The sequence below is a fragment of the Brevundimonas balnearis genome, assembly GCF_042434805.1.
Taxonomy (GTDB): Bacteria; Pseudomonadota; Alphaproteobacteria; order Caulobacterales; family Caulobacteraceae; genus Brevundimonas; species Brevundimonas balnearis.
In genome coordinates this window covers 118,825-229,350 of record NZ_JBHLSW010000004.1, presented here as the reverse complement: position 1 = coordinate 229,350, position 110,526 = coordinate 118,825, and the positions used below count along the sequence as shown (strand labels likewise).

The window sequence follows — 110,526 nt, the reverse complement described above, 5'->3', positions numbered from 1 at the left end:
CTTGCAGCGATCCGGCCCGGGCCGGATCGGGAGGCGCGGTCTATAGCCCGGACGCGCGCCGGGGTGCAAGGGGGGTCGGACAGGCCCGTCCCTTCAAAAATACGATCAGTAAACAGAGTGACAGGAAAGTTACATATCATTGAATATTGAGCGACGCAATGTCAGTCCAAGGAGCGTGACTTAAGTTTCGAAAGTCTGTCACGCTTGTATCGCAATACAGGCTTAGTGACCTGCCCCGGGGTTGCTGGGGTGCGTCGGTCCGTCGCGCGGTGACCCGATCATTCAAGCGATGGGGAAACATCGATGCTTCGACTGACCAAGGTTCTGATGGCCGGCTGCGCGGTCCTGGCGCTCGCGGCCTGCGGCGGCGGCGCGGAGGTGGCTTCGCCGGGCGAAGGCGACTTCGGCAACGGCGGCGGCGGCGGCGGCGGCGGCAACAACCCGCCGACCAATCCGGCTCCGGGCACGCCCGCGGCCTCGTGCCCGACCGGCACGACCAACGTCGGCACCGTCGCCAACGGCACGCTCCGCGCCTGCCAGCTTCCGAACCAGATCGTCGGCGCCCTGGCGCTGCCGAACACCGCCGGGCTGGTCTATGCGATCAACGGCGTGGTGCAGGTCGGCGTCGACCGCGGCGTCGACGGCACGGGCGGCCAGCAGGGCACCCTGACGATCGACCCGGGCGTGCGCATCTTCGCCTCGCAGGGCTCGGACGCCCTGATCGTCAACCGCGGCTCGCAGATCTTCGCCGAGGGCACTTCGACCAACCCGATCATCTTCACCAGCCGTCAGAACATCGAGGGCCAGACGACGGAAACGTCGCAGGGCCAGTGGGGCGGCATCATCCTCGCCGGCCGCGCGCCTCAGGCGAACTGCCAGCTGACCGCGCCGGTCACCTGCACCGGCTTCGTCGAAGGCGGGACCCAGGTCTCCTACGGCGGCAACACGCCGGCCGACAGCTCGGGCCGTCTGCGCTACGTGCAGATCAAATACTCGGGCTTCGAAGTCTCGCCGGGCAACGAGCTGCAGGGTCTGACGACCGCCGGCGTCGGCACCGGCACCGTGATCGAGTACATCCAGGTCTACAACAGCTCGGATGACGGCATCGAGATCTTCGGCGGCACGCACAACATGCGTTACGTCGTGATCAACGGCGCCGACGACGACGGTCTGGACACCGACACCGGCTGGCGCGGCGGCGCCCAGTTCGGCATCGTGACCCAGCGTCCGACGACCGGCACCAGCCGCTCGGCCGGCTTCGAGTTCTCGGCGGCCCCGACGTCGGTGCCGCTGGCCCAGCGCCTGAACTCGCAGCCGAAGATCTCGAATTTCACCCTGGTCGGCCGTCAGGCCGCGGTGAACGCGCATACGGTCGCCCACTTCGACACGGGCTCCGACGCCACGGTGATCAACTCGGTCTTCACCAACCCGACCGGCTCGCTGTCGGGCTGCCTGGACCTGGCCGACGCCGACACCGTGTCGGTCGCGCCGAGCTTCCAGTCGGTGTTCATGTCTTGCGCGATCCCCTATCGCACCCAGTCGAGCCAACTCGCCGGCACGACCAGCGTGTTCACGTCGGGGACGAACAACACCGCGAACGGCACCTCGACCCTTCAGGCGCCGACCTCCGGCACGACCATCTCGAACCAGAACCTCGCCTTCATCAACGGGGTGAACGAGAACGCTGTGGCGGTCACGGGCGCCCCGGCCGTCTACAGCTACTTCCAGTCGGTGACCTACATCGGCGCGGTGCAGAGCCAGAGCGACACCTGGTGGCGCGGCTGGACCTGCGGCCTGACCGCCGGTCTGACCTGCTGAGGATGAAACCTCGGGCGGCGGGGCGACCCGCCGCCCTTCATCCTTTCGTCGTTTCTCTCGCAAGGCGCAGATCATGAAGAAAATTTCGCTTTCGTTGAGCGGACTGCTGCTGGCCACGACCGCGATGATCGCGCCCGGCCTCGCGTTCGCCCAAGACGTTCCCGCCGAAGACCCCCAGGACCAGGCCACCACCGTCGAAGAGATCGTGGTGCTGGGTCGCTTCATCCCCGAGCCGCTTCGGGAAACCTCCGAAGTCGCCGCCTTCCTGACCGATGAGGACATCCAGCGCACCGGCGACTCCAACGCCGCCGAGGCCCTGACCCGCGTCACGGGCCTGACCATCGTCGAAGACCGCTTCGTCTATGTGCGCGGCCTCGGCGAGCGCTATTCCTCGGCCCTGCTCAACGGCTCGCCGCTGCCGAGCCCGGAGCCGCTGCAGCGCGTCGTGCCGCTGGACCTGTTCCCGTCGAACATCCTCGGCGGCGTCACCGTCCAGAAGACCTATTCGCCCAACTATCCGGGCGAGTTCGGCGGCGGCGTGATCGACCTGCGCACCATCGAGGCGCCGGCCGAGCCCTTTTTCAACCTGCAGGTCAGCGCGGGCTACAACAGCGAGACGACGCTGCGCGACAACCTGATCTATTACGGGTCGGAAACCGACTGGACCGGCTTTGACGACGGCACGCGCGACGTCCCCGGCCCGCTGTCGATCGCCTTCGGTCGAGGCGTGCAGATCAGCCAGGCGAACTTCTCGGACGAGGAGCTTCAGGACATCGGCCAGTCGCTGGTCAATGCGCCGTTGCGTCTGCTGCAGTTCGACGAGAGCCCGTTCAACTGGGGGGTCGAGGCCGAAGGGGGCTTCTCTCACGAGACCGGCCTGGGCACGCTGGGCGTCGTCGTGGCGGCCGGCTATGACAACAGCTGGCGCGCGCGTCAGGGCTTCCAGGAAACCGGTCAGCTGGACGGCGGCCGACTGATCGCCGGCACGGCCTACGAGTTCGAATCGGGACAGAACGACGTCCAGCTGAACGCGCTCGGCTCTATCGCGCTCTCTTCGCTCGACCATGAGGTCAAGTGGACCAACTTCTTCGTCCGCTCGACCACCAAGGAGGCCCGCACCCGCGAAGGCTTCAACTTCAGCTTCGGCGGCGTGGTGCGCCAGGACTTCACCGAGTACTTCGTGCGCCAGCTGTTCTCCTCGCAGCTGTCGGGCGAGCACACCTTCATGGACGGGGCGCTGGACGTCAGCTGGCGCGGCTCCTACGCCGTGTCGGAGCGCGACGCCCCGTACGAGACCCAGTTCGGCTACGGCCAGGCGGCGGACGGCGCCTTCATCCACGACATCGACACGAATCTGATCTCGTTCAGCGAGCTGAACGACGAGCTGTATTCGGCCGGCGCCGACGTGGCCTACACCCTGCCGCTCTCGGACGCCCGTGACGCGGTGTTCTCGGCGGGCGTGGCCTGGCTGGACAACACGCGGGACTCGGTGCGCCGCGACCTGAGCTTCGTCGCGCCGTTCGGCCTGACCGACAGCCAGACGCGCTCGCGCGTGGACTTCCTGTTCTCGGACTTCAACATCAACCCGAACACCCTGGTGATCCGGGAGTCGACCAACGCCGCCAGCGCGCCCGCCTATGAGGGCGAACTGACGGTCAACGCCGCCTATGTTCAGGCCGATGTCGAGGTGATCCCGCTCGTCCGCATCTCGGGCGGCGTCCGCTACGAGGACGGTGAGCAGACGGTCACCCCGATCGACCTGCTGAACAGCGGTCTGCTGTTCACGCCGACCTCGATCGAGGAGCAGTACTGGCTGCCCGCGGCGACCCTGACCTGGAACTTCGCCGAGGATCTCCAACTGCGTCTTGGCGCGTCCAAGACCATCGGCCGTCCGCAGTTCCGCGAACTGGCGCCTCAGGGCTACACCGACCCGGAGACGGACCGCCTGTTCGTCGGCAACCCGTATCTGGTCGACACGGAGCTGACGAACTACGACGCGCGGGTCGAATGGTACTTCGACCAAGGCCAGTACCTGACCGCCGGCGTCTTCTACAAGGAGCTGGAGAACCCGGTCGAGGCGACCATCTTCGAGATCGCCGCGCTCGAGTACCAGCAGACCTTCCTGAACGCGCCGCAGGCGACGCTGATGGGCTTCGAGATCGACGGGAAGAAGTACTTCGACTTCCCCGACGCGGGTCTGCAGTTCATCGCCGACAAGCGCTGGCTGATCCAGGCGAACTACACCTACACGGACTCCGAGATCCAGGTGGACGACGGCGACAACGTGCTGACCCTCGCGGGGCGCGGCATCGGTGAGCCGGCCCGCTTCTACCTGACCGACGGCGCCCGTCTGCAGGGTCAGTCCGAGCATGTCGCCAACCTGCAGTTCGGCTGGGAGGACGACAACGCGCGTTCCCAGGCGACGCTGATCGTCAACTACGTCTCGGACCGCATCACCGCGCGCGGGCCGGGCGTGGGGGCCAACCGCCTGCCGGACTACATCCAGGAGCCCGGCGTGTTCCTCGACTTCGTCTATCGCAAGGACTTCACGGTCCTCGACCAGGACCTGGGCCTGGCCATTGAGGCGCGGAACCTGCTCGACACCGAGTTCGACGAGTACCAGGAACTGAACGGCGACAAGATCCGGATCAACCAGTACGATCTGGGCTCCAGCCTGTCGGTGAGCCTGACCGCCCGCTTCTGATCGGGGCATCAGGTCTGACGCCTCGCCGCCCCGTCCGGGTCTCCGGGCGGGGCGGTCGCATTGTGGCGCCCTCCCACCGTCGCTAGATAACCGGGCAGGAGAGGACACCCCATGACGACGCGATCCAACGCGCCCGCCTATCTGACCGGCTTCGGCGCCCATGTTCAGACCGAGGCGGTCGAGGGCGCCCTGCCGGTCGGCCGCAACTCGCCCCAGCGGCATCCGCTGGGCCTTTACGCCGAGCAGCTGTCCGGCACGGCCTTCACGGCCCCCAGGAGCGAGAACCGGCGCAGCTGGCTGTATCGCCTGCGCCCGAGCGCCCAGCATCCTCCGTATACGCCGTTCGATCAGGGCCGGGTTCGGTCCGGCCCGTTCGAGGAGGCGCCGCCGACCCCCAATCGCCTGCGCTGGGACCCCCTGCCGACGCCCGGCGCGCCGACCGACTGGGTCGAGGGGCTGGTCACCTACGGCGGATGCGGGGACGCCGCGACGCAAGCCGGAGTGGGCATCCACCTGTACGCCGCCAACCGCTCGATGACGGACCGTCTGTTCTACTGCGCCGACGGCGAGCTGCTGATCGTGCCGCAGGAGGGCGTACTGACGCTGAGGACCGAGCTGGGCGTCCTGGAGGCGCCGCCCGGTCATGTGGCGGTGATCCCGCGCGGGGTGCGCTTCCGCGTCGAGGTGGACGGGCCCGTCCGGGGCTACGTCTGCGAGAACTACGGCGCGCCGTTCCGGCTGCCCGACCTGGGGCCCATCGGCGCTAACGGCCTGGCCAATCCCCGGGATTTCGAGACGCCCGTGGCCTGGTTCGAGGACGTCGACCGCCCCACCCAGGTGATCCAGAAGTTCCAGGGGCGGCTCTACGCCACCACCTTCGACCACAGCCCGCTCGACGTGGTCGCCTGGCACGGCAACCATGCGCCGTACCGCTACGACCTGGCGCGGTTCAACACCATCAACACGGTCAGCTACGACCACCCCGATCCGTCGATCTTCACGGTGCTGACCAGCCCGTCGGATACGCCGGGAACGGCCAATTGCGACTTCGTCATCTTCCCGCCGCGCTGGATGGTGGCCGAGGACACCTTCCGCCCGCCGTGGTTCCACCGCAACGTCATGAGCGAGTTCATGGGCCTGGTCCACGGCGCCTATGACGCCAAGGAGGGCGGGTTCGCCCCCGGCGGCGCCTCCCTGCACAACTGCATGAGCGGGCATGGTCCCGACCAGGCCTCCTATGACAAGGCGGTCCAGGCGGAGCTCAAGCCGCACAAGATCGAGAACACCCTGGCCTTCATGTTCGAGACCCGCTGGGTGATCCGCCCGACGGCCTGGGCGCTCCAGACCCCGCAGATGCAGCTGGACTATGACGATGTCTGGACGGGTTTCGAGAAGGGCCGCGCCACGCCCTAGACCGAAATCGGTTCAGTTGGACGCACGTCCAACCGGGCTCAGATTTCGGTCCAGGTTCAAGCGGCAGCCTGATTCACACCTCAAGCGGAGTCGCGAAGCGATTTCGCTTGACCCGATCAAGCTGTAGGGAACCCGGGACCCTCAGGCCCGGTTGTGAACGGAAGGGCGGGTCCGAGCCGCGTTCAGGCAGGCTTTGTCGATTTTCGGCGGACGCCGGTTCGCGGCTTCCCCTAGACGCGACCGATGCTGAAGATTCCCGAGCGTAACCGCCTGATCCTCGCCCTCCCGCCGGAGGACCGGGCAATCCTCCTGACAGCGGCGTCTCCGGTCGAGTTCAGCCTGTCCCAGGTCTTCGCCGAACCGGGCGATCGGCTGGATCACGTGCATTTCGTCGAGGCGGGGATCGTGTCGGCGGTGGCCATCATGCAGGATGGACGCACGGTCGAGACCTATATGGTCGGCTCGGAGGGCATGACCGGCATCTGCGCCTTCGCGGTCGATATTCCGGCCTACTCACGGCTGGTGGCGCAGTCGGACGGCGCCGCTCGCCGGATCGAGACCGGAAGGCTGCGTGCGCTGACCGAGGAGCGGCCGGAACTTCGCCGCGTGCTGACCGAATACGCCGCGCGGCTCAAGCAGGAGCTGGAGCAGTCATCGGCGTGCAACGCCCTGCACCGCTCCGATCAGCGGTTCGCCAAGTGGCTGTTGCGGTGCCACGATCGGCTGGACGGCGACGACCTCAACCTCACGCAGGAGTACCTCGCCTCCATGCTGGGGTCGCAGCGCACCACCGTGAACGAAGCGGCGCAGCAGCTGCAAAGGGTCGGGGCCATATCCTATTCCCGCGGGCGGGTGCGCATCATGGATCGCGGAGCCCTCGAGCGCGCCGCCTGCGAGTGCTACCGCAGCTGGCCGGCCGGCCTCCAGCCGACCTTCGCCTGACCCACGCCAGCCGCTCGGCGCGGCGATCGGGGGAGGGCGCCGCGCCTGAAGGTTCAGGCGCCCGACGTCATGGCCTCGTCACCGAATCCCGGTTAGAGAAGGGCTAGAGACACGGAAGGAGCCTCGCCTTCAGTCCTGTCGCCTTGAACCTGTTCCTCGGCGCGCGCGGAGGGGCCTGATGCAGGTCCTGAGCAATCCTCCGTCCGGCTGGCCCGCTTTGGTCCTGAACGCCGACTTTCGTCCGTTGTCGTACTATCCCCTGTCGATCTGGCCTTGGCAGGAGGTCGTCAAGGCCGTGTGGCAGGATCGCGTGGACGTGGTCTCCACCTACGACAAGGTGGTCCGCAGCCCCTCCATGGAGTTTCGGCTGCCGAGCGTCGTGTCGCTCAAGAGCTATGTGGACCAGGATCGATCGCCGGCCTTCACGCGCTTCAACGTTTTTCTGCGCGACGGTTTCCGCTGCCAGTACTGCGGGGCCCACAGCGAGCTGACCTTCGACCATGTGGTGCCCCGCTCGCGCGGCGGCCGCACGACCTGGGAGAACATCGTCGCGGCCTGTTCGCCCTGCAATCTAAGGAAAGGCGGCCGTACGCCCGAGCAGGCCGGCATGCCGATCCGCCGGCGGCCCGTGCGGCCCAACGCCTATCAGCTGCAGGATCTGGGCCGGCGCTTCCCGCCGAACTACCTGCACCAGAGCTGGCTCGACTATCTCTACTGGGACATCGAGCTGGAGCCGTAGAGCCTGATCGGCTCATGTGGAATGGTGCGTCGAACTGAACCGACGACGGTCCAGCGGGTCAGATCACCCCGGCGAGCATCAGGGCCGCGGCGGCGCCCCCCACGGCGGTGCTGATCGCCAGGGCCACGACGCCGACGAGCAACCGGCGGGCGCGCTGACGGCGCCGGCCGGAGGGGCGGACGCCGCGGATCAGGACATAGGGGGCTCGCTGGAAGGCCTCGGAGCCGACGATGTTGTGCTGGGACATGGGACGCTCGCGAACGTGACGCGCCGCCTCCGGCGGGGGCGGCGACGCCGTCGAGGATCACAGGTCCGATGGCCAAACGATGGCGATCCGCGTTCGGCCGCGCGCTTTCACCCGCAGTAGATCAGGCGACCGCTGTAACCCCGGTAATAGCCGCTGGCCGGATCGTAGGAGCGATAGTTGGCGCGGCACCAGTCGATGCGACGCGGGTCGCGGCCGGACGCATAGCCGTGATGGCCCCCGCCGCCCGGATAGACGAGGTCGGGCCGGCCGTAGGCGCCCTGATAGACCGTCGGGCCGTCGCGCCAGTCCTGACGGTAGGTGTAGCCGTGACCATGGCGGTAGGCGCGACCATGGCCGTAGCCGTAGCCGTAGCCGTAGCCGTAGCCGTAGCCGGGATTGTACCCTCCGCCATGGGCCTGGCCATGGCTCGTGTGGCGGCGCTGGTCGCGCCAGCCAGCGTGACAGTCGCGATCGGCGGCGTCCCAGTAGGCGTCGCAGCGGTAATCGCCGGGACGGTCGTACTGGCTGATCCATCCGCCGGACGTATAGGTCCGGTGCTGAGCCGAGGCGGGCAGGGCGACGGCGAGCGCGGCCGCGGCCGCGAGAACGAACACACTCCTGGACATCGATACCTCCTTGAGCACGTCCGTCGCCGCGGCGCGGACCGTTAGAGCGTGACCTGGGCGGTTCGGCCGCCCACCGTCTGGACCCGTCGCATCAGCACCACGCGGTCTTCGGAACCGGCCGCGGACACCGGCACGATGACGAACCAGCTGCCGTTCGGCAGGCCTTCGATCCGGAACTGGCCCCCGTCGCAGGTCGCCGAGCGCACGTAGCGGCGATAGTCCGCGTTCGGGTCGGGCACCGTTCGGGCCCGCACGACCGACTCGGGCAGGGCGGCGCGCTCGGTCGAACCGTACAGCGTCTGGAAGCGCGCGCGGGTGTAAGGGGTGTCGGGGGTCAGGCCGACCGAGCCGGTGCAGTCGTAGACCCGTCCGTTCTGTCGGAACGCCACGCGGCCCTCGATCGCGGCGGAACCCTGGCCCGCGGACCAGGCGAAATCCTCGACGTTGAAGGCGGCGCGGGCGGCGGGGGCGGGGCCGGGCAGGGCGCCGGTCGTGGGCGCGCAGGCGCCCAGGGCGGCCAGACCGGTGGCGAAAAGGACGGCGTGGAGGCGACGCATGGTGATCCCCGACTGCGGGACGGCCCCGTCGGACCGTCGTCATGACATGACGCCTAACGCCTCGGCTGCGGTCAAGGTTGCGCCTTGTCCGGGACGGCCTAGAAGGGCTTCGACGATCGGCGCCAAGACCGATAGGGGAGTTTCATGACGGTCACCTTCGCGGACATCCAGGCGGCGCGGGCCCGCATCGCCGGACAGGTGGACCGGACCCCCACCCGCCACTCGCGGCGGCTGTCGCAGCTGACCGGCGCCGAGGTCTGGGTGAAGTTCGACAACCTGCATTTCACCGGCTCGTTCAAGGAGCGCGGCGCGCTGAACCGGTTGCTGCTGCTGAACGAGGATGAGCGGCGTCGCGGCGTGGTGGCGGCCTCGGCGGGCAACCACGCCCAGGCGCTGGCCTATCACGGGGGACGGCTGGGCGTGCCGGTGACCATCGTCATGCCGCACGGCACCCCCTTCGTGAAGATCGACGGCACCCGCGCCCATGGGGCGACCGTGGTGATCGAGGGCGACGACTTTTCCGGCTCCACGGCCCACGCGAAGCGGCTGGAGGAGGAGAAGGGCCATGTCTTCGTCTCGGCCTTCGATGACGAGGGGATCGTGGCCGGACAGGGCGTGTGCGGACTGGAGGTGCTGGAGGACGCGCCGGAGATCCAGGACCTGATCGTGCCGATCGGCGGCGGCGGGCTGATCGCCGGCTCTGCGATCGCCGCCAAGGCGATCAAGCCGGAGCTTCGCGTGTTCGGGGTGGAGGCGGCGATGTATCCGTCGTTCACCGCCCGGCGGGAGGGGCGAGCCCCCGTGTGCGGCGGCCAGACCATCGCCGAGGGCATCGCCATCAAGGCCGTGGGCGAAATCCCCTTCGCCCTCGCCGACCCGCTGATCGAGGAGGTGCTGGTCTGCCGGGAGGAGGACTTCGAGAAGGGCGTCGCCTTCTTCGCCACCCTGGAGAAGACGGTGGCCGAGGGCGCGGGCGCCGGCGGACTGGCGGCGCTCTTGGCCTATCCGGACCGCTTCAGGGGCCGAAAGGTCGGCATCGTTCTGTGCGGCGGCAACATCGACGCGCGCATGCTGGCGGTCGTCCTGAACCGGGAGATGGTGCGCGAGCGGCGCCTGATCGTGTTCCGCATCCTGGGCGACGATCGTCCCGGCATGCTGTCGGCCATGGCGGCGGTGATCGGGGGGCTGGGCGGCAACATCATCGACGTGGTGCACAACCGTCTGGCGCTGGACGTGCCGGCCAAGGGCGCGGAGTTCGACATCATGGTCGAAACGCGCGATAGCGCCCACGCCGACGAGATCGGGCAGGCGTTGAAGGACAAGGGCTATGCGCTTCGGATGGGGTAGGGCGGCCGTTCTGGCGGCGATGTTGGCGCTGGCCGCCTGCGGCCGGGGCGGCGAGGAGGGCCCGTCGCTGGAGGCGCGCGCCGAGGCCGCCGCCTTCTTCATGGAGTCCAACGCCCGGGCGGACGGCGTCGAGACCCTGCCGTCCGGGGTGCAGTACAAGGTGGTGCAGTCCGGGCCGGAGGGCGGCGCGCAGCCGGACGGCAACGATCTGGTCCGCGTCGATTACGAAGGCACGCTGATCGACGGGCGGGTGTTCGACAGCTCGTTCGAGCGCGGCGCGCCCGCGGTGTTCCATCTGGATCAGGTGGTGCCCGGCTGGACCGAGGGCCTTCGCCGGATGAGCGTCGGCGACGAGTGGATTCTCTACATCCCGCCCGAGCTGGGTTACGGCGAGCGCGGGGCGGGCGGCATGATCCCGCCGAACAGCGTGCTGGTCTTCCGGGTCAAGCTGCTGGACGTCGCGCCGATCCCCGGCGACGCCGCCCCGCGCGGCGCCAGCGCCAACGTCTGATCAGGCCGAGAGACGGCCCAGCGCCCAGCGCGCCGCGTCGGCCACGACCGGATCCGGGTCGTCGGTGAGCCGGGCGACGGGCGCGATCAGGCTGTCGTCGTTCGAGTTGCCGGCGGCGTAGAGCACGTTGCGCACGAAGCGGTCGCGACCGATCCGCTTGACCGGGCTCCGGGCGAACAGGGCGCGGAAGGCGGCGTCGTCGAGCGCCAGCAGGTCGGCCAGGCGCGGCGACGCCAGCGCCTCGCGCGCCGCCAGGCGACCTTCTCGGGTTTCGGCCGCGAACTTGTTCCAGGGACAGACGGCCAGACAGTCGTCGCAGCCGTAAATCCGCGATCCTGTCGCGGTGCGGAACGCCTCGGGCCAGGCGCCGGCGAACTCGATGGTCAGGTAGGACAGGCACCGGCGGGCGTCGAGCTGGAACGGCGCGGGAAAGGCGTTCGTGGGACAGGCGTCGAGACAGGCGGTGCAGCTGCCGCAATGCTCCGTCTCCGGCGGGTCCGGCGAGATCTCGGCCGCCGTCAGGATGACGCCCAGGAACAGCCAGTTGCCGTGGCTGCGGCTGAGCAGATTGGTGTGCTTGCCCTGCCATCCCACGCCCGCGCGCTGGGCCAGCGGCTTCTCCATCAGGGGCGCGGTGTCGACGAACACCTTCACCTCGGCCTTCAGTTCGGCGGCCATTTGACCCGCCAGGGTCTTCAGCCGCCCCTTGATGACGTCGTGATAGTCGTCGCCGCGCGCATAGACCGAGACATAACCCGCCGACCGGTCCTGAAGCTGCGGCAGGGGGTCATCTCCGGGGCCGTAGTTCAGGCCCAGCACGACGGCCGTGCGCGCCTCGGGCCACATCGCGGTGGGGTGCTTGCGGCGCTCGAGCGTCGTCTCCATCCAGGCCATGTCGCCGTGGCGCCCCGCCTCGACGAAGGCTTCGAGCCGCCCGCCTTCGGGCCAGGGCTCCACGGCCGACGCGAAGCGGCAGACGTCGAACCCGAGGACCTCGGCCTTGCCGCGCAGGCGGGCTTTCAGCCGGTCCTGAGCGGCGGCGCCCTTGATGGATCGGTCCGCCGCCGCCATCACCGCTTCGGGTTGAACAGGAGCTCCCATGTCCGTCGTCATCTACGGCATTCCGAACTGCGACACGATGAAGAAGGCGCGCGCCTGGCTGGAGGAGAACGGCGTGGCGTATACGTTTCACGACTACAAGAAGCAGGGGATCGACCGAGCGCGGCTGGAAAGCTGGGTTGAGGAGCTCGGCTGGGAGACCGTCCTGAATCGTGCGGGCCTCAGCTTCAAGAAGCTGCCGGAGGAGGCGAGGGCGAGCGTGGATCGCGAGAAGGCGGTCGCCCTGATGCTCGCCCACCCGTCGATGATCAAGCGGCCGATGCTGGATCTCGGCGACCGCCGGCTTGCGGGGTTCAAACACGAAACCTATGCGGCGGCGTTTAGGATTTCCGGCTGAATCCGGGCGAACGCGGGGCTTATCCGGCGCCTGAATCGGCCGAATCCGGCGGGCGCAAGGTCATTTCGGGGCGGCTGAAACGAAGCGAAACATCGCGTGTTCCCCTCGCAACGGGCGCTTGTGCTCGTGATGACAGGGAGCCTCCCCATGACTCGCTTGACCACCCGCAACACCCTCTTCGCCGGCGCCGCCCTGGCGCTCGTCTTCTCCGCCCCGGCCCTGGCCCAGGACGCCATGAGCCCGGCCCAGGAGCCCGCCCAGGAGCCGGTGGCGGAAGCCGCCGCCCAGACCCAGCAAACCCTGACGCTGAACCCCGGCTCGAACGTGCTGGGCTCGGATGGTTCGACGCTCGGCACGCTGGAAGGCGTGCGCACCAACGCCGAGGGCCAGCAGGAGCTGACCGTGCGGGGCGCCGACGGCCAGATTCGCGGCGTGCCCGTCAACGGCATCGCCCAGCAGGGCGCTGATGTGAGGGTCGCCTGGAGCGCGGCCGAGTTCGGGGCCGCCGAGGTGATCGCCGAGGGCGACGCCGGCGTGACCGCCACGCCGCCCGCGACCTCAGCGCCGATGCCGGCCGACGAGGCCCCGGCGGGCGACACGACGGTCCCGCCCACCCTGCCGACCGAGCCGGTGGGCCAGCCGGACGTCGACGACGCTATGGACGACCCGACGGCTCCGCCTCAGGAGGAGACTCCGGCCGAGCCGGACGTGATGGAGTCGCCCGAGGGCTGATCTCAGGCTTCGGCTGACTGACGAGGGCCGCCCCGGCGACGGGGCGGCCCTTCTCGTGCTTGCGGGCCGTGGCGACGGCGCCCATCTGGTCCCTGTCGGGAGCCCGGCCGATCCGGCGGGTTCTGACCGACGCCTTGAGCCGCTTCCCGAAGGGCCCATGCCGTGACGAACCGTAGCCTGATCCTCGACAGCCCGTTCCTGCTGGGCTTCGACCACACCCGCGCCCTGATCGACCGCGCCGCCAAGGCGGCGGCCGAGGGGTACCCGCCCTACAACGTCGAGCAGCTCGGCGAGCGGCAGGTCCGCATCAGCCTGGCGGTGGCGGGCTTCACGCCCTCGGATCTGACCGTGACCCTGGAGGGCCGGCAGCTGACGATCTCGGGCAAGCGCGAGGACACGAACGGCGCGGGCCAGGCCTATCTGCATCGCGGCATCGCGGCGCGCGGCTTCACCCGGGCCTTCGTGCTGGCCGACGGGCTGGAGGTGGAGGGGGCCCGGCTGGAGCATGGCCTGCTGCATGTGGATCTGACCCGACCCGAAGCGGCCCAGGCCGTGAAGACCATTCCCATCCAGGCGGGCTGATCTCGGTCGGACGCCTGTTTCCCTCGACGCCCGCTCACGGGGTCGAACCGCTCGCCCGGTCGAGCGTTCAGTCAGCGTAAGGAGGCGGTCATATGACGCCGATCATCACCAAGGAAGACCTCGCCGATCTCGGCGCCCCCGATCTGGTCTATGTGCGCGAGGTGCTGGCGCGCGACATCCTCGGCTCGGCCGCCGTCGCGGTGGCCAAGGGGCTGGAGATCGATCCCGACCAGACCCTCTACGCCGTCCACTCCGCCGACGGCGAGCGCCTGGCCGTCCTGACGGACCGCGAGTCCGCCTTCGCCGCCGCCGTGGCGCACGAGCTCGCGCCCGTCTCCGTTCACTAAAAAGGGCCGCCCGCGCGGCGCTTTCGCGTTGACTCGCGGCGGCCCGTCCGTATATGTCGCCGCTCTTCGCCCGCGGGGGTCCCCCGGCGGGCGTCTCTCTTTTGCGTTGAGCCGAGGCTTTAAGATGTACGCGGTGATCAAGACCGGCGGCAAGCAGTACCGGGTCCAACCGGGCGACACGATCGTGGTCGAGAAGATCGACGGCGAAGCGGGCGCGAACGTCTCGTTCGGCGAAGTGCTGATGCTGGGCGGCGACAAGGGCGTCACCGTCGGCGCCCCGCTGATCGACGGCGCCGCGGTCGCCGCGACCCTGATCGAGACCCGCAAGGGCGACAAGGTGAAGATCTTCAAGAAGATCCGCCGCCAGGGCTATCGCCGCACGCGCGGCCACCGCCAGCTGGAGTCGGTGCTGCGCATCACCGGCATCGAAGGCGCCGGCGAGAAGGCCAAGTGGGACGGCGAGGTCAGCCTGCTGACCAAGGCCGAGATGGACGCCCGCGCCCGCGGCCTGGCCCCCAAGGTCGAAGCCGAGGCGGCTCCGGCCCCCAAGGCCGCCGCCAAGAAGGCCGCGCCGAAGAAGGCCGCCGCTAAGAAGACCGAAACCGTCGCCGCCGGCGACGAAGCCTGATCAACGACGCGTCAGCGTAAGGGACTGAAGGAGCACACCCATGGCTCACAAGAAATCCGGCGGTTCGTCGCGTAACGGCCGCGACTCCGAATCCAAGCGCCTGGGCGTGAAGAAGTTCGGCGGCGAGCGCGTGCTGGCCGGCAACATCCTCGTGCGTCAGCGCGGCACCCAGTTCCATCCGGGCGACAACGTCGGCCTGGGCCGCGACCACACCCTCTTTGCGCTCATTCAGGGCGCGGTGAAATTCACCACCAAGCGTGGCGGCCGCTGTTACGTGTCCGTCCAAGCGACCCCGGAAGCCGCCGCCGCCGAGTAAGCGCCAAGGCCCTTCCACTCTCCGGGTCGCAGGCGCTGAGGCCTCGATCCGGACCAAGGGAAATTTTCCGCGGGGAGTCCGGATCACCGGGCTCCCCGTTCGCGTTTCCCCGCCTCGAAAGCCGACCCGAGCCCTTGAATTCAAAGGACGGTCGGCGCCGGCGGCCTGGCGGCCCGGAATGTGACGAACCGTCGATCATTCCGTCGTCGCGCCGCCACCAAATCAGGCCACACGCCGTCCGCGGACGGCGCGCCGGCCGAAAGGGGCGTTGAAGTGATGTGCGTCATTGAAACCTCTCCGGTCATCGAGACCCGGCGGCTGACGCTGCGCGCGCCGCAGCCGCAGGACGTGCCGCGCCTCGCCGTCATGGCCGACGACTACGACATCGCCCGCATGACCTGCCGGATGCCGCACCCGTTCACCCGGCGCGACGCCGAGCGCTTCGTGGTGGACGTCTCGGCCCAGGACCCGAAGAAGGGCCGGACCTTCCTGATCGAGCACGAGCGGCTGGGGCCGGTCGGGGTGGTCGGCGTCTTCGAGAGCGAGGATCCGTGGCCGGAGGTCGGCTATTGGATCGCCCGGGACTTCTGGGGGCGGGGCATCGCCACCGAGGCGCTCCAGGGCGCGCTGGGCTGGGCCAAGACGCGCTGGCGGCGCCGGGCGCTGATGTCGGGCCACTTCACCGACAACCCCGCCTCGGGCCGGGTGCTGGAGAAGGCGGGCTTCCTCTACACCGGCGAGCGCCGTCCGAGGTTCAGCCTGGCGCGTGGCGAGCCGGTGGAGACCCGCATGATGGCCTGGCTGGCCTAGGGAGAAGGCTTTCCTCCCCCTCAAGAGGGGGAGGAAACTCTAACGACCGCTGCGCTGATAGGCGACGAGCTCGTCCACCACGTCCGACTGGCGCAGGACCTTGTTCTCGGGATCGATGAGCACGTGCGCGCCCTCGGGCACGGACAGCGAGCCCCGGCCGCCGGTCATCGGCACGGTGATCACGCGGCCGTCCACCTCGACCTCGACCGGCAGGGGGAAGGGCCGGCCGTCGCCGGTCTCCCACGCAAGCTCGAGCGTCCTTCCCTCGCGGCGCTGACGCAGGATCGGCAGGGCGGCGTTGTAGAGATAGCCCTGGAACAGCCAGCCGTAGTCCCGCCCCGTGACCTCGTTGACGATGCGGACGTAGTCCTCGGTCGTGCGGGTCAGCGGCTCGATCTCGCCCGCCCGGGGCTCGGCCGTGCCGTAGATCAGCCGTGTCAGGCTGTCCTTGAACGCCTCATCGCCGATCAGCATCCGCAGCGTGTGGGCGAACAGCGAGCCCTTGTAGTAGATGTCGTTGCCCGGCCCGTCCCCGTCGAAATAGTTGACGTCCGCGCGGCCGGAGACCACCGGGAAGCGGTTGGCGAGGAGCTCGCGATGCTCCTTCAGCTCCGCCTCCATATAGCGGTCGCCGTGGAGCCAGCGGGCGTAGAGCGGCTGCATGTAGGTCCCCAGCCCCTCGTGCAGCCACATGTCGTCGCCGGACACATTGGTCATCTGGTTGCCGAACCACTCGTGAGCCAGCTCGTGATGCAGCAGCCAGTCGTAGCCGCGCCCGTCGATGCGGTAGCGGTTGCCGTAGGCGTTGATGGTCTGGTGCTCCATGCCCAGGTGCGGGGTCTCCACGACGCCCATCTTCTCGTCGCCGAAGGGGTAGGGGCCGACGGTCGCCTCGAAGAAGTCCAGCATCGGGGCGAACTGGGCGAACAGGGCCGCGACCTTGGCCGGGTCGTCTGACCTCAGATGCCAGAACTCCATCGGAAAGCTGTTTCCGAACCGGCTCACATAGGTGTCGGCGACACGCTCGTAGGGGCCGATGTTCAGGGCGATCGCATAGGTGTTCGGCCGGCGCGCCCGCCAGCGCCAGGTGGTCCAGCCGTCGCCATGGTCCTCGGTGGCCAGGAGGACGCCGTTGGCGGGCGCGGCCAGCCCCGTCGGCACGGTGATGTGCAGCTCGACCAGCTCAGGCTCGCCTGACGGATGATCGATGCAGGGCCAGAACAGGTCGCAGCCCTCGCCCTGCACCGCCGTCGCGATCCACGGCTCGCCGCTCGGCGCGGTCGCCCAGACGAAGCCGCTGTCCCAGGGGGCGTTGGGCGCCGTGCGCGGCGCCCCGGCGTAGAGGATGCGCAGGGTCGCCGTTCCCCCCGCCGGAAGGGGGCTGGGCAGGTCGACGGTCAGCCGGCCTTCCGGGTTGCGCCAGGCCGAGGGCGCGATCGCCTGACCGTCGATCTCGACCCGCGAAATGTCGAAGACGGTGTCCAGCTCCACCGACAGTCGGTCGACCGGGGCGGCGGCGGTGAAGACCAGGGTCGCGTCGCCGGCGAGGGTCCGGCTCTCGGGCATGACGCGGAACGCCAGCCGGGCGTAGTCGAAGGCCACGGCCTGCTGCTCGGGCGCGAGCGGCTGTTCGCTCCGGAGCGTGAAGGGGGTCGAGACCCTGGGCGCCGGGGCCGGGGACGCCTCTTGGGCGGCTGCGGGCATCGCGAGAAGGAGGGCGGCGGCGAGGGGGATCAGGCGCATGGCCGAACCCTAGCGGGAGCCCGGTGCGGCGCAAAGAAAAGGCGTATATGCACTTCGCAAACCCACTCCCGAATCCGGGAGCCGCTGATATGACGGCGGTATGGGGCGAAGAGAAATCATCATCAGCGCATTGCTCGCGGGCCTTGGCCTCGGGGGAACGTCTGCGGTGGCGGGCATGACCTCGACAGCCAGCATCTACACGCCGTACCTCCTCGGACTGGGCTGGGCGGCAGTCCTAGGGTCTTTCGTGGGGCTGGCGGTGATGTTCCGCAATGCTCCCAAGGCGATGATTGCTACTACTCAAGCCCTCATTGAGCAGGCTCCCGAGCGACAATTTCTCGACCCGGATATCACGCCAGAGGTTCTGCGAAAGAAGACCGAGAACCGAACGAGCGTTCAAATCGACGCGCTGACCAAGACCTACGCGGGAAAGTGGCTTCGGGTTTCTGGTCGCGTCTTCGACGTAACAAGCATTAACTTCCACAAGCGGGACAGCTTTGCGCTTCACGTTGAGGAGGAAACGCGTCCGCACCTGCCATCCGTCATGGTAGTGTTTGGGGAGCCGTGGCTAGATCAATTGTCCGCCATGAACAAGGGCGATTGGATAACATGCGTCGGGATGATTGACCGACTTCAAGGAGGGGTCACTCTCGTGTCCGGCGAGATTGAGCACATTGGAGAGCCGCCGCCAAAGAAGGCACGCACCCCTAGGACCCGGAAGCCAACGGGCGCTTCGGGCCGCCCTCCGGCCTAACCACTTTCCGCACCTTCTCCTCGAAGGCGGCGGCGTGTTCGTCGCACTCCAGGTCGCGGGCTAGGTCGCGGAACTTGTCGGCCTGGGGCTTGGGGGCGTCGGTCATGCGGCTTTGGCAAACTGAACCACTGTCTCGTCAGGTGTAGCCTCTTCGATGACAGTCGCCGCCTGTGAAAGGACGCCCAGCATTGATCCAAGCTCCCTGCGATTTTGCACTGCTGCGATCCTGACCGGTGCCTGCGGCAGACGAGCAATGTCGTGATACTTGGCGACAGTCGCGTAGATCGATTGCTTGGACACACCAACCGCCTCGAACAGCGCCGTCTGACCGCCGATGTTGACAACCGCATCAACGTCCCATTCGGTTCCTGAGACGCCCACCACAGGCCGATGAACCTCGACTTTCCCGAACAGCCGCGACAGGCGGGCAAAAAGCTTCTCTTCAGCCTCACGCGCGTCCAGCGCAGCCTGCTTGAAGACAGAAAGCGTTGCCGCTGTATGAGCGCAGTTGGCGAGCGCAACGATCGCTCCCGCTAGCTGCTCCTTCCGAACACCGCGAAGGAAAAAGGTGCGGTCGATAAAGCCGACCCCCGCGCCCTCCGCTACATGTGACGCGTGCCGCCCGAAGGACTTGGAGGCGCGAACCGAGCGCGCCTCTTCATAGGCAGAGGCCATGTCAGTGATAGAATAGGTGCTGCCGTCATGCGTCAGGCGCACACCGACGAGCGAACCACTCGGATAAGCGAGCGGGGTCCAGATGATCGTGCGCTTAGCCCCATGTTCCACGCCAACAATCTGCCGGGCAACAGCCTCGGCAGTCTCATTGAGCGACGAATGATCTTGGGCTTCGATCACCCGAAGAGATCCTCAGACCATGGCGGCGGCTGGAGGAATTCCAGCCCTTCTATTCTATAGATTTTAGCAACAAACGCAACAAGGCTTTCGAACGTTGGGAGCGATTCCTCAATGTCCACAGCCACTGGCAAGTTGCCAGTCCTAAGCTCACCGTCTGCTTTAAGGTTTTCGTAATACGGGTGCCGATGACTCCCCGGGTAGATATCCCATCGTATCTCAGGACGCCCAACACCTTTGTTCGCGTGTGGCGTGAGCGGTTTCCAATCTATTCGATCAATCCGCACCGAAGACTGCCCGGCAGGGCCGTGCTCCAGCACGAAGGAAACATCGCGGCCCGGCTCCGTTGCCAGCGTTCGTGCGTGTAAAACCAGCCCCTCAACAGTCGCGTCGCCGATGCTGATCTCCGCCCGCCAGCGAAACCTTCCGCCACTATCGACAGGACGCCATGCCGGAAGCGGACGTATCCGCTTTTCCGCCTCCAGCATTTCGGCGAGCCCCATCATGCCAGCACCTTAGCGATGGCCGCTGGCTAGACTAGCCCTACGCCTTTGTTCTCCAACGCGAGCGCCGCCGCCCACCCGCCTTGGGCTGTCGCCCGCCAGCCGTCAGGCCAAGCGGTAAGTAAGCCGCTTGCCAACGCCCCCCATCACCGCGCGCATGGCGCGCTCCTGATCCTCGCAGCCGAGGGCGGAGCGGTTGCTGTAGCGGAAGTCGAACTCCGCCAGATAGCGGTGCAGGTGCTTCTTCGAGCAGTGCTGGTAGATGCCCTTCATGCCGCGCTTGAAGATCGAGAAGTAGCCCTCGATGGTGTTGGTGTGGATGCCGCCCGGCAGGACGTATTCGTCCCGGCCGTGGTGGACCACCTCATGGGAGGCGAACTCGCGGCCGACCCGCATGTAGTGGCCAGCCTCGTCGGTCATGAGGCGGGCTTCCCGGTGCAGGTTCTCCAGCACGATGGGGGCGATGGTCGCCGGGCGAATGTCATCCACCACCACGGAACGGACGCGGCCGGTGTCGCGGTCAACGAGCGAGAGCACCTTCATCTTGTGATGGAAGGCTCGCTTGACCGGCTTGCCGGGCTCGCGGCCGATGTAGGTTTCGTCCACCTCGACAGCGCCGCCGCCCATGCCGAACGGGCCCAGGTCGCCTGAACGCATGGCCTCGCGAATGCGGTGCGCGAGGAACCACGCGGTCTTGTATTGGACCTCCAGAGTGCGTTCGAGCTGCTTGGCGCTCACGCCCTTCTTGGACGAGCACATGAGGTAGATCGCCTGAAGCCACTTATGCAGCGGCAGGTGGCTCTCCTCGAAAATGGTGCCGATGCGGACGGTGAACTGCTTGCGGCAGTCGCCGCACTTCTTCAGGCCCATGCGGACCTTCTTCTCCGGGTTCGGCTTGATGGCGTAGATGCGGCCCGAGCAACCACAGTGCGGGCAGGTCGGCTCGCCGTTCCAGATGATGCTTTCCACGAAGCGGAAGGCCTCGGCTTCATCGTGAAAGTAGGGCTTCGACAGAACGGACACGGCGCAATCTCCTTATGCGCTCATCCTACTGCCACGGTTGGGTTTGTCAAATGCATATACGCCAAAGAAAAAGGCCGGCGTCGCCGCCGGCCTCGTTCGATCTCGATGTCGTCGGGTCAGGCCGCCGACTGTTCCGCCAGCTTGGCCTTCACCTGGCGCTTGATGCGCTGGGCGGCGGGGGACAGCTGCTCGTCGCGGGCCTTGACGATGAAGGCGTCCAGACCGCCCTTGAAGTCCAGGGTGCGCAGGGCCGCGTTGGAGATGCGCAGGCTGAACGTCTGGCCCAGCGCGTCCGACGTGACCTTCACGGACTTCAGCGACGGCAGGAAGCGGCGCTTGGTCTTGATGTTCGAGTGGCTCACGTGGTGGCCGACCATCGGGCCGATCCCGGTGAGTTCGCAGCGACGCGACATCGTCAGATCCTTCGGCGACGCGGCCATGATCTTGTCGTCACGACCGCATAAAACAGGGACGCGCGGGACGTGATCCCGCGCGAGAGGGGGCCGTATAGGGGGAAAGCCGCCCGCGCGTCAAGCGCCGAAGCGTCGGCCGGAATGGTTCGGCCGCCTCTGTTCAGCCTCCGTTCAAGCCCGCATCTATAGACCAAACACCGAGCGACGCCTCCCCCGAGGGAAGACCGATGATCAAGACCGAACGACTGCCGCGCTTGCTGACATCCCTGGCCGCCGTGACCGGCGGCGCCTTGATGCTGGCCGCGCCGTCAGCCTCAGCCCCCGCCCAGGAGGCGCCGCAGCCCCAGCCCGGCTACTGGGAGTACAGCACCCGCGTGCTGGGCGTCGGCGAGACCGAGACGCGCTGCGTCCGCCAGAGCGAAATCCAGCGATTCTTCGGCGGGCTGTCGACGCGGCGCTGGTCGTGCACCTATCCGGTGCGGGTGGTCGGGTCGGGCAACGCGCGGTTCGAGGGCGTCTGTCGGGACCGGCGGGGCCGCACGGTCCAGGTCCGGTTGAACGGGCCCTACGCGGCCGAGAGCTTCCGCTTCACCGGCGGAGCGCAGCTGGCGCGCGGGACGCCCTTCATCCCGGCGTCGATCACGGCGCGGCGGGTCAGCGCGGAGTGCCCGGCCGGCGCGGAGTACTTCTGATCCAAAGCAAAAGGCCCGGGGTCGCCCCCGGGCCTTTTCGTTGTCGTCGGACGTCGGGATCAGGCCGCTTCGGCCTGGGGCGCCGGCTTCTTGGCGCTGAGCGACTTGGCGAGCAGCGCGACGGCGGCGTCCTTGTCGATCTTGTTGGCCGCGGCGACCTCACGGGCCATGCGGTCCAGCGCCGATTCATACAGCTGACGCTCGGAGTAGGACTGCTCCGGCTGGCTTTCGGCGCGGTGCAGGTCGCGGACCACCTCGGCGATGGAGACCAGGTCGCCGGAGTTGATCTTGGCTTCGTACTCCTGGGCGCGACGCGACCACATGGTGCGCTTGATGCGGGCGCGGCCCTTCAGCACCGTCAGCGCCTTGGACACCACGTCGTCGGCGGCCAGCGAGCGCAGACCGGCGGTCTTGGCCTTCTTGGTCGGGACGCGCAGCGTCATCTTCTCGTGGTCGAAGGTGACCACATAGACCTCGAGCGACATGCCCGCGACTTCCTGCGTCTCGATCGCGGCCACCTTGCCGACGCCGTGCGCCGGATAGACGACCGCGTCGCCAACCTTGAATTCAAGACCGGTCTTGCTCGTCATGTTGTCTCGTCCTTTCCCGGCCGGGGCGGCGGGCGCATCCACATGTAACGAAACAAAAAGGCCATCGTCCGGCGGTTCACGCCGGTCGCTCGCCCTGTGACGTCACTTAGAGGATACGGATCACCAAACCTCAGGCCGACCCCGTCTTGCGGGCGGGGTTCTGTCGCAAAACGAGCGGCGATCCGTTCAACGATCACCGCCCGACCCAATGGGGATAAGCTAACACAAAATGACGGATTTTCAAAACGGTTGATGCGCGGACGTCATAAAGCCCGCGAAAGCCGTTCGCCGCCTCAGCTGCCCTTGCCGGGCTTGGGGGAGAAGTACTTCTCGTACTTTCCGGTCTCCCGCTCGAACTGTTCCTTGTCGGCCGGCGGCGTGCCCTTGACCGTGATGTTCGGCCAGACCTTGGCGTATTCGGCGTTGATGCGCAGCCACTTGCCGTCCGGCTCGTCCTCGGTGTCGGGCTTGATGGCGTCGACGGGGCACTCCGGCTCGCAGACGCCGCAGTCGATGCACTCGTCCGGCGCGATGACCAGGAAGTTCTCGCCCTCATAGAAGCAGTCGACCGGGCACACCTCGACGCAGTCCATGAACTTGCAGCGGACGCAGGCGTCGGTGACGATGTAGGTCATGGCGTGGGCGGGTCTCGGGATGGAGGCCAGCGGACATGGCTTCGTCGCGGCGACCTGTCAACCGAGGGGGTTGCGGCCGGGCGTCTCGGCGCCGATCTGCAACCGGTCCGATTGCGGTCAACCTCGAGGGAGCCTCACCATGCGTCATCTGATCCGCCCCGCCGCCGTGGCCGTCGCCGCCGGCGCCCTGCTGTTCGCCGGCGGGGTCGTCGCCCGCGCCCAGCTGACCACGACGCCGAGCGAGGTCCGCGCCGGGACCTACACGCTGGATTCCGAGCACGGGAAGATCACCTGGTCGGTCGATCACCTGGGCCTGTCGACCTACTACGGCCAGTTCGTGAACGTCGCGGCGGAGCTGACGCTGGATCCCGCCAACCCGTCGAACAGCCGGCTGACCGCGACCATCCCGCTGACGGACGTGGACTCCAACTCCGACGGGCTGGACCGGCACCTGCAGACGGCCGACTTCTTCGACACCGCCAACCACCCGACCGCCACCTTCACCGCCACCTCGATCCGCGTGGACGACGAGAACCCGACCGAGGCGGAGATCACCGGCGACCTGACCCTGCGCGGCGTCACCCGGCCGGTGACCTTCGAGGCGGAATTCAACGGCGCCGGCGAGATGCGCGGCCAGTACAAGGTCGGCTTCGACGGCGAGGCCACCATCCGCCGCTCCGAGTTCGGCATCGACTACGCCCTGCCGGCGATCGGCGACGAGGTCGAGCTGCACATCGAGGGCGAGTTCGTGCTTCAGCCGGCCGCCTGATCCGGCTGGATCGGAGGGGCTCGCGTCGACCGACCGGGCCCCGCCGGTGCGTTATCAGGAGGTCTCGCCGAAGCGGTCGCCGGGCGACCTCGGCGACGTGCGGATCAAGCGCGAGTCAGCCACCGCCGCTTGCCGATGGACGACGGCCGCCCGGTACTCAGGGTCCCGCAGCATGTCGACGAAGGCCTGGCCGGTCGGATACTCGGCGATGAAGGCCAGGTCCCAGCGCTCTTCGGCCGGCCCGATCACGGTCAGCTCCGGCACGCCCAGCCAGACCTGACGTCCGCCCGCGCGCTTGAAGGGACCCGCGGCGGCCTTGCCGTAGGCGGCGTAGGCCGCAGCGCCCGTGCGATCCGACGCGGCGTCGACGTGGCCGTCGGGATAGGCGGCGCGTTCGCGAAAGCGCAGCAGGTTGATCATGGCGACCGGCCGGTCCAGCGGCAGATCGCGAAACTGGGCCATGATCTCCCTTGTCGGGTCGAGATAGGTCGTCACCAAGGCAGCTCCCGGCCGTTCCAGCCGATGAAGCGGTGGCCGGGCTTGCCCGCGTGCGCCGCGATCTGGTCGGCGATGCCCTTGACGCTGGTCGGCACGTCGATGGACGCGCCGGGGCCGCCCATGTCGGTCTTCACCCAGCCGGGGTTCACAGACAGAATCGCTAGACCGCGCGCCTGGCCCGGCCCGATCCAGAGGCTTCGGGCCAGCATGTTCTGGGCCGCCTTTGAGGCGCGATAGATGTCGTAGCCGCCCGAGGTGTTGTCCGCGATCGAGCCCATGCCGGTGGACATGAAGGCGACGACGCCCGAGCCCTCGACCACCTTGTCGACGAGCGCCCAGGCGAGCCGGGCGGGACCGAAGGCGTTGACGTGCATCACGCGGGCGATCTCGTCGGGCGCCGCCGAGACCATGTCCGACGGCCCCATGACGCCGGCGTTGATGAACAGCAGGTCAAGCGGCTTGGAGATGTGCTGCGCCAGCCTGGCGATGTCGGCGTCGTCGGCCACGTCGGCGCGCTCGACGGTCAGCCGGTCCGCGCCCGGCAGCTCCTGCAGCGCCGCTTCGCCGGCGTCGTCGCGGACGGTGGCGACGACGCGCCAGCCGCGCGACAGATATTCCTCGACGAGGCCCAGGCCGAGGCCGCGAGAGGCCCCGACGACGAGGGCGGTGTGTTCGGTCATTCGCGCGTTCCTTCGTTACGGCTTCGCTGGAGACCGGAGCCTCGATGTTCTATGCTGACCACATAGGCGCCACCGGGAGAAATCAAATGACCCTCAGGTTCGGACCCGCCGCGCGGCTTTCGGCGCCGCGGCCCTGATCGCCACCGCCGCCGCCGCCCACCACGGCTGGAGCTCCTACGACGCGGAGCGGACCCTGCGGCCGACCGCCCAGGTCCTGGAGTCCAGCTGGGGCAGCCCGCATGGCTCGATCGTGATCGCCGTGGACGACCAGCGCTGGGACGTCGTGCTGGCGCCGGTCTCGCGCATGCAGGCCCGGGGCCTGACCCAGGCCGACATCGCGGTGGGTCGGACCGTGACCATCGAGGGCTATCCCCGCCGTGACGGAACGCGCGAGATCCGCGCCGAGCGCATCACGGCGGGCGGCAAGACGGTCGAACTGCGCTGAGCGGCCTGATCGCCCGGATCGCGGAGTCCGACCTGGCGCGCTGGGTCGGAGCCGAGGCTCTGGTCTATCCGATCGCCAACACGGCGCATGTCGTGGGGGCCATCCTCGTCGTCGGCGGCGTCGGCCTGCTTGACCTGCGTCTGCTCGGATACGGCCGCCGCCTGGACCCGGCGGCCTTGTCCCGGGCGGTGACGCCCCTGGCGCTTGCGGGTTTTGCGATCATGGCGGTGAGCGGGGCCCTGATGTTCGTCGCGGACTCGGAGGCGCTCGCCGGCTCGACCCTGTTCCAGGTCAAGCTGGTGCTGATCGGCCTGGCGGGCGCCAACGCCCTGGCCTTCCGTCGGATGTTCCGCGTGCTCTCCAACGACATACCGCCCGCCGCGAGACTTCTGGGCGCGGGGTCGCTCGGCCTCTGGCTGGGCGTCGTCGTGCTGGGCCGACTGATCGCCTACTTCTAGGCCAGGCAGTTCTCGAAACCGGCTCTCAGCGCCGCCTCGTCGAGGTCGCGGCCGATGAAGACGGCGCGGGACCAGCGGCGCTCGGTCTCGCCCCAGGGCCTCTGGAGGTCGCCCTCCAGGATCATGTGGACGGCCTGGAACACGAGGCGGCGATCCTCGCCGGCGACGTCGATGATGCCCTTGGCGCGCAGGATGTCCTGGCCCTTGGCGGCCAGCAGCTCGTCGATCCAGCGGGTGAACTTCTGCCCGTCGAGCGGCCGGTCCAGCGACAGGGCCACCCCGCGCACGTCGTCGCCGTGACTGTGGCCGCGAGGGCCGTGGTGATGGTCGTGCCCGTGATCGTGGTCATGATCGTGGTCATGATGATCGTGGCCGCAGTGCGCGTCGTGGACGTGGCCCTCGGCCCCGTGCGGCGGATTGACGAAGTCGGGGCGGACCTCGACGACGCGCTCCAGATCGAAGGCGCCGATGTCCAGCACCTGATCCAGCGGCACGCGGGCCCGCTCGGTGCGGACGATGGGCGCCAGCGGGTTCATGGCGCGCAGGCGGGCCTCCACCGCGTCGAGCGTCGCGGCGTCCACGAGATCGGTCTTGTTGAGGAGGATGCGGTCGGCGAAGGCCACCTGCTCGCGCGCCTCCTTGGAGTCGTCAAGGCGGGCCATGACGTGCTTGGCGTCGACCAGGGCGGTGACGCTGTCCAGCCGGGTCTTGGCCTTGACGTCCTCGTCGACGAAGAAGGTCTGGGCGACCGGGCCCGGGTCGGCGAGGCCGGTGGTTTCGACGATGATGGCGTCGAAGGCGGGCTTTCCGGGCCGCTGGCGCTTCATCAGACCGGAGACGACCCGGATCAGGTCGCCGCGCACCGTGCAGCAGACGCAGCCGTTGTTCATCTCGAACACGTCCTCGTCGGCGCCGACCACCAGATCGTTGTCGATGCCGATCTCGCCGAACTCGTTGACGATGACGGCGTAGCGCTTGCCGTGGTCCTCGGTGAGGATGCGGTTCAGCAGCGTGGTCTTGCCGGCGCCGAGATAACCGGTGAGCACGGTGACGGGGATCTTGTCGGTCATGGGCGTCATCTAGGGCGCGCCGGCCCTCGCCGCCAGCGCCGGCTTAGTGAGGAGTGCTGGTGACGAGTGCTGGTGAGCAAGGGGTGAGCGAGCAGGTTGATGATGTGCATCCCGGGCGCGCCGCATCCCTAATTGCTTGGTATGGAACCGACCCGCCGCAACGCTCACCTCTCGCTCACTAGCACTCCTCACCCCGGCGTCAGCAGCCCGGACAGTCGGGCAGCTCGCGCGTTTCCAGCTGGAGCGTGGTGTGATCCACCCCGGCGGCGCGGGCCAGCGCCTGGGCCTCGCACAGGAGGTTGTCGGGGTCCGCGCGGTCATGGACCAGGTGGGCGGTGAGCGCCGTCTTCGTGGTCGAGAGCGGCCAGACGTGCAGGTCGTGCACGCGCTCGACACCTTCCAGCGCCTCGAGACCGGCCTTCAGCCCAGCGACGTTCACCGAGGCCGGGGCGGCGTCCAGCGCCATGTCGACGGAATCGCGCAGCAGGCCCCAGGTGCCCCACAGGATCACCGCCACGATGGCGAGGCTGGCGATCGGGTCGACCAGGGTCCAGCCGGTCAGAAGGACGACGCCGCCGACGATGACCACGCCGATCGACACCGCCGCGTCCGCCAGCATGTGCAGATAGGCCCCGCGGGCGTTCAGGTCCGCGTGCCGGTCGCGCAGGAACAGCAGCGCCGTGCCCAGGTTGATGACGAAGCCGAGCGCCGCCACCGCCATGACGACGCCTGACTGGACGGGCTGGGGATCGGCGAGACGCTCCACCGCCTCGAGGCCGATGGCGGCGCAGGCGACGATCAGCAGGACGGCGTTGGCGAGCGCCGCCAGCACCGTGGCCTTGCCGTAGCCGTAGGTGCGCCGCTCGCTGGCGACCCGGCGGGCCAGCCACGCCGCGCCGCCGGCCATGGCCAGGCCGAGCACGTCCGACAGGTTGTGGCCGGCGTCGGCCAGGAGCGCGGTCGACCCGCTGATCAGCCCGGCCGCGGCCTCGCAGCCGACGAACACGAGATTGACCGTGAGCCCGAGCAGATAGCGCCAGTCGCCGGTGTCGGCGGGCGCGTGGTGGTGGTGATGATGGTGGCCGTGGCCATGCCCCGGATGACCGTGGTGATGGGCGTGGGCGTCGTGGGCCATGCGGGGAGCCTAGTGGCCGCGCAGGGCGACGAAAAGGGCCAGCCCCAGAAGCGCGAAGCCGAGGATGGCGCGCTCGTACCGGGCCCAGCGCTCAAGCCGGAAAGCCTCCGCGCCGGCGCGGGCGATCAGCACGAGGCCCAGCATGCCCGCCAGGGTGCCGAGCGCGAGGGCCCCGGTCAGGGCGGCGATCACCCCCATGCCCTGATCGGCGGCGGTCAGATAGAGCGGCAGCAGCACCTCGCCGGGCGAGATGGCGAGCAGGGCGATCAGGCCGAGCGCGGCCGCCCTGTCGCGCGACGGCTCGGGAGCGTCGTTGAGGGCCGCCGCCGCGCCCGCGAAAGCGGGCTGTCGCACCGCGCGCAGGAGATAGAAGAGGCCGAAGCCTGCGAGGAAGACCGCCGCGACGCGGGGCGCCAACCCCTCCACCCAGGTCTCGAGCGCCAGACCGGCGCCGACGATCAGCAAGCCGACCAGCGCGGTCGAGGCGATGTGGGCCAGCGCCGCCATGGCCGTCACGATCGACAGGCGCGTCGCGCTCCAGCCCTGGGCGCGGGCGACGAGGACGAACGGCAGCCAGTGCGTCGGCAGCACGGCGTGCAGGAGCGCCGTGACCAGCCCGCCCCCGATGAGGGAGACCGCGATCGGATCGGTGAGGGCGCCCAACGACATGGGCGACCCTCTACAATGTTACTTTCTAACAGTCGAGCCCCGGCCGACGACAACGGTCAGGCGGCGCGGGCCTCGGCGCCGTCGACCAGCAGGGCGAGGATCTGGTCGGCCGACTGGGCGGCGCGCAAGGCCTCCCGGCGTTCCGGGGAACGCAGGAAACGCGACACCGCCGCCAGCGCCCGCAGATGCTCGGCGCCGTCTCGCGGAGGCGCGAACAGGGCGAACAGGATGTCGACGGGCCGCTCGTCCACCGAGGCCCAGGCGACGGGTTGATCGAGGCGCATGAAGACGCCGCAGACCCGCTGAAGGCCTTCCACCCGCGCATGGGGCACCGCCACGCCGGCGCCGAGTCCGGTCGAGCCCAGGGCTTCCCTTTCCATGAGAGCGTCGAAAACCCGGTCGTCCGCGGCTCCGAACAGGGCGGCCGCGGTCGCCGACAGATCGTGCAGCGCCTGGCGCTTGGAAGATACACCGGCGCGCAGCAGGACCGCGTCGGCCGTGAGCAACTCGACTATGTCCATGGCAGGCGACGCTCGACTCGATACGGACCCCGGGAGACGGGCGGCGCCCGTTTAGACGCTTCGCCCGCCAAATGCAAAAGAGCGGCTCAGCCGTGGCCGTTCGCCTTGACCGTCCGTTCGGGGTCGATCCAGCCGATGTTGCCGTCGGGCCGCCGGTAGACCACCGACACGCCGCCGTGACCCGCGTTCCTGAACATCAGGATCGGATAGCCCGTGACGTCGAGCTCCAGCACCGCCTGGCCGACGGTGAGGGTGCGGATGTGGGACTGGGTCTCGGCGATGACCATGGCCGCGGGCGGGCCTTCGTCCTCGCCGCCGGCGTCGCCGAAGTCCTCATCCTCGACGGACTCCGGATCGCGGAGCACGAGACTGCGGGCCACCGCGCGCGCGGCGTCCTCTTCCTTCTCGGGCGACAGTCCGCGCGGACCGGCGTGATGGTTCTTGAGCCGGCGCTTGTAGCGGCGCACGCGCTTCTCGAGCTTGTCGAGGCTCTCGGCGAAGGCGCCGTGGGCGTCGCCGCCGAGGCCGGTGGTGTAGAGGGTCTGGCCGGACGCCAGTCGGACCCAACAATCCACCTTGAACAGGTGGCCGTCCTTGGTGACCACGACCTCGGCGTCCTGACCGCCGCGCTCGAAGTACTTGCCGACCCCGTCGTTGAGTTCCTGGGTGATGCGCGAGCCTAACGCTTCGCCGACATCAACGTGCTTGCCGCTGATCTGGACTTGCATGCGGATAGAACGCGACCGTCCGGCTTCGGTGTCAAGCCGATCACCGTTTTGTGCGGCGATCCACGAAACGGCGCGAATTCGCGAAGGGCGGGAGCGCGGCTTTTCCTCGCAATCTGCGGCGGAGACCTTATATCTGGACGGTGTCTCGGCGACCGAGATTCGCGAGCCCCGACGGGCTTTTCGGCCGCCCCTGTCCGCCCGCTCGCCGGGCCTATCCGAACCACGAACCGAATGACCGACGAAACCTCCTCCGACGCCGCAGGACAATCCGAATACGGCGCGGAGTCCATCAAGGTGCTGAAGGGCCTGGACGCGGTGCGCAAGCGCCCGGGCATGTACATCGGCGACACCGACGACGGCTCGGGCCTGCACCACATGGTCTATGAGGTGGTGGACAACGCCATCGACGAGGCCCTGGCCGGCCATGCCACGCGGGTCGAGGTGATCCTGAACGCCGACGGCTCGGTCACCGTGACCGACGACGGGCGCGGCATCCCCACCGACATCCACGCCGGCGAGGGCGTTTCGGCGGCTGAGGTCATCATGACCCAGCTGCACGCGGGCGGTAAGTTCGACCAGAATTCCTACAAGGTCTCCGGCGGCCTGCACGGGGTGGGCGTGTCGGTGGTCAACGCCCTGTCGGACTGGCTGAAGCTGAAGATCTACCGCGGCGGGCAGGTGCACGAGATGCGCTTCGAGCGCGGCGACACGGCCGAGAGCCTGAAGGTCACGGGCCAGGCCCCGATCCGCGCCGACGGCCCCCGCGCGGGGCAGCCGATGACGGGTACGGAGGTGACCTTCTATCCGTCGGTGACGACCTTCTCCTCGATCGACTTCGACCTGAAGACGCTGGAGCACCGCCTGCGGGAGCTGGCGTTCCTGAACTCCGGCGTGAAGATCCGGCTGGCGGACCATCGCGGCGCCGAGCCGTTCGAGGAGATCCTGCACTACGAGGGCGGGGTCGAGGCCTTCGTGCGCCATCTGGACAAGTCGAAGTCGCCGATCCTGAAGGACGTCATCGTCATTCGCGGCAAGAAGGACGGGATCGAGCTGGATCTCGCCCTGTGGTGGAACGACGGCTACCACGAGACCATGCTGTGCTTCACCAACAACATCCCGCAGCGGGATGGGGGCACGCACCTGTCGGCCTTCCGCGCGGCCCTGACGCGGGTCATGGGGGGCTACATCGATCAGGCGGGCGCCGCGAAGAAGGAGAAGGTCTCCGTCACCGGCGAGGACGCGCGCGAGGGCCTGACCTGCGTGCTGTCGGTCAAGGTGCCGGACCCGAAGTTCAGCTCCCAGACCAAGGACAAGCTGGTGTCGTCCGAGGTGCGCCCGGCGGTCGAGGGCCTGTGTCAGGAAGGCCTGGCGCAGTGGTTCGAGGAGCATCCGGTCGAGGCGAAGATGATCGTCTCCAAGATCGTCGAGGCGGCCGCCGCCCGCGAGGCGGCGCGAAAGGCCCGCGAGCTGACCCGGCGCAAGTCGGCGCTGGAGATCAGCTCGCTGCCTGGCAAGCTGGCGGACTGCCAGGAGCGCGATCCGGCCAAGTCGGAGCTGTTCATCGTCGAGGGCGACTCTGCCGGCGGCTCGGCCAAACAGGCGCGGAACCGTGAGAACCAGGCGGTGCTGCCGCTGCGGGGCAAGATCCTGAACGTCGAGCGGGCGCGCTTCGACCGAATGCTGTCATCGGACCTGATCGGCACCCTGATCCTGGCGCTCGGCACCGGCATCGGGCGCGACGACTTCAACGTCGAGAAGCTGCGCTACCACAAGATCATCCTGATGGCGGACGCCGACGTGGACGGCGCGCACATCCGGACCCTGCTGCTGACCTTCTTCTATCGCCAGATGCCCGAGCTGATCGAGCGCGGCCACGTCTACATCGCCCAGCCGCCGCTCTATAAGGTGATGAAGGGCAAGCAGCATCGCTACCTCAAGGATCAGGCGGAGATGGACGCCTATCTGATCGAGGAAGGGTCCGCCGAGGCCGAGCTGGACCTGGCGACCGGCGAGCGGCGCACGGGCCTGGACCTGCAGTCGCTGGTGCGCGAGGCCAAGGCCTTCAAGGGGCTGGTCGACCGGCTGGCGACGCGGGCCCCGGCCTTCGCCATCGAGCAGGCGGCGCTGGCGGGCCTGTTCGACGAGGCGGGCGATCCCGTGGCGGTCGCGTCCGAGGCGGCCAGGCGCATGGACCTGTTCGCGGAGGTCGGGGACGGCCCCTGGTCGGGCGAGGCGGGGCACCAGGGGGCGATCGCCTTCAACCGCACGCGCCGCGCGGTCTCGGAGTCCATCGTGCTGGAGGAGACCCTGATCCGCTCGCTGGACGCGCGTCGTCTGGCGGAACGGGCCAAGGCCTTCCAGGGCGTCTTCGACGGCCGCGCCGTCTATCGCCGCAAGGACAAGTCGACCGACATCCGGGGGCCGATCGACCTGCTGAACGCGGTGCTGGACGCGGGCAAGAAGGGCCTGTCGATCCAGCGCTACAAGGGCTTGGGCGAGATGAACCCGGAGCAGCTGTGGGAGACCACGCTGGACGCCAACGCCCGCACCCTGCTGCAGGTCAAGATCGACCACGCCGACGACGCCGACGACCTGTTCGCCAAGCTGATGGGCGACGTGGTGGAGCCCCGCCGCGAGTTCATCCAGGAGAACGCGCTCGACGCCGAGGTGGACGTCTAGCCGCTCCAGCGGGCGGCGGCGCGCACCTCGGTCAGATCGTCTTGGAGGGTCAGGGCCTGTTCGGCGCGCGCCAAGGCCTGGCGCGACTGGCGGCGAGCGGCGTCGGCGAAGCCCTCGGCGGGGACGCGGGCGAGCTCCTCCAGGCCGTGTTGGAGGGCGATTTGCACCTCCACGAAGGCGCGGCCGTCGCGGGCGATGGGCCGGAACACGTCCTCGAAGGCGTCGTCGATAGGGAGTTGAGGCACGCGAACCCGGCCGCAGCGCACCTCGCCGCGCGAGCGTCGGCAGTCCTCGCCCAAGTGGCTCAGCGCCCGCACCGCCGCCCCGACCGCGTCGATCGCGGTGCCAGGGTCGTTGATGCCCGGCGACAGGGCGCGAGAGGCGATCTCGCCCAGGACGACCAGGCCGAAGCGCGGATCCTGGCGAAAGTCCCGGCGCTGTTCGATGACGAAGCTCTTGCGGAGCTTGGCGACGACGTCTTCGTCGGCCTCACCCTCCACCACATGCATCAGGGGTTGGGACAGGCGGGTGAAGGCGCCCGGCAGGAGGGCCAGCTGCAGCACCAGACCGTGACGCTCCGCCAGGCTCTGCAACGCATCGACATCGATCATTTGCACATAGCCGATGGATGTCGGGGGAACGGGCTGGGCCCCGAGGGGGACGGGCCCTGCGGGCGCACCGCCGAGCAGCGGCTCGCGGTCCTTCAACGCCAGCTCGAATTCGCTCTCCACCCGCCTGACCGCATCGCGAACCCGAACCATGCGCGTGATCGCGTCGACCCAGGTGACCAGGCGGACGATGACCCAGGCGACGACGAAGAGAGTCAGCAGAAACAGAACCAGTCGCGCGCCCGCGCCGAACTGGCCCGTCGCGAGCCCGATCAGCGCGAGCAGGCTGTAGACGAAGGCGCCGAGGAAGACGCTGACCGCCCGCAGCGCGCTTTTGTCCTGCATCAACAGCGCAGCGGCGCGCGGACTGGCGTTGCCCAGCACCGCCGTGTGCGCCGCGACGATGGTGGCCATGGAGAAGGTCGCCACGGGCAGCATGGCCGAGGCGAGCAGCGTCAGGACGGAATCCACAGCGTTCTCGCCCAGCCGTCCCGTCCAATCCGAGGGCACGTATCGACCCAGCAAGGGCGTGGCCGCCACGGCGAGCATCGACAGGGCGGTTTGCAGTCCGACCCTCGGACCGAGCCGGCGGGTGGTCTGGGCCAGCTTGAACAGCCACGCTTGCATGGGATGACAACGCACGGCGGCGGCGAAACGATGCCTCGTCTTCGCCAAAGACCTTGGTTAGGCGCGGCGGCATGTTTCGACTGATCCTGATCGCCCTGTGTCTGATCGCGTCGCCCGTTGCGGCGGCGGCGCAGGCGTTCGTGTCCGACCGCATCTCGGTCGAGACGCGCGGCCGCGGGCCCGACGTGATCCTGGTCCCGGGCCTGGCCTCGACGCCGGCGGTGTGGCGACGCACCGCCGAGGCGCTGGACGACCGCCACCGGGTGCATCTGGTTTCGATCAAGGGGTTCGGGACCCTGCCGGCCGGGGCCAACGCCGACGGGCCCGTCGTCGGACCGTTGGCGGACGAACTGCGCCGCTTCATCGCCCAGGAACGGCTGGGTCGTCCCGCGGTGATCGGCCATTCGATGGGGGGCCTGGTGGCGCTGAGGGCCGCCGCCGACGCCGGCCGTCTGGGCGGCGCCGGGCCCGGCCGGATCATGGTGGTGGACGCCTCGCCCTTCTTCCCGGCGCTGATCCATCATGGCGCGACGGTCGGCGACGTCGAGCCCGTGGCGCGGCTGGCGTATTCGGCCGTGCTGTTCCTCGGCGCCGAGGCCGTGGCGGACCAGGGCTCGATCCTGGGCGGGCGGCTGGCGCCCCAGGCCGAGGCGGTGTTCTCGACCCTGGGCTGGCAGGGCGGCGATCGCGGCGTCATCGCCCAGGCGCTCTACGAGGTCATGACGCTGGACCTGCGTCACCGGCTGTCCGAGGTGCAGGCGCCGGTGACCGTCGTCTACGGCTGGAGCCGCAATCCTGACGCGGCGCGCGGTCGGCTGGATCCCCTGTTTCGGGCCGCCTACGCCAGCCTGCCGAGCGGCGCCCGCTTCGAGCGGATCGAGGGCGCCGAGCACATGGTCATGATCGACCAGCCCAACCGTTTCCTCGCCGCCGTGCGCAGGTTCCTGGCCTGACGGGCGCGGCGGGCCGCGCCGTCATTGTCACGCCCACAGCCAGGCCGCCGTCGCCGCATAGGCCGAAATGCCGATCAGGAGGTTGAACGGAAAGGTCACCGCCAGCGACGCGGAGACGTACACGCCGGCGTCCGCCTGGGGGGCCGCCAGCCGCATGGCGGCGGGCACGGCGATGTAGGAGGCGGATCCGGCGAGCACCGCCAGCAGCGTCGCATCGCCCTGGGCCAGTCCCGTCTGCCGCGCCAGGATCAGCGCCAGAAACGCCGAGGCGACGGGGAACGCCAGGGCGAAGCCGACGACGGCGGGCGTCATCTTCCGCCCATCGGCCATGAGGCGTCGGGCCGCGATCAGGCCGACGTCCAGCAGGAAGAAGCACAGCGCGCCCTGGAACAGCGGGCCGACGAAGACCTCGAGACGCTCAAGGCCTCGCTCGCCCGAGATCATCCCGACGACGAAGCTGCCGATGAGCATCACGGCGGCGGCGTTGACGAACACCTCGCGCAGGACCTTGGCGCGCTCGCCGGGCTGACCACGACCCGCCCGGTTCAGCAGGATCAGCGCGGTCAGGATCGCCGGCGTCTCCATCAGCGCCAGCACGGCGGCCATGTAGCCGGCGAAATCGACGCCCTGGGACGTCAGGTGCTGCTGGGCGGCGGCGAAGGTCACGACCGAGACCGAACCGTAGGTCGCCGCCATCGCGCAGATCGTGGCGCGGTCCAGTCGCGTGAGCCGCCGCAGCGCCGCATAGGCGATCAAGGGGGCGAGGGCGCTGAAGGCCAGGCCCAGGGCCGCCGTCATGGCGAAGTCCGGGCCCCCCCCCGCCAGGCGCGCCTCGACCCCGCCTTTGAAGCCGATGCAGAGCATCAGATAGAGCGACAGCGTCTTGGCGGCCTGATCCGGCAGGTGCAGGTCGGAGCGGGCGAAGGCCGCCGCCATGCCGACGACGAAGAACAGGATCGCGGGCGAGGTTAGAAGGTCGAAAGCCGAGGTCATGGGCGCCTGTCGGTTGAAGGGCGCGCCGCAATGGCTCGACAGGGCTCCATCTCACAACACGATTGATGGAATGCGAGACATAAGTAATCATGATGACATGACGCCCACCCTGGACCTAGACCTGTTGCGCGCCTTCGTCGCCGTCGCCCAGGCGGAGAGCCTGACCCGCGCGGCCGCGCAGCTCGGCCGGAGCCAGCCGGCGCTCAGCCTTCAGATCCAGAAGCTGGAAGCGGCCCTGGAGCGCCGGCTGTTCGATCGCTCGAAGTCCGGCGTCACCCTGACGGCGCAGGGGCTGGACTTCCTGCCCCACGCGACCCGCCTTTTGGCGCACAATGACGAGGTGGTCGCCCAGCTGCGCGAGACCTTCGTGGCCGGCGACGTCCGCTTCGGCGCGCCGGAGGACATCGCCACAACCCATCTGTCCTCCATCATCGCCCGCTTCGCCGAGGGCCATCCTCGCGTGCGCCTGTCGGTCACCTGCGACTTCACCAGCAATCTTCTGGCGCTGCTGTCGCAGGGCAGGCTCGATCTGGCGGTCGTCAAGCGGGAGCCGCTGCCTGGGGCGGATCCGGACCGGCTTTACACCGAGCCGCTGCTGTGGGCGGGCCGGGATCTGGAGCTGTTCGCCCAGGAGACCGTGCCGCTGGTGCTCGCGCCGGAGCCCGACATCTATCGGCGACGCGCGCTGACGGCGCTCCGGGCGCATGGACGGTCGTTCCGCGAAGTGTTCGTCTCCCCCAGTTTCGCCGGTCAGGTCGCGGCGCTGCAGGCGGGGCTCGGCGTCGCCGTCATGCCGCTGACGTTCGCGCCGCCGGCGCTGCGGCTGGCCGCGCCCCACCTGCCGCCGCTCGGCGCCATCGAGATCGCCCTGGTGCACGCCAAGGGCCGCAGAACCGGCCCGGCGGAGCTGCTGTCTCGCGACATTCGTCAGGTGATGCAGCAGGACAAGCGCGGCGCGGCCTCGGCGGCCTGGGCGCTGGAGCGCGAGCCGTCCTGACTCGCCCGTGCGCGGCGGGACCGGGCGGCGATCGACCGTCGTCCGGGCCGCCCCCGGGGTGTCGCCGCCAGAGCCCGCCGCGCCGTCCGGACCGCCACGCCGCAAGCCGATCTGGGCCCAGCTCTATGTGCAGGTGATCGCCGCGATCGTGCTGGGCGCCGTCATCGGCCATGTCTGGCCGGCGTTCGGCGAAAGTCTGAAGCCGCTGGGCGACGCCTTCATCCGGCTGGTGAAGATGATCATCGCGCCCGTGATCTTCCTGACGGTCGCGGTCGGCATCGCCCTCGGGGGCTTAGGGCTGTCAGCGGGGTCAGGAGTAGTCCGGCGACGCCCAGGGCGACCGCCGAGGCCAGAAAGACGATGGGCAGATCTGCGCCGAGGACGAATAGGCCCGCCGCCGCCGCCGGCGCCAGGCTCTGGGGCATGGCGATGGCCACGTTCATCACGCCGAGGTCGCGACCCGCGTGCGCGGGCTCGGGAAGGATCTCCGCCGTGAGCGCGGCGACCGTCGCGGCGTGGACGCCGTGGCACAGCCCGAACAGGCCCTGGGCGAGAAGCGGAGCCGGCCACCGGGGCAGGACGACCAGCGCCGCGAGGGCGGCCCCCATGCCGACTGCGCCCCCGATGACGAACGGCGCGCGGCGGCCGACCCGATCCGACAGAGCGCCGGCGCCGAGCGCCCCGGCGGTCGCTGAGACGGTGGACGTCACCATCAGCAGGCTGAAGATCTCGACCGCGGTCCAGCCCGCGGGCGCGGCGGCCCGCGGCAGGGCCTGGATCAGGAAAAGGAGGTAGAGGGTGTGCACCGCGACCCCCGTCTCCGCGAACAGGCGTGAGACGAAGGCCAGCGCGTAAGGCGGGCTGCGAAACGCGCCGAGGGAGAACCGGAGGCGGGCCGGCCGGCCCGTCGTCTCCGGCTCGGACAGGCGAAGCGCCAGCGGAAGGATCAGCGCCGCGGCCGTGATCGCCACCGCCGCGAAGGCCAGGCCTTCGCTCCCCGCCCATCTGGCGACGACGACCGCGGTGAACAGGTTCGCCAAGGGCAGCGCGACGCTGGCGAAGGCCGAGGCGAGGCCCTTCTGGTCATCCGGCACCAGATCCGGGACAAGCGCGCACAGCGGGCCGTAGAGCGCGTTCACAGCCACCTGGAAGGCCGAGAGACTGAGAATCAGGGCCAGGGGCGAACTCGCGCCCGCGATCGCGGCGAGCGCCGCCGCCGTCATCGCCAGGCCGCCGAGGATCCATGGACGCCTGCGCCCCATCCGACCCGTCGTGCGATCGCTGAGCACACCGGCGGCGATGTTGGCGACCGCCGCCACGAGCCCCCCGATCATCGCCGCCTGGCTGAGCAGCAGCGTCTTGTCGGACCCGGCGATGGCCTCCGCCTTCAGGGGCAGGAGCAGGGTCAGCAGCGGAATGAAGGTGACGTAGGCGCCCGTCTGGGCCGCCAGATACCCGAGCATGAAGGCCGGGCTTCGGCGGGAGGGAGTCGGCGCGGCGGAGATCATGCGGGACATCATCGCCACGACGAGTCCCGGCGTCGACCCGTTGCTAACCTCCGTCCGTCGCGCCTACGCTCTCGGCCCATTCGCCGAGGCCGTCGTGTCATCCAAGAAGCCCACCATCGATGATGTCGCCCGCCATTGCGGCGTCGCGCGCACGACCGTCTCGCGGGTCCTGAACGGCGGGCCGAACGTGCGCGACGAAGTTCGGCAGCGGGTCTGGGCGTCGGTCAAGGCGCTGGACTATCGGGTCAATCCGCAGGCCCGCTCGCTGGCGGGCGGGCAGAGCCGCATGCTGGCCCTGATCGTGGCCTCGGACCTCGACGCCCAGCCGAACTCCTTCTACGCTTCCGCGCTCGAGCTGGGGGCGCTGCGCGAGTGCCTAGGCCTCGGCTACCAGCTGCTGACCCGTCACGTCGCCCAGGATCGGCCCAACCGCCGCGAGCAGGTTCTGGAGCTGATCCGCAGCCAGCGCTGCCAGGGGGTCATGCTCACGCCGCCCTTCGCCGACGACGTGGAGCTGATCGAGTCGATCCAGGCCCTCGACTGCCACGCCGCCTGCATCTCGCCGGGCGGCGCCGGGCGCGACGCCGCCGATGGCGTGGGGATCGACGACGCCGCGGCCGGCGCCGACATCGCGCGGCGGATGATTGACCTCGGCCATCGACGCTTCGCCTTCATGGCCGGCATCCCCGGCCATCTGGCGGCGGAGCGGCGGCATGAGGGCCTGCGCGGCGCCCTGGCCGCGGCCGGCCTGGATCCGGACGAGGTGGCGGTGGTCCGGGGCGACTTCACCTTCCGGTCCGGGGCCGCCCTGACGCCGCAGCTGCTCGAGGCGCCCACGCCGCCGACGGCGCTGATCTGCGCCAACGACGACATGGCGGCCGGCGCGCTGTCGGTCGCGCACGGGCGGGGCATCGACGTTCCGGGCCGGCTGTCCATCACCGGCTTCGACGACACCCCAGTTTCGGAGGTCATCTGGCCGCCCCTGACGACCGTGCATCAACCGCTGCGGGAGATGGCGGGAGAAGCGGTGCGCGCCCTGTCGGGCCGCATTGGCGGCGACCGGTCCCCGCCGCGCTTCGTCACCCTGTCGCACGCTGTGGTCGAGAGGGCGTCCGCCGGAGCGCCTCCCGGCGCCCGGCTGCGCGCGAGGGCTTGACCCGCGCCCGCCGAACCGTCCTACTGGAAGCGCTTCCAAAGAAGACTTCATCAAGGGCGAGGCGAGGAATGTTCGGGAAGAACCCTGTCGGGCTGCGCAGGTCGCTGATGGCGACGCTGGCCCTCGTGGCGGTCGGCGGCGCGGAAGCCGCCGAGGCCCAGGTCCGGGCGTGGATCACCTCCGGCGACCAGTCCCGTCTGATGCAGCCGCAACCGGTCGCCGGCTGGAGCGCCGGGGGCCCGGGCGAGGTCGTGACGCTTGACCCCGGCGAACGGCGCCAGACCATGGTCGGGTTCGGGGCGTCGATCACCGATGCGTCGGCGTACCTGATCCAGACGCGGCTCACCCCACAGGCGCGCGACGCCTTGCTCCAGGAGTTGTTCGGCCGGGGCGAGAGCGGACTCGGCTTCAGCTTCACCCGCGTGACCGTAGGGGCTTCGGACTTCTCGCTCAGCCACTACACCCTGGCGGACACGCCGGATCCGACGCTGGCGGGCTTCTCCACCGCGCCGATGGAGGTTCATGTCTTCCCCACCGTGCGGGCGGCGGTCGCCATCAACCCCGAGCTGAAGGTCATGCACTCTCCCTGGAGCGCGCCCGGCTGGATGAAGACCACCGACAGCCTGATCCAGGGACAGCTCAAGCCGGAGTTCTATCCGACCTACGCCGACTATTGGGTCCGCTACCTTCGGGCCGCCGGGGCGAACGGCGTTCCGACCGACTACCTCAGCATTCAGAACGAGCCGGACTTCGAACCCGACAGCTATCCGGGCATGCGCTGGCCGCCCGCCGACCGCGCGGTGTTCATCGGCCGCCACCTGGGTCCGGCGCTCGACCAGGCGGGGATCGAGACCCGCATCCTGGACTGGGACCACAACTGGGACCAGCCGCAGCAGCCGCTGACGGTGCTGGCCGATCCGGTCGCCAACCCGTACGTCGACGGCGTGGCCTGGCACTGCTACGCGGGCGAGGTCGGCGCCCAGAGCGAGGTGCGGGAGCGCTTTCCCAACAAGGACGTCTACTTCACCGAATGCTCCGGCGGCCAATGGGCGCCGGCCTTCTCCGACAGCTTCAGCTGGACCGTCAGAACACTGATCATCGGCTCGGTGCGCAACTGGGCGCGCGGCGTGCTGATGTGGAACCTGGCGCTCGATCAGGCGTGGGGCCCCCATGCCGGGGGATGCGGCGATTGCCGCGGCGTCGTGACCATCGACAACGGCACCGGGGAGATCACCCGGAACCAGGAGTACTATGCGTTCGGCCACGCCAGCCGGTTCGTTCTGCCGGGCGCGACGCGGGTGGAATCGGGCGAGGCGCCCGGAGTGTCGAGCGTGGGCTTCGTCAATCCGGACGGGCGGCGGGCGCTGCTGGTGTTCAACGACCGCGAGGTCGCGGCCGCCCTGCGGGTCGGCGAGCCGGGTCGCCTCGCCAGCGTCATCCTGCCCGCCAAGAGCGCGGCCACCTATGTCTGGGACGCGCCCTGATCCGGACGAGGGATTGCGCCGGAGCCTAAAGCGCGCTATCGATTGGAAGCGCTTCCATCGCCGATGCGGAGCCCAAGAACAAGGACGCGCCACAGGCGCGCCGGGGGAAGGAACGGAAACATGCGACGCACGAAGGTCGACCGGTCGCTCATGGCGGCGTCCGTATCGGCGCTGGCCCTGATCTCGGCCGCGCCGGGTCTGGCTCGAGCCCAGGAGGCCGCGCCCCCGCAGGAGCCTGACGTCACCGAGGTCGATGAGATCATCGTCACCGGCCTGCGGCGGGGCCTCGCGGATTCGATCGAACTGAAGCGGACTGAAACCTCGATCGTCGAGGCGGTCTCCGCCGAGGACATCGGCAAGCTGCCGGACGTCTCAATCGCCGAGTCCATCGCGCGCCTGCCGGGTCTCGCGGCCCAGCGCGTGAACGGCCGCGCCCAGGTGATCTCGATCCGCGGCCTGGCGCCGGACTTCACCACGACCCTGCTCAACGGTCGGCAGCAGGCGTCGTCCGGCGACAACCGGGCGGTGGAGTTCGACCAGTACCCTTCCGAGCTGCTGTCCGGCGTCGTGATCTACAAGACGCCGGACGCGGAACTGTCCGGCTTCGGCCTGTCGGGGACGGCGGACCTGCGCACCGTGCGCCCGCTGGACTTCGGCGAGCGCGCCATCGCGCTCAACGTGCGGGGCGAATGGCTTGAGGACGGCGACCTGAACAGCGATGTCGAAAGCACCGGCGCGCGGGTCTCCATCAGCTACATCGACCAGTTCATGGACGGGACCCTGGGCCTGGCGCTCGGTTACGCCCACCTCGACTCGCCCTCACAGGCGCGCCAGTACAAGGCCTACGGCTATGAGGCCTTCCCCGGCGACCGCACCTCGCCGGACAGCGCCGACGGCGCCCTGTTCCTCAATGGTCAGGAGATCTTCGCCACGTCTCGGGTGAACACGCGCGACGCCTTCATCGGCATCGCCCAGTGGCGGCCAAACGATCGCTGGGAATCGACGCTGGATCTCTACTATTCCCAGTTCGATCAGGAAGAGACGCGGCGCGGCGCCCAGTGGTTCTCGAACTACTACGCCGACGACGTCGCCTACTCCAACGTCCAGACCGAGGATCGCGGCGGCTCGCTGTTCGCCGTTTCCGGGACCGTGGAGAACGCCGTCCCGATCCTTCGCAACGACTTCAACACCCGCGAGGACGAACTGTTCGCCGTGGGGCTGAACAACGAATACGAGCTGGACGAGCGCACCCGTCTGACGGCGGACCTGTCCTATTCGTCGAACCAGCGCCGCGAGCAGATCCTGGAGACCTACGCTGGCTATGGGCTCGGAACGGGCGGTGTGACCGGGGCGACCCCGAACGTCGGCCGCACGCTGGACGACATCAGTTTCGACATCTCGGATGACGGATTCCCGACCTACGCCGAGGGCCTGGACTACGCCGACGCCTCGCGGGTCTCGCTGGGCGACCGGGCGCCGTGGGGCGGCTGGGCGCACGACGGCGCGATCCGTTTCCCGGACGTCGAGGAGACCATCTACGCCTTCGACGTGAAGGGCGAGCGCGAATTCGACGGCATCATCAATACCGTCACGGTCGGGGTGAACCTGACCAATCGCGAGAAGATGAAGCGGGTCGACGACTTCGATCTGTTCCTCAAGAACGGCCGACAGCAGGCGCTGGTGGACCCGCAGTACCTCGTCGAGCCGACCTCCCTCGATTTCGCCGGCTTCGGCAACGTGCTTAGCATCGATCTGACCCGCGCTCTGGACGTCTACTGGGACCGCGCGCCGATCCTCGACGCCAATTTCTACGACAAGAACTGGGACATCGAGGAGGAGGTCGTCACCTATTTCGCCAAGGCGGACTTCGAGTGGGGCCGCTTCCGGGGCAACTTCGGGGTCCAGATCGTGGATCAGACCCAGGAGTCCACCGGCGTCATCATCAACGGCCTGGAGCCCGGTCAGCCGATCGTCCCGACCTCCATCACCGAGGGCGACAGCTATGTGGACACCCTACCCAGCCTGAACGTGATCTACGACCTGGGCGGCGGGCACCGGCTGCGCTTCGCCGCGGCCAAGACCATGGCCCGTCCGCGGATGGACGAGATGCGGGCCAATGTGACGCCCGGCTTCAACTCCCTAGTCTGCAGCGGCCAGACCTGCGTGGCGGGCGATGAGGTGAACCCCTGGTCGGCGTCGGGCGGGAACCCCAACCTCGAGCCCTGGCGGGCCACCGCCTTCGACCTCGCCTACGAGTGGTACGTGGACTCCACGACCTATCTGTCGATCGCGGCCTTCTACAAGGACCTCGAGACCTACATCTACACCCAGACCAGCGAGTTCGACTTCTCGGGCATTCCCATCCCCGCGACGGCGACCGCGATCCCGCCGGGCGTCATCATCAGCCCGATCGGCTCGATCAGCCTGCCGGCGAACGGCGAGGGCGGCACGATCGAGGGGCTGGAGTTCTCCGGCGCGCTCAACTTCGGCACGATCTGGGAGCCGCTGGACGGCCTCGGGGTCATTGGCTCGCTGTCGCTGACCGAGTCGGACCTGAACCCCACCGCCAACCCGGGCTCGCCGGTGCGCATCCCGGGCCTGTCCGGCACCGTCTACAACGTCACCGCCTACTATGAGCGCGGCGGCTTCCAGGCGCGAATCTCCAAGCGCTTCCGCGAGGCGTTCAAGGGCGAGGTGGTTCAGCTGTTCGCCACCCGGGGGCAGACCGAGATCCTGGACGACGAGCAGGTCGACGCCCAGATCGGCTACACCTTCCAGGACGGCGCGCTGGAGGGGCTGGGGCTTCTGTTCCAGGTGAACAACCTGACCAACTCCCCGTACCAGACCCGCCTCGGAATCGACGGCGGCGGGACTACGACCGCGGACGGCGGCTTCCTGCCCGAGGTCTACGAAGAATACGGGCGGCAGTTCCTGTTCGGCGTGAACTACCGCTTCTAGACCCTCCTGAGCCCTGGGGCGGTCGCGTGCGGCCGCCCCGCTTTTTTCAGGCGACAACCTTCCAGTCCGAGAGTGCGTTCGATGAAGACCCTTCGCCTCATGCTCGCCGCCTCCGCCCTGGCGCTCGCCGCCTGCGCGGGGGGCGGCGCTCATCCCCGAGGCGAGGACGTTTCCGCGTGGCCTACGGCCGTTTCACCGGTCGCCGCCGAGCCGCTCATGGAGGCGCGCATCGCCGCGCTCGTGGCGGAGATGACCCTGGAGCAGAAGATCGGTCAGATGACGCAGCCGGACGTGCGCTTCATCACGCCGGCAGAGGTGACCGAGTTCTACATCGGTTCGGTCCTCAACGGCGGCGGGGCCTGGCCGAACATGGACAAGGACGCCACCGTGGCCGAGTGGGCGGCCCACGCCGAGATTTTCCATGACGCGGCGATGCGCACCGACATGGCGACGCCGATCCCGCTGATCTGGGGCACCGACGCGGTGCACGGCCACAACAATGTGCGTGGGGCCACCCTGTTTCCCCACAACATCGGCCTGGGCGCCGCCGATGATCCGGACCTGATCGCGCGGATCGGACGCGCGACTGCCCAACAGGTGCGGGCCACGGGCATCGGCTGGGTCTTCGCGCCCACCGTCGCGGTCGGCCAGGACCGTCGCTGGGGCCGCACCTATGAGAGCTACTCCAGCGATCCCGCGCTGGTGGCCCGCTACGCGGAGGCGATGGTGGAGGGGCTCCAGGGAGAGCTGAGCGGCGACGGCGACGTGGTGGCGACGGCCAAGCACTTCCTCGGCGACGGCGGGACGTTCCAGGGCGTCGACCAGGGCGAGAACAGGGCGTCTGAGGACGAGATGATACGCGTCCACGCCGCCGGCTACTACGCCGCGCTGGCCGCCGGCGCCCAGACGGTCATGGCCACCTACAACAGCTGGAACGACGTCGAGGCGGGCCGTGACTACGGCAAGGTTCACGGCAGCCGGGAACTCCTCACCGACGTCCTCAAGGCGCGCATGGGCTTCGACGGGCTGGTGGTCTCGGACTGGAACGCCATCGAACAGGTGCCGGGGTGCCGAAAGGACTGGTGTCCCCAGGCGATCAACGCCGGCGTCGACATGATCATGGTCCCCGAGGACTGGCGCGCGTTCATCGCCAACACCGTGCGCGACGTCGAGGAAGGCCGCATTCCGATGGCCCGGATCGACGACGCCGTCACACGCATCCTGCGGGTCAAGATGCGCGCAGGCCTGTTCGAGCGGCCGACCGCGAGCAGCCGGTTCAACGCCGACGCCTCGGCGGTGGACTTCAGCGATCTCGCGCGCGAGGCGGTCCGCCGGTCCGTGGTCCTGCTCAAGAACGACGGCGCGGCCTTGCCGCTGGCGCCCGAGTCCCGGGTACTGGTGGTCGGGGCCAGCGCGGACAGCCTGTCGAACCAGACCGGCGGCTGGTCCCTGACCTGGCAGGGCACCGAGAACACCGACGCCGACTTCGGGACCGGCGAGACCCTGCTGACGGCGCTGCGGCGCGCGTTGGGCGAGGCCGACGTGACCTATTCGATCGATGGCGCGGGCATGAACCCGGCCGACTACGACGCGGTCGTGGCCGTGATCGGCGAGACGCCCTATGCGGAGTATCACGGCGACGTGCGCTTCCCCCGCCCGGTCCAGCACAGTCAGCTCCATCCCGCCGACCTCGGGGTCCTGCGGGCCGTCTCCGGTCGCGGGGTCCCGGTGATCACCGTGCTGTACTCGGGACGCCCGGCCTATGCGAACGACCTCATGAACCTGTCCGACGCCTTCGTTGCCGCCTTCCTGCCGGGAACCGAGGCGGACGGCCTGGCGGACCTGCTGGTCGGCGGACGACACGACTTCAGCGGGCGGCTGTCCTTCGTCTGGCCCGGCTCGGCCTGCTCGACCGGCGAGGGCGAGGAGGACGTGGTCCAGTTTCCGCGCGGCTATGGTCTGAGCTACGCTCGACCCCGCACGGTCGGGACGCTGCCCATGCCCAACACGCCGGAGGCCTGTCCCGAGGCCTGATCTTCGCGGCCGGCCAGGAGACCTGGACCAAGACGATGCGACAGCTCAACCGGATCCTGATCGTGGGCGGCGGCTCTGCGGGCTGGATGACCGCAGCCTTGCTGTCGAAGCTGCTCAAGGGCCGCTACGAGATCACCCTGGTCGAATCCGAACTGATCGGCACGGTCGGCGTCGGCGAAGCCACCATACCGGCCATCAAGAAGTACAATGAGCTGCTCGGCCTGGACGAGGCCGACTTCATGCTCGCCACCCAGGGCACCTACAAGATGGGCATCCAGTTCAACGACTGGGGCCATCTCGGCGAAAGCTACATCCACGGCTTCGGCGTGATCGGGCGCGAGCTCGAATGGCTGCGCTGCCATCACTACTGGCTCAAGATGAACGCGCTCGGGCGGGCGGGTCCGTTCGAGAACTTCTCGATCAACACCGCAGCGGCGCTCCAGAACCGCTTCATGCGGCCGGACCCCCGCCTGCCGGAATCGCCGCTCGGCCGCATCGGCTACGCCTATCACTTCGATGCGGGACTGTTCGCGCGTTATCTGCGGGGCCTCGCCGAGAGCCGGGGCGTGGTGCGCCGCGAGGGCCGGATCGCCGGCGTCCAGCTCGGCTCGGACGACGGCTTCGTGCGGTCCGTCACGCTCGACGACGGAGCCGTCCTCGAGGCCGATCTGTTCATCGACTGCTCGGGCTTTCGCGGCCTGATCATCGAGGAGGCCCTGAAGACCGGCTATGACGACTGGAGCCGCTGGCTGCCCTGCGACCGCGCCATCGCCATGCCGTGCGAGCGTACCGAACCCCTGCTGCCCTATACCCGCGCGACCGCCCGCGACGCCGGCTGGCAGTGGCGCATCCCGCTGCAGCATCGCACCGGCAACGGCTGCGTCTACGCCAGCGCCTTCATCGGCGACGACGAGGTGGAGGCGACGCTTCGCGCCCATCTGGACGGCGCCCCGACCGGCGAGCCGAACCGGCTGCGCTTCGTCACCGGCAAGCGCAAGCGGGTGTGGAACCGGAACTGCGTCGCGCTGGGTCTGGCGGCGGGGTTCATGGAGCCGCTGGAATCCACCTCCCTGCACCTCATTCAGACCGGCGTTCTCAGACTGATCAGGCTGTGGCCCGGGGCCGGCTTCGACCCGGCGGACATCGCCGAGTTCAACCGTCAGACCGACTTCGAGTACGAGCGCATCCGGGACTTTCTGGTCCTGCACTACAAGGCCACCCGGCGCGACGACACGCCGTTCTGGCGGCACTGCCGCGAGATGGCGATTCCGGACACCCTCCAGCGCAAGATCGACCTCTGGATGGCCCACGCCAGGGTGGTGCGCGAGGACGAGGAGCTCTTCGCCGAGGAGAGCTGGATTCAAGTCTTCCTCGGTCAGGGCTGGACGCCCCGCGGCTACGACCCCCTGGTCGACGTGTTGGACGAAACCGAGATCGAGACCTTCGTGCGCAATGTGGAGACCACCATCCTCAAGTGCGTCGCCGTGATGCCCGAGCACGCCGCCTTCGTGGCCAAGCACGTCAAGGCTGCGCCTATCGAAGTCGCGCCTTCAGGGCCGCGCGCAGCCGCGCCAGTCCTTCTGCGGTCGGCGGGCTGAGCGCGCCGCGCCGGGTCTCGGGCAGGTGCGCGGCCGGGTCGCCGTCCAGCTGGAAGACGTAGTGGTCGAACATCGCCCGCCAGGCGCGCCTCTGCTCCGGCGGCAGGGTGCGCAAGGCGATGAGCCCATGCAGCATCACGTCCCACGGCGACCCCAGCCCGCGCGACGCCGGGTCCCACCAGTAGTTGACCAGAACGTTGAAGGGCTCCGTGGCCTCCACATGGTGGTACCAGTGGTAGGGGATGTAGATGGCGTCGCCAGGCTCCAGCACCGCCTCCCGCGCCGCCTCGAACGCCCGGCGGAATCGAGGATAGGTCTCAAGGTCGGGATCGGTCAGATGCACCAGGCTGACCTGGACGCCGCCCGGGGTGTCGTCGAACGGCCCCATGTAGAGGTCCCCGACCGCCTCCGGAGGGAACAGGGTGAAGCATCGACGGCCGGCCGCGACGCAGGCGATGTTCTCCGACGGGTCATGATGGATGGCCACCTTGGCGGCATTGCCGATCCACAGGCGGCCGGGGATCTGCTGGGGCAGCAGGGGCATCCGGTGGCGGGCCGCAAACTGCGGCAGGCGCTCCGCGGCAGGCAGTCCCTGCACCGCCAGGGCGGGCGGCCGGGCTTGCCGCGCCGCCTCGGCGACGGCGTCGAGGAAGGCGCCGAGCGAGCCTTCCTGCGTGACGAAGTTCGCCCCGCCGACGGTCGCGCCGTAGTGGAGCCGCCCTTCGGCCTCCGGCTCGGCCCGAAGGAAACGCACGGGGCGATCATCTGCGAGGCTGCGCAGCAGGTCCGGCCCGTCGCCCGCTCGATCGGCGCGCACCAGGGGCCAGTCGTTCACCAGCCCCCGCAGCACCATGGGCTCGGCGCGTCGCCGGATGGCGCGAAAGTCGTCGAGGGACACGTGGAAGACTTCGGGCAAGGGGCGCATGGCCGAACCCTACCGCCTCCGCCCATCCCGTCGCCAGCATGGAGCCTCGGCCGATGAGCCACGCCCCCGTCATCGACGTCCATCGCCTCGGCGCCGAGGGTCAGCCTGTCGTGGTGGTCGATGGATTCGCGCCCGACCCGGAGCGGCTGGCGGTCGCGGGTCGCGAGGCCGAGCTCGCCCCCATGGGGCCTTACTATCCGGGCGTCCGCGCCCCCGTCGCGGCCGATTACTTCGAAGGCCTGGTCCAGGTGCTGGCCCCGATCCTGCGTGAGGTCTTCGGAGCCTCGGGCCGGGTGCGCGTGGACCGGGCCCTCTATTCGGTGACGACGCTTCAGCCCGAGCAGCTCAGTCTGGCCCAGCGGCTGCCGCATATCGACGGGGTGGCGCCGGGCATGATGGCGGTGATCCATTATCTCGGCCCGCGCGACCTTGGCGGCACGGCCTTCTTCCGGCATCGCACGACGGGCTTCGAGTTCATCGACGCGGCCCGGCATCGCGCCTATCTCGACGCCCTGGCTCGGGACCTCCGAGAGCACGGCGCGCCGCCGCCCGGATACATCGACGGCTCCACTCCCCTGTTTGAGGAGATCGGACGCTTCGACGGCGACTTCAACCGGGCTCTGATCTATCGCGGCGGCCTGTTGCACTGCGCCCGCCCCGCCCCGGAGACTTTGGGACCAAATGCGAAGATGGCGCGGCTGACCGTCGCGAGCTTTCTGAGCGTGTGATGAGAGCCAAGGGGGGCCTATCCACAAGCTTCTCGCCCAAAGGCGAAGCGGTAGGTTCTGGAGACCGAGTTTGTTCTTTTGACATGATGGTCAGACGCCTCGCGCCCGCGCCTTAGTCGCTGAACTGGTGCGGGCGACCGGGGTCGAACCGACACTCCTCTCGGAGCCGGACTCCGAGGCGTCCCAGGTGCGCTGTCCCTAGCGTATCCGGTTGGCTGCCATTCCACTGCCACGCCTTGAAAATGCTATCCGACCTTCGCCGGGATCGAGCCGGAGCATGAACCTCCCCCATGGCCGCGCAGTCGAAGCGGCAAAGGTCTGCGGGGCGGAGCGAGAGGGTCATTTCAGGAGGTCCCGTAGAAGCGACGCAGGGTGTCGAACGCGAGCTTGCGCCGTCCCGTCTCGTCGATCACCCCCTTACGGTTCCAGCCGCGCTGAAACCTGCCGTGCCACCGCCGTGGGGAGCGGAAGTCCTTCAGGAGCCAGGGGGTGACCCCGGCGAAGATGCCCGACGCTGCGAGGGCCTCGAGCGTCTCTTCGAAGAGCCAGGCCTGGTGCGCCTCCGTCCAGCGGCTCTCGCGCGGTCCGTGATGGCCATGGAGGGCGTCGGCGCCGAACTCGGACATCAGCAGCGGCTTCTCCCAGGTCGTTCCGAAGCTGACCTGGCGAATCTCGCCGGGCGTCCGGCGACCGTACCAGCCCTCGTACTGGTTCATCGCCACCACATCGAGGTCGCGGCCGAGATCGTCAGCCACGATGAGGCGGGTCTCGCCGTCGCGAACGCCGCCGACGTCGACGTTCTTGTTCAAGGCGGCGGTGACCAGACGAGTGGCGTCCAAGGCGCGGACATCGCTGATCACCGTCCTGAGAAAGGCCAGCCGCTCGGGCGTCTGCGGCGTCTCGTTGGCCACGGACCAGAAGCCGACCGAGCAACGGTTGCGGTCGCGCACGATCATCTCGGCGGTCATGGTCCGCGCCAGCGCCAGGGTGGCGGCGGAATCGTAGGCGACGTCCTCCCAGTAGACGGGAATCTCGGCCCAGGCGATCAGGCCGAGCTCGTCGGCGAGGCGCACGGTCGTCTCGCCATGCGGATAGTGCGCGAGACGCACGAAGTCGCAGCCCAGCGCCTTGACCTGGGTCAGCAGCGCGCGCGCTTCGGATTCCGTCGTGACGCGGCCGCCCTCGGTCCCCAGGCGTTCCTCGTGCATGGCGACGCCCTTGAGGAAGCGCGGACGCCCGTTCAGCAGGATTTCGCGGCCCCGCGTCTCGAGCGTGCGAAAGCCGATGCGGTCGATCCAGCGGTCGCCGCCCGCCGCGATCGACACCGTGTTCAAGACCGGGGTCTCCGGAGACCAGAGTCGGAGGCCGGGCGGCGCCGCGAGCGACAGCCGCACGCGGCCGTCGGACCCGGCGACCGCCTCCGCGCCCACGTCGAGATCGGGCAGGTCGAGCCGAACGGGCGCGCCGCCGGCGTCGGGGCCGTCGACCACGATGTCGGCGAGGATCCGTCCGTGCTCCAGCCGCACGAAGGCGTCGCGGACGAAGGTCGCCGGCGTATCGACCAGCCAGACCGAGCGGGTGACGCCCCCGTAGTTCTTCCAGTCGAAATCCAGCGCGGGCAGGGTCTCGGGTCCGTGACGGCTGTCGGCGCGCACGACCAGACTGTTCGCCCCGGGCCGGAGGCGATCGGTGACCTCGACCTCAAACGGTGTGAAGCCGCCTTCGTGCTCGGCGATCGGTTCGCCGTTCAGCCAGACGCGGCTGCGATAGTTCACGGCCTCGAACACCAGGAACCGGCGGCGCCCGTCGGCGGGCGGCCCCTCGACATCACGACGGTAGTAGGCGGGGCCCTCGTAGTGGAAGAGCTCCGGGGCCTGCGTGTTCCAGTCGCCGGGCACGGCGATCTCGTCGCTGGACGCCCATTCGTATTCGACCAGCGGGCCGTCGTCGGTGGTGGGACGGTCCTCCCAGAAGTTCCGGCGCGGGCCGGGCTTGCGGCCCGACACGTCGAAGGGGTCCAGGATCAGCTTCCACCGCCCGTCGAGGGAGACGCGGGACCGGTTCGGAAGGGCCCCGATCAGGGCCGGGGCGGGGGCCGCCCCGGGGGCCTGAGCATGGGCCAGGGGCTCGGTCGCGGCGACCGCGCCGGTCAGGGCGCCGGCGGAGATCAGGCGGCGGCGATCGATCATCGTCATGGCAGGGTCTCGTTCACGTCCTGGCCCTGAAGGTCCCGCCAGGCCATCGCCAGGAAGCGAAGGCCGAAGGCGCCGGCGATGTCGCGCACGGCCAGCCGCACGCGGCCGTCCACGGTGCGGGCGCGCGTCTCCAGGATGGCGCCGGCGAGGTTGGGATCGGGATGGTCCGCGGCGAATCGGTTGGCCAGGAGCCAGGTCAGGGATCGGTCTATGTTCCCGTCGAACTCATCGCCGACGCCGTAGTCGCGCAGTCTGAGCCAGAGGATGCCCGCGAAGGCGGTCGCGGATCCCGTGATCGAGCCCGGCCGAGACGTCCCGTCCCTGTTCAGATCGTAGGAGAAGCCACCCCAGCGGTCCTGATAGCGCGCCATCGCCCGGCCCGTCTTCATCGCCGCGTCCAGGAAGAGCGGATCGCGGCTGAGGGCATAGGCCTCCAGCAGGGCTTCGGCGTTCCAGATGTTGAAGCGGGGGTGGACCCGGCCGGTGTCCGGATCGTTCGGTTCGAAGGCCATCCATAGGCCGCTGTCGTCCTGTCTCTCCACCACCGTGCGGGCATGGGCCAGGAACCGGTCGCACCAGCGCCGGTCGCCGGTGTGGCGGCACATGTCGCGGGCCAGATAGCCCTCGATGTTGGGGCGGGCTACCTGGGTGACCGAGGCCGGGTTCGCGTCGGGATGGTGCGGCGAGCGGTCCGTCCAGAGGCGACCCGTGTCCGGCTCGATGATGTTGTAGTAGAGGCCCGGATGGCCGGGCACGGCGGTGTTCTCGAACAGCCAGCGGCCTGACCGGGTTGCAGCATCGGCGTACCTGGGGTCGCCGGTGACGCGGCTGAGGGCGAAGAGACCCGGCGTGCCGTCCGACACCGTGGTGAAGTTGATCAGCCGGCCCAACCGGTCGCCGTGGGCGGCGTTGACCAGACCTGCCAGTGGATGGGGCGACTGGAACTCGGTCGAAATCCACCAGTCCCCGGCTCTGCGCGCGGCGGCGAGGAACTCGGGCTCGCCCGTCACCCGCCAGGCCTCGATCAGCCCCAGGGCCGTCTGACCCGTGTGCCAATGCGGCTCGTATTCCAGCCATTCACCCGCCAGGAGATCGTAGTCGGCGCGGCCCTTGCCCGTATCGTCGATGAGCACGCGGGCGGCGTGGGTTCCGACCTCACGGATCGCCGTCTCGATCTCGGCCAGCCGGCTTGGCGTCGCCACGGCCTGAACCGGCGTCAGTACGAGGACCGAGGCGATCAAGGCGATGCGGATCACAGATAGGCTCCCTTCTGCCAGGGCACGAACTCGGCCTCCCCCAGATCGAGGGCCTCAGACGCCGACGCCGCGCCGGAGGCGAGCGACAACAGCCGCGCGAAGATGCGCTCTCCGACCGCGTCCACGCTCTCGCCGTCCAGGATCGAGGAGGCGTCGATGTCCACGTCCTCGGCCATCCACGCCGCCAACCGCGGGTTGGAGGCGATCTTCAGACAGGGCGCGGGCTTGGCGCCGAACACTGAGCCTCGGCCGGTCGTGAAGGCGATCAGATTGGCCCCCGAGGCGATCTGGCCGGTGGCCGAGCAGGGATCGTAGCCGGGGCTGTCCATGAAGGTCAGTCCGCGCCGCCTCATGGGCTGGGCGTAGCCGATGACGTCCTCCAAGGGCGCCGAGCCCGCCTTGGCGACGGCGCCCAGCGACTTCTCCAGGATGGTGGTTAGGCCGCCCTTCAGGTTGCCGGGCGAGGGGTTGTTGTTCAGCTCCATGCCGTTCGCTTCGGCATGGTCGCGCCACCAGGCGAGGCGGTCGAGCAGGGCCTGGGCCGTCACCGGCGTCGCGCGGCGGAGCAGCAGGTGCTCGGCGCCCCAGATTTCGGGCGTCTCCGAAAGCAGGGCCGAGCCCCCATGGGCGATCAGGCGGTCGACGGCGCGGCCCAGCGCCGGATTGGCCGTCACCCCGGACCAGCCGTCCGACCCGCCGCACTGGAGCCCGACTACGAGGCCGGACAGGGGCGCGGGCGCGCGGCGCGCGGTCGCGGCCTGGTCGATGAGGTCGCGGATGATGGCGCGGCCCGCCTCGATGGCCTTCAGCGTACCGCCCGCCTCCTGGATCGACAGAGTGCGCAAGCGAGGGCCGGGCGTCAGGCCCTCGGCCGCCAGCCACTCCGGGATCTGATTGGCCTCGCAGCCGAGGCCGACGATCAGGACAGCGGCGACGTTGGGGTGGCGAGCGTAGCCGGCGAGAGTGCGCTGGAGCAGCCTGACGTCATGGCCGAGAGAGGCCCCGCCGCATCCGGCTGCGTGGGTGTAGGCGGCGACGTCGTCGACCCCCTCGGGCAGAGCTTCGGCAGGAAAGGCGTCGGCGATCCGGCGGGCGACGGTCGCCGAGCAGTTGACGCTGGTCAGGATGGCGACGGTGTTTCGCGTGCCCCAGCGGCCGTCGGCGCGGCGATATCCGGACCAGGTCGGGGCGTCGATCGGGGCGGGCATGGGGCGGCGATCGGCGCCGATCTCGGCGGACCGGTCGGCGTCGCTCATGGCGAGATTGTGGGTGTGGACCCAGGCGCCTGGGGCGATGTCGGCCGAGGCCCGGCCGATGACCTGGCCGTATTTTCGCACGACCGTTCCGACCGGGGCGGCGTGGACCGCGATCTTGTGCCCGGCCGCGACCGGTTCGACGATGGTCAGCCCATCGACCATCTCCCCGGCGGCCAGGTCGGTCAGGGCGACCGCGACGTCGTCGCCCGGATGAAGCCTCAGCAGGGTCACGCCGCGCCTCCGACCACGGCGGCAGCGGCGGCGCGGGCCCCGCCCCGGGCAAGGCGCGCGTAGGCGGCGATCACCGGCGCGGTGAAGCGCGGGTCTCTGGCGAGGCGCTCCGGGAAGACCGCTTCGAGCGACAGCAGGGCGGCGGCGCGTTCTAGCGGATCGGGCGTGCGGGCGACCAGCCGGGCCGTTTCGGCGGCGAGGGGATCGTCCACCACATGGACCGCGCCGGTCTCGTCCACGCCGTCCTGCCAGCGCATCCAGGCGGCGACGGCCAGCGTCAGGGCCTCGATCGACAGGCCCCGGTCCAGCCGGACGGCGGCCCCCGCCAACAGCCGCTGCGGCAGCTTCTGCGAGCCGTCCACGGCGATCTGGCGGGTGCGATGCTCCAGCGCGGCGTTGGCGAAGCGGGCCTTGAGCGCGCGGCGATAGTCGGACAGGTCCAGTCCGGCGGGCGGATCGAGCGTCGCTTCCGCCTCGTCCCACAGCCGCTCGACATAGGCGGCGAACACCGGGTCGGCGATGACCTGATGCACGAACGCCAGACCGGCCAGACCGCCCAGATAGGCCATAGCCGAATGGGCTCCGTTCAGGAGCCGCAGCTTGGCGTCCTCGTAAGGACCGACGGCCGAGGTGATCTGAACGCCCAGCCGCTCGAAGTCCGGGCGGGGACCGGCGAAGCGGTCCTCGATCACCCACTGGGTGAAGGGCTCGGTCTTGACCATGCCGTGATCGTCGACGCCGAGCCGTTCGGCGAGCGAGCGGCGATCCTCCGGCGTCGTGGCCGGGACGATGCGGTCGATCATGGTCTGGGGAAAGGCGCAGCCGCCCTCGATCCAGCCCGTCAGGGCCGGGTCGTGGCGACGGGCGACGGCCAGCACGGCGTCCCTGATACGCGCGCCGTTGTGGGGGAGGTTGTCGCAGCTGACGATTGTCAGCGGCTCGAGCCCGCGCGCGCGCCGTTGGGCCAGCCCCGCCGCCAGGAAGCCCGGCGCGGTGCGGGGGGCGGCCAGGGAGGCGAGGTCGGCGGCGACCTCCGGATCGCTCTCGATCAGCGCGCCCGAGGCCGGGTCCAGCCGATAGCCCTTCTCGGTGACGGTCAGGGTGACGAGATGGGTGTCCGGGTCGGCCAGGGCGGCGACCACGGCGGCGGGGCTCTCCGGCGCGACCAGCACGTCCCGGACCGCGCCGACGATGCGGGTCTGGACCTGTGCGCCGTCGCGCACGACCAGGCTGTAGAGCCCGTCCTGGGGATTCAACTGATCCCGCACGCCGGGCGACCGGAACGAAACGCCGCGCACGCCCCATCGCAGGTCGCCGGCGCTCAGGGCGTCGTCGAACACCACCGCCTGATGCGCCCGGTGAAAGGCGCCGATGCCGAGGTGCACCACGCCGCCGCGGACGGCGCGGCGATCGTAAGCCGGCCGTGCGATTTCAGCCGGCAGGTTCGCCAACGCCTGGTCCGACAGCCGTATCATCCCGCCAGCCCCGGCAGCGTCAGGGTCAGGGCCGGCACGAAGGTGATGGCCATCAGGGCCGCGAACAGGGCCAGGTAGAAGGGCCAGATCGTGCGGACCGCCTCCTCGACCCGGATCTTGCCCACCGCGCAGCCGACGAATAGCACCGACCCCACCGGCGGCGTCACCAGGCCGATGCCGAGGTTCAGCATCAGCATGACGCCGAACTGCACCGGGTCCATGCCGGTGGCCATGGCGACCGGCAGGAAGATCGGGCTGGTGATGACGATCAGGGGCGCCATGTCCATGAAGGTGCCCAGCACCAGCAGGATGAGGTTGATCATCAGCAGGATCAGGATCGGATTGTCGGTCAGGGTCTGAAGCAGGGTGGCCAGCTGCTCAGGCGCTTCCAACAGGGCCAGCAGCCAGCCGAAGGCGGCGGCCGACCCGATGATCAGCATGACCATGGCCGTGGTCTTGACCGCGTTCTGCGCGGCGGTGGCGAAGCCTCCAAAGCCCAGGGTGCGATAGACGATCAGGGCGATGACCAGGGTGTAGATGACGGCCACCGCCGAGCTCTCGGTCGGGGTGAAGACCCCGCCCAGCACGCCGCCGAAGATGATGACCGCGGTCAGCAGGCCGGGAAGGGCGGCGGCGAAGGCGCGGGCGAAGGCCGGCCAGCCGGGGAACTCGCCCTTGGGATAGCCGCGCCGCACCGCGATGAACCAGGCGACGGCCGCCAGCAGGATGCCGGTCACGATGCCGGGAACCACGCCCGCCAGGAACAGATCCGCCACTGACACGGACACGCCTGCGGCCGCCGCATAGATGATCATATTGTGCGACGGCGGGATCAGGATGCCGAGGATCGCTGACGTCGAGGTGACGTTGACGGCGTAGTCGGCGTCGTAGCCCTTCTCTTTCATCATCGGCACCAGGGTCGAACCCAGGGCCGAAACCGAGGCCACGGCCGACCCGGAGACGCCGCCGAACATCATCGAGGCCCCGACGTCGACGACGCCCAGCCCGCCGCGCATCCGGCCCATGGCGGCGTCGGCGACGCGCACCAGCCGCTCGGCGATGCCGGCCTGCTGCATCAGGTCGCCGGCGAAGACGAAGAAGGGAATGGCCATCAGGGCGAAGACGTTCACCCCCGTCGCGATCCGCTGGAACGCCACGACCGGCGCGATGTCCATGAAGATGAAGGTCACGAGCGACGCCAGGCCGAGCGCGAACGCGACCGGCACGCCGAGGATCAGCAACAGGGCGAGCAGCCCGAGGAGAAGGATCAGCTCCACAGCGGCTCCACTTTCCGGCCCCGGGCCTCGGTCAACAGGTGCTCCAGCGCGAACAGCACGCTGAGCCATCCGGCGATGGGCAGGGGCAGATAGGCCGCCCCGCGCGGCACCCCCAGCGTCGGGATGTCGAAGGCCCAGGTGCGCGCCACCAGCTCGCCGCCCCAGACACCCATGGCCGCGCCGAACCCTGCGATCCCCAGCATGGCGATGATCCGGCTGGCGCGACGCAGGCCTTGCGGCATCGCGTCGGTCGCGGCCGTCATGCCGAGGTGGAACTGCTCGCGCACGCCGACGGCCGCCGCCAGCAGCACGAACCAGACCATCAGAAGCAGCGCCGCCTGCTCGGCCCAGGCCGGGGCGTCGCCCAGCACATAGCGAGCGAAGACCGACCAGCCGATGATGCCGGTCATGACGATCAGGCCCAGCGCGGCGAAGGCGAGGGTGCCTCGGCTGATCCAGCGCGAGACGAAGGCGAGGCCGGCCAGCATCAGCCCATCCCCCGGATCTGCTCGACCAGGGTCCGCTGGGCGTCGGAGGTGACGAAGCGGTCCCAGACCGGCCGCATCGCCGTCTCGAAGGCGGCCCGGTCCAGGTCCTCGACGACCTCGACGCCCGCCTCGACGACCGCCTGACGGGCCGTGCGCTCGCGCGCCTCCCACAGGCCGCGCATGACGGGCACGCTTTCGGTCGCGGCGGCCCGGATGACGTCGCGGTCGGGCGGGGTCAGCTTGGCCCAGGTGCGGGCCGAGGCGACCAGCACCTCTGGGGCCATCACGTGGCGCGTCAGGCTGTAGTAGCGGGCGACCTCGAAGTGGCGACTGTCCTGATAGGAGGGCCAGTTGTTTTCGGCGCCGTCGACCACGCCCTGGACCAGTCCCTGGAAGACCTCGCCGTAGGACATGGGAATCGGGCTCCCGCCCAGCGCCTGGACGAGGGCGACATAGAGGTCGGAGGTCTGAACCCTCAGCTTCAGGCCACGCATGTCGGCCGGCGTCCGGATCGGTCGGCGGGTGTTGTAGAAGCTGCGCTCGCCGGAATCGTAGAAAGCCAGGCCGATGAGGCCATGCCGTTCCAGCGCGTTCAGCACGGTGCGGCCGGGGGCTCCGTCCAGAGCGCGGCGCATGTGGTCCGTCGAGCGGAACAGAAAGGGCAGCGACGGCACCAGCGTCAGGGGCTCGATCGGATTGAGCGGCGCCAGATTGACCCGATTGATGTCCAGTCCGCCGAAGACGGTGATCTCCAGCGTGTCCTTCTCCTCACCGAGCTGGCCGCCGGCGTAGTTGCGCAGACGCAGCCGGCCGTCGGTGCGTTCGGAGATCAGCCGGCCGAAGTGATCGACCGCCTCGACCGTGGGATAGCCGGCCGGATGGGCGTCCGCGCCGCGCAGGGGCCGCTCGCCGATCTCCTGCACACACCCCGCCGCGGGAGCGGCCAGCGCGGCGGCGATCAGGGCGCGGCGCGTGGCGGTCACAGCCGGTAGGCCGCCTTGACCAGGTCGTACGTCAGGGCTCGGGCGACCTCGTGGGCCTCGTCCTCCTCCAGCCGGTGCTCGACGACGAGACGGGCCAGCCAGCCGCAGTCCATGCGCCGGGCCACGTCGTGCCGCGCCGGAATCGAGAGGAAGGCGCGGGTGTCGTCGTTGAAGCCGACAGTGTTGTAGAATCCAGCGGTCTCCGTCGCCTGCTCGCGGAACCGGCGCATGCCTTCCGGGCTGTCGTGGAACCACCAGGGTGGGCCGAGGCGGAGGGCCGGATAATGGCCCGCCAGCGGGGCCAGTTCTCTGGAGTAGGCGGTCTCGTCCAGCGTGAAGAGGATGATGGTCAGGCCCGGCTCGGACCCGACGGCGTCCAGCAGGGGCTTCAGCGCCGAAACATAGTCGGTGCGGGTCGGGATGTCGGCGCCCTTGTCGCGGCCGAAGCGGTTGAACACCGTGCCGTTGTGGTTGCGGAAGCTGCCCGGGTGGATCTGCATCACCAGGCCGTCGTCCAGGCTCATGCGGGCCATCTCTGTGAGCATCTGGCCCCGGAACAGCTCGGCGTCGCCGGCCGAGACCGGACCCGTGGCGACGCGCTCGTACAGGGCGGCGGCCTGATCCTGCGGCAGGTCGGCGGTGAAGGCCGTGGGATGGCCGTGGTCGGTCGAGGTCGCGCCGTGTTCGGCGAAGAACGCCCGGCGTTTGCGGTGCGCGGCGAGATAGCCCTGCCAGCGGCCGACGTCCTCGCCGGTCAGGGCGCCAAAGCGGACCAGGTTGTCGTGAAAGTCCTCATAGTCCGGATCCATGACCGGGTCGGGGCGATAGGCGGTGACGACCCTGCCCGCCCAGCCGCTGTCGCGGATCGCGCGGTGGTGCGCCAGGTCGTCCAGCGGCCCCTCGGTGGTGGCGATGACCTCGATGCCATAGCGCTCGAACAGGGCGCGCGGCCGGAACGCCTCGGTCTTCAGGGCCGCGTCGATGACGTCGAAATAGAGGTCGGCGGTCTCTGCCGACAGCCGCACATCCAAGCCGAACACCTCGGCATAGACCCAGTCGTGCCAGATGCGCGACGGCGTGCCCCGGAACAGGTGATAGCGCTCGGCGAAACGGCGCCAGATCGCGCGGGGATCGGTCTCGACGGGGCCGCCGTCGGCGCGCGGGACGCCCAGGTCCTCGAGGGCGACACCCTGGCTGTGGAGCATCCGGAAGACGTAGTGGTCCGGAGTGATCAGCAGCTCCGCCGGGCTGGCCCAGGGCGCGTCGAGGGCGAACCATGCGGGATCGGTATGCCCGTGCGGGCTGACGATCGGCAGGTCGCGGATCGCGGCGTGGAGCCGGCGCGCGACCGCTCGCGTCCCGGGATCTGCCGGGAACAGACGGTCGGGGTGCAGGGTCAGGGGCTGAGACATCAATGGGTCGTGGCGGCGTAGCGTTGGCGCTGCTCGGCGATCCGGGCCCGCGCCGCCTCCATCGCCTCCGTCTCGGTGGCTTCCAGCAGGGACTCGATCACGCGGGTCAGATGATCCCGCATGGCCGCGCGCGCCGCGGCCGGATCGCGCATGTTCAAGGCCTCGACGATGGCGGCGTGCTCGTTGATGCGCGGCTTGACCCCGGCGGCGCGAACTTTCTGCGAGAGGAACTGGTGCTGGGGCGAGCGGCTGCGCGCGTCCCACAGACTGCGCACGGCCTGGATCATCGCGCTGTTCTGGGTAGCGTCAGCGATGGCTACATGAAAGCGCCGGTCCGCGTCCTCGCTCATCACGACGTCGCGGGCGTTCTCGTCCTCCATCTCGTCCACGAGGGCGCGCAGCTGGGCGATGGTCTCGGACGTCACCCGCAACGCGGCCATGGCGCACGCCTCACCCTCGATCGCGCGACGCGCTTCCAGCAACTCAAACGGGCCGATGTCCGTTTCGCCGGCCTTGCCGCCGGTCGGCTGTTTGGCCCGGACATAGACGCCGGAGCCCATCTTGACCTCGACGAGTCCATCCAATTCCAGTGCGATCACCGCCTCGCGAATGGTCGGTCGGGAGACGCCGAAGGTTTGGGCCAGATCCCGCTCGGACGGCAACCGGTCCCCCACGCGGTGCTCGCCGGCGGCGATGCGCGCCGCCAGGGCTTCCGCCACCTGCTCGTACAGTCGTTTGGCCTCGTTCCTGGGCGACATGACCACCATCCTATCTGGCCTGACCAATCTGGACAATCCAAAATTATCCACCTAGGGTCGGCGCGTTCTAGCACAGGATCGCCGCATGCCCGCCGCCGATGGAGACGCCCTCACGCTCGGAACCGACTGGTCAGGTCGGGCGGGCGTGGCCCAGCCGCTGACGATCACGGCGGCGAAGGTGATCGTCTGCTCGCCCGGTCGAAACTTCGTTACACTGAAGATCGACACCGATCAGGGGGTCCACGGCATCGGCGACGCCACGTTGAACGGCCGGGAGATGGCGGTCGTCGCCTATCTGAACGACCACGTCTGTCCCCTGTTGATCGGACGCGACGCGCGACGGATCGAGGACATCTGGCAGCTGCTGTACCGCGGCGCCTATTGGCGACGGGGGCCGGTGACGATGCGGGCGATCGCGGCCGTGGACGTCGCCTTGTGGGACATCAAGGGGAAGGCGCTGGGCGCGCCGCTGCATGAGCTTCTCGGGGGCAAGTCGCGCGACAAGGTCCTGGTCTACGGCCACGCCAACGGCGCCGACATCGAGCAGACGGTGGAGGCGGTCGGCCGCTACATCGGCATGGGCTACAAGGCCGTGCGGGCCCAGACCGGCGTGCCGGGGGTGCCCTTGGCCTATGGGGTGGGACGCGGCGACCTCTACTACGAACCGGCCGACGCCCATCTGCCAACCGAGACCGCCTGGGACACGGCCAAGTATCTGAACCATGTGCCGAAGCTGTTTGACGCCTTGCGCGAAACCTACGGCTTCGACACCCATCTGCTCCACGACGGCCACCACCGGATGACGCCGCTGGAGGCGGCCCAGCTAGGCAAGACGCTGGAGCCGCACAAGCTGTTCTGGCTCGAGGATGCGACCCCGGCCGAGAACCAGGAGGCCTTCCGCCTGATCCGTCAGCACACCACCACGCCGCTTGCGGTGGGCGAGATCTTCAACACGCTCTGGGACTGCAAGGACCTGATCCAGGAGCAACTGATCGACTACATCCGGGCCACCATCGTCGGCGCGGGCGGGGTGACGCACCTGCGCCGGATCGCCGACTTCGCCTCAGTGTGGGGGGTGAGGACCGGCTGCCATGGCGCCACCGACCTGTCGCCGGTGACCATGGGGACGGCGCTGCACTTCGACGCCTGGGTCCCGAACTTCGGCATCCAGGAGTATATGCGCCATACGCCCGAGACGGACGCCGTCTTCCCCCACGACTACCGCTTCGAGGCCGGGTTTCTGATCCCCGGAGAGGCCCCCGGCCATGGCGTCGATATCGACGAGACCCTGGCGGCCAAGTATCCCTACAATCCGCGCCAGCTGCCCATCGCGCGCCTGACCGACGGCACGATGTGGAACTGGTGAATTGATCCGGCCGCAGAGGAACGCCTTTCGCGACGCGCTGCACCTCTCTGGCGTCTGGCGCATCCGCTTCGATCCGGACGACGTCGGCGAGGCCGAGCGCTGGGGCGCGGGCTCAGCCGTCGACCACACCCATCCGATCGCGATCCCCGGGTCCTGGAACGAGCAGCTCGCCGAAGCGGGCTTCATGGACTACCAGGGCGCCGCGTGGCTGCAGACCGAGGTTTTCATCCCCCCGTCGTTCGAGGGGCGCCGCGTCCGGCTTCGGTTCGACAGCGCGGACTTCTCGGCGCGCGTGTTCTTGGACGGGCTGTTCGTGGGCGAGAGCGGCCCGGCCTTCCTGCCCTTCGAGATCGACAGCGACGGGCTGGTCGCCGGCCAAACCGTGCGCGTCGTGGTCCGCGTCGACAACCGCCTGCCGCTCGACCATCCGACGCCCGGCGTGGCCCCCGAGCAGTATGCGGCGGAGAACCGGCTGCGCGACGAATACCGGCCGGCGGTACGGTTCGACTTCTTCCCCTACGGAGGGCTGAACCGGCCAGTCTGGCTGACGGCGACGCCGATCGGCGGGATCGAGGCGGTCCGGCTCCGCGCCTCGGCGCTGGGCGTGCTGACGGCGCGCGTGGAAGCCCCGCCCGGCGCGCGCGTGCGCGTGTCGGTCGGCGAGGTGGAGTCGGAAGGCCCCGCGGGCTCGGACATCAGCCTACGCGTTCCCGACGTCCGCCCCTGGTCGCCCGCCGACCCGGCCCTCTACGACGTCATCGTCGAGCGGCTGGATGCGCTGGGCGTCGTCGCCGACCGGGTCGAGCTCCGCACCGGCTTTCGCGACGTCGCCGTCCACGGGCATCAGCTGCTGCTGAACGGCGAGCCCATCGTCCTGAAGGGCTTCGGCAAGCACGAGGACGGACCGATCCGCGGGCGCGGACTGGACCTGCCCCAGCTGGTCAAGGACTTCGGCCTGTTGGACTGGATCGGCGCCAACTCCGTCCGCACCTCCCACTACCCTTACAGCGAGGACTTCCTCGATTTCGCCGACGAGCGGGGCGTGCTGGTGATCGACGAAGTCTTCTCGGTCAACCTCGACTTCCGCCAGGTCACCGGGGCGACGCTCGCCCAGCACAGGGCGGCGGTCCGGGCCCTGATCGACCGGGACGGCCACCGGCCCAGCGTCATCGCCTGGTCGCTGGCCAACGAACCCGGCTACCTGGCCGAGCCCGAATACAGGGCGCGCTCCGGCCCCTACTGGAAGGCCCTGTTCGACGACGCCCGAATGCTCGACCCGACACGCCCCCTGACGCACGCCAACGTCGGCTATGCCGGGCTGGACGACCCGGCCTTCGACCCGGCCGACATCGTCTCGATCAACCGCTACTTCGGCTGGTACCAGGCGCCCGGCCAGATCGAGCGGGCGGTCGCGCTGCTGCGCGCCGACCTCGACGCCCTGGCCCGGCACGGCAAGCCGGTCTTCCTGTCCGAGTTCGGCGCCGACGCCCTGGCCGGTCAGCATTCCACCTCGCCGCAACTGTTCACCGAGGAGTATCAGGCCGACCTGATCGCCGCGTTCTGGGCGGAGCTCGAGCGCCATCCCGCGGCCATCGGCGGCCACGTCTGGAACTTCGCCGACTTCCGCACGGCCCAGCACTCGCGCCGGGTGGTGTTGAACCTGAAGGGCGTCTTCACCCGCGACCGCCAGCCCAAGCGCGCCGCCTTCGTTCTGCGCGACCTGTGGAGCGGCCGGTGACGGCCCGCCTGCCGCTGCGGCGCAAGCTCGGCTGGGCCGTCGGGGATTTCGGCTTCAACCTGTATTGGCAGACGCTGAACCTGCTCCTGATGCCGTTCTACACGGACGTGCTGGGGCTGGACGCGCGGCTGGCGGGGACGGTCTTCCTGGTCGCCAGCCTGTGGGACGGGTTCGCCGATTCCGTCATCGGGGCCATCGCCGATCGGACCCGCACGCGCTGGGGCAGCTATCGGCCCTATCTGGTGTTCGCCAGTCCGGCGGTGGCCCTCGCCTTCGCCCTCTGCTTCCTCGTGCCATCGGGTGGTCTGTTCGCCGAACAGTCGGGCCTGTTCCTCTATGCCCTGCTCAGCCAGGTGCTGATGCGGACAGCCTATTCGGTGGTGTCGATCCCCTATTCGTCGCTGTCGGCGCGGATCTCAGGCGACGCGGACGAGCGCGCGAGCCTGGCGGGCTGGCGCATGTTCTTCGCCTTCTCCGGCGGGGCGGCGGTGACCTATCTGATGCCGACCCTGGTGGCGCGAGCGGGCGGAGAGGGCAATCCCTTCGCCTATGTCGCCGCTGCGGGCACGGTGGGGCTCTTGTCGCTGCCGATCTTCTGGCTGTGCTTCGCCGAGACCCGCGAACCGCCGCGCGAGGTCGAGTCCAACCCCAAGGGCTTTTCCCTGTCCGGCGCGGCCGACGACGTGCGAACCGTGGGACGGATGCTGGTGCTGAACGGGCCGCTGATGCGGGTGTTCGCCTGCATCATCGTGTCGTCCCTGGCTTTCACCATGACGAACAAGGCCCTGACCTATTACGTCAACCACACGCTGGAGCGGCCCGATCTGAAGGCCGTGCTGGTGCCGCTGGCCCTGGTCGCTCAGCTGGCCTTCAGCCCCTTCTGGGCCTGGGTGGCGCGCAGGCGGTCCAAGCGAGACGCCTGGCTGTTCGCCAATCTGTGGAGCGCGGCCGCCTACGCCGCCTTCTGGCTGGTCCCGTCGCGCGATCCGGTGATCGCGGCGGGCCTGCTGACCGCCGTCTCGGCCGCCAACGTCAGCTATCAGGTGCTGTTCTGGGCCATGCTGCCCGACACGGTCGAATACAACGCCTATGTCACCGGCCAGCGCCACGACGCAAAGGTGTTCGGCCTGGCCAGCTTCGCCAAGCAGCTGGCGCTGGGCGTCAACGGCTTCCTGTTCGGCTGGCTGCTGTTCGCTATCGGCTATGTCGACGGGGTGGACGTGACTCCCGCCACGGCCGACGGCATCAAGGCCATCATGACCGTCGTGCCCCTGATCGGCGTCGCGGTCTCGGCCTTTGTCATGTGGGGCTATCGTCTGGACCAGGCCGAGCACGCCCGCGTCAGCGCCGCGGCGGAGCAGAGGCTGGAGCCGGGCTTCGAGCAGACCTGAGGGGCTCAGGCCGGTGCCGTCACCGCCCGGCCGTTAACGCGCACGCCCTCCAGCCTCAGCCGACGGGTGTCGCGGATCAGGTCGGGCTCCGTCGCCCGGTCGCAGCTGACGTTTCGCAGCAGCACGTCCTGGACCGGCGCGCTCGGCACGCCGGCGATCCGGAGCGCCTGCTCGGCCTCGACGCAGCGCACGTCCTCGACGCGGAAATCCCGGTAGGTCGGGGGGAAGTTCCCGCCGCGCCAGCTGTGATAGTCGGTGGTGAAATGGATAAGGCTCTCGGTCTTCTCGACCGCCACGTCCTTGATGCGGATGCGCTCGATGACGCCGCCCCGGTCCAGATTGGCCTTGAAGTAGAGGGCGTGCTCGGCGTGGGGCACCGCCAGCCGGCGCACCCAGATGTCGTTCGCCCCGCCTGACATCTCCGAGCCGATGGCGAAGGCGGCGGCGATGTCGGTCCGCATCTCGCAGTCCTGGACGACGATGGCGCGGCTGGGTCGAGCGACGCGCCAGCCGTCCTGATCCCGCCCGGACTTCACGGCCACGCAGTCGTCCGAGACATCGAACCGGCAGCCCTCGATCAGGACGTTGGTGCAGCTGTCGGGGTCACAGCCGTCGCTGTTCAGATGCTTTGACACCACGCCGATCCTGCGGACCGTGACGTGGTCGCAGTAAACAGGGTGGATCACCCAGAACGGACTGTCGGCGAAGGTCGGGCCCTCGATCAGCACGCGGCGGCAGTCGATGAACTGGAGGAAGGCGGGGCGCAGTTTTCGCCCCAGGCCGAAGACCCGGTCCGACACCGGCACGCCTTCGGCGCCCATCTGACGCAGCAGCGTCTGGTCCGGCCGCTGCTCGGGCCGCCAGGTGAACCAGTAGTCGCGCCCGCCGCCCTCGAACCGGCCCGCGCCGGTCACCGCCACGTCCGTGAGGCCGCGCCCATAGATGAGGGGAGAGTGGTTGAAGACCTCCGTCCCCTCCCATCGGGTGAAGACGGTCGGATAGAAGCGCGCCTCTGGTGTGAAGCGGACCACCGCCCCGGCTTCGACGTGCAGCTCCACGCCGCTGCGGAGATGGATCGGCCCGTCCAGGCGCCACTCGCCCGCCGGGAGGATCACACGGCCGCCGCCCGCGTCCGCGATGGACCCGATGGCGGCCAGGACGGCGGGCAGCGCGTCATGGGCGCCGGTCCGCGCCCCGTGCTCCGTGATGCGAGTCTCCCGTGCGGGGATCCTCGGCGACTGGATGCCGGCGACGATGGCGTCCGCCCTGGACCAAGAGTCGGCCGCAGGGCGGGCGATGGATCCGCATCCGCCGAGGCCCGCCACCAGACCCCCGGCGAGCAGGCTCCGTCGCGTCGCGGCGTTCATCGGACAGACACCGGGCCGGCGTCGACGGTGACGTCGCTCGAGTTCGGCAGGGCCAGAACGGCGCGCTGGTCGCCCGGCGCGATCCCCCGGACGTCCAGGCCCCGCACGCTCGCCCCCGCGACATGGCCCAGCACCACATGGGCGACGACGCCGGAGTGATCCGCGGCGCCGGGCACAGGCTGGAAGCGTCGGTTGCCCCGGGGTTTGCCGGCGGTCGCGGCGAGATCCTGAGCGTCCTCCACCCGCATGCGTATGTCGGTCAAGGTCAGGTCGCGGACCGGGGAGCTCGGGTGTCCCCCGATCAGGATGTTGCCGGCGGTGGTGATGTCCAGCCCATCGAAGGTCAGGCCCTCGATCCGCCCGAGCGGCCTCGGCCCGTCCGCACGATCGTCGATGTCGACGAAGATCGGAAAGTGGCGCCAGTGCCGCCCCCCCGTCGCGATGCGGATGTTGGAGAACCGGTTGTTCGCATAGAGCCCGCCGTGGATCATGAAGAGCGCCACGCCATACCGGGACTCGGTGATGGTCAGGTTGGAGAACAGGCTGTCGCGCACGCCGCTCTCCGAGCGCGTGCCGAACTTCAGGGCGCCGTCGTCGGAGCTGATCCGGCAGTTGGTGATCTGAAGTCGCTCGACGAAGCGTCGACGGGCCTTGGTCACGACGCCGTCGTCGCCGACCGAGATCAGGCAGTTGGAGACACGCACGTCGGCGCTGTCGATGATCTGCAGTCCATCGGTGTTCGGACTGTCCCACGGAGCGGTGAGGGTCACGCCGTCGATCACGACGTTGTCGCAGTCCTTCACGGCGCTGAGGTACATCGGGGTGTCCCGGACCGTCACGTCGCGGATCGTGACATTGCGGCAGCGGTCGACGATGAGGCCGAAGCGCAGGCGTTCGGCGTCCGGGGTCGGCCACGCGGCCGCGCCCTGGCCGTCCAGCACGCCCTTGCCGCTGATCAGTAGGTCCTCCGCGCCCTGGGCCACCACGAAGGCGCGATGTTCGCCGTCGATCACGGGCGCGAAATCGTCCAGCCGGGTCGAGGCCGCCAGAACCGCGCCTGGCGCGAGGTGGAACTCCATGCGCGAGCCCAGCCGAATCTGGCCCGAGACGAAACGGCCCGCCGGGGTGACGACCCGGCCGCCCCGATCCCGGCAGTCGTCTACGGCCGCCTGTATGGCGGCGGTGTCGAGCGTTTCGTCGTCGGCGACGGCGCCGTAGTCGGTGATCAGGCAATCCTGGCCCCGGGCCTGAGGCTGGACCTGGGCCTGAGCCTGGACCTGGGCTGCGGCGCCCCAGAGAATGAGCGAGGCCGCAGCGCAAAGAAACCGGGTCATCACAGACGCTCCGCTGAAGGCCACAGGGCCGGATCGAAGGTCACGCCGAAGCCGACGCCCTCCGGCAGGGTCAGCACGCCGTCGCGGGGGGCGATGCGGGGCTCATGCGGGAAGTCGAGGTCGCGTCCCTGGCCCCTGTATTCCTGAAGGCCGTGCAGGTTCGGCGCATAGGCGGCGAAGTGGATGAGCTCGACCGTCTCGGAGCCGCTGCGGGGATAGTGAGGCGCCACGCCGACGCCGGCGGCGGAGGCCATGCGCTGCACCTCCAGCGTGCGCGCCATGCCGCCGTTGTACATGAAGTCGGGCTGGAGCACGTCCAGCGCCCGGTTCTCGATCAGCCAGCGCCAGCGTTCCAGGCTGTTGTCCTGTTCTCCGCCCGCGATGGCCAGCGAGGTGCGCTCGACGACCTGCCGGGTCATCTCGACATCCTCGAAGGGACAGGGCTCCTCGAGGATGGCGACGCCATGATCCTCCAGCATGCGGCAGAGCTCGATCGCGGCCGGCGCGTCATAGCTCCCATTGGCGTCGGCGTAGATCGTGAAGGCGTCGCCGAAATACTGGCGCACGGCGCGCACCACGGCCTCGGAACGGCCGGGGCTGGCGTCTTCATTGCGGCTCATGCGCCCGCCGACCTTGATCTTGACGCCGCGTGCGCCGGTGGTTTCGACCTCCTCGGCCAGCCAGGCGACCTCCTCCTCTGGCGTGGTGTTGCGCCTCAGCGAGGAGATGTAGATCGGGATCTCCGTCCTCTGGACCGGCCCCATGAACTCGACGCAGCGCACGCCCGCCGTCCGGCCCATCATGTCCCAGATCGCCAGCTCCAGATGGCCGACGGCGGTCCAGAAGGGTAGGGAGGCGAACTTGTATTCCCGCGTGTAGAGCTCGCGGATCAGCCGCTCGATGTCGCGCATGTCCTGGCCGACGAGGCGCGGCTTGACCACCAGGCGGAACAGGCTGGAGACCTCCGCCATGCGGCTGTTGGCCTTGACCACGCCCTCCACGCCGTCCTCGGAGACCACGCGCACGAACTCGTGGCGGCCGTCGACCTTCAGCATCTCGGCGGAGCGAAGGACCACCGGCCGATCCAGCCAGCGGCGGAAGTCCACCTGATCGGCGGAGGCTTCGGGAAAGGCCAGCAGACCGTCCGGGCGGCGAACCGCCACCTGGGCGCAGGCGGGGCCGGCGAGGGCCGCCGCGCCGAAGCCGGCCAGCAGGGCGCGTCGATCCATCCTCATTGCGGCAGGATTCTCGTCGCCGTCGACCAGATGGACGGGTCATACTCGATGCCGAAGCCCGGAGCGTCGGAGACGGGCAGGGTTCCGCCGCGTGGAGCCATCTGGGGTGAGTGGGCGAAGTCGAGCGCGTCGGGACGCGAGCGATACTCCTGGAACCCGTACAGATTGGGCGCGACGGCGCAGAGGTGCAGCAGCGGGCTGGTGTCGGCGTTGTTGCGGGGAAAATGCGGGTTGTAGAGCAGGCCCGCGGCCTCGCTCATCTGCTGCACGGCCACGCAGCGCATCATGCCGCCGTTGTACATCGGGTCCGGCTGCAGCACGTCATAGGCGCGGTTGTCGCAATACCAGGCCCACTTCTCGAAGGCGCAGTCGTTCTCGCCGCCCGCGATCAGCAGGTCGGTGCGGTCGGTGACCTGCTTGGCCATTTCGAAGGCTTCGAACGGGCAGGGTTCCTCCAGCATGGCCACGCCATAGGACTGCAGCATGCGGCACACCTCGATCGCCGTCGGCGCGTCATAGGCGCCGTTCGCGTCGGCATAGATCGTCATCCCGTCGCCGAACGCCTCGCGCACGGCCTTGACCATGGCCTCCGACCGGCCCTCGTACATGTCGGTGTTGCGGCCCATGCGGCGGCCGATCTTGATCTTGATCGCCTGGCAACCGGTCTCCTCCACGCGGCGGCGCAGGTGATCGACCTCCTCCTCCGGCCGCGTGCCGCGCTGGTTGGAGGACAGATAGACCGGGATCTCGTCCCGAAGTTTGCGGCCCATCAGGGCGTGACAGGCCTTGCCCACCGTCCTGCCGATCAGATCCCAGACCGCGACTTCCGCCTGGCCCATCGCGCTCCACCAGGGCACCGAGGCGTATTCGTAGTCGTCGCGGTATCCCCGCTCCAATATCCGATAGAGCCGGCGCATGTCCTCGCCGATGAACTTCGGCATGACGAACAGGCGAAAGAACTCGATCGTCTCCTCGGCCTTGGTCGATGCTCGCACGACCCCCTCGACGCCGTCGGCCGAGACGGCTCTCACCAGGATCGTTCCCTCCTGGGGCGTGCGCCAAAGCTCTAGGGCCCGCAGCACGATCGGCTCGGGCGCGATCTCGCTCAGATCCAACGGGGGAGCCGGATCGATCGGAAAGCGTAGCAGACCCTCGGGGTCCCGTCTGGGCGGATGGACGCTCGTGGCGCGAACCCGTCCGGCCCCTGCCCAGAACCCGACGGCTGCGGCGGCCAAGGCGGTGCGTCGATTGGTGATCATGGCGCAATCTCCGTTACGTCACCCTAGACCGGCCTGACCAATATCCGCAACCCGCCGTGTCCGGTCAGGCGACATATGAGAATTGGTCAGGACGATTTTGACATCCGGACAGGGCGGAGCTATGGGTGCTGACAAGCCGATCCATAAGCGGCGCGAACACATCCACGGGAGGACGGCCATGCGCCGAGGGGTTTCATCTATCGCCATCATCACCGCGCTCGCCGGTCCGGCGGGGGTCGCCTGGGCCCAGGATCCGGTGACCGAGGTCGAGGGGATCGTCGTCACCGGCCAGCGCGGGGCCATCGCCTCGGCCCGGGCGGCGGAGCGGGAGGCTGACAATCTCACCAACGTGGTCTCCGCCGACTCGGTCGGCCAGTTCGGGGACCAGAACACCGCAGAGGCGCTGCAGCGCCTGCCGGGCATCAACATCGAGCGGAACGAGGGCGAGGGCCGCACGGTGTCGGTGCGGGGCCTGCCGTCGTCCTTCACCCAGGTGACCGTGAACGGCGTGAGGGTCGGCACCTCGGAAGCCGGATCGAGCACGGTCGCGCTGGATGTCATTCCGTCTGATCTGCTCGGCCGCATCGTGGTGTCCAAGACCTACACGCCCGACATGGACGGCGACACCATCGGCGGGGCGGTGGAGCTGCAGAGCCAGTCGGCTTACGACCAGCCGGGCGATCGCTACACCCTGCGCGCCGAGGGCAACTATCAGGAATACGCGGGCAAGTGGGGCCCCGAGGTCTCGGGCAGCGTGGCCCGGCGGTTCATGGACGGCGATCTCGGTCTGGCGATCTCCGCCAACTACTCCGAGCGCTTCATCAACGGCGACGACCTCAGGAATGAGGAGGGGCTGCGCGCCATCACGCGCGGCGGAACCACCTTCCTCTATCCCAACGAGCTGAACCAGCGGTTCGAGATCGGCGAGCGCGAGCGCTTCGGCGGCACCCTCAACCTCGAGTACCGCCCACGCGACGGCATGGAGCTGTTCTTCCGCGCCCAGTTCACCCAGCTGAACGACGACGACACGCGGGTCCAGCAGCTCTGGCAGACCGAGCGGTCGACGGGCAGCGAGGTGCTGGACATCACCGACACCTCGGGCACCTTCAACGACGTCCGCAACCGTTATCAGGTCTTCTTCCAGCCGACCGAGGATCGTCTGCTGTCGCTGTCCGCCGGCGGCGAGTACCGTTTCGCGAACGACTGGGAGATCGACTACCAGCTCGACCACTCGCGGTCCCGATGGTCGCAGGAGGACGGACTGCGTCCCCGTTTCCAGCTTGACAACATCCAAGCTCAAGCCAGCTACGGGCCTGACAGTCTACTCGTGCTCGGGTTTCCCGAAGGGCCCGGCGACATCGATTTCGACGACTTCGACGAGTACGAGTATTCCAACTTGCTGTTCATCGAGGAGGAGCGGACCGACGAGATCTCCTCGGGCCGGTTCAACATTCGTGCGCCCTTCTCGGCCTTCGGCCCTGGAGGCTATGTTCAGTTCGGCGCGAAGTACCGCACCCGCGACAAGGAGGCCGACAAGGCCGAATACAACGGCAGCCCGGACGACGCCGGCTTCGAGCTCACCTACGAGGACCTGCCTCTGTTCAGCCCGGACAGCAACTTCCGGGAGTTCGGCCCGTTCGTCGACCTGGACGTGCTCCGCGACCTCGCGCTTCAGACGCGGGACGCCCTGCTGAGCGATCCGACGTTCCAGCGACAGGACAACACGGTGGCTTCCGACTACCGGCTGGGCGAGGACGTCTCGGCGGCCTATGTCATGGGCAACTGGCGTCTGGCCCCCAATCTGACGCTGATCGGCGGCGTTCGGGTCGAGCAGACCGAGTTCTCGAGCCAGGGCTTCTTCTTCGAGAGCGACGACAACGGTCTGGATGCGAACGGCCAGCCGCTCACCGCCATCGACCTCGGAACCTACGAGAAGGACTACACGGACTGGCTTCCGAGCGCCCTGATCCGCTGGGAGCCGTCCGACAGCATCGTCGTGCGCGCCTCCTACGGTCGGGGGATCAAGCGGCCGGACTTCGAGGACGCGCGGAACAGTCAGGCGGTGCGGTTCGATGCCGATGAGCCCGACGACACCCGCGAACTGGAGGCCGGCAACCCGTTCCTGGACCCGCTGATCGCCGACCAGTTTGACGCTTCGGTCGCTTTCTATCCCTCCAGGCAGTCAGTGTTCCAGGTGGCGGTGTTCCACAAGGAGATCAGCGACTTCTTCCTGGATTTCGAGACCGACGACATCACCCAGACTCCCATCGTGCTGCCCGCCGGGGTCGCCACCAACTTCGACAGCATCGAAACGGTCATCAACGGCGGCGAGGCGAGTGTCACCGGGGTCGAGCTCTCCTATTCGCAAACCTTCGTGCAACTGCCGGGCCTCTGGTCCGGCCTGTTCCTGGAAGGCAACGTGACCCTGGCGGACAGCGAGGCGGAGACCAGCGAGCGGCCCGGCGAGAGCTTTCCCTTCCCCGGCCAGGCGGACATCTCAGGCAACCTGTCCCTGGGGTGGGAGAATGAAGTCCTGTCCATGCGCCTGGCCGCCAATCATCGCGGACGGGTTCTGTCCGGCCTTTCCGGCGACGGGATCGAGGACCGCTATCGCGCGCCCTACACCCAGCTCGACGTGAACCTGAGGTGGAACGTCACAAGCGCCGTTCAGCTGTACGTCGATGGCGTCAATCTGACCGGAGAAAAGGACGTGCGCTACTATGTCGGCGGTCGCCAGAGCCTGTTCGAGCGGGTCCAGGACTTCGGCTCCACCTATCAGGTCGGTTTGCGCGCGACCTTCTGACAACGAAACGCCTGGCCTGGCGGCCCTGACGGGCCGCCGCCGCTCCCCGGGCCGGGTTCACTGGAGGCGGCGGTTGCTAGAACCTCAGGTGCTGCTGCGGCGACTTTTCACCGTCGCGGTGACCGCCGCCTCCGATTTTTCCGGCATAGCGGAACGCATGCCCCCGACCCGGGGCCGCGTACGCGTGCTCGCCGCCGGGAAGGCGGCGGCGGCCATGGCGGCGGCGATCGAGGCGAACCCACCTTCCTGGCTTTCTCCGACGCAGCTGGATGGCCTTGTCGTCACCCCGCCCGGGCACGGTCTTCCCCTGAACCGGTTCTCGGCCATGACAGCCGGACATCCCCTGCCGACCGCCGCTTCGGCGCAGGCCGGGGAACGCATGCTGTCGCTCGCGGCGGAGCTGGGCGAGGGCGATCTGCTCGTGGCGCTGATTTCCGGCGGGGCCTCGGCCCTGCTCGCCGCGCCGATCGAGGGGCTGACGCTTCAGGACGAGATCGAGCTGAACCGTCGCTTGCTGTCCGCCGGCGCGCCGATCGCGCAGATGAACGCCGCGCGGGCACGACTGTCGCGCATCAAGGCCGGCGGACTGGCGCGGGCCGCGCACCCCGCCTCGATCGCCACCTTCATCGTCTCGGACGTGCCCGGCGACGATCCGGCCGTCGTGGGGGGCGGGCCGACCCTCGAGCCGTCCGCCAGGGGCCAGGAGGACGCGCTCGCGCCGCTTTCCCCCCGGGTCGCCGCCGCCCTGTCCGCCCGCGTCCCCCGACCGCCCCTCGCGCGGGGCCCCGTGTATGTTCTGCGGACGGGACGGGACGCCCTGGCCGCCGCTGATGGGGAAGCCAGGCGCCAGGGGCTTGATGTGATCAACCTCGGCGCTGACCTGCAAGATCAGGCGCGGGCGTTGGGTCGCGCGCATGCGGGCCTGGCGCGGGATCTGGTGACCGGCGCGACGGGGATGCTGGTGCTGTCGGGGGGCGAGACAACCGTGACCGTGGCCGGCTCCGGTCGAGGAGGGCGAAACACCGAATACCTGGCGTCGTTCATGACCGCGCTAGGTCCCAGCCGTCGCGTATGGGCGCTGGCGGCCGACACCGACGGGATCGACGGGGTCGGGCCGGCGGCGGGGGCGCTGTCGCGGCCCGACAGTCTTGAGCGAGCCGAGGCGATCGGGCTCGATGTGGCCGGTCTGATCGCGAATAACGATACGCTGAGTCTCTTCGAAGCCTTGGGCGACGCTATCGCCACCGGACCGACCCGCACCAACGTCAACGACTTCAGAGCCATTCTGGTCCTGCCTCCCGGAGCCGCCGCTTGACCGAAGACCTGACCGCCCGCCCGCCCCGCAAGCGTCGCTCGACCGTCGTCCGGGCCGCCCCCGGCGTGTCGCCGCCCGAGCCCGCCGCGGCGCCGCAGACGCCGCGCCGCAAGCCGATCTGGAGCCAGCTCTATGTGCAGGTGATCGCCGCGATCGTGCTGGGCGCCGTCATCGGCCATGTCTGGCCGACGTTCGGGGAAAGTCTGAAGCCGCTGGGCGACGCCTTCATCCGGCTGGTGAAGATGATCATCGCGCCGGTGATCTTCCTGACGGTGGCGGTCGGCATCGCCCACCTGCGCGACCTGAGGAAGGTCGGCGGCGTGGCGGGCAAGGCCTTCGCCTACTTCCTGGCGGTGTCCAGTTTCGCCCTGGTGGTGGGGCTGGTGGTCGCCAACGTCGTGCGGCCCGGCGCGGGCATGGGGGTGGACCCCGCGACCCTGGATGCGGGCGCGGTGAGCGGCTACGTGGCCGGCGCCCAGGAAAGCTCGATCGTCGGCTTCCTGATGGAGATCATCCCCGAGACCGTGGTGGGCGCCTTCGCCGGGGGCCAGATCCTTCAGGTGCTGTTCTTCTCGATCCTGTTCGGCGTGTCGCTGGCGGCGATCGGGGACCGGGCCCAGCCGGTGATGACCGTGCTGGAGGCGGTGTCGGAGGCCTTCTTCAAGCTGGTGGCCATCCTGATGAAGGCGGCGCCGATCGGGGCGTTCGGGGCCTTCGCCTTCACCATCGGCCGCTACGGCATCGAGTCGATCGTCAACCTGGCGGCGCTGGTCGCGACCTTCTATCTGACCTCGGCGGCCTTCATCCTCGTGGTGCTGGGCGCGATCGCGGCGCTCAACGGCTTCTCGATCCTGAAGCTGATCCGCTACCTGCGGGAAGAACTGCTGCTGGTGCTCGGGACCTCGTCGTCCGAGGCGGCGCTGCCCAGCCTGATGGCCAAGATGGAGAAGGCCGGATGCGACCGGCCGGTGGTGGGGCTGGTCGTGCCGACCGGCTATTCCTTCAACCTGGACGGCACCAACATCTACATGACCCTGGCGGCGCTGTTCATCGCCCAGGCGTGCGGGGTCGAGCTGTCGATCGGCGAGCAACTGCTGCTGCTGGGCGTGGCGATGCTGAGCTCTAAGGGCGCGGCCGGGGTGACGGGGGCCGGCTTCATCACCCTGGCGGCGACCTTGGCGGTCGTGCCCAGCGTCCCGGTCGCGGGCATGGCGCTGATCCTGGGCGTGGACCGGTTCATGAGCGAGTGCCGGGCGATCACCAACTTCATCGGCAACGCCGTGGCGACCGTCGTGGTCGCCCGCTGGGAGGGCGCGCTGGACAGGGACGCCCTGAATACGGCGCTCGCCGGGCCGCCCGCCCCGGCGCTGACGCCGGCGCAGTCGGACGCGGACTGAACGGACGCCGCGGTCTTGGGGGAGCCGTCGCGATCGGCTCCCTGACGCCGGGTCGGGTCAGCGGCGGCCGGCGAGGGCCTGGTTCATCCCCGAGCCTATGCCCGCTCCGGCGAGACCGCCTCCGCCAGCTACACGCTCCCCCGCACCGACACCGGCGCGACCCAGGAGGGCAGTTCGAGACGAGCATTGCGTCCAACTGAGCCGGTTTCGGTCTAGAAGATCAGTCTGAAAAGCAGGTGTATCCCCAGCCCGCCGGCGAAGATGACGCCCAGGCCGGTGAAGAAGCACAGCGCCGGATGCGGCTTGGATGGATCGGCGGCGGCGCGGTCGGCCGGATGCAGCAGAGCCATGGGGCCCTCCGTTGAGATCGTTTCGTCCCTACGGTCGCCCCGGCTTCACGTGGCTGGACGCGTACCGTGACGCGACGATGACACCGAAAGCGCCGTTCGACCAGACCGACGCCGGTCACGATCCTGCGCGTGATTGGACTTGGACGCCGCCGACCGCTATCGCGCGGGCCGCATGTCCAAGCTGTCCCTCTCCGAAGAAGCGTCCCGCCGCAGGACCTTCGCCATCATCGCCCACCCGGACGCCGGCAAGACGACCCTGACCGAGCACATCCTGCTGGCCGGGGGCGCGATCCGGGCGGCGGGCGCCGTACGCGCGCGGGGCGAGAACCGGCGGGCCCGTTCGGACTGGATGAAGATCGAGAAGGAGCGCGGCATCTCCGTCACCGCCTCGGTCATGACGTTCGAGCACGACGGCAAGATGTTCAACCTGCTCGACACGCCGGGCCACGAGGACTTCTCGGAGGACACCTATCGGACCCTGACGGCCGCCGACTGCGCCATCATGGTGCTGGACGCCGCCAAGGGCATCGAGCCGCAGACGCTGAAGCTGTTCGAGGTGTGCCGCCTCAGGGACATCCCGATCATCACCTTCATCAACAAGCTGGACCGCGAGGCCCAGGACCCGATGGCGCTCTTGGACGAGATCGCGTCGCGGCTGGCGCTCGACCCCTCGCCGATCTGGTGGCCGGCCGAGAGCGGCAACCGGCTGCGCGGCATGGCCGAGGTGGGCGCCGGCCGGTTCCAGCCCTATGTGAAGAAGCCCGCAGGGTCGGACGAAGACCCCGACCACGGCGATCCCCTGCCGCTGGATCAGGCCGCGTCCTTCTTCGAGGGCCGCGAACAGGCCGATCTGGCCGATGCGCTGGAGCTGGTGGAGGCGGGCTACAAGCCGTTCGACCGGCAGGCCTTTCTGGAAGGCCACATGACGCCGGTCCTGTGGGGATCGGCGCTGCGCCACTTCGGCATCGAGCAGCTGTTGAAGGCCATCGGCGACTGGGCGCCGCCGCCCAAGGTCATGCCGGCGAAGAAGGAAGCGCCGCCCGAAACCCGCAACGCGCCGGCGCCCGAGGCGCTGTCGGTCGAGCCGGGCCGCGACGAGGTGACCGGCTTCGTCTTCAAGGTCCAGGCCAACATGGACCCGAACCACCGCGACCGCATCGCCATGTTCCGCATGGCGTCGGGCGCCTTCAAGCGCGGCATGAAGCTGAAGGTCCAGAACACCGGCAAGCAGCTGAGCGTGAACGCGCCGATCATGTTCTTCGCCTCGGACCGGGAGCTGGCCGAGGAGGCCTACGCCGGCGACGTCATCGGCATTCCGAACCACGGCGTGCTGCGGGTCGGCGACAGCCTGTCGGAGAGCGGCCTGATCCGGTTCGCCGGCCTGCCGAACTTCGCGCCGGAGATCCTGCAGCGGGTGCGGGTCAAGGATCCGCTGAAGGCCAAGCATCTGAAGAAGGCGCTTGAAGGCCTGGCCGAGGAGGGCGTGACCCAGCTGTTCCGGCCCGAGCTGGGCTCGGACTTCATCGTCGGCGCGGTGGGCCAGCTGCAGTTCGAGGTCATGGCCGATCGCCTCGGCGAGGAATACGGGCTGGACGTCGTGTTCGAGCCCAGCCCCTACGCGGAGGCCCGCTGGATCGACGGCGACAAGGCCGACCTCGAGGACTTCGCCGGCAAGTACCGGCCCCAGATGGCCGTCGACATCGACCAGAACCCGGTCTTCCTGGCCAAGTCGAGCTGGGAGACCGGGTACGTCGCGGAACGCTTCCCGAAGGTGAGGTTCACCAAGACCCGGGAGCGCGGATAGGCCGCAGAGCTGAACCCGGACGCCCCTGCCATCGCTCTGACGCCGACCCTTGCCGTTAGGAGCGTCATGACGACCGCAGGCGCTTCTGCGAAACGGCGGAGGTGCCAGAGAACGCGCGGTTCGCGACGGGGGCCTGGCGGCCGCCTAAGCCGCCGGGGCCGGCCCGGTCGAGGGCTCGGGCGCGATCTCGAACATCGGCAGGAACAGCTGCAGCAGGGGTCCGTTGGTCAGGGCGTAGAGCACCGTGCCCACACCGATAGCGCCGCCCAGCATCCAGCCGAGCGCGAGCACGGCCAACTCGATCCCCATCCGCACCCAGCGCACGGGCCAGCCGGTCAGTCGCACCATGCCGGTCGTCAGGCCGTCGCGCGGCCCCGGCCCCAGACCGGCGCCGATGTAGGCCCCCGTCGCCGCGCCGTTCAGCACCACGGCGCCGACGAGGAAGGCGATCCTCAGCGCCAGCCCCTCGATCGGCGGGATAATCCACAGCACGATGTCGGCCGACGTCCCGATCAGCAGGACGTTGCAGATCGTTCCCAGCCCCGGCTTTTGCCGGAGCGGAATCCAGACCAGCAGCACCAGGGCGCCCACCAGATTGACGATGAGGCCGAGGCTGAGCCCAGTGATCTCGGCCAGACCCTGGTGGAAGACGCTCCAGGGATTGAGGCCCAGCCCCGCCTCGACCATCAGGGCGAGCGACGCCCCATAGAGGAAGAGGCCGAGCTGAAGCTGGGTGAAGCGGCGCAGGAACATGAGGCCATCATCGGTCAACCGGCCTTGAAATCCATAGCCACTCTATACAAGGTGGCCCTATGTCCGTGACCATCACCCTGTTCGCGCTCAGTCGTCATCTGGAGGGACTCGGCGATGTCGGTTCCGACACGGTGGCCTATCGGCGACTGGCCAAAGGGCTGAAGGCCCTGATCCTGGATGGCCGTCTTCCGATCGATGCGCGCCTGCCTGGCGAACGCAGCCTCGCCCAGGCTTTGGGCGTCAGCCGCATCACCGTCAGCGCCGCGATGGACAGGCTCAGAGACGAGGGCTTTCTGGTCAGCCGGGTCGGTTCGGGGACTTACACCGCCCTGCCCGTCCAGCGCGGCGCGGCGCCGGAAGGCCTGTTCCATCTCGACGCCGCGCCCGGCGTCATCAACATGGCCACCGCTGTCCTGCCCGCCGGCGCCCCGGTGCATCAGGCCTTCGCCAAGGCGATCGAAACCCTGCCCTTGCTCCTGCCCGGGCATGGCTATGACCCCGTCGGCCTGCTGGCGCTCCGGGCCGCCGCAGCCGAACGAATGTCGCAGGCCGGGCTGGCCAGCGATCCCGAGCAGTTCGTGATCACGGCCGGGGCCCAGAACGGCTGGTCGCTGGTGCTGCGCGCGCTCGGTCGGCCGGGCGAGAGCGTGATCATCGACCACCCCACCTACCCCCACGCCATGGAGGCCGTTCTGCGCGCGGGGCTTAGGCCAGTACCGGTCGCCCTGGGCGAAGACGGCTGGGACGTGGAGACGATGATCCGCACTCTGCGGCGGGTGCGGCCTCGTCTCGTCTATCTGATCGGAGCGCACCAGAACCCCACGGGTCACGTCCTGTCGACCGAAGACGAGGCCAGGATCATCGCCGAGGCCGAGACTGTCGGCGCCGTCGTCGTGTTCGACGACACCCAGCGGGAGCTGTGGTTCGACCGACCCCCGCCGCCACCCGGCGGAGGCGCGAACGTCATTCGGCTGGGGTCGATGAGCAAGTCATGGTGGGGCGGCCTTCGCGTCGGCTGGGTCCGCGCGACGGGCCAGTGGCGCGAGGCGATCATCAAGGCGCGCGCCTCGATGGACCTGGGCGTGGCCGTGATGGACCAGTTGGCCTCCGCCCACCTGCTGCTCGGCGATCAGGCGGCGCTGGCCGAGCGCCGGGTCGAGTTGAAGGCGCGCGAGAGCGCCCTGGCCACGGCGCTGCAAGACCGCCTGCCCGACTGGCGCTTCCGACGACCAGCGGGCGGATTGTCGCTGTGGGTGGCCCTGCCCGGTCGGTCGGCGAGGCCGCTGGTCGAGGCCGCGCGGGGCCGAAACCTCATGCTTGCGGAAGGGACGCGCTTTGGGCTGGACGGCGCCTTCGAGCGATTCCTGCGCCTGCCTTACTGCCTGCCGGAAGCCGATCTCGTGGCCGTCGTCGAGACGCTGGCGGAGCTGTGGGCCGGTCTGGACAAGGCTCCGGCGCGCCGCTCGCGGATCGACGCGCCGGACGTCTTCTAGGCCTCGACCGTCTCCAGGAAGGGGTAGTCGGTATAGCCCTTCTCGTCGCCGCCGTAGAAGGTGGCGCGGTCCGGGGTGTTCAGGGGCGCGTCGGTCTTCCAGCGGTCCACCAGGTCGGGGTTGGCGAGGAAGGGCACGCCGACGCTGACCAGATCGGCGCGCCCGTCCGCCAGGGCCGCCTCGGCCTTGGCGCGGTCCAGGCCGCCGTTCAGCATCAGGGGACCGCCGAACGCCTCACGCAGCGCCTTGGCCAGCCGAGGCGAGCCCTCGGGACCGGCCATGGGATGGGGCGGCTCGGCCTCGATGACGTGCAGATAGGCCAGCCCGAACGGCTTCAGCGCCGCCGCTACATGGGTGAACAGGGCCGCCGGGTCGCTGTCGGCCATGTCGTTGTTCGTGCCCACCGGCGAAATGCGCACGCCGACGCGGTCCGCGCCGATCTCGGCTACGATCGCCTGGGTCACCTCAAGCAGGAAGCGGACGCGGTTCTCGATCGCGCCGCCGTACTGATCGGTGCGCGTGTTGGAGCCGTCGCGCAGGAACTGGTCGATGAGGTAGCCGTTCGCCGCGTGGATCTCGACGCCGTCGAAGCCGGCCTCGTGGGCGCGGCGGGCGGCGTGGGCGTAATCCTGGACGACGCCGGCGATCTCGTCGGTGGTCAGGGCCCGGGGCGTGACGAAGGGGGTGAAGGTGAAGTCCGGCTTCATCGCCTGACCCTTGGCCGCGACCGGCGACGGCGCGACCGGCTGGCCGCCGTCCGGCTGATAGTCGGGGATCGACACCCGGCCCACGTGCCACAGCTGGGCGACGATCCTGCCGCCCTTGGCGTGAACGGCGTCGACCACCGCGCGCCAGCCCGCGACCTGGGCGTCGGTGAAGAGGCCGGGGGTGTTCGGATAGCCCTGACCCTGGCGGCTGATCTGGGTCGCCTCGGTGATGATCAGGCCCGCCCCGGCGCGCTGGGCGTAGTAGTCCGCGGCGGTGGCGTTGATCACCTCGCCGGCGCCGGCGCGGCTGCGCGTCATCGGCGCCAGCGCCACGCGGTTCTTGAGCGGGATCGCGCCCAGGGTGATCGGGTCGAAGAGCTTGGACATCGGCAACACCTCCTGTTGCAAACCGAGGCCGTCATGTGGGAGGCCGCGAACGGAACGCCAGAGGGGGCGATCGCCTTTCTTCGACCACGGCCGCGTGGTCTAGTCGCAGGCGAAATCGACGGAGCCCTCCGCCTTGATCCTGACGGCGATCCTGACCCTGGCCCTGGCGCAACAGACGCCCGCCCCGCCGCTGTCATGGGCGGAGACGCTGCGCTGCGCCGGACTGACCCAGGCCGCCTCGGAGCTGGAGGGCGGCGAGAGCGGCGAGGGCCGCGCCCTGTCCGACGCGGCCCTGTTCTGGGCGCTGGCGACGGCGCAGGCGGGGGCCGCCGCCGGCAAGAGCGAGATCGAGGTGGATCGGGAACAGACCGCCGCGCGGACCCTGGCCGTCCGACAGCTCACCCGGCGCGATCCCGCCGCGCGCGAGGCTCTGGCCGCCTGCCGCGCCCGAACGCCCAACCTCGGCTGATCGAACCGTCGTGGCGGTGGAGACGTTAGCGCGAAACCTGCAAGGGGCCGTCCGACGGTCCCGTCACGGGACGAAAGGACGATCAAGGCGCTTCCCATGTTCGACTTCGGACGTGATCTGAGACGGCTGTTCAGCCGGCGACGCCCGGCCGAGGATCTCGGCTGGGTCGAACTGCTGCCCGTCGCCGCCCTGGAGCTGGAAGCCAAGCGGGCGTCCGTCGATGCGGGCCGGGTCTCGGCCGCTCAGCCGCACGAGGCCGCGTTGAAGTCCGCCGCCCTGTGGCGAGAGCATGCGCGCCGCCGGGGCCGGCTCGACAGCCTGGAGCGGGCCGACGCGGCGGCGGCCGACGCCGTCCTGAACGCGGGCGACGGCGGACGCAGGATCGCCGGTCGCATGTCGGCCATAGCCAATCTGATCGCGCGCTTCGATCTGGTCGGCGGACCGGAGGGCCTGGCGGCGGCGGGACGCATGCTGGAGGACCTGGGCGATCCGCCCACGGACGTCTTGAAGGCCGAGGCGGCGGTGCTGCACGCCCGGCTGGCGCTCAGGCTGGGCCTGCTGCTGGCCATGCCCACGGCGCGCCAGGACTCCCTGGCGCTGGCCGACGCCGCGCTCAGCGCCGCCGAGGTCGTCGGGCTGCCGACGGCGATGCTCGACGACCTGAGGCTGGAGCGGGCGGGCGCCCTTCTGGAGGCGGGCCTGGCGGATCGCGATTCGCGCCTGCTGGATCAGGCGGGCCGGCTGTTGCGCGAGATGGTCGAGGCGTCGTCCGCCGAGGCCAGGCCGCTGACGCGCGCGCGCGCGCTGGCCCTGTGCGGCGTCGGCCTGGGCGCCCTGGCCCGGATGGCGGGCGACGCGGCGGCCCGGACCCAGGCCGTGGCCATGGTCGAGGCGGCGACCGACCTGTTCACGGCGGACCACAGTCCGCTGGACTGGGCGGCCCTGCTGGTCGCGCGCGGCGATCTGGAGCAGCCGCCGTCGCTCGCGCATCTCAGGGCCGTGGAGCGCCTGCTGGCCCCCGACGCGTCCATCCTGGCGGCGGCCCTGAGGGAGCGGCGTCTGGAGCAGGAGGCGCTGGCGGCTGAGAAGGCGGGCGACCTCGGCGCGCTGTCGAAGATCGAGGCGTCGCTGCGTCGGCGTCTGGGCGCGCGCGCGGCGGGCGTGGCCGAGCCGCCGCACGCGTTTGACTGGATCGCCGACCAGATCGCACTGGGACACGTCGCCGCCGCGCGCGGACGGCTGCTGGGCCGCCCTGCCGCCCTGCCCAGGCTGGCCCTGGCGGAAGCCGTGGCGCTGGCCAAGGAGGAGGGGGCGTTCGCCCTGGCCGCCCGCGCCGAGGCGCTGTTGACTTAAGCGGCCTGCGCCACGCGGCCGTGTCGGAGGGCCGCGTCCAGCCCCGCCGACAGATCGGCGAGCAGGTCCTGCGGCGCCTCGAGCCCGATCGACAGTCGCAGCAGCCCGTCCGTGATCCCCGCCTCGATCCGCGCTTCCGGCGTCATGGCGGCGTGGGTCATGGTCGCCGGGTGGGCGATCAGGCTTTCCACCCCGCCCAGGGATTCCGCCAGGGTGAAGACCTGGAGCGTCTCGACCAGCGCGCGGACCGCTTCGGTCCCGCCGTTCAGCTCGACGCTCAGCATGGCGCCGAAGCCGGTCTGCTGGCGCCGGGCCAGGGCATGGCCGGGGTGGCTGGGCAGGCCCGGATAGTGGACCGCCTTGACCGCCGGATGCACGATCAGCGCCTCGGCGACGGCCTGCGCCGACCGCTGCTGCTGCTCCAGGCGGGGAAACAGAGTGCGCACTCCACGCAGAGTCAGATAGGCGTCGAACGGCGAGCCGGTGACGCCCAGACAGTTGGCCCACCAGGCGTAATGTTCATGGTCCGCCGGATCGGCCGAGATCAGGGCCCCGCCGACCACGTCGGAATGGCCGTTGATGTATTTGGTGGTCGAATGCACGACCACGTCGGCGCCCAGCCGGATCGGCTGCTGCAGGGCCGGCGACAGGAAGGTGTTGTCCGCGATCACCTTCGCCCCCGCCGCGTGGGCCAGGCGGCAGATGCGCTGGATGTCGACGATGCGCAGCAGCGGGTTGGAGGGGGTCTCGACGAAGACCAGCTTCGGGCCCTCGGCCAGGGCCGCCGCGAGCGCCGTCTCGTCGTTCTGGTCGACGAAGACGACCCGGAAATGGCCCTTCCTCGCCCGGGCGCACAGCAGGCGGTGGGTGCCGCCGTAGAGGTCGTGCGGCGCGACCAGCAGGTCGCCGGGCTCGAGCGGCGACAGGGAGAGATCGACCGCCGCCATGCCCGTCGCGGTGACGACGCAGCCGGCGCCGCCCTCCAGCCCCGCCAGGGTCTCGGCCAGCACGTCGCGGGTCGGATTGCCCGAGCGGGTGTAGTCGTAGCGCCGCTTCTGCTCGAACCCGGCGAAGGCGTAGTTGGACGACAGATACAGCGGCGGCATCACCGCGCCGTGGGCCGGGTCCTGGTCGACGCCGCTGCGGGCGGCGAGGGTGCGTGGATCGGGGCGGCGGTCGCTCATCAGACGATCTCCTTGAGCGCGGTGCGAAGGACGTCGCCGACCAGCGCGTCCTCCTTCAGGAAGGCGTCATGGCCATACAGCGACGGCGCCTCGACGAAGCGGAACAGCAGGGGGAGGCGGGCGGCGAGCTCGCGCATGTCCTCGATGGGCACCAGCCGGTCCGAGGTGAAGCCGACGAGCGTGGTCGGCACGGTCACCGACTCCGGCTGCACCGCGTGGCGGTCGATCGAGTCCGACAGGCTGATCCAGCGGGCCGGGGTGGTGTGCTTGCGATAGGCCCGGCCGCGCGCCACCAGATAGTCGCAGACCGGATAGGCCTGACCCGCCCGGGCCGGGGCCTCGACCTCGAAGCGGGCGTCGAACTCGTCCGCGGTGCGATAGGTGGTCATGGCCAGCTGGCGGGCCAGCGCCACGCCGTCCTCCGGGCGACCCGCGGCCTCGGCCAGCTCGAGGATCCGCCGCTGGACGCCGCGCCAGGCGATCGCCAGCGGATGGGCGCGGTGGGCGGCGGACACGACCAGCAGCTGCTCGACCCGGGCCGGGAACAGGACGGCGAAGGCCAGGGCGATCATGCCGCCGTAGGAACAGCCGACGAAGGCCGCCAGCCGCTCGATCCGCAGGTGATCGAGGACCAGCGCCAGCAGCCGCGCCTGATCCCGCGTGGTGATGGTCACGGCCCGGTCCAGGCCCTCCGCGCCCGGGGCGAAATCGAAGGCGAGGACCTGGAGCCGGTTGAGGTCGATGGGGCAGCGCGGACCCACGGCGCCGGACCACCAGCCCAGGCCGTTGGTCTCGGTGCGGTGCACGAAGCGCCCCGAAGAGATGCCGCCGGCCACCGCGACCACCGGGGCGCCGGCAGGGCCGTGCAGGCGGGCGAGGATCGCGGATTGAGGAAGCCGGTCGCCGGACTCCAGCCGGAAATCGGCGGGGATCGGCACGCGCGCGTCGACGGCGTCCTCACGCCGGGAGGCGGGGCGGGGGCGGGCCCGACAGAGGGGCTCCAGATCGGTCTGAGGGTCGGCGAAGGCCAGGGTCATCGGGTCGTCCACATCGTTCAGCCCGACAAGGCTCGTGCGGCGACAGACCCGTGGACGCGTCGCCTGATCGACGCCTCCACCCATCTCTCGGAAGGCCGGCGAGGCCTCCGCAGGAGTTGGCACCGTTTCGGGCGGAACCCGATGGTTGCCCCGGCGTCAAAGGGCCTATCCCTCAGCCGGTCTTGATGAGCTGACCCTAGACTGTTCGCAGGTGCGGCGGCGGTCAAGCGCAAAAATCGACTAATCTCGCCCCACATATCCGCGCGATCACCGGCGATGGACTGAGCCGAAGTCCTGTCGCGCAAGTTTCATGCTTGGCGGGTTGACAGGCCGTCGCGCTCGCGGTCATGCTGACGGCAGACCTGAACGGAGCGTCCCGTGGCGCGCGCTGACCACATCACCGGCCTGACGATCGCCCTCGCGGCGACGGGCGCCGGCGTGCGCGGCCTCACCTCCGGTCTCATCGGCGGCGGTATGACCACCACCACCATGCCCTCCGGGGCGGGGACAGGTTAGCGCACGCCGAACCCAGGCAAGCGACAGACCCGACCCCCGCCCGGCCCCGCCAGGCGGGGTTTTTCACGTCCCATCCCCGCCGCCGCCAACGACCTTCCGGAGCCTCCCGATGTCCCCCCTCGATCTGATCGACCGACCCGCTTCCGCCCGACTTCGCGTCGCCGACAAGCCCGCCCCCGCCGCGGAGGTGGTGGTGCTGAAGTTCGGCTCGTCCGTGCTGCGCGGCGTCGAGGACGCGCCCCGCGTCGCCTCGGAGATCTACCGCCACGTGCGCGAGGGCCGTCGGGTGGTGGCGGTGGTCTCGGCCCTGGCCGGTGAGACGGACCGGCGGCTGGCGGAGGCGCGCGGCCTGGGCCTGGCGCACGACAACGACCTTCTGCCGGCCTATGTGCTGGGCGGCGAGGAGAAGGCGGCGGGCCTGCTCGCCATCGCCTGCGACCGGATCGGCCTGGACGTGGAGGCGCTCGGCGTGCGCGAACTCGGCCTGAAGGCGGTGGGCGCGGCCGAGCACGCGCGGCCCGTCGGGGTCGAGGGCGGGCGTCTGGCGGAGGCGCTGGCCCGCCGTGAGGTGGTGATCGCCCCCGGCTTCGGCGCGGTGCGGCCGTGCGGGCGGCTGGCGCTGCTGGGTCGGGGCGGCACCGACCTGACGGCGGTGGTGATCGCCTCGGCGCTGGGGCTCGATCACGTGCGGCTGGTCAAGGACGTCGACGGCCTGTTCGACCGCGATCCCAACGGCGCCGATCCGGCGGCGCTGCGGTTCCAGGCCTGCGACTGGGCGACGGCGAAACGGGTGGGCGGTAGGCTGGTCCAGGCCGACGCCCTGGAGCTGGCCCAGGCCGAGGGGCTGGAGATCGTCGTCTCGGCGCTGGGCTCGTCCGGCGGGACGCGGATCGGCGCCCGACTGGAGGCCCCGGTCGCGCCGCTTGAGGATCGGCCGGTTCGGGTCGCCATCGCCGGCTGCGGCGTGGTCGGCGGGGGGCTCTACGCGCGGCTGTCGGCGGACCCGAGGTTTCAGGTGGTCGGCGTCCTGGTGCGCGATCCCGCGCGACCGCGTGACGTGGCGGTGGACCCGGCGCTGCTGACGACCCGCGCCGACGACCTCCTCGCGCGCGAGCCGGAGATCGTGCTCGAGGCCCTGTCCGACGGCCGCGCCGGCCATGATCTGATCGTCAAGGCGCTGGAGCGGGGCCTTCGCGTCGCCAGCGCCAACAAGCAGGCGATCAGCCTGGACCCCGCGGGCCTGCAGGCGCTGGCCGAGCGGTCGGGCGCACGGCTCGCCTATTCGGCGGCGGTCGGGGGCGGCGTGGCCATGATCGAGACGCTGCGCAAGGCGCGCGAGGCGGGCCCGATCGCCGGGTTCGAAGCGGTGCTGAACGGCACGGTCAACTTCATGCTCGACCGGCTGGACCAGGGCGCCCCGTTCGATCAGGCGTTGGCGGAGGCGCGCGCGGCGGGCTTCGCCGAGGAGGACCCGTCGGCGGATCTGGAGGGCCACGACTCCGCCGCCAAGGTCCGGCTGCTCGCCTACGAAGCTTTCGGACGGTTGCCCGAACACCTGCCGCTCGACGCGCTGAACGCCGCCTCGCCGCCGCGCGAGGCCGGCGTGCGCCAGATCGGGGCGTGTCGCTCGATCGGCGGCGTCCTGGGGGCGGAGGTGCGCCTCAAGCCGGTCGAGGAGCCGCTGTTTCTCGCGCTGCACGGCGAGCGGAACGCCTTGCGCGTCGTGGGCGCCGACGGTCGCGTCTGGACCTGCAAGGGACGCGGCGCCGGCCGCCACGCCACCTGCGAGAGCGTTCTAGCCGACCTGCATGATCTCGTGGCCGCGTGATCGGCAAAATTCACCCTGATGGCGCCTTTCCGGCGGACAGTCATGGAACTTTCTTGTCGCGAGACTTGTGCGCCGCCGCGAAGCATGGTCTTATGACGCCATCAACCAAGGAGCGGATCGTGGCCCACGGCGCGACCCACATTCTGACCCGCCGCCCGGCCCAGGCCGTCGCGATCGCGCGCGTGCAGACTCTCCTCGCGGCTGAAACCCTTATTCTCACGGTACTTACTGGGCTGCTCTGCGGAGCGGTGTGGATGCTCGCGACCTGACCTTCTGAACAGCCAGGCCCGCACCCCACACCCGCTCCGGACCCCGGCAGCGGGTTTTTTCTTGCCTCAGCACCCACCAAGCTCAGATCGCCCGACCGCAGATGACGCAAAATTATTCCCCCGAAAAACGACCTGAAGAGCGCCGCAGCCATGCGATCACGCGCGGCCCCTCGCGGGCGGCGGCGCGCAGCTATTTGCGGGCGGCGGGCATGCGCGACGAGGACTTCGACAAGCCGATGATCGGCATCGTCAACACCTGGTCCACCGTCACCCCCTGCAACATGCACCTGGACCGGCTGGCGAAGGACGTTCGCGCCGGGATCGCGGCGGCCGGCGGCTACGCCGTCGACTTCAACACCATCGTCGTCACCGACGGGATCTCCATGGGCTCGCCGGGCATGAAGGCCTCGCTGATCTCGCGCGAGGTCGTGGCGGACTCCATCGAGCTGGTCATCCAGGGACATCAGCTGGACGGCGTCGTCTGCATCGTCGGCTGCGACAAGACCATCCCGGCGGCCGCCATGGCCCTGGCGCGGATGGATATCCCGGGCCTCGTCTACTACGGCGGCACCATCCTGCCGGGCCGGATCGGCGAGCGCGAGATCTCGATTCAGGAGGTGTTCGAGGCCATCGGCGCCCACGGCGCGGGCGCCCTGGACGACGCGGGCCTGAAGGCGGTCGAGAGCGCGGCCTGCCCGGGCGCGGGCGCCTGCGGCGGACAGTTCACCGCCAACACCATGGCGATGGCCCTGTCGATGATGGGCCTGTCGCCGATGGGCGCCAACGACGTGCCCGCGGTCGATCCCGCCAAGGCGGCGGAGGGCGAGCGCTGCGGCCGGCTGATCGTCGAGCGGGTCTTCGCCGGCGATCACGCGAGGAAGTACATCACCCGCCGGTCGCTGCAGAACGCCGCCGCCGCCGTCTCGGCCTCGGGCGGCTCGACCAACGCCGTGCTGCACCTGACCGCCATCGCGGCGGAGGCGGGGGTGGAGTTCGGCGTCGAGGACTGCCACCAGGCCTGCGAGGCCGCGCCGGTGATCTGCGACCTGAAGCCGGGCGGACGGTTCCTGGCGTCGCATCTGTACGCCGCCGGCGGCACGCGTCTGTTGGCCCAGCGGCTGGCCGAGGCCGGGCTGATCGCCAACACGCCGACGGTCTCGGGCGAGAGCCTGTTCGCCGAGGCGGCCCGGGCCGAGGAAGCGCCCGGCCAGCAGGTGGTGACCGCCGTCGCCGCCCCGGTCACGCCGCGCGGCTCCTTCGCCGTCATCTACGGCGACGTGGCGCCCGAGGGCGCGATCCTGAAGCTGACCGGCCACGCCATCGACCGCTTCGAGGGCCCGGCCGTGGTGTTCGATTCCGAGGAGGACGCCTTCCACGCGGTCCAGGACGGCTCGGTCGGCGAGGGCGACGTCATCGTCATCCGCTACGAGGGGCCCAGGGGCGGACCCGGCATGCGCGAGATGCTGCAGGTGACCGCCGCCCTGAAGGGGCGCGGAATCCGCGAGGTGGCCCTGATCACCGACGGCCGCTTCTCGGGCGCCAGCTACGGCTTCGTCGCGGGCCATGTGTCGCCGGAAGCGGCGGTCGGCGGGCCGATCGCCCTGATCCGCGACGGCGACCGCATCACCATCGACGTGCCGAACCGGCGCATCGACGTCGCCGCCGATCTGGACGCCCGCCGCAGGGGCTTCGTCCCCGTCGCGCGCCCGGCCCCGACCGGCGTCTTCGCCAAATACGCCGCCACCGTCGCCTCTGCGGCGCAAGGGGCGGTGACCATCCCCAATCCCCCGCCGGCGCAGGTCTTCCGCCCGGCCGCCACGCCCGCCCGAGAGGACGCCTGACCATGCAGATCTACACCAACGAGGACGTTCGCCCCGGCGCCATCGCCGGCCAGCGCATCGCCATCATCGGCTACGGCAGCCAGGGCCGCGCCCACGCGCAGAACCTGAAGGAGTCCGGCTTCGACGTGATCGCGGGCGTCCGCGAGGGCGGCAAGGGCTGGCGCCACGCGCAGGCCGACGGGATCGCCACCGCCGAGCCCGCCCAGGCCGTGAAGGGCGCCGACATCATCGCGATCCTGACGCCGGACATGGCCCAGGCGGACATCTATCGCGAGACGATCGAGCCGAACGCCAGGAAGGGCGCGGCCATCCTGTTCGCCCACGGCTTCTCCATCCACTACGGCCGGATCGCGCCGCGCAAGGACCTGGACGTCATCCTGGTGGCGCCGAAGGGACCCGGCGACCTGGTCCGGCGCGAGTATGCCCGCGGGCGCGGCGTGCCGGCGCTGTTCGCGGTCCACACCGACGCCACCGGCAAGGCGCGCGACCGGGCCATGGGCTACGCCAAGGGCATCGGCGGAGCCACCGGCGGCCTGATCGAGACCAGCTTCAAGGAGGAGACCGAAACCGACCTGTTCGGCGAACAGGCCGTCCTGTGCGGCGGCGCCAAGGAGCTGGTCATGCAGGGGTTCTCCACCCTGGTCGAGGCCGGCTACCAGCCGGAGGTCGCCTATTTCGAGTGCCTGCACGAGCTGAAGCTGATCGTGGACCTGTTCTACGAGGGCGGCGTCTCAAAGATGCACGAGTTCATCTCCGAGACCGCCAAGTACGGCGCGGTGGTCTCCGGCCCGCGCGTGGTCAACGGCGAGACCCGGGCCCGGATGAGGGAGGTGCTGACCGACATCCAGTCCGGCGCCTTCGCCCGCGACTGGATCGCCGAGAACGAGGCCGGCAAGGGCGCCTACGAGGCCCTGCTGAAGGCGGATCACGACCATCCCATCGAGGCGATCGGCGCGGGCCTGCGCGAACGCATGGCCTGGCTGCAGCCGGCCTCCCAAGGCGCGTCTCGGCCCGCCGCCGCCTGACCGGAAGCCCGTCTCCATGTCCGTCGCCGCCGCCGCCTTCGCCCCTGAGCCAGAGCCCGCCCGCACAGGCGCGCGCCTGCTCGTCCAGACGCTGGAGCGGCTGGGGGTGGAGGTGGTGTTCGGCTATCCGGGCGGGGCGATCATGCCGGTCTATGACGCCCTGACCGGGTCGGCCCTGCGCCACATCCTGGTGCGGCACGAGCAGGGCGCCGCCTTCGCCGCCGACGCCTACGCACGGGTCAGCGGCAGGCCCGGCGTCTGCATGGCGACCTCGGGCCCCGGCGCCACCAACCTGATCACCGGCATCGCCAACGCCATGATGGATTCGGTGCCGATGGTCTGCATCACCGGCAATGTGGCGCAGCCCCTGATGGGCACCGACGCCTTCCAGGAGATCGACATCCTGGGGCTGACCCTGCCGATCGTGAAGCACTCCATCCTGGTGCGCGATCCGGCCGACGTTCCGGCCGCGGTGGAGGAGGCCTTCTTCATCGCCACGGACGGGCGCCCCGGTCCGGTGCTGATCGACCTGCCCAAGGACGTCCAGGTCGGCGAGACCGATCGCCCGTCGGCCTTCTCGCGGCCCAACGCGACGGCCGGGATCGACCACGACGCGATCGCCCGCGCCGAGGCGATGATCCGACAGGCCGAGCGGCCGCTGATCTATGTCGGCGGCGGGGTGAAGATCGCGGGCGCGGTCGAGGAGCTGCGCGCCTTCGCCGAGCGGACGGGGATTCCCACCGTCTCGACCCTGAACGGCCTGGGCTGCATTCCGACGGGCGCGCCGGGCTTCCTGGGCATGATGGGGATGCACGGGACGCGCGCCGCCAATGAGGCCATCCAGGCGTCGGACCTGCTGATCGTGTTCGGCGCCCGCTTCGACGACCGCGCGACCGGCAAGCTGAGCGAGTTCGCGCCCCACGCGCGGGTCATCCACTTCGACATCGACCCCGCCGAGATCGGCAAGCTGCGCGAAGTGGCCGTCGCCGTTCAGGGCGACCTGAAGGCGGGCGTCGCCGCGCTGAATCCGGGACCGCTGGCCATCGAGCCGTGGATGATCCGCTGCGCCAGCCAGGCTCGCCGTCACGCCGCGCGCTACGACGCGCCGGGCGAGGGCGTCTATGCGCCGGCGCTGCTGAAGGACCTTTCGGAGAAGGCCGGCGTGCGCTTCATCGCCGCCTGCGACGTCGGCCAGCACCAGATGTGGGCGGCCCAGCACTGCGCCGCGCCCCGGCCGCAGGCGCATCTGACCTCGGGCGGTCTGGGCGCGATGGGCTTCGGCCTGCCCGCCGGCATCGGCGCCAAACTGGCGGAGCCCGACGCCCAGGTGGTGGTCGTCGCCGGGGACGGCGGCTTCATGATGAACATCCAGGAGCTGGCCACGGCCCGCCGCTACGGCATCCCGGTCAAGGTGCTGCTGCTCGACAACTCGGGCCTGGGTCTGGTGCGCCAGTGGCAGCACCTGTTCTTCGACCGGAACTATTCGGAGGTCGACCTGTCGGACAACCCGGACTTCGTCGCCGTGGCCCAGGCCTTCGGCGTGGAGGCCTTCCGAATTAGCCGGCGCGAGGAGGTGGCGGCCGGGATCGACCGGCTGCTGGCCGCCGACGGCCCCTGCCTCGCGCACGTGATCATCGACCCGAAACAGAACGTCTGGCCGCTGGTGCCGCCAGGCAAGTCCAACGCAGACATGATGGAGGGCGCCTGATGCGCGACATCCTGAACCTGAACATCGACCGGGCCGACGGCTCGCTTCAGCGCCTCATCGGCCTGGTGGAGCGGCGCGGCTTCCACATCGACGGCCTGAGCGTGCGCGACGACGGGGCCGAGCGGCGCGTCGAGCTGTGGGTGCGCGGCCGCGACGCCGGGCGCTGCCTCGACACCCTGGGCCGCCAGATCGACCGGCTGTACGGCGTTCGCCGGGCCCCCGACGCCTTCCCGCAGGAGAGCGCCGCATGACCCGAGTACGACGCTTGGTCGAGGCGGACCCGAACCGGGTCATCGTCTTCGACACGACGCTGAGGGACGGCGAACAGGCGCCGGGCTTCTCGATGAACCGCGAGGCCAAGGTGCGCATGGCGCGCCAGCTGGCCCGGCTGGGGGTGGACGTCATCGAGGCCGGCTTCGCCGCCGCCTCGCCCGGCGACGAGGACGCGGTGCGGGCCGTCGCGTCCGAGGTCGAGGGGCCGACCCTGTGCTCCCTGTCCCGCGCCAATGCCTCCGACATCGCCGCCGCCGCCCGCGCCCTGACGCCGGCGCCGGACCGGCGCATCCACATCTTCCTGGGCTCCAGCCCGATCCATCGCACCGCCAAGCTGAAGATGACCAAGGCCGAGGTGGTGCGCACGGCGGTGGAGGCGGTGACCGCCGCGCGCGAGTGGTTCGACGACATCGAGTTCTCGCCCGAGGACGCGATCCGCACGGAGCCGGACTTCCTGGTCGAGGTGCTGCAGGCCGTGGCCGAGGCCGGGGCGACGACCCTGAACGTGCCCGACACCGTCGGCTATGCGACGCCGACCGAGATCCGCGACCTGTTCCGGATGCTGGACGAGCAGGTCCGCGCGCGCTTTCCGCACACGATCCTGTCCTGCCACTGCCACGACGACCTGGGCCTGGCCGTCGCCAACTCGCTGGCCGCCGTCGAGGGCGGAGCGCGCCAGGTCGAGGGGGCGATCAACGGCATCGGCGAACGGGCGGGCAACGCGTCGGTCGAGGAGGTGGTGATGGCGCTGCGGACGCGTCAGGACCGCTACGGCCTGACCACCGGCGTGGACACCCCGCAACTGGTCGCCACCAGCCGGATGCTGAGCCAGATCACCGAGACGCCGGTGGTCCGGAACAAGGCCATCGTCGGCGTCAACGCCTTCGCCCACGAGGCCGGCATCCACCAGCACGGCATGCTGGCCGACGCGCGCACCTATGAGATCATGCGGCCCCAGGACGTCGGCTTCACCGGCAGCTTCTTCGTGCTGGGCAAGCACTCCGGCCGGCACGCGGTGGCCAAGCGCGCCGAGGTGCTGGGCTGGACCCTGGCGGGTCAGGCGCTGACCGAGGCCCTGGCCGCCTTCAAGCGCCGCGCCGACGAGATCGGCGAGATCGACGACGCCGAGCTGAGCGCCATCTGCCGCGGCGTGATGGGGGAGGCCCGTCATGCGGCGGCTTGATCGACAGTCCTCCCCCGCATCGCGGGGGAGGGGAACCATGCGAAGCATGGTGGAGGGGGCGGGTTCAAGCGCTGGTGGATGGGGTCGCCCCCTCCACCACTTCGTGGTCCCCCTCCCCCGCCGCGCGAGGGAGGAGATGGGATGACCGCGCCCCGCACCCTGTTCGAGAAGGTCTGGGACCGGCACGTGGTGGCGCCGGAGACCGAGGCCGCGCCCGCGGTCCTCTACGTCGATCTTCATCTGGTCCATGAGGTGACCAGTCCGCAGGCCTTCGCCGAGATCGACGCACGGGGCCTGAAGGTGCGGCGGCCGGACCGGACCTTCGCCACCCTGGACCACTCGACCCCGACGCTGCCCGCCGGACCGGACGGAGAGCGGCCCTATGCGACGCCGGCGGCGAAGGCCCAGGTGGAGACGCTCAGAGCCAACTGCGCCCGGCACGGCATCGCGCTGGCGGACTGGGACAGCCCGGATCGCGGCGTGGTCCATGTCATGGGGCCGGAGCTGGGCCTGACCCAGCCCGGCATGACGGTGGTCTGCGGCGACAGCCACACGGCCACCCACGGGGCCTTCGGGGCGCTGGCCTTCGGCATCGGCACGTCCGAGGTCGGCCATGTGCTGGCGACCCAGTGCCTGCTGCAAAGAAAGCCGAAGACCCTGCGCGTGACGGTGGACGGGACGCTCAGGCCCGGCGTGTCCGGCAAGGACGTGGCCCTGGCCGTCATCGCCGAGCTGGGCTTCGGCGGCGGCACCGGCTTCGTCATCGAATACGCCGGCGAGGCGATCCGGTCGCTCGACATGGAAGGGCGCATGACCGTCTGCAACATGTCGATCGAGGCGGGCGCGCGGGCGGGCATGATCGCGCCGGACGACAAGACCGTCGCCTGGCTGAAGGGCCGCCGCCACGTGCCGACGGATCATGAAGCCGCCGCCGCCGACTGGCTGACGCTGGCCAGCGACCCGGAAGCCGTCTTCGACAAGGAGGTCCGGATCGACGGCTCGGCCATCCGGCCCATGGCCACCTGGGGCACCACGCCCGACGCCGGCGCTCCCGTCGGCGCGCCGGTGCCCGCGCCGCGCGACGCCTCGGACGAGAAGGCGCTGGCCTATATGGGCTTCGCCGCCGGACGCGCGACGACCGACCAGCCGGTGGATGTGGTCTTCGTGGGCAGCTGCACCAACGGCCGCCTGCCGGACCTGCGCGCCGCCGCCGAGGTGTTGAGGGGCCGCCGCGTCAGTCCCGGCGTGCGCATGCTGGTGGTGCCGGGCTCCGAGGCCGTGCGCCGCGACGCCGAGGCCGAGGGGCTGGACCAGGTCTTCATCGCGGCCGGGGCGGAGTGGCGGCTGCCCGGCTGCTCCATGTGCATCGCCATGAACGGCGACTTCGTCCAGCCGGGCCAGCTGGCGGTCTCGACCTCGAACCGCAACTTCGAGGGCCGCCAGGGCAAGGGCGCGCGCACCATCCTGGCCAGTCCGGCCACGGCGGCGGCCAGCGCGGTCATGGGCTTCCTGACCGATCCGACGACCCTGCAGGAGCCGGCGCCCCTCAAGCAGCCGAGCGCCGCGCGCGAGACGGTGGGGAACTACGATGCCTGAACCCTTCCGCACCCTGACGTCGAAGGCCGTGGTCCTGTCCCAGGCCAACATCGACACCGACCAGATCATCCCCGCGCGTTTCCTGACGACCACGACCCGCGAGGGGCTGGGCGCGCACGCCTTTCACGACTGGCGCTATGAGGCGGACGGCTCGCCCCGCCCCGAGGCGGTGCTCAACCGCATCGATCCGTCGGAGCGCCGCATCCTGGTGGCGGGCGACAACTTCGCCTGCGGCTCGTCGCGGGAGCACGCGCCCTGGGCCCTGGTCGACTACGGCTTCCGGGCGGTGGTCTCGACCTCGATCGCCGACATCTTCACCTCGAACGCCTTGAAGAACGGCCTTCTGCCCGTGGTGGTCGACGCCGAGACCTGGGCCGACCTCGCCGCCCACCCGGACCAGCCGATCACCATCGATCTGGAGCGCCGCACCCTGACGCGGGGCAACGCCGCGCCGGTGAGCTTCGAGGTCGAACCCTTCGCCCGCCAGTGCCTGCTGGACGGGGTCGACACCCTGGGCTGGCTCCTCAGCCGCACGCCCGACATCGAATCGTTCGAACGCTCGCACGAGCGACAGCCCGCTCCGGAGACCGCCCGATGACCGCGCCCCAGACCTTCAACATCGTGGTCCTGCCCGGCGACGGGGTGGGGCCGGAGGTGATCGCCGCCGCCCAAGGGGTGCTGAACACCGTCGGCGACTTCTACGGCCACCGCTTCACCTTCGAGGAGCACCTGATCGGCGGCGCCGCGATCGACGCGACCGGCGATCCGCTGCCGCCGGAGACCACCGCCGCGTGTCTGGCCTCCCACGGGGTGCTGCTGGGCGCCGTCGGCGGGCCGAAGTGGGACGGCGGCCCGCGTCGGCCGGAGGAGGGGCTGCTGGGCATCCGTAAGGCCATGGGCCTGTTCGCCAACCTCAGGCCGCTGCAGGTGTCGCCCGTCCTGGCGCACCGCTCGCCGCTGAAGAAGGAGATCGTCGAGGGCGTCGACCTGATCGTCTTCCGCGAGCTGACCGGCGGCGTCTACTTCGGCGAGAAGACCCGCACCGCCGATCGGGCCACGGACCTGTGCGAATACACCGTCGGCGAGATCGAGCGGGTCACCCGCGCGGCCTTCCGGACGGCGCTGAACCGGCGCGGCAAGGTGACCTCGGTCGACAAGGCCAATGTGATGGAAACCAGCCGCCTGTGGCGCGAGGTCGTCACCCGCATCCACGCCGAGGAGTTCCCGCAGGTGCAGCTGGAGCACGCGCTCGTGGACTCCATGGCGATGCACCTGATCCGCCGGCCGCGCGACTACGACGTCATCCTGACCGAGAACATGTTCGGCGACATCCTGTCGGATGAGATCAGCGTGCTGGGCGGGTCGATCGGCCTGTTGCCGTCCGCGTCGCTGGGATCGTCCGGGCCGGGCCTGTTCGAGCCGATCCACGGCTCGGCGCCGGACATCGCCGGTCAGGACCTGGCCAACCCCGTCGGCGCCATCCTGTCGGCGGCGCTGATGCTGCGCCACGGCCTCGGGCTGGAGGACGAGGCGTCCTCGATCGAGGCGGCGGTGGCGGCCGTGCTGGCGGCGGGCGCCGTCACGGCCGACCTGGGCGGGGCGCTGGGCACCCGCGCGGCCGGGGCGGCGATCATCGACGCCATCCGCGCCATCCACTGGGCCGCCGCCCACCGCGTGCAGATGCACTGGGGCTGATGAAGCGGCGACGATCGATTCTCCTCCCCCGCGTGCGGGGGAGGGGGACCCCGCAGGGGTGGAGGGGGCGACCACAAGCGCTGCGCCTGAACCCGCCCCCTCCACCATGCTGCGCATGGTCCCCCTCCCCCATACGCTGCGCTATGGGGGAGGAGTGCGGATGGCGGGCGACCGTGACCTCAGCTCGCCTGCTTCAGCGCCGCGCGGGTCTGGGGCGTCAGCTCGCCGGAGGCGTAGCGCTTCGCCATCTGAGCGGTCGACAGGGGCTTGATCCTGTCGGCCATGCCCTCGCAGCCGAACTCCAGATAGCGTTGCCGGCACACCGCGCGCATGGCCTCCTTGGCGGGCTTCAGGTAGGCGCGCGGGTCGAATTCCTGCGGCTTCTCGGCAAGCACCTTGCGGATGGCGCCGGTGATGGCCATGCGGTTGTCGGTGTCGATGTTGACCTTGCGCACGCCGTGCTTGATGCCGCGCTGGATCTCCTCGACGGGCACCCCCCAGGTCTGGGGCATCTGGCCGCCGTAATGGTTGATGATGTCCTGCAGGTCCTGCGGCACCGAGGATGACCCGTGCATCACCAGGTGGGTGTTGGGCAGGCGGCGGTGGATCTCCTCGATCACATGCATGGCCAGGACCTCGCCGTCCGGCTGGCGCGTGAACTTGTAGGCGCCGTGGCTGGTGCCCATGGCGATGGCGAGCGCATCGACCTGGGTCCGCTCGACGAAGTCCACCGCCTGGTCCGGGTCGGTCAGCAGCGCCGAATGGTCCAGCTTGCCCTCGAAGCCATGCCCGTCCTCGGCCTCGCCCATGCCGGTCTCCAGGCTGCCCAGCACGCCCAGCTCGCCCTCGACCGAGACGCCGCAGGCGTGGGCCATCTCGACCACCCGGCGGGTCACGTCGACATTGTACTCATAGCTGGCGGGGGTCCTGGCGTCCTCCTCCAGCGAGCCGTCCATCATCACCGAGGTGAAGCCGTACTGGATGGCGGTGGCGCAGGTCGCGGGCCCGTTGCCGTGGTCCTGGTGCATACACACCGGGATGTGCGGGTAGAGCTCGACCAGGGCGTCGATCAGGCGCGCCAGCACCACGTCGTTGGCGTAGCTTCGCGCGCCGCGGCTGGCCTGGATGATGACCGGCGCGTTGACCGCGTCGGCGGCCTCCATGATCGCCAGGCCCTGTTCCATGTTGTTGATGTTGAAGGCGGGCAGCCCGTAACCATGCTCGGCGGCGTGGTCGAGCAGCTGCCGCAGCGTGATGCGCGCCATGCTGATCCATCCTGAGAGTCGTTGTTGTTGTTGCGCCCGATCTAGCGCCGGGTCGCCTCGAAGTCACGCATTGTAACAGGCTGGGGGGGAAGGGGTTCAACCCCAATCGCGCCGCTCAGACGCGCAGGGCCTCGACCCCGGGCAAGGGCTTGCCCTCCATCCACTCCAGGAAGGCGCCGCCGGCGGTGGAGACGAAGGTCATGTCGTCCACGACGCCCGCGTGATTCAGCGCCGAGACCGTGTCGCCGCCGCCGGCGACGGCGGTCAGCGTTCCGGCCTTGGCCAGGTCGGCGGCGTGGCGCGCCGCTTCGACCGTGGCCGCGTCGAAGGGCGGGACCTCGAACACGCCCAGCGGGCCGTTCCAGATCAGGGTCTTGGACAGGTCCATCGCCCGCTTCAGCCGGGCGACGGTCTCGGGCCCGGCGTCCAGGATCAGGTCGTCGGCGGCGATGCGGTCCAGCGCCCGCACCCCGGCCTCCACGCCCGGCCTGACCTCTTTCGCCACCACCACGTCCACGGGCAGCAGCAGCTCGCAGTCGGCCCGGCGCGCCGCCTCCATGATCTGGCGGGCGGTGTCGGCGAGGTCCTTCTCGCACAGGCTCGCGCCCACATCGATCCCTTGGGCGTGCAGGAAGGTGTTGGCCATGCCGCCGCCGATCGCCAGCCGGTCCAGCTTGGCGACGAGATTGTTCAGCAGATCGAGCTTGGTCGAGACCTTGGAGCCGCCGACGATGCCCAGCACCGGCGTCCGCGGATTGCCGAGCGCGGCGTCCAGCGCCTCGAGCTCGCGCCGCATGGACTCCCCGGCGTAGGCGGGCAGCAGGCGGGCCAGCCCCTCGGTCGAGGCGTGCGCCCGGTGGGCGGCGGAGAAGGTGTCGTTGACGTAGAGGTCGCCGAGGTCGGCCAGCCGCCGGGCGAAGGCCGGATCGTTCGCTTCCTCGCCCGGGTGGAAGCGGACGTTCTCCAGCAGCACCACGCCGCCGGTCTCCAGATCGCGGATCGCCTCGGCGGCGGGGGCGCCCACGCAGTCCTCGGCGAAGCGGACCGGCGCGCCGAGCAGGCGCTCCAGGTCATCGACCACGGGCTTCAGGCTCATGGACGGCACGACCTTGCCCTTGGGCCGGTCGAAGTGGGCGAGCAGAGCCACCTTCGCGCCCGCGTCCCGCAGCCGCTGGATCGTCGGCAGGGCGACGCGCAGGCGGGTGTCGTCGGCGACCCTTCCGTCCTCCATCGGCACGTTGAAGTCCACGCGGACGAGGGCGGTCTTACCGGAGATCGGGCCGGTGTCGTCGAGGGTGCGGAAGTGAGGCATGGGAGGCGTCCTGCGTTTCCTTCTCCCCTTGTGGGAGAAGGTGTCAGGCGGAGCCTGACGGATGAGGGGGTGTCGAGGTCAAGTGCCGACGTATGGCGTCCAACACGACGTTCGGGTTCGTGAGCACGGCTTCGTTAGTGAAACGGATGACCTTGAAGCCTCGCCGCGCCAGATCGGCGTCGCGCTCAGCGTCTTTCGCCTCGCGAAGTCGGTGGATGCCGCCGTCAGCTTGAGTTCGTAGCAGCAGAAGTCGGCGATCCAGCGGTCAATGCGTGTCTGCCGACGAAACTTCAGGCCGGCGAACTGTCGATCCCGCAGCAACTTCCACATCGCTGTTTCCGCCACGGTCATCTTCGATCGCAGCCGCTGAGGCGCGGTCTGCGTCCCCCTCATCCGTCTCGCTCCGCGAGCCACCTTCTCCCACGAGGGGAGAAGGGAATTCACCTACAGAAACTTCGCCATCGCCAGCGCCGTGTCCGACATCCGCGTCGCGAAGCCCCATTCGTTGTCGTACCAGCTGAGCACGCGGGCCAGCTTGCCGTCGACGACCTGGGTCTGGGGCAGCGCCGCCGTGGACGAGGCGGCGATGTGGTTCAGGTCCATCGACACGACCGGGTCGTTGGTCGTGGCCAGCACGCCCTTCATCGGGCCATCGGCGGCGGCCTGGAGCGCGGCGTTGATCTCATCGACCGTCACCTCGCGACCGGCGACCACCTTCAGGTCGACGACCGAGACGTTCGGGGTCGGGACGCGGATGGACGAGCCGTCCAGCTTGCCCTTCAGCTCGGGCAGGACGAGGCCCAGCGCCTTGGCCGCGCCGGTCGATGTCGGGATCATCGACAGGCCCGCCGCGCGGGCGCGGTACAGGTCCTTGTGCATCGTATCCAGCGTCGGCTGGTCGCCGGTGTAGGCGTGGATCGTGGTCATGTAGCCGCGCTCGATGCCGAACAGGTCGTTCAGCACCTTGGCGACGGGGGCCAGCGCATTGGTGGTGCAGCTGCCGTTGGAGACGACGATGTCGTCGGCGGTCAGCGCGTCGTGGTTGACCTTGTAGACGATGGTCTTGTCCGCGCCGTCGGCCGGGGCCGAGACCAGGACGCGCTTGGCCCCGGCCGTCAGGTGGGCCGAGGCCTTGTCCTTGGACGTGAAGATGCCGGTGCACTCGAAGGCGATGTCGACCGACAGATCCTTGTGCGGCAGGTTCGCGGGATCGCGCTCGGCCGTGACCTTGATCTTGCCCAGGCCCACGTCGATCCAGTCGTCGCCCGCCTCGACCGTGCCCGGGAAGCGGCCGTGGACGCTGTCGTAGCGCAGCAGGTGGGCGTTGGTGGCCACCGGCCCCAGGTCGTTGATCGCCACCACCTCGATGTCGCGGCGGCCGTGCTCGACGATCGAGCGGAGCACGAGGCGGCCGATGCGGCCGAAGCCGTTGATGGCGACGCGGACGGTCATGGGCGGGTCTCCTGAGACGATGTTCTGGTTGCGGCTTCAATGGAACCGGCGGCGCGGGGTTTCAACCCCGGCGGAGGTCACAAGCGGCGCCGGACGGTTACGCTTCGACCGGCCGCACCCGACCCGCCGCCTCGCGCGCCCGCGCCCGCGCCTCCTCTATGGTCCCACCCCGCGCCAGCGCCACCCCCATGCGGCGCCGGGCGAAGCTCTCCGGCTTGCCGAACAGGCGCAGGTCCGCGGTGGGGACGGCCAGGGCCTCGGCGACGCCCTCGAACGCGACCCCGCGCGCCTCCAGTCCGCCATAGATCACGGCGCTGGCGCCGATCTCGCGGCGGGTCACGTCCACGGGAAGGCCCAGAATGGCGCGCGCGTGCAGCGCGAACTCGCTCTGGACCTGGGTGGCGAGGGTCACCAGGCCGGTGTCGTGCGGCCGGGGCGAGACCTCCGAGAACCAGACCTCGTCGCCCTTCACGAACAGCTCGACGCCGAACACCCCGAGGCCGCCCAGCGCGCCGGTCACCTGTGCGGCGATGTCGCGGGCGCGGGCCAGGGCGGCGGCGCTCATCGCCTGGGGCTGCCAGCTCTCCACATAGTCGCCCTTCTCCTGGCGGTGGCCGATGGGGTCGCAGAAGTCGGTGGCGACCCGCCCGTCCCTGAGCGAACGGACCGTCAGCAGGGTGATCTCGAAGTCGAAATCGATGCGCCCCTCGACGATGACGCGGGCCGCGCCCACCCGGCCGGCCGATTGGGCGTAGGTCCAGGCTTCGGCGATCCCGTCCGGCCCTTCAACATAGGACTGGCCCTTGCCGGACGAGGACATCACCGGCTTGACGAAGCAGGGATAGCCGACCGCCTCGGCCCCTGACGCCAATTCCTCCGCCGACCCGGCGAAGGCGTAGGGGCTGGTGGGCAGGCCCAGCGCCTCGGCCGCCAGCCGCCGGATGCCCTCCCGGTTCATGGTCAGCTGCGTGGCGCGCGCGGTGGGGATCACGGTGGTCCCGGCCGCCTCGACCTCGGCCAGCACCTCGGTGGCGATGGCCTCGATCTCCGGCACGATCAGGTGCGGACGCTCCTCGGCGATGACGCGGCGCAGCGCCTCGGCGTCGGTCATGGCGATGACGTGGGCGCGGTGCGCCACCTGCATGGCCGGCGCGTCGGGATAACGGTCCACCGCCACCACCTCGACGCCCAGCCGCTGGAGCTCGACGGCGACCTCCTTGCCGAGCTCGCCGGAGCCCAGCAGCATGACCTTCGTCGCCGACGGCGACAGCGGGGTGCCCAATCTCATCGATGCGCTCCTACAGTCTCGGGCGAGGCTGTAAGCGCGCGCGGGGGACGGCGCCAGCGTCTTTACGCCTTCAGAGCGTCCTCGATCAGGCCGACGGCGGCCTCCACCGACGCCAGCCGCACAGCGTCGCGTCCGACCGGGCCGAGCCGGAGCCGTCGGTGAAGCGCCAGTCCCTCCGGGCCGGCCAGAGCCACTTGGACCAGCCCCTCCTCGTCGTCCGGTCCTCCGGGACCCGCGTAGCCGGTGATCGCCACCGCCAGGTCGGCGTCGGAGACATCGCGGGCGCCCTCGGCCATGGCGCGGGCCACCGCCTCGGACACCGCGCCCTCGTCCTCGATCAGGCGGGCGGGAACGCCGATGTCCTGGACCTTCGCGGCCTCGGTATAGGTCACGAAGCCCCGTTCGAAGGCATGGGAGACTCCCTGGACATCGGTCAGGACCGACGCCAGCAGCCCGCCCGTGCAGCTTTCCGCCGTCGCGATCGTCCAGTTGCGATCGCACAGAGCCCGCAGGACCGCCTCGACGCGCGCCTCCAGGTCGCCGCCCAGCGCCTGGCTCAGGGTCTCGCTCACAGGCCCTTCGACGGATCGTCTCCCGGCGTCGCGGGGTCGATCCGCTTGTTTGTCCGACCCGCGCGGGTCCGCGACCAGGCCAGGGCGATGAACAGGGCGATCGGGCCGCCCAGCACGACCAGCAGCCAGGGCCAGGCTTCGACGTAGTTCACGACAGGCCGCCCTTGACGATCTCGGCGTTTCGGCCGCGGGTCTTGGGACCTTGGCCGGTGTCCTGCCGCGCGTGTTCCTCGAGCGTGGCGCGGTTGGAGCCGCTGTGGACTTCCTCGCCGTCGAAATCCTCGCCGTCGACCTCGCCGCCGCGCGGGAACTCGGTCCGGGTGTTGGTCTGTCTCATATCGCTCATGGGGCCTCCTTCATCCGAAGGCCAACCGGCGGGCAGGCGACGAGGTTCCGTCAGGCGACCCCGGCGCGGCGCTTCCACTCCTGGACGAAGGGATCCGCTAGCAGGGTCTCGACATAGGCCCTGGCGGTTCCGTCGTCGCCGTGCGCGGCGAGGTCGATCTGGAAGTGGCGGATGCGGGTCGCGACCGGCGTGAAGAAGGCGTCCGCGATCGACCAGTCCCCGAACAGATAGGGCCCGCCGGCGCCGAATCGGCCCCGGCAGCCGGTGAAGATCTCGACCAGCCGCCGCACGTCCGCCTCGACCGCCGCGCTCGCGGGCGGCGGACTGCGGTCCGGGCCGAACATGGTGTGCAGCACCCCTTGCGCGTCCATGCCCATGCCGCACTCGGTCCTCAGCGCGGCGAAGCCTGAGTGCATCTCGCAGACGACGGCGAAGGCCTGGGCCCTGGCGACCGGTTCGGCGGGCCACAGCCCCTTGTCCGGATGGCGGTCGGCGCACCACAGCGAGATGGCCAGCGAGTCCGGGATCGCTTCGCCCTCGACTTGAAGGAGCGGCACCTTGCCGGTGGGCGAGACCTCGAACAGCCGCGCCTTCCAGTCGTCATCGCCGTACAGCTGAACCTCGACAAGCTCCGGGTCGAGACCGGCGCGACGGAGCACCAGCCACGGCCGCAGCGACCAGGTGGAGAAGATCATGTTGCCGACGATGAGCCGCATGGGCCGCCTTTCCTTGACTTGAGCCTCGGCCCCGCCTTTAGGGGCCGGCATGATCAGCCGCTACGCCCGCCCCGACGCCGTCGCCCTTTGGTCCCAGGAGACCAAATACCGCATCTGGTTCGAGATCGAGGCGCACGCCGCGACCAAGATGGCCGAGCTCGGGGTGATTCCCAAGGACGCCGCCGACGCCATTTGGAGGAAGGGCGAGGGCGCAGTCTTCGACGCCGACCGCATCGACGAGATCGAGCGCACGACCAAGCACGACGTCATCGCCTTCCTGACCCATGTCGCCGAGATCGTGGGCGAGGAGGCGCGGTTCCTGCACCAGGGCATGACCTCTTCGGACGTTCTGGACACCTGTTTCGCGGTGCAGCTGGCGCGCTCGACGGACCTGCTGATCGGGGGCGTCGATCGGGTGCTGGCGGCGCTGGAGGCCCGCGCCTTCGAGCACAAGGACACCGTCTGCGTCGGCCGCAGCCACGGCATCCACGCCGAGCCGATCACCTTCGGGCTCAAGCTGGCGGGCTATCACGCCGAGTTCCAGCGCGCGCGGCGCCGGCTCGAGACGGCCCGTGAGGAGATCGCCACCTGCGCCATCTCGGGCGCCGTGGGCACCTTCGCCAACGTCGATCCGGCGGTGGAGGCCTATGTCGCCGACAAGATGGGCCTTCAGGTCGAGCCGGTCTCGACCCAGGTGATCCCGCGCGACCGGCACGCGGCCTATTTCGCGGCGCTCGGCGTCGTCGCCAGCTCGGTCGAGCGGCTGGCGACCGAGATCCGCCACCTGCAGCGCACCGAGGTGCTGGAGGCGGAGGAGTTCTTCGACAAGGGCCAGAAGGGCTCCTCGGCCATGCCGCACAAGCGGAACCCGATCCTGACCGAGAACCTGACCGGCCTGGCGCGGCTGGTGCGCTCGGCGGTCACGCCGGCGATGGAGAACGTCGCGCTGTGGCATGAGCGGGACATCAGCCACTCGTCGGTCGAGCGCGGCATCGGTCCCGATGCGACGATCCACCTGGACTTCGCCCTGCACCGCCTCGCCGGCGTGGTCGAGCGGCTGAACGTCTATCCGGAGAATATGGCGAGGAACCTGAACCGGCTGGGCGGGCTGGTGTTCTCGCAGCGGGTCATGCTGGCCCTGACCCAGGCGGGCGTGTCGCGCGAGGACGCCTATGCGGCGGTGCAGGAGAACGCCATGAAGGTCTGGCGCGGCGAGGGCGCCTTCCTCGACTTCCTGAAGGCCGACGCGCGCGTGACCCTGCCGCACGATCAGCTCGCGGCGCTGTTCGACCTCGGCTACCACACCAAGCACGTGGACACGGTGTTCCAGCGGGTGTTCGGCCGGACCTAGCTCGGCGCCGAAATTGCGCATATATTGCGCACTCGGTATTGGAGCAGGACCAATGGTTCGCCTCAATCTTCAAGTCAGCGACGATCTCAACCGCAGCCTGGATCGCATGGCGGCGGAGTCGGAAACGACGAAGGCCGACATTCTGCGCAAGGCCATCATCCTCTACGAGCATGCCCGCAAGGGTAAGGCGAAAGGCCAGGAGTTGGCGCTGGTCAAGCAGGGCAAGATCGAGACCGAGTTCGTCGGCCTTTGAATATTGACCTGAACAATCCGCCTCAGGGTCAGACCTACAACCTGGCGCTGGAGAGGATCGAGTCGGACGACGACCGCAGGGTGCGCCTCTTCAAGGAGGTGGCGCTGTTTTGCTGCGGCCTTGTGGCGACGATGGTGGTTCTTGGCCTTGCGCTCGCCGTGACGGTGAGTGAACAGGCGAGCCCGGATGATCGAAAATGGGCCATGGCGCTTCCGTCGGCGGCCTTCGGAGCGATTCTGGGCTATCTCCTAAAGCGTTGACGTTCCCTGCGACGCTTGCGGCGGGCTGACGCAGCCGACCTCACGGACGCATCCCGATCACGTGATCGCGCGTTACCTCGACCGGTCCCGACGAAGGGGGGCCTCAGTCAGGAGACACGCCATGAAGATCACCCGCACCCGCACGCTCGTCGCCGTATCGGCCGTCGCCCTGATGGGTCTTGCCGCCTGCAACAACGCCGAGCCGGCCGCCGAGGCTCCGGCCGCGGACGCCATGTCGGCCGACGCCGCCGCCACCGCCCCGACCGCCGACGGCACCGTGGTCGCCGTCGCCCAGGGCAACCCGGACTTCACCACCCTGGTCAGCGCCGTCCAGGCCGCCGAGCTGGTCGACACCCTGAACGGCGCCGGTCCGTTCACGGTCTTCGCCCCGACCAACGCCGCGTTCGAGAAGATCCCGGCCGCCGACCGCGAAGCCCTGATGCAGCCCGCCCAGCGCGAGCAGCTGCAGGGCGTGCTGACCTATCACGTCGTTCCGGGCAACGTGAACGCCGCCGCCCTGACCGAGCAGATCACCGCCGGCGGCGGCTCGGCCACCCTGACGACCGTCGAAGGCGGCACCCTGACCGCGCGCGCCAACGCCGACGGGACCATCACCCTGACCGACGAGAACGGCGGCGCCGCCAACGTCGTGCAGGCCGACGTCACGGCGTCGAACGGCGTGATCCACGCCATCGACACGGTCGTGATGCCGAACTGAACCACGCCTTCAGAAGGGTGTGAGACGGGCCGCGCTCCTCAAGGGGCGCGGCCCACTTCTCTTTAGGGACCGGCTCTTTAGGGACCGGCTCTTTAGGGACCGGCTCTTTAGGGACCGGCGTGGGCCGGGTCAGTCGCCGGCGCGGATCTGGTCGCGGGCGATGGAGCCCAGCTCGTCCATCTTGGAGCGGATCTCGCCCTCCGACACCTGCAGGCCGGCGCCGCGGAAGTCCTGGTCCAGCTTGCGGAACACGTCGTCGTCCCCGGGCTGTTCGAAGTCGGCGCGGACGACCGCCTTGGCGTACTCCTCGCCGCTCTCGGCGGACAGGCCCATCTTCTCGGCCGCCCACAGGCCCAGCAGGCGGTTGCGGCGGGCGACGGCCTTGAACTCCTGGTCCTGATCGAGGGCGTACTTGGCTTCGAAAGCCTTTTCCCGATCGTCGAAGGTGGTCATACGCGTCGCGAGCTCCGTGGACGATCCCGAGGGGACCGGCGCGCCTCTATAGCCGCTGCGGGCATGAACGCAACATGACACCGACGGTCGCAGGCGCAGCTCGTTTGTGCGTCCGCGAGGGTTCCGCTAGGATGGCGTCACCTAGATTGACGCCGCCCGATTCCGGACCGCGCCGCGCTGTGGACCTTCGCCATGGCCCGCGCGGTTTTTGTTTCGGGCCGCGATCTCCCCGCCGGGACCACCTGAATGAACGTCAAGCGCAAGAAGCTCTACGAGGGCAAGGCCAAGATCCTCTACGAGGGGCCCGAGCCCGGAACCCTGATCCAGTACTTCAAGGACGACGCCACCGCCTTCAACGCCCAGAAGAAGGCGACGCTGGAAGGCAAGGGCGTGCTGAACAACAAGATCAGCGAGTTCATCATGACCCGCCTCAACGGCATCGGGGTCACGAACCACTTCATCAAGCGGCTGAACCTGCGCGAGCAGTTGATCCGTGAGGTCGAGATCATCCCGCTCGAGGTCGTGTGCCGAAACATCGTCGCCGGCAGCCTCGCGACGCGCCTGGGTCAGGCCGAGGGCACCCCGCTGCCCCGCTCGATCATCGAGTTCTACTACAAGAAGGACGAGCTCAACGACCCGATGGTCACCGAGGAGCACATCACCGCCTTCAACTGGGCCTCGACCCAGGAGATCGACGACATCCTGGCCATGACCGTGCGGGTCAACGACTATCTGTCGGGCATGTTCGGCGCGGTCGGCATCACGCTCGTGGACTTCAAGATCGAGTTCGGCCGCATCTGGGAGAACGACTTCAGCCGCGTGATCCTGGCCGACGAGATCAGCCCAGACAGCTGCCGGCTTTGGGATTCCTGCACCGGCGAGAAGCTGGACAAGGACCGCTTTCGCCGCGACCTGGGCAACGTCATCGAGAGCTACGCCGAGGTGGCGCGTCGCCTCGGCATCATGAAGGACATGCCGACCGTGATTCAGGGGGGGCTGCATTGACCAATGGCGTTGAAGAAGAAGCTGCGGCCTTTGTCAGAACCGACCGATTCCCCGGGCTCGACCGGTTCCGGACGTTCGGAGCGGAAGGCCCGCTCTACGAAGTCCTCGATGCATCGACGGACAGGCTGACCATCCGTGTCGTCGAAAGCGGAGAGACGCTGGGCTACTCCGCCGCCGCCGCCGCCGCCGATCCGCGGGCCTGATGTTCGCGATCGCCTTCGATCTCGTGGTCGCGGAAACCGAAGCCCGGCATCCGAAGGGCGTCTCCCAGGCCTACGACGAGATCGGCCGCACCTTGCGTCGATATGGGTTCGCCCGCATCCAGGGCAGCGTCTACACGACCGATGAGGAAGATCTGGCCAATCTGTTCGCCGCCATGAACGCGCTCCGGGCGGTCCCGTGGTTCCCCGACTGCGTCCGCGACGTTCGCGCTTTCCGGATCGAACAATGGTCCGACTTCACCCCCTTCATGAAGAGCAACCGATGAAAGTCCGCATTCACGTCTTCCTTAAGCCCGGCGTGCTGGACGTCCAGGGCAAGGCCGTCGAAGGCGCCCTGAAGGGCCTCGGCTGGAGCGGCGTCGCCAACGCCCGCGTCGGCAAGCTGATCGAGTTCGACCTCGACGGCGCCGAGGACCCCGCCGCCGAGGCGAAGAAGATGTGCGAGACCCTGCTCGCCAACACGGTCATTGAGAGCTACCGGATCGAGGTGGGGTGAGGCGCGTTCATCCTGGATACGCCGCCGGAGCTCGCGATGACCTTCACCCTCACCTCTGACGACTTTAGCGACAACGACACCCTGCCGGACGCGCAGGTTCAGGCGAAGGGCAACACCTCGCCGCACTTGAGGTGGTCGGGCGCGCCGGAGGGGACGAAGTCCTTCGCCATCACCTGCTATGATCCGGACGCGCCGACCGGCTCGGGCTTCTGGCACTGGACCGTCGCCAACATTCCCGCCGACGTGACCGAGATTCCCGCTGGCGGGCCGGTGCCGGCCGGCGCCGTGGAAGGCCGCACCGACTATGGCGAGCCGGGCTTCGGCGGCGCGGCCCCGCCACCGGGACATGGGCCGCACCGCTACATCTTTACCGTCTTCGCCGTGGATGCGGAGCAGCTGGAGGTCACGCCCGAGGATTCGGGGGCCAAATACGGCTTCAACCTGCATTTCCATACGCTCGCCAAGGCCACGATCACCGCGATCTATGAGAACAAGGGCTGAGCCTCAGTCGACGACCTCACGCGCGCGGCCGGTCAGCCGGTCCAGTTCGGCGAACAGGGCCGGTTCCTCGCGCTTGAAGTTGAAGCACGACTTGCCCTGGCGCCGCCGCGTCAGGTCTGGTGAAAGATCGGCGGCCAGGGCCGGGTCGCAGTAGATCGGCATCAGATGGAAGGCGACGTAGCTCTTCTTGATCGTCACCGCGCCGAACCATTCAGCCTCGCCCGTGGCGTCCAACGTCCGGGTGCGGACGACCAGATCGCCGGGCGCGTCGCGCGTCACCGTCAGCCCTTCGGCGTGGTTCAGCATGACGGCGCGCAGCGCAGCGAAGACCCCGTCGAAATCGCTCACGACCGCGCCCTTGCCGGCAGGAGGCGGCTGTTGCTCAGCAGGACGGCGCTGACGATCGACACCACCAGCCCGACCGGAAAGATCTCCACGAAGGTCAGCGGCAGGCGGTAGAAGGGCGAGCGGTAGGCCTCGACCGCGTTTCGCATCCGGGCCTCCAGCTGGCGGTAGGCTTCGCCGGACAGACCTTCGGCGCGCCGGGCCTCGAGGGTCGCGGCTGTATACTGATCCATGAAGACATAACCCGTCGCAGCCAGATACATTTCCCACACCAGGACGTAGGCGATGGAGGCGAACAGGGCGATGCCCAGGCCGACGCCCAGCGCTGGCAGGAAGCGGATAACGCCGCCGCCATGCGTATCCCTGTGTCGTTTGATGCCCATGAAGACGGCAGACATGCCCAAGAGCATGATCAGATAACCCAGCCAGACATTGCCGTGCGGCTCGCCGCCCGAGATGGCGACCGTGCCGATGACGCCTGCTATGATGACCAGTCCGGCGATCAGGCCGTGGGTGAGGATGATGCGGGCCATGGCGGCCTCCCTGCGATTGAACGGACCGCCATCCTGTCGTCGCCGCCATCCGCCGGCCTATCGCCCGAACGGGTGAATTCGTCCGCTCGCCCGATCAGGGGATCAGCCCCAGGTCGCGGGCGCGACCGACGGCCTCGGTGCGGGTCGAGGCCTCCAGCTTGAGATAGAGATTGGCCAGGTGGGTCTTGATGGTGTTCGGCGACAGGCCGAGCGTGCGCGCGATCTCCTTGT

General features: G+C 69.6%; 110 protein-coding genes, 2 pseudogenes and 1 riboswitch (1 of these 113 only partly in view). Of the genes and pseudogenes, 59 read left to right on the top strand and 53 right to left on the bottom strand.

The annotated features are described in order from the left end of the window. The first annotated feature begins 303 nt into the window (after window positions 1-303). From ACFFGE_RS06815 to ACFFGE_RS06795, 5 genes are all read left to right on the top strand, one after another. Window positions 304-1,818 (top strand): beta-helix domain-containing protein, encoded by a 1,515-nt coding sequence (locus tag ACFFGE_RS06815; RefSeq protein WP_376835501.1) that lies wholly within the window; start codon window positions 304-306, stop codon window positions 1,816-1,818. A gap of 73 nt (window positions 1,819-1,891) precedes the next feature. Next, the gene (locus tag ACFFGE_RS06810) at window positions 1,892-4,522 is read left to right on the top strand and encodes a TonB-dependent receptor domain-containing protein (protein ID WP_376835500.1); all 2,631 of its coding nucleotides are present in this window, start codon (window positions 1,892-1,894) and stop codon (window positions 4,520-4,522) included. Between the two features lie 111 nt (window positions 4,523-4,633). Further along, entirely contained in the window at window positions 4,634-5,935 is a 1,302-nt protein-coding gene (gene hmgA, locus ACFFGE_RS06805; RefSeq protein ID WP_376835498.1) for a homogentisate 1,2-dioxygenase, read from the top strand. Window positions 5,936-6,178: 243 nt separating this feature from the next. Next, window positions 6,179-6,877, top strand: a complete 699-nt coding sequence (locus ACFFGE_RS06800) for a Crp/Fnr family transcriptional regulator (protein WP_376835497.1) — start codon at window positions 6,179-6,181, stop codon at window positions 6,875-6,877. Between the two features lie 178 nt (window positions 6,878-7,055). Continuing rightward, window positions 7,056-7,616, top strand: coding sequence for an HNH endonuclease (locus tag ACFFGE_RS06795; RefSeq protein WP_376835495.1), 561 nt, complete (start codon window positions 7,056-7,058; stop codon window positions 7,614-7,616). Window positions 7,617-7,674: 58 nt separating this feature from the next. Here ACFFGE_RS06795 and ACFFGE_RS06790 read toward each other — a convergent pair whose 3' ends face one another. The 3 genes from ACFFGE_RS06790 to ACFFGE_RS06780 all read right to left on the bottom strand — a co-directional run bounded on the left by ACFFGE_RS06790 (window position 7,675) and on the right by ACFFGE_RS06780 (window position 9,046). Then, on the bottom strand, window positions 7,675-7,863 hold the full coding sequence (locus ACFFGE_RS06790) for a hypothetical protein (RefSeq protein WP_376835493.1): 189 nt from the start codon (window positions 7,861-7,863) through the stop codon (window positions 7,675-7,677). Between the two features lie 107 nt (window positions 7,864-7,970). Then, window positions 7,971-8,489: a BA14K family protein gene (locus ACFFGE_RS06785; RefSeq protein WP_376835491.1), complete on the bottom strand. Its 519-nt coding sequence runs from the start codon at window positions 8,487-8,489 to the stop codon at window positions 7,971-7,973. A 41-nt stretch (window positions 8,490-8,530) separates the two neighbouring features. After that, entirely contained in the window at window positions 8,531-9,046 is a 516-nt protein-coding gene (locus tag ACFFGE_RS06780) for a hypothetical protein (RefSeq protein ID WP_376835490.1), read from the bottom strand. A 144-nt stretch (window positions 9,047-9,190) separates the two neighbouring features. Here ACFFGE_RS06780 and ACFFGE_RS06775 point away from each other — a divergent pair, with 144 nt between their 5' ends. Then, window positions 9,191-10,393: a threonine ammonia-lyase gene (locus ACFFGE_RS06775; RefSeq protein WP_376835489.1), complete on the top strand. Its 1,203-nt coding sequence runs from the start codon at window positions 9,191-9,193 to the stop codon at window positions 10,391-10,393. After that, window positions 10,374-10,904 (top strand): BamJ family beta-barrel-assembly machinery protein, encoded by a 531-nt coding sequence (bamJ, locus tag ACFFGE_RS06770; protein WP_376835487.1) that lies wholly within the window; start codon window positions 10,374-10,376, stop codon window positions 10,902-10,904. Before ACFFGE_RS06775 ends, bamJ begins: the two co-directional genes overlap by 20 nt. Here bamJ and queG read toward each other — a convergent pair whose 3' ends face one another. Next, on the bottom strand, window positions 10,905-11,975 hold the full coding sequence (gene queG, locus ACFFGE_RS06765; RefSeq protein ID WP_376835593.1) for a tRNA epoxyqueuosine(34) reductase QueG: 1,071 nt from the start codon (window positions 11,973-11,975) through the stop codon (window positions 10,905-10,907). It abuts the gene before it with no gap. Between the two features lie 28 nt (window positions 11,976-12,003). Here queG and ACFFGE_RS06760 point away from each other — a divergent pair, with 28 nt between their 5' ends. The 7 genes from ACFFGE_RS06760 (at window position 12,004) to ACFFGE_RS06730 (ending at window position 15,775) form a co-directional block, all read left to right on the top strand. After that, window positions 12,004-12,360, top strand: coding sequence for an ArsC family reductase (locus ACFFGE_RS06760; RefSeq protein ID WP_376835486.1), 357 nt, complete (start codon window positions 12,004-12,006; stop codon window positions 12,358-12,360). A gap of 147 nt (window positions 12,361-12,507) precedes the next feature. Beyond that, a complete protein-coding gene (locus tag ACFFGE_RS06755) occupies window positions 12,508-13,092 on the top strand; it encodes a hypothetical protein (protein ID WP_376835485.1) in 585 nt (194 codons plus the stop codon). 162 nt (window positions 13,093-13,254) lie between these two features. Beyond that, window positions 13,255-13,674 (top strand): Hsp20 family protein, encoded by a 420-nt coding sequence (locus ACFFGE_RS06750; RefSeq protein ID WP_376835484.1) that lies wholly within the window; start codon window positions 13,255-13,257, stop codon window positions 13,672-13,674. 92 nt (window positions 13,675-13,766) lie between these two features. Beyond that, window positions 13,767-14,021 carry a DUF1150 family protein gene (locus ACFFGE_RS06745; protein WP_376835483.1) on the top strand — a complete coding sequence of 85 codons (255 nt, stop codon included), beginning with the start codon at window positions 13,767-13,769 and terminating at the stop codon, window positions 14,019-14,021. A gap of 124 nt (window positions 14,022-14,145) precedes the next feature. Then, entirely contained in the window at window positions 14,146-14,649 is a 504-nt protein-coding gene (gene rplU, locus ACFFGE_RS06740) for a 50S ribosomal protein L21 (RefSeq protein ID WP_376835482.1), read from the top strand. Between the two features lie 40 nt (window positions 14,650-14,689). Continuing rightward, complete coding sequence (rpmA, locus tag ACFFGE_RS06735) at window positions 14,690-14,965, top strand: 50S ribosomal protein L27 (RefSeq protein WP_376835481.1); 276 nt, start codon at window positions 14,690-14,692, stop codon at window positions 14,963-14,965. Window positions 14,966-15,241: 276 nt separating this feature from the next. Further along, a complete protein-coding gene (locus tag ACFFGE_RS06730) occupies window positions 15,242-15,775 on the top strand; it encodes a GNAT family N-acetyltransferase (protein ID WP_376835480.1) in 534 nt (177 codons plus the stop codon). Window positions 15,776-15,814: 39 nt separating this feature from the next. Here ACFFGE_RS06730 and ACFFGE_RS06725 read toward each other — a convergent pair whose 3' ends face one another. Continuing rightward, a complete protein-coding gene (locus ACFFGE_RS06725) occupies window positions 15,815-17,518 on the bottom strand; it encodes a M1 family metallopeptidase (RefSeq protein ID WP_376835479.1) in 1,704 nt (567 codons plus the stop codon). A 100-nt stretch (window positions 17,519-17,618) separates the two neighbouring features. On the opposite strand from ACFFGE_RS06725, the gene ACFFGE_RS06720 reads away from it, so the two are divergent. After that, window positions 17,619-18,272, top strand: a complete 654-nt coding sequence (locus tag ACFFGE_RS06720; RefSeq protein ID WP_376835478.1) for a hypothetical protein — start codon at window positions 17,619-17,621, stop codon at window positions 18,270-18,272. A 102-nt stretch (window positions 18,273-18,374) separates the two neighbouring features. Here ACFFGE_RS06720 and ACFFGE_RS06715 read toward each other — a convergent pair whose 3' ends face one another. The 4 genes from ACFFGE_RS06715 to rpmB form a co-directional block, all read right to left on the bottom strand. Then, window positions 18,375-19,127, bottom strand: coding sequence for a hypothetical protein (locus tag ACFFGE_RS06715; protein ID WP_376835477.1), 753 nt, complete (start codon window positions 19,125-19,127; stop codon window positions 18,375-18,377). Beyond that, window positions 19,124-19,630, bottom strand: coding sequence for a hypothetical protein (locus ACFFGE_RS06710; protein WP_376835476.1), 507 nt, complete (start codon window positions 19,628-19,630; stop codon window positions 19,124-19,126). The genes ACFFGE_RS06715 and ACFFGE_RS06710 overlap by 4 nt, the downstream gene beginning before the upstream one ends. A 102-nt stretch (window positions 19,631-19,732) precedes the next feature. Continuing rightward, window positions 19,733-20,650, bottom strand: coding sequence for an IS1595 family transposase (locus ACFFGE_RS06705; RefSeq protein WP_376835475.1), 918 nt, complete (start codon window positions 20,648-20,650; stop codon window positions 19,733-19,735). 116 nt (window positions 20,651-20,766) lie between these two features. Further along, window positions 20,767-21,063, bottom strand: coding sequence for a 50S ribosomal protein L28 (gene rpmB, locus ACFFGE_RS06700; RefSeq protein ID WP_376835591.1), 297 nt, complete (start codon window positions 21,061-21,063; stop codon window positions 20,767-20,769). Between the two features lie 227 nt (window positions 21,064-21,290). On the opposite strand from rpmB, the gene ACFFGE_RS06695 reads away from it, so the two are divergent. Beyond that, window positions 21,291-21,755, top strand: coding sequence for a DUF3617 domain-containing protein (locus ACFFGE_RS06695; RefSeq protein ID WP_376835474.1), 465 nt, complete (start codon window positions 21,291-21,293; stop codon window positions 21,753-21,755). A gap of 59 nt (window positions 21,756-21,814) precedes the next feature. On the opposite strand, the gene ACFFGE_RS06690 is transcribed toward ACFFGE_RS06695, so the two are convergent. Both ACFFGE_RS06690 and fdxA read right to left on the bottom strand, forming a co-directional pair. Then, window positions 21,815-22,345, bottom strand: coding sequence for a CarD family transcriptional regulator (locus ACFFGE_RS06690; RefSeq protein WP_376835473.1), 531 nt, complete (start codon window positions 22,343-22,345; stop codon window positions 21,815-21,817). A 293-nt stretch (window positions 22,346-22,638) separates the two neighbouring features. Next, window positions 22,639-22,980, bottom strand: a complete 342-nt coding sequence (fdxA, locus tag ACFFGE_RS06685; RefSeq protein WP_376835471.1) for a ferredoxin FdxA — start codon at window positions 22,978-22,980, stop codon at window positions 22,639-22,641. Window positions 22,981-23,119: 139 nt separating this feature from the next. Here fdxA and ACFFGE_RS06680 point away from each other — a divergent pair, with 139 nt between their 5' ends. Continuing rightward, complete coding sequence (locus ACFFGE_RS06680; RefSeq protein ID WP_376835470.1) at window positions 23,120-23,749, top strand: YceI family protein; 630 nt, start codon at window positions 23,120-23,122, stop codon at window positions 23,747-23,749. A gap of 54 nt (window positions 23,750-23,803) precedes the next feature. On the opposite strand, the gene ACFFGE_RS06675 is transcribed toward ACFFGE_RS06680, so the two are convergent. Continuing rightward, window positions 23,804-24,244 (bottom strand): DUF1330 domain-containing protein, encoded by a 441-nt coding sequence (locus tag ACFFGE_RS06675; RefSeq protein WP_376835469.1) that lies wholly within the window; start codon window positions 24,242-24,244, stop codon window positions 23,804-23,806. Next, window positions 24,241-24,927, bottom strand: a complete 687-nt coding sequence (locus ACFFGE_RS06670; protein WP_376835468.1) for an SDR family NAD(P)-dependent oxidoreductase — start codon at window positions 24,925-24,927, stop codon at window positions 24,241-24,243. Before ACFFGE_RS06670 ends, ACFFGE_RS06675 begins: the two co-directional genes overlap by 4 nt. Before the next feature lie 133 nt (window positions 24,928-25,060). On the opposite strand from ACFFGE_RS06670, the gene ACFFGE_RS06665 reads away from it, so the two are divergent. Continuing rightward, entirely contained in the window at window positions 25,061-25,372 is a 312-nt protein-coding gene (locus ACFFGE_RS06665) for a DUF6152 family protein (RefSeq protein ID WP_376835589.1), read from the top strand. Window positions 25,373-25,464: 92 nt separating this feature from the next. Then, the gene (locus ACFFGE_RS06660) at window positions 25,465-25,830 is read left to right on the top strand and encodes a hypothetical protein (RefSeq protein WP_376835467.1); all 366 of its coding nucleotides are present in this window, start codon (window positions 25,465-25,467) and stop codon (window positions 25,828-25,830) included. Here the strand turns inward: ACFFGE_RS06660 and ACFFGE_RS06655 are convergent. From ACFFGE_RS06655 to hpf, 5 genes are all read right to left on the bottom strand, one after another. Then, on the bottom strand, window positions 25,827-26,900 hold the full coding sequence (locus ACFFGE_RS06655; RefSeq protein WP_376835466.1) for a CobW family GTP-binding protein: 1,074 nt from the start codon (window positions 26,898-26,900) through the stop codon (window positions 25,827-25,829). The two genes, ACFFGE_RS06660 and ACFFGE_RS06655, sit on opposite strands and share 4 nt — an antisense overlap. Before the next feature lie 199 nt (window positions 26,901-27,099). Then, complete coding sequence (locus ACFFGE_RS06650; RefSeq protein ID WP_376835465.1) at window positions 27,100-28,035, bottom strand: cation diffusion facilitator family transporter; 936 nt, start codon at window positions 28,033-28,035, stop codon at window positions 27,100-27,102. A gap of 9 nt (window positions 28,036-28,044) precedes the next feature. Beyond that, window positions 28,045-28,704 carry a hypothetical protein gene (locus ACFFGE_RS06645; protein ID WP_376835464.1) on the bottom strand — a complete coding sequence of 220 codons (660 nt, stop codon included), beginning with the start codon at window positions 28,702-28,704 and terminating at the stop codon, window positions 28,045-28,047. Between the two features lie 56 nt (window positions 28,705-28,760). Then, window positions 28,761-29,225 (bottom strand): PTS sugar transporter subunit IIA, encoded by a 465-nt coding sequence (locus ACFFGE_RS06640; RefSeq protein ID WP_376835463.1) that lies wholly within the window; start codon window positions 29,223-29,225, stop codon window positions 28,761-28,763. 86 nt (window positions 29,226-29,311) lie between these two features. Further along, entirely contained in the window at window positions 29,312-29,953 is a 642-nt protein-coding gene (gene hpf / locus ACFFGE_RS06635; protein WP_376835462.1) for a ribosome hibernation-promoting factor, HPF/YfiA family, read from the bottom strand. Between the two features lie 231 nt (window positions 29,954-30,184). Between hpf and gyrB the strand changes: the two genes are divergently transcribed. Continuing rightward, window positions 30,185-32,632 carry a DNA topoisomerase (ATP-hydrolyzing) subunit B gene (gyrB, locus tag ACFFGE_RS06630; protein WP_376835461.1) on the top strand — a complete coding sequence of 816 codons (2,448 nt, stop codon included), beginning with the start codon at window positions 30,185-30,187 and terminating at the stop codon, window positions 32,630-32,632. On the opposite strand, the gene ACFFGE_RS06625 is transcribed toward gyrB, so the two are convergent. After that, a complete protein-coding gene (locus ACFFGE_RS06625; protein WP_376835460.1) occupies window positions 32,629-33,867 on the bottom strand; it encodes a DUF2254 domain-containing protein in 1,239 nt (412 codons plus the stop codon). The genes gyrB and ACFFGE_RS06625 overlap by 4 nt on opposite strands. A 71-nt stretch (window positions 33,868-33,938) precedes the next feature. Between ACFFGE_RS06625 and ACFFGE_RS06620 the strand changes: the two genes are divergently transcribed. Beyond that, on the top strand, window positions 33,939-34,820 hold the full coding sequence (locus ACFFGE_RS06620) for an alpha/beta fold hydrolase (RefSeq protein WP_376835459.1): 882 nt from the start codon (window positions 33,939-33,941) through the stop codon (window positions 34,818-34,820). A 27-nt stretch (window positions 34,821-34,847) separates the two neighbouring features. Here the strand turns inward: ACFFGE_RS06620 and ACFFGE_RS06615 are convergent, their stop codons facing one another. After that, the gene (locus ACFFGE_RS06615) at window positions 34,848-35,813 is read right to left on the bottom strand and encodes a sodium-dependent bicarbonate transport family permease (RefSeq protein WP_376835458.1); all 966 of its coding nucleotides are present in this window, start codon (window positions 35,811-35,813) and stop codon (window positions 34,848-34,850) included. 97 nt (window positions 35,814-35,910) lie between these two features. Here ACFFGE_RS06615 and ACFFGE_RS06610 point away from each other — a divergent pair, with 97 nt between their 5' ends. Both ACFFGE_RS06610 and ACFFGE_RS06605 read left to right on the top strand, forming a co-directional pair. Further along, window positions 35,911-36,810: a LysR substrate-binding domain-containing protein gene (locus tag ACFFGE_RS06610; protein ID WP_376835456.1), complete on the top strand. Its 900-nt coding sequence runs from the start codon at window positions 35,911-35,913 to the stop codon at window positions 36,808-36,810. 109 nt (window positions 36,811-36,919) lie between these two features. After that, window positions 36,920-37,093 (top strand): annotated as a pseudogene (locus tag ACFFGE_RS06605) (cation:dicarboxylate symporter family transporter); the annotation flags it as partial. Here the strand turns inward: ACFFGE_RS06605 and ACFFGE_RS06600 are convergent. After that, complete coding sequence (locus ACFFGE_RS06600; protein ID WP_376835588.1) at window positions 37,050-38,273, bottom strand: MFS transporter; 1,224 nt, start codon at window positions 38,271-38,273, stop codon at window positions 37,050-37,052. The pseudogene ACFFGE_RS06605 and the gene ACFFGE_RS06600 sit on opposite strands and share 44 nt — an antisense overlap. 43 nt (window positions 38,274-38,316) lie before the next feature. Between ACFFGE_RS06600 and ACFFGE_RS06595 the strand changes: the two genes are divergently transcribed. The 5 genes from ACFFGE_RS06595 to ACFFGE_RS06575 all read left to right on the top strand — a co-directional run bounded on the left by ACFFGE_RS06595 (window position 38,317) and on the right by ACFFGE_RS06575 (window position 47,548). Beyond that, window positions 38,317-39,474, top strand: a complete 1,158-nt coding sequence (locus ACFFGE_RS06595; RefSeq protein WP_376835455.1) for a LacI family DNA-binding transcriptional regulator — start codon at window positions 38,317-38,319, stop codon at window positions 39,472-39,474. Window positions 39,475-39,542: 68 nt separating this feature from the next. Then, the gene (locus tag ACFFGE_RS06590) at window positions 39,543-40,958 is read left to right on the top strand and encodes a glycoside hydrolase family 30 protein (protein WP_376835454.1); all 1,416 of its coding nucleotides are present in this window, start codon (window positions 39,543-39,545) and stop codon (window positions 40,956-40,958) included. 120 nt (window positions 40,959-41,078) lie between these two features. Further along, window positions 41,079-43,916: a TonB-dependent receptor gene (locus tag ACFFGE_RS06585; RefSeq protein ID WP_376835453.1), complete on the top strand. Its 2,838-nt coding sequence runs from the start codon at window positions 41,079-41,081 to the stop codon at window positions 43,914-43,916. Window positions 43,917-43,997: 81 nt separating this feature from the next. Further along, a complete protein-coding gene (locus ACFFGE_RS06580; RefSeq protein WP_376835452.1) occupies window positions 43,998-45,950 on the top strand; it encodes a glycoside hydrolase family 3 protein in 1,953 nt (650 codons plus the stop codon). A 35-nt stretch (window positions 45,951-45,985) separates the two neighbouring features. Continuing rightward, the gene (locus tag ACFFGE_RS06575; RefSeq protein WP_376835451.1) at window positions 45,986-47,548 is read left to right on the top strand and encodes a tryptophan halogenase family protein; all 1,563 of its coding nucleotides are present in this window, start codon (window positions 45,986-45,988) and stop codon (window positions 47,546-47,548) included. Here the strand turns inward: ACFFGE_RS06575 and ACFFGE_RS06570 are convergent. Further along, on the bottom strand, window positions 47,484-48,473 hold the full coding sequence (locus ACFFGE_RS06570; protein WP_376835450.1) for a cupin-like domain-containing protein: 990 nt from the start codon (window positions 48,471-48,473) through the stop codon (window positions 47,484-47,486). The two genes, ACFFGE_RS06575 and ACFFGE_RS06570, sit on opposite strands and share 65 nt — an antisense overlap. A 53-nt stretch (window positions 48,474-48,526) precedes the next feature. Between ACFFGE_RS06570 and ACFFGE_RS06565 the strand changes: the two genes are divergently transcribed. After that, complete coding sequence (locus ACFFGE_RS06565) at window positions 48,527-49,201, top strand: DUF6445 family protein (RefSeq protein ID WP_376835449.1); 675 nt, start codon at window positions 48,527-48,529, stop codon at window positions 49,199-49,201. A gap of 344 nt (window positions 49,202-49,545) precedes the next feature. Here the strand turns inward: ACFFGE_RS06565 and ACFFGE_RS06560 are convergent, their stop codons facing one another. Genes ACFFGE_RS06560 through ACFFGE_RS06520 form a run of 9 tightly spaced genes read right to left on the bottom strand, consistent with a single transcriptional unit; the run spans window position 49,546 to window position 60,532 of the window. Continuing rightward, complete coding sequence (locus tag ACFFGE_RS06560; protein WP_376835448.1) at window positions 49,546-51,396, bottom strand: glycoside hydrolase family 2 protein; 1,851 nt, start codon at window positions 51,394-51,396, stop codon at window positions 49,546-49,548. Continuing rightward, window positions 51,393-52,652: a glycoside hydrolase family 88 protein gene (locus ACFFGE_RS06555; protein WP_376835447.1), complete on the bottom strand. Its 1,260-nt coding sequence runs from the start codon at window positions 52,650-52,652 to the stop codon at window positions 51,393-51,395. The genes ACFFGE_RS06560 and ACFFGE_RS06555 overlap by 4 nt, the downstream gene beginning before the upstream one ends. After that, window positions 52,649-54,139 carry a UxaA family hydrolase gene (locus tag ACFFGE_RS06550; RefSeq protein ID WP_376835446.1) on the bottom strand — a complete coding sequence of 497 codons (1,491 nt, stop codon included), beginning with the start codon at window positions 54,137-54,139 and terminating at the stop codon, window positions 52,649-52,651. Before ACFFGE_RS06550 ends, ACFFGE_RS06555 begins: the two co-directional genes overlap by 4 nt. Next, a complete protein-coding gene (locus tag ACFFGE_RS06545) occupies window positions 54,136-55,614 on the bottom strand; it encodes a mannitol dehydrogenase family protein (protein ID WP_376835445.1) in 1,479 nt (492 codons plus the stop codon). The genes ACFFGE_RS06550 and ACFFGE_RS06545 overlap by 4 nt, the downstream gene beginning before the upstream one ends. Beyond that, entirely contained in the window at window positions 55,611-56,891 is a 1,281-nt protein-coding gene (locus ACFFGE_RS06540; RefSeq protein ID WP_376835444.1) for a TRAP transporter large permease, read from the bottom strand. Before ACFFGE_RS06540 ends, ACFFGE_RS06545 begins: the two co-directional genes overlap by 4 nt. Then, complete coding sequence (locus tag ACFFGE_RS06535; RefSeq protein ID WP_376835586.1) at window positions 56,882-57,382, bottom strand: TRAP transporter small permease; 501 nt, start codon at window positions 57,380-57,382, stop codon at window positions 56,882-56,884. Before ACFFGE_RS06535 ends, ACFFGE_RS06540 begins: the two co-directional genes overlap by 10 nt. Then, complete coding sequence (locus ACFFGE_RS06530; RefSeq protein WP_376835443.1) at window positions 57,379-58,362, bottom strand: TRAP transporter substrate-binding protein; 984 nt, start codon at window positions 58,360-58,362, stop codon at window positions 57,379-57,381. The genes ACFFGE_RS06535 and ACFFGE_RS06530 overlap by 4 nt, the downstream gene beginning before the upstream one ends. After that, on the bottom strand, window positions 58,359-59,774 hold the full coding sequence (gene uxaC, locus ACFFGE_RS06525; protein WP_376835442.1) for a glucuronate isomerase: 1,416 nt from the start codon (window positions 59,772-59,774) through the stop codon (window positions 58,359-58,361). Before uxaC ends, ACFFGE_RS06530 begins: the two co-directional genes overlap by 4 nt. Next, window positions 59,774-60,532 carry a FadR/GntR family transcriptional regulator gene (locus ACFFGE_RS06520; protein WP_376835441.1) on the bottom strand — a complete coding sequence of 253 codons (759 nt, stop codon included), beginning with the start codon at window positions 60,530-60,532 and terminating at the stop codon, window positions 59,774-59,776. Before ACFFGE_RS06520 ends, uxaC begins: the two co-directional genes overlap by 1 nt. Window positions 60,533-60,689: 157 nt before the next feature. Here ACFFGE_RS06520 and manD point away from each other — a divergent pair, with 157 nt between their 5' ends. Genes manD through ACFFGE_RS06505 form a run of 3 tightly spaced genes read left to right on the top strand, consistent with a single transcriptional unit; the run spans window position 60,690 to window position 65,027 of the window. Further along, complete coding sequence (manD, locus tag ACFFGE_RS06515) at window positions 60,690-61,898, top strand: D-mannonate dehydratase ManD (RefSeq protein WP_376835584.1); 1,209 nt, start codon at window positions 60,690-60,692, stop codon at window positions 61,896-61,898. A gap of 1 nt (window position 61,899) precedes the next feature. Next, a complete protein-coding gene (locus ACFFGE_RS06510; RefSeq protein WP_376835440.1) occupies window positions 61,900-63,636 on the top strand; it encodes a glycoside hydrolase family 2 TIM barrel-domain containing protein in 1,737 nt (578 codons plus the stop codon). After that, window positions 63,633-65,027, top strand: coding sequence for an MFS transporter (locus ACFFGE_RS06505; protein WP_376835439.1), 1,395 nt, complete (start codon window positions 63,633-63,635; stop codon window positions 65,025-65,027). The genes ACFFGE_RS06510 and ACFFGE_RS06505 overlap by 4 nt, the downstream gene beginning before the upstream one ends. 5 nt (window positions 65,028-65,032) lie before the next feature. On the opposite strand, the gene ACFFGE_RS06500 is transcribed toward ACFFGE_RS06505, so the two are convergent. From ACFFGE_RS06500 to ACFFGE_RS06485, 4 genes are read right to left on the bottom strand one after another with little or no spacing between them, the layout of a single operon-like run. Continuing rightward, window positions 65,033-66,394, bottom strand: a complete 1,362-nt coding sequence (locus ACFFGE_RS06500) for a glycoside hydrolase family 28 protein (protein ID WP_376835438.1) — start codon at window positions 66,392-66,394, stop codon at window positions 65,033-65,035. Continuing rightward, window positions 66,391-67,728, bottom strand: a complete 1,338-nt coding sequence (locus tag ACFFGE_RS06495; protein ID WP_376835437.1) for a glycoside hydrolase family 28 protein — start codon at window positions 67,726-67,728, stop codon at window positions 66,391-66,393. The genes ACFFGE_RS06500 and ACFFGE_RS06495 overlap by 4 nt, the downstream gene beginning before the upstream one ends. Further along, window positions 67,728-68,963, bottom strand: a complete 1,236-nt coding sequence (locus ACFFGE_RS06490; RefSeq protein ID WP_376835436.1) for a mandelate racemase/muconate lactonizing enzyme family protein — start codon at window positions 68,961-68,963, stop codon at window positions 67,728-67,730. Before ACFFGE_RS06490 ends, ACFFGE_RS06495 begins: the two co-directional genes overlap by 1 nt. Beyond that, entirely contained in the window at window positions 68,960-70,222 is a 1,263-nt protein-coding gene (locus tag ACFFGE_RS06485) for a mandelate racemase/muconate lactonizing enzyme family protein (RefSeq protein WP_376835435.1), read from the bottom strand. The genes ACFFGE_RS06490 and ACFFGE_RS06485 overlap by 4 nt, the downstream gene beginning before the upstream one ends. Before the next feature lie 178 nt (window positions 70,223-70,400). On the opposite strand from ACFFGE_RS06485, the gene ACFFGE_RS06480 reads away from it, so the two are divergent. The 3 genes from ACFFGE_RS06480 to ACFFGE_RS06470 all read left to right on the top strand — a co-directional run bounded on the left by ACFFGE_RS06480 (window position 70,401) and on the right by ACFFGE_RS06470 (window position 75,737). Further along, window positions 70,401-73,025, top strand: a complete 2,625-nt coding sequence (locus tag ACFFGE_RS06480) for a TonB-dependent receptor (protein WP_376835434.1) — start codon at window positions 70,401-70,403, stop codon at window positions 73,023-73,025. Window positions 73,026-73,098: 73 nt separating this feature from the next. Further along, the gene (locus ACFFGE_RS06475) at window positions 73,099-74,340 is read left to right on the top strand and encodes a glycerate kinase type-2 family protein (RefSeq protein ID WP_376835433.1); all 1,242 of its coding nucleotides are present in this window, start codon (window positions 73,099-73,101) and stop codon (window positions 74,338-74,340) included. A gap of 65 nt (window positions 74,341-74,405) precedes the next feature. Beyond that, on the top strand, window positions 74,406-75,737 hold the full coding sequence (locus ACFFGE_RS06470; RefSeq protein ID WP_376835583.1) for a dicarboxylate/amino acid:cation symporter: 1,332 nt from the start codon (window positions 74,406-74,408) through the stop codon (window positions 75,735-75,737). A 212-nt stretch (window positions 75,738-75,949) separates the two neighbouring features. Here ACFFGE_RS06470 and ACFFGE_RS06465 read toward each other — a convergent pair whose 3' ends face one another. Continuing rightward, window positions 75,950-76,087 carry a hypothetical protein gene (locus ACFFGE_RS06465; RefSeq protein WP_376835432.1) on the bottom strand — a complete coding sequence of 46 codons (138 nt, stop codon included), beginning with the start codon at window positions 76,085-76,087 and terminating at the stop codon, window positions 75,950-75,952. Window positions 76,088-76,259: 172 nt separating this feature from the next. Here ACFFGE_RS06465 and ACFFGE_RS06460 point away from each other — a divergent pair, with 172 nt between their 5' ends. Then, window positions 76,260-77,891, top strand: a complete 1,632-nt coding sequence (locus tag ACFFGE_RS06460) for a peptide chain release factor 3 (RefSeq protein WP_376835581.1) — start codon at window positions 76,260-76,262, stop codon at window positions 77,889-77,891. Window positions 77,892-78,035: 144 nt separating this feature from the next. On the opposite strand, the gene yczE is transcribed toward ACFFGE_RS06460, so the two are convergent. Beyond that, the gene (gene yczE, locus ACFFGE_RS06455; protein WP_376835431.1) at window positions 78,036-78,644 is read right to left on the bottom strand and encodes a membrane protein YczE; all 609 of its coding nucleotides are present in this window, start codon (window positions 78,642-78,644) and stop codon (window positions 78,036-78,038) included. Between the two features lie 59 nt (window positions 78,645-78,703). Between yczE and yczR the strand changes: the two genes are divergently transcribed. Beyond that, on the top strand, window positions 78,704-80,137 hold the full coding sequence (gene yczR, locus ACFFGE_RS06450) for a MocR-like transcription factor YczR (protein ID WP_376835430.1): 1,434 nt from the start codon (window positions 78,704-78,706) through the stop codon (window positions 80,135-80,137). Here the strand turns inward: yczR and ACFFGE_RS06445 are convergent. Beyond that, window positions 80,134-81,231 (bottom strand): alkene reductase, encoded by a 1,098-nt coding sequence (locus tag ACFFGE_RS06445; RefSeq protein WP_376835429.1) that lies wholly within the window; start codon window positions 81,229-81,231, stop codon window positions 80,134-80,136. The two genes, yczR and ACFFGE_RS06445, sit on opposite strands and share 4 nt — an antisense overlap. Before the next feature lie 133 nt (window positions 81,232-81,364). Between ACFFGE_RS06445 and ACFFGE_RS06440 the strand changes: the two genes are divergently transcribed. Further along, on the top strand, window positions 81,365-81,700 hold the full coding sequence (locus tag ACFFGE_RS06440; RefSeq protein WP_376835428.1) for a hypothetical protein: 336 nt from the start codon (window positions 81,365-81,367) through the stop codon (window positions 81,698-81,700). A 96-nt stretch (window positions 81,701-81,796) separates the two neighbouring features. Next, window positions 81,797-83,053: a hypothetical protein gene (locus ACFFGE_RS06435; protein WP_376835427.1), complete on the top strand. Its 1,257-nt coding sequence runs from the start codon at window positions 81,797-81,799 to the stop codon at window positions 83,051-83,053. Here the strand turns inward: ACFFGE_RS06435 and metB are convergent. Together metB and metX are read right to left on the bottom strand one after the other, a co-directional pair. Next, on the bottom strand, window positions 83,050-84,237 hold the full coding sequence (gene metB, locus ACFFGE_RS06430; protein WP_376835426.1) for a cystathionine gamma-synthase: 1,188 nt from the start codon (window positions 84,235-84,237) through the stop codon (window positions 83,050-83,052). The two genes, ACFFGE_RS06435 and metB, sit on opposite strands and share 4 nt — an antisense overlap. Continuing rightward, the gene (gene metX / locus ACFFGE_RS06425; RefSeq protein WP_376835425.1) at window positions 84,237-85,274 is read right to left on the bottom strand and encodes a homoserine O-succinyltransferase MetX; all 1,038 of its coding nucleotides are present in this window, start codon (window positions 85,272-85,274) and stop codon (window positions 84,237-84,239) included. Before metX ends, metB begins: the two co-directional genes overlap by 1 nt. A gap of 77 nt (window positions 85,275-85,351) precedes the next feature. Beyond that, window positions 85,352-85,466, bottom strand: a riboswitch (SAM riboswitch). A 186-nt stretch (window positions 85,467-85,652) separates the two neighbouring features. Here metX and ACFFGE_RS06420 point away from each other — a divergent pair. From ACFFGE_RS06420 to leuB, 11 genes are all read left to right on the top strand, one after another. Continuing rightward, window positions 85,653-85,790, top strand: coding sequence for a hypothetical protein (locus ACFFGE_RS06420; protein ID WP_376835424.1), 138 nt, complete (start codon window positions 85,653-85,655; stop codon window positions 85,788-85,790). 109 nt (window positions 85,791-85,899) lie between these two features. Then, complete coding sequence (locus ACFFGE_RS06415; RefSeq protein ID WP_376835423.1) at window positions 85,900-87,618, top strand: amino acid kinase family protein; 1,719 nt, start codon at window positions 85,900-85,902, stop codon at window positions 87,616-87,618. A 119-nt stretch (window positions 87,619-87,737) separates the two neighbouring features. Next, window positions 87,738-87,887, top strand: a complete 150-nt coding sequence (locus ACFFGE_RS06410) for a hypothetical protein (protein ID WP_376835422.1) — start codon at window positions 87,738-87,740, stop codon at window positions 87,885-87,887. Window positions 87,888-87,988: 101 nt separating this feature from the next. Next, the gene (ilvD, locus tag ACFFGE_RS06405; RefSeq protein WP_376835421.1) at window positions 87,989-89,728 is read left to right on the top strand and encodes a dihydroxy-acid dehydratase; all 1,740 of its coding nucleotides are present in this window, start codon (window positions 87,989-87,991) and stop codon (window positions 89,726-89,728) included. A 2-nt stretch (window positions 89,729-89,730) separates the two neighbouring features. Continuing rightward, window positions 89,731-90,753 carry a ketol-acid reductoisomerase gene (gene ilvC, locus ACFFGE_RS06400; RefSeq protein ID WP_376835420.1) on the top strand — a complete coding sequence of 341 codons (1,023 nt, stop codon included), beginning with the start codon at window positions 89,731-89,733 and terminating at the stop codon, window positions 90,751-90,753. A gap of 16 nt (window positions 90,754-90,769) precedes the next feature. Next, window positions 90,770-92,461, top strand: a complete 1,692-nt coding sequence (gene ilvG / locus ACFFGE_RS06395; RefSeq protein ID WP_376835419.1) for an acetolactate synthase 2 catalytic subunit — start codon at window positions 90,770-90,772, stop codon at window positions 92,459-92,461. Next, the gene (locus ACFFGE_RS06390) at window positions 92,461-92,712 is read left to right on the top strand and encodes an ACT domain-containing protein (protein WP_376835418.1); all 252 of its coding nucleotides are present in this window, start codon (window positions 92,461-92,463) and stop codon (window positions 92,710-92,712) included. Before ilvG ends, ACFFGE_RS06390 begins: the two co-directional genes overlap by 1 nt. Next, window positions 92,709-93,917, top strand: a complete 1,209-nt coding sequence (locus ACFFGE_RS06385; RefSeq protein ID WP_376835417.1) for a 2-isopropylmalate synthase — start codon at window positions 92,709-92,711, stop codon at window positions 93,915-93,917. Before ACFFGE_RS06390 ends, ACFFGE_RS06385 begins: the two co-directional genes overlap by 4 nt. A gap of 141 nt (window positions 93,918-94,058) precedes the next feature. Next, the gene (gene leuC / locus ACFFGE_RS06380; protein ID WP_376835416.1) at window positions 94,059-95,513 is read left to right on the top strand and encodes a 3-isopropylmalate dehydratase large subunit; all 1,455 of its coding nucleotides are present in this window, start codon (window positions 94,059-94,061) and stop codon (window positions 95,511-95,513) included. Then, window positions 95,506-96,111, top strand: coding sequence for a 3-isopropylmalate dehydratase small subunit (gene leuD / locus ACFFGE_RS06375; protein WP_376835415.1), 606 nt, complete (start codon window positions 95,506-95,508; stop codon window positions 96,109-96,111). Before leuC ends, leuD begins: the two co-directional genes overlap by 8 nt. Further along, window positions 96,108-97,208 carry a 3-isopropylmalate dehydrogenase gene (gene leuB / locus ACFFGE_RS06370; RefSeq protein WP_376835414.1) on the top strand — a complete coding sequence of 367 codons (1,101 nt, stop codon included), beginning with the start codon at window positions 96,108-96,110 and terminating at the stop codon, window positions 97,206-97,208. Before leuD ends, leuB begins: the two co-directional genes overlap by 4 nt. Window positions 97,209-97,387: 179 nt before the next feature. Here leuB and fba read toward each other — a convergent pair whose 3' ends face one another. From fba to ACFFGE_RS06325, 9 genes and pseudogenes are all read right to left on the bottom strand, one after another. Continuing rightward, window positions 97,388-98,473: a class II fructose-bisphosphate aldolase gene (gene fba / locus ACFFGE_RS06365; protein ID WP_376835413.1), complete on the bottom strand. Its 1,086-nt coding sequence runs from the start codon at window positions 98,471-98,473 to the stop codon at window positions 97,388-97,390. Between the two features lie 115 nt (window positions 98,474-98,588). Continuing rightward, complete coding sequence (locus ACFFGE_RS06360) at window positions 98,589-99,785, bottom strand: phosphoglycerate kinase (protein ID WP_376835412.1); 1,197 nt, start codon at window positions 99,783-99,785, stop codon at window positions 98,589-98,591. Between the two features lie 43 nt (window positions 99,786-99,828). Beyond that, window positions 99,829-100,178: pseudogene (locus ACFFGE_RS06355) on the bottom strand (endonuclease domain-containing protein). 51 nt (window positions 100,179-100,229) lie between these two features. Further along, window positions 100,230-101,237 carry a type I glyceraldehyde-3-phosphate dehydrogenase gene (gap, locus tag ACFFGE_RS06350; protein ID WP_376835411.1) on the bottom strand — a complete coding sequence of 336 codons (1,008 nt, stop codon included), beginning with the start codon at window positions 101,235-101,237 and terminating at the stop codon, window positions 100,230-100,232. Between the two features lie 97 nt (window positions 101,238-101,334). Continuing rightward, entirely contained in the window at window positions 101,335-102,525 is a 1,191-nt protein-coding gene (gene purT, locus ACFFGE_RS06345; protein WP_376835410.1) for a formate-dependent phosphoribosylglycinamide formyltransferase, read from the bottom strand. A gap of 62 nt (window positions 102,526-102,587) precedes the next feature. Continuing rightward, complete coding sequence (locus ACFFGE_RS06340) at window positions 102,588-103,097, bottom strand: CinA family protein (protein WP_376835409.1); 510 nt, start codon at window positions 103,095-103,097, stop codon at window positions 102,588-102,590. Next, on the bottom strand, window positions 103,094-103,249 hold the full coding sequence (locus ACFFGE_RS06335) for a hypothetical protein (protein WP_376835408.1): 156 nt from the start codon (window positions 103,247-103,249) through the stop codon (window positions 103,094-103,096). The genes ACFFGE_RS06340 and ACFFGE_RS06335 overlap by 4 nt, the downstream gene beginning before the upstream one ends. Continuing rightward, window positions 103,246-103,443, bottom strand: a complete 198-nt coding sequence (locus tag ACFFGE_RS06330) for a hypothetical protein (RefSeq protein WP_376835407.1) — start codon at window positions 103,441-103,443, stop codon at window positions 103,246-103,248. Before ACFFGE_RS06330 ends, ACFFGE_RS06335 begins: the two co-directional genes overlap by 4 nt. A 50-nt stretch (window positions 103,444-103,493) precedes the next feature. Beyond that, on the bottom strand, window positions 103,494-104,159 hold the full coding sequence (locus tag ACFFGE_RS06325; protein ID WP_376835406.1) for a glutathione S-transferase: 666 nt from the start codon (window positions 104,157-104,159) through the stop codon (window positions 103,494-103,496). A 49-nt stretch (window positions 104,160-104,208) separates the two neighbouring features. Here ACFFGE_RS06325 and purB point away from each other — a divergent pair, with 49 nt between their 5' ends. The 4 genes from purB to ACFFGE_RS06305 all read left to right on the top strand — a co-directional run bounded on the left by purB (window position 104,209) and on the right by ACFFGE_RS06305 (window position 106,741). Further along, entirely contained in the window at window positions 104,209-105,510 is a 1,302-nt protein-coding gene (gene purB / locus ACFFGE_RS06320; protein WP_376835405.1) for an adenylosuccinate lyase, read from the top strand. Window positions 105,511-105,562: 52 nt separating this feature from the next. Continuing rightward, a complete protein-coding gene (locus ACFFGE_RS06315; protein ID WP_376835404.1) occupies window positions 105,563-105,763 on the top strand; it encodes a ribbon-helix-helix protein, CopG family in 201 nt (66 codons plus the stop codon). Beyond that, window positions 105,760-106,023 carry a hypothetical protein gene (locus tag ACFFGE_RS06310; protein ID WP_376835403.1) on the top strand — a complete coding sequence of 88 codons (264 nt, stop codon included), beginning with the start codon at window positions 105,760-105,762 and terminating at the stop codon, window positions 106,021-106,023. Before ACFFGE_RS06315 ends, ACFFGE_RS06310 begins: the two co-directional genes overlap by 4 nt. A 121-nt stretch (window positions 106,024-106,144) precedes the next feature. Continuing rightward, window positions 106,145-106,741, top strand: a complete 597-nt coding sequence (locus tag ACFFGE_RS06305; RefSeq protein WP_376835402.1) for a fasciclin domain-containing protein — start codon at window positions 106,145-106,147, stop codon at window positions 106,739-106,741. A gap of 129 nt (window positions 106,742-106,870) precedes the next feature. On the opposite strand, the gene ACFFGE_RS06300 is transcribed toward ACFFGE_RS06305, so the two are convergent. Continuing rightward, the gene (locus ACFFGE_RS06300) at window positions 106,871-107,194 is read right to left on the bottom strand and encodes a DUF1476 domain-containing protein (protein WP_376835401.1); all 324 of its coding nucleotides are present in this window, start codon (window positions 107,192-107,194) and stop codon (window positions 106,871-106,873) included. A 246-nt stretch (window positions 107,195-107,440) separates the two neighbouring features. On the opposite strand from ACFFGE_RS06300, the gene purC reads away from it, so the two are divergent. Genes purC through ACFFGE_RS06275 form a run of 5 tightly spaced genes read left to right on the top strand, consistent with a single transcriptional unit; the run spans window position 107,441 to window position 109,417 of the window. Beyond that, window positions 107,441-108,199: a phosphoribosylaminoimidazolesuccinocarboxamide synthase gene (gene purC / locus ACFFGE_RS06295; protein WP_376835400.1), complete on the top strand. Its 759-nt coding sequence runs from the start codon at window positions 107,441-107,443 to the stop codon at window positions 108,197-108,199. Continuing rightward, window positions 108,196-108,402 carry a DUF5397 family protein gene (locus ACFFGE_RS06290; protein ID WP_376835399.1) on the top strand — a complete coding sequence of 69 codons (207 nt, stop codon included), beginning with the start codon at window positions 108,196-108,198 and terminating at the stop codon, window positions 108,400-108,402. Before purC ends, ACFFGE_RS06290 begins: the two co-directional genes overlap by 4 nt. Then, window positions 108,402-108,686: a virulence factor gene (locus ACFFGE_RS06285; RefSeq protein WP_376835397.1), complete on the top strand. Its 285-nt coding sequence runs from the start codon at window positions 108,402-108,404 to the stop codon at window positions 108,684-108,686. Before ACFFGE_RS06290 ends, ACFFGE_RS06285 begins: the two co-directional genes overlap by 1 nt. Further along, window positions 108,683-108,916 carry a phosphoribosylformylglycinamidine synthase subunit PurS gene (purS, locus tag ACFFGE_RS06280; RefSeq protein WP_376835396.1) on the top strand — a complete coding sequence of 78 codons (234 nt, stop codon included), beginning with the start codon at window positions 108,683-108,685 and terminating at the stop codon, window positions 108,914-108,916. The genes ACFFGE_RS06285 and purS overlap by 4 nt, the downstream gene beginning before the upstream one ends. A gap of 36 nt (window positions 108,917-108,952) precedes the next feature. Continuing rightward, the gene (locus tag ACFFGE_RS06275; protein WP_376835395.1) at window positions 108,953-109,417 is read left to right on the top strand and encodes a YbhB/YbcL family Raf kinase inhibitor-like protein; all 465 of its coding nucleotides are present in this window, start codon (window positions 108,953-108,955) and stop codon (window positions 109,415-109,417) included. A 3-nt stretch (window positions 109,418-109,420) separates the two neighbouring features. Here ACFFGE_RS06275 and ACFFGE_RS06270 read toward each other — a convergent pair whose 3' ends face one another. From ACFFGE_RS06270 to ACFFGE_RS06260, 3 genes are all read right to left on the bottom strand, one after another. Then, entirely contained in the window at window positions 109,421-109,765 is a 345-nt protein-coding gene (locus ACFFGE_RS06270) for a hypothetical protein (protein WP_376835394.1), read from the bottom strand. Beyond that, window positions 109,762-110,295, bottom strand: coding sequence for a DUF4199 domain-containing protein (locus tag ACFFGE_RS06265; protein WP_376835393.1), 534 nt, complete (start codon window positions 110,293-110,295; stop codon window positions 109,762-109,764). Before ACFFGE_RS06265 ends, ACFFGE_RS06270 begins: the two co-directional genes overlap by 4 nt. 94 nt (window positions 110,296-110,389) lie before the next feature. Further along, window positions 110,390-110,526, bottom strand: the 3' portion of a protein-coding gene (locus ACFFGE_RS06260) for a helix-turn-helix transcriptional regulator (protein ID WP_376835392.1). 277 nt of this gene lie beyond the right edge of the window; 137 of the gene's 414 nt are visible here — the last part of the coding sequence; its start codon lies beyond the right edge, outside the window; it ends in the stop codon at window positions 110,390-110,392.

Bases quoted from the DNA above. Each gene is read 5' to 3' on its own strand.
- ACFFGE_RS06560 (WP_376835448.1), bottom strand. From the start codon at position 51,396: ATGACGATGATCGATCGCCGCCGCCTGATCTCCGCCGGCGCCCTGACC.
- ACFFGE_RS06815 (WP_376835501.1), top strand. From the start codon at position 304: ATGCTTCGACTGACCAAGGTTCTGATGGCCGGCTGCGCGGTCCTGGCG.
- ACFFGE_RS06800 (WP_376835497.1), top strand. From the start codon at position 6,179: ATGCTGAAGATTCCCGAGCGTAACCGCCTGATCCTCGCCCTCCCGCCG.
- ACFFGE_RS06465 (WP_376835432.1), bottom strand. From the start codon at position 76,087: ATGGCTCTGCTGCATCCGGCCGACCGCGCCGCCGCCGATCCATCCAAG.
- ACFFGE_RS06780 (WP_376835490.1), bottom strand. From the start codon at position 9,046: ATGCGTCGCCTCCACGCCGTCCTTTTCGCCACCGGTCTGGCCGCCCTG.
- ACFFGE_RS06650 (WP_376835465.1), bottom strand. From the start codon at position 28,035: ATGGCCCACGACGCCCACGCCCATCACCACGGTCATCCGGGGCATGGC.
- purT (WP_376835410.1), bottom strand. From the start codon at position 102,525: ATGAGATTGGGCACCCCGCTGTCGCCGTCGGCGACGAAGGTCATGCTG.
- ACFFGE_RS06615 (WP_376835458.1), bottom strand. From the start codon at position 35,813: ATGACCTCGGCTTTCGACCTTCTAACCTCGCCCGCGATCCTGTTCTTC.
- uxaC (WP_376835442.1), bottom strand. From the start codon at position 59,774: ATGTCTCAGCCCCTGACCCTGCACCCCGACCGTCTGTTCCCGGCAGAT.
- ACFFGE_RS06655 (WP_376835466.1), bottom strand. From the start codon at position 26,900: ATGACCGACAAGATCCCCGTCACCGTGCTCACCGGTTATCTCGGCGCC.
- ACFFGE_RS06580 (WP_376835452.1), top strand. From the start codon at position 43,998: ATGAAGACCCTTCGCCTCATGCTCGCCGCCTCCGCCCTGGCGCTCGCC.
- ACFFGE_RS06590 (WP_376835454.1), top strand. From the start codon at position 39,543: ATGTTCGGGAAGAACCCTGTCGGGCTGCGCAGGTCGCTGATGGCGACG.
- ACFFGE_RS06730 (WP_376835480.1), top strand. From the start codon at position 15,242: ATGTGCGTCATTGAAACCTCTCCGGTCATCGAGACCCGGCGGCTGACG.
- ACFFGE_RS06480 (WP_376835434.1), top strand. From the start codon at position 70,401: ATGCGCCGAGGGGTTTCATCTATCGCCATCATCACCGCGCTCGCCGGT.
- ACFFGE_RS06755 (WP_376835485.1), top strand. From the start codon at position 12,508: ATGACTCGCTTGACCACCCGCAACACCCTCTTCGCCGGCGCCGCCCTG.
- ACFFGE_RS06600 (WP_376835588.1), bottom strand. From the start codon at position 38,273: ATGCTCGGGTATCTGGCGGCCCAGACGGGCGCCTACGTCACCTTCATT.
- ACFFGE_RS06745 (WP_376835483.1), top strand. From the start codon at position 13,767: ATGACGCCGATCATCACCAAGGAAGACCTCGCCGATCTCGGCGCCCCC.
- ACFFGE_RS06710 (WP_376835476.1), bottom strand. From the start codon at position 19,630: ATGATGGGGCTCGCCGAAATGCTGGAGGCGGAAAAGCGGATACGTCCG.
- ACFFGE_RS06485 (WP_376835435.1), bottom strand. From the start codon at position 70,222: ATGATCACCAATCGACGCACCGCCTTGGCCGCCGCAGCCGTCGGGTTC.
- yczE (WP_376835431.1), bottom strand. From the start codon at position 78,644: ATGTTCCTGCGCCGCTTCACCCAGCTTCAGCTCGGCCTCTTCCTCTAT.
- leuC (WP_376835416.1), top strand. From the start codon at position 94,059: ATGACCGCGCCCCGCACCCTGTTCGAGAAGGTCTGGGACCGGCACGTG.
- ACFFGE_RS06725 (WP_376835479.1), bottom strand. From the start codon at position 17,518: ATGCGCCTGATCCCCCTCGCCGCCGCCCTCCTTCTCGCGATGCCCGCA.
- ACFFGE_RS06360 (WP_376835412.1), bottom strand. From the start codon at position 99,785: ATGCCTCACTTCCGCACCCTCGACGACACCGGCCCGATCTCCGGTAAG.
- gap (WP_376835411.1), bottom strand. From the start codon at position 101,237: ATGACCGTCCGCGTCGCCATCAACGGCTTCGGCCGCATCGGCCGCCTC.
- ACFFGE_RS06720 (WP_376835478.1), top strand. From the start codon at position 17,619: ATGGGGCGAAGAGAAATCATCATCAGCGCATTGCTCGCGGGCCTTGGC.
- ACFFGE_RS06385 (WP_376835417.1), top strand. From the start codon at position 92,709: ATGACCCGAGTACGACGCTTGGTCGAGGCGGACCCGAACCGGGTCATC.
- ACFFGE_RS06490 (WP_376835436.1), bottom strand. From the start codon at position 68,963: ATGAGGATGGATCGACGCGCCCTGCTGGCCGGCTTCGGCGCGGCGGCC.
- ilvG (WP_376835419.1), top strand. From the start codon at position 90,770: ATGTCCGTCGCCGCCGCCGCCTTCGCCCCTGAGCCAGAGCCCGCCCGC.
- ACFFGE_RS06610 (WP_376835456.1), top strand. From the start codon at position 35,911: ATGACGCCCACCCTGGACCTAGACCTGTTGCGCGCCTTCGTCGCCGTC.
- metB (WP_376835426.1), bottom strand. From the start codon at position 84,237: ATGAGCGACCGCCGCCCCGATCCACGCACCCTCGCCGCCCGCAGCGGC.
- ACFFGE_RS06810 (WP_376835500.1), top strand. From the start codon at position 1,892: ATGAAGAAAATTTCGCTTTCGTTGAGCGGACTGCTGCTGGCCACGACC.
- ACFFGE_RS06670 (WP_376835468.1), bottom strand. From the start codon at position 24,927: ATGACCGAACACACCGCCCTCGTCGTCGGGGCCTCTCGCGGCCTCGGC.
- fdxA (WP_376835471.1), bottom strand. From the start codon at position 22,980: ATGACCTACATCGTCACCGACGCCTGCGTCCGCTGCAAGTTCATGGAC.
- ACFFGE_RS06640 (WP_376835463.1), bottom strand. From the start codon at position 29,225: ATGGACATAGTCGAGTTGCTCACGGCCGACGCGGTCCTGCTGCGCGCC.
- ACFFGE_RS06390 (WP_376835418.1), top strand. From the start codon at position 92,461: ATGCGCGACATCCTGAACCTGAACATCGACCGGGCCGACGGCTCGCTT.
- ACFFGE_RS06790 (WP_376835493.1), bottom strand. From the start codon at position 7,863: ATGTCCCAGCACAACATCGTCGGCTCCGAGGCCTTCCAGCGAGCCCCC.
- ACFFGE_RS06645 (WP_376835464.1), bottom strand. From the start codon at position 28,704: ATGTCGTTGGGCGCCCTCACCGATCCGATCGCGGTCTCCCTCATCGGG.
- rpmA (WP_376835481.1), top strand. From the start codon at position 14,690: ATGGCTCACAAGAAATCCGGCGGTTCGTCGCGTAACGGCCGCGACTCC.
- ACFFGE_RS06680 (WP_376835470.1), top strand. From the start codon at position 23,120: ATGCGTCATCTGATCCGCCCCGCCGCCGTGGCCGTCGCCGCCGGCGCC.
- ACFFGE_RS06575 (WP_376835451.1), top strand. From the start codon at position 45,986: ATGCGACAGCTCAACCGGATCCTGATCGTGGGCGGCGGCTCTGCGGGC.
- ACFFGE_RS06495 (WP_376835437.1), bottom strand. From the start codon at position 67,728: ATGACCCGGTTTCTTTGCGCTGCGGCCTCGCTCATTCTCTGGGGCGCC.
- hpf (WP_376835462.1), bottom strand. From the start codon at position 29,953: ATGCAAGTCCAGATCAGCGGCAAGCACGTTGATGTCGGCGAAGCGTTA.
- gyrB (WP_376835461.1), top strand. From the start codon at position 30,185: ATGACCGACGAAACCTCCTCCGACGCCGCAGGACAATCCGAATACGGC.
- leuB (WP_376835414.1), top strand. From the start codon at position 96,108: ATGACCGCGCCCCAGACCTTCAACATCGTGGTCCTGCCCGGCGACGGG.
- ACFFGE_RS06585 (WP_376835453.1), top strand. From the start codon at position 41,079: ATGCGACGCACGAAGGTCGACCGGTCGCTCATGGCGGCGTCCGTATCG.
- ACFFGE_RS06500 (WP_376835438.1), bottom strand. From the start codon at position 66,394: ATGAACGCCGCGACGCGACGGAGCCTGCTCGCCGGGGGTCTGGTGGCG.
- ACFFGE_RS06795 (WP_376835495.1), top strand. From the start codon at position 7,056: ATGCAGGTCCTGAGCAATCCTCCGTCCGGCTGGCCCGCTTTGGTCCTG.
- ACFFGE_RS06315 (WP_376835404.1), top strand. From the start codon at position 105,563: ATGGTTCGCCTCAATCTTCAAGTCAGCGACGATCTCAACCGCAGCCTG.
- ACFFGE_RS06330 (WP_376835407.1), bottom strand. From the start codon at position 103,443: ATGAGCGATATGAGACAGACCAACACCCGGACCGAGTTCCCGCGCGGC.
- queG (WP_376835593.1), bottom strand. From the start codon at position 11,975: ATGGCGGCGGCGGACCGATCCATCAAGGGCGCCGCCGCTCAGGACCGG.
- ACFFGE_RS06545 (WP_376835445.1), bottom strand. From the start codon at position 55,614: ATGATACGGCTGTCGGACCAGGCGTTGGCGAACCTGCCGGCTGAAATC.
- ACFFGE_RS06760 (WP_376835486.1), top strand. From the start codon at position 12,004: ATGTCCGTCGTCATCTACGGCATTCCGAACTGCGACACGATGAAGAAG.
- ACFFGE_RS06305 (WP_376835402.1), top strand. From the start codon at position 106,145: ATGAAGATCACCCGCACCCGCACGCTCGTCGCCGTATCGGCCGTCGCC.
- ACFFGE_RS06785 (WP_376835491.1), bottom strand. From the start codon at position 8,489: ATGTCCAGGAGTGTGTTCGTTCTCGCGGCCGCGGCCGCGCTCGCCGTC.
- purB (WP_376835405.1), top strand. From the start codon at position 104,209: ATGATCAGCCGCTACGCCCGCCCCGACGCCGTCGCCCTTTGGTCCCAG.
- ACFFGE_RS06300 (WP_376835401.1), bottom strand. From the start codon at position 107,194: ATGACCACCTTCGACGATCGGGAAAAGGCTTTCGAAGCCAAGTACGCC.
- ACFFGE_RS06285 (WP_376835397.1), top strand. From the start codon at position 108,402: ATGTTCGCGATCGCCTTCGATCTCGTGGTCGCGGAAACCGAAGCCCGG.
- ACFFGE_RS06625 (WP_376835460.1), bottom strand. From the start codon at position 33,867: ATGCAAGCGTGGCTGTTCAAGCTGGCCCAGACCACCCGCCGGCTCGGT.
- ilvD (WP_376835421.1), top strand. From the start codon at position 87,989: ATGACGCAAAATTATTCCCCCGAAAAACGACCTGAAGAGCGCCGCAGC.
- ACFFGE_RS06435 (WP_376835427.1), top strand. From the start codon at position 81,797: ATGTTCGACTTCGGACGTGATCTGAGACGGCTGTTCAGCCGGCGACGC.
- ACFFGE_RS06265 (WP_376835393.1), bottom strand. From the start codon at position 110,295: ATGGCCCGCATCATCCTCACCCACGGCCTGATCGCCGGACTGGTCATC.
- bamJ (WP_376835487.1), top strand. From the start codon at position 10,374: ATGCGCTTCGGATGGGGTAGGGCGGCCGTTCTGGCGGCGATGTTGGCG.
- yczR (WP_376835430.1), top strand. From the start codon at position 78,704: ATGTCCGTGACCATCACCCTGTTCGCGCTCAGTCGTCATCTGGAGGGA.
- ACFFGE_RS06775 (WP_376835489.1), top strand. From the start codon at position 9,191: ATGACGGTCACCTTCGCGGACATCCAGGCGGCGCGGGCCCGCATCGCC.
- ACFFGE_RS06690 (WP_376835473.1), bottom strand. From the start codon at position 22,345: ATGACGAGCAAGACCGGTCTTGAATTCAAGGTTGGCGACGCGGTCGTC.
- leuD (WP_376835415.1), top strand. From the start codon at position 95,506: ATGCCTGAACCCTTCCGCACCCTGACGTCGAAGGCCGTGGTCCTGTCC.
- ACFFGE_RS06570 (WP_376835450.1), bottom strand. From the start codon at position 48,473: ATGCGCCCCTTGCCCGAAGTCTTCCACGTGTCCCTCGACGACTTTCGC.
- fba (WP_376835413.1), bottom strand. From the start codon at position 98,473: ATGGCGCGCATCACGCTGCGGCAGCTGCTCGACCACGCCGCCGAGCAT.
- rplU (WP_376835482.1), top strand. From the start codon at position 14,146: ATGTACGCGGTGATCAAGACCGGCGGCAAGCAGTACCGGGTCCAACCG.
- ACFFGE_RS06275 (WP_376835395.1), top strand. From the start codon at position 108,953: ATGACCTTCACCCTCACCTCTGACGACTTTAGCGACAACGACACCCTG.
- ACFFGE_RS06325 (WP_376835406.1), bottom strand. From the start codon at position 104,159: ATGCGGCTCATCGTCGGCAACATGATCTTCTCCACCTGGTCGCTGCGG.
- ACFFGE_RS06415 (WP_376835423.1), top strand. From the start codon at position 85,900: ATGTCCCCCCTCGATCTGATCGACCGACCCGCTTCCGCCCGACTTCGC.
- ACFFGE_RS06620 (WP_376835459.1), top strand. From the start codon at position 33,939: ATGTTTCGACTGATCCTGATCGCCCTGTGTCTGATCGCGTCGCCCGTT.
- rpmB (WP_376835591.1), bottom strand. From the start codon at position 21,063: ATGTCGCGTCGCTGCGAACTCACCGGGATCGGCCCGATGGTCGGCCAC.
- ACFFGE_RS06445 (WP_376835429.1), bottom strand. From the start codon at position 81,231: ATGTCCAAGCTCTTCGACCCGATCACCCTGGGCGCGATCCCGCTCAAG.
- ACFFGE_RS06595 (WP_376835455.1), top strand. From the start codon at position 38,317: ATGCGGGACATCATCGCCACGACGAGTCCCGGCGTCGACCCGTTGCTA.
- purS (WP_376835396.1), top strand. From the start codon at position 108,683: ATGAAAGTCCGCATTCACGTCTTCCTTAAGCCCGGCGTGCTGGACGTC.
- hmgA (WP_376835498.1), top strand. From the start codon at position 4,634: ATGACGACGCGATCCAACGCGCCCGCCTATCTGACCGGCTTCGGCGCC.
- ACFFGE_RS06460 (WP_376835581.1), top strand. From the start codon at position 76,260: ATGTCCAAGCTGTCCCTCTCCGAAGAAGCGTCCCGCCGCAGGACCTTC.
- purC (WP_376835400.1), top strand. From the start codon at position 107,441: ATGAACGTCAAGCGCAAGAAGCTCTACGAGGGCAAGGCCAAGATCCTC.
- metX (WP_376835425.1), bottom strand. From the start codon at position 85,274: ATGACCCTGGCCTTCGCCGACCCTCAGACCGATCTGGAGCCCCTCTGT.
- ACFFGE_RS06520 (WP_376835441.1), bottom strand. From the start codon at position 60,532: ATGTCGCCCAGGAACGAGGCCAAACGACTGTACGAGCAGGTGGCGGAA.
- ACFFGE_RS06695 (WP_376835474.1), top strand. From the start codon at position 21,291: ATGATCAAGACCGAACGACTGCCGCGCTTGCTGACATCCCTGGCCGCC.
- ACFFGE_RS06565 (WP_376835449.1), top strand. From the start codon at position 48,527: ATGAGCCACGCCCCCGTCATCGACGTCCATCGCCTCGGCGCCGAGGGT.
- ilvC (WP_376835420.1), top strand. From the start codon at position 89,731: ATGCAGATCTACACCAACGAGGACGTTCGCCCCGGCGCCATCGCCGGC.